Origin of the sequence: Larsenimonas rhizosphaerae (assembly GCF_026240105.1) — a bacterium.
In the GTDB taxonomy this organism is placed as follows: domain Bacteria; phylum Pseudomonadota; class Gammaproteobacteria; order Pseudomonadales; family Halomonadaceae; genus Larsenimonas; species Larsenimonas rhizosphaerae.
Window position 1 is genome coordinate 230,248 of record NZ_JAPIVE010000004.1, and the last position, 114,584, is coordinate 344,831.

The following is a 114,584-nucleotide window of genomic DNA, read 5'->3' on the forward strand; positions in this document are numbered from 1 at the left end:
TGCGCGATGTGCCACAGCCATGGCCGCATGAGCGTGAGCAATACTAGCACCTGGCAGTCACTGATCGACGATCAGGGTGTGGATAAATTATATGCCAATGCCATCCACGGCATTGGCCGGATGCCGGCAAAGGGCGGCCACCCGGACCTTGCCGAGGACGACGTGAAGGCCGCAGTGGATTACATGCTGCAGGAAAGCGGCGCCACCCTGCCTTCGAAGTGATGTGCGCGGCAGGCTGTTGCCTGCCGGTACACTATGCCAGGCTTTACATTTATCCTGCAGGTAGCACGCATGTCTCTCGATACCACCGCCCTCAACCAGGCCATGACCCACTTTGATGAACACGATACCGTGTGGCTGTTCGGGTATGGCTCGCTGATCTACAAGGCCGGCTTTGATTACCTTGAGCGCCGGCCTGCCTTTATCCACGATTATGCCCGCCGCTTCTGGCAGGGGTCTCATGATCACCGGGGCACGCCGGAGGCCCCCGGCCGCGTTGCCACGCTCATCGAAGCACCGGGTCATGTGTGTCACGGCATGGGGTATCTGGTATCACCGGCCGTATTTCAGGCGCTTGATGTACGGGAGAAAAACGGTTACCTGCGCGAGGTCATTCCCCTCCATTTTGACGATGGCAGCACCGCCGAAGGGCTGGTGTATCGCGCCACGGCAGATAACGCTGCCTGGCTTGGCGAGGCGCCGGAGGCAGACATTGCGGCCCATATTGCCGATGCCCAGGGGCCCAGCGGCCCGAACCGGGATTATCTGCTGCATCTGGCCGAGTCCCTGCGCACGCTGGGCGATGATGACGCGCATGTCTTTGCCATCGAGCGCCACCTTCGCCTGCTGCTGGCCGGGGAAGCCAGCCGCTAGTCGGCTTCCTCGCTTTTGCCGCCGGACAGCACATTGGCCGCACAGATGAACGCCAGATGACTCAACCCCTGGGGGAAGTTGCCCAGCGCTGCGCCGGTATCCGGATCAATCATTTCATGCATCAGCCCCAGGTTACCGTCACAGGTTTCCACGGCGGCCTGCATCAGGCGAGTGGCCTGATCACATTGCCCGGTAGCCCCCAGCGCTTCAACCAGCCAGAACGAACAGGCCAGAAATGCGCCTTCTTCCTGCTCGGCCCCGGAGTAGCGATACATCAGCGGGCCCCGTCCCAGTTCTTCCTGAAGGGCCTTGAAGGTGGCCTGCATTCGCTCGGGGCTGACCTGCGTACAGAAGCGATGCGTCAGGCACATCGCGGCGTCCAGCTTATCGGTGCCGGGATAGAAGGTGTAGGCCTGCCGAGTCTCTGACCAGCAGTGGGTATTGATCCAGTCGGCGATGCGGTCACGCTCACGCTGCCAGCGTCCTTGCCAGGTCTGTTCGATATGGCCGGCTTCGGCTAGCCGCACGGCGTGATCAAGTGCCAGCCAGCAGGCCATCTTGGAGTGGGTATAGTGGTGCTGCTCCGGCAGCTCCCAGATGCCACAGTCCACCTGCCGCCAGCGATCGGCACACTGGTTGGCCAGATCACCCAGCAATCGGGCGGTTTCCAGATCAATGACGTGGCCGGCATCAATGAACAGGGAGGCCGTCGCCAGCATGTCACCGTACATGCTGGTCTGAAGCTGGTCCTTGGCATTATTGCCGATGCGTACCGGCTGCGATCCCCGGTAGCCATGCAGGGGCGGGAAAGTTTCCGCCGGCACCAGTTCACCCTGCAGGGTGTAGCAGGCACGCATGTTCGGCCCGTGACGCCGAATGGTGGCCGTCAGCCAGGAAAAGGCCGCCTTGGATTCTTCCAGCGCCCCGGCATGCACGAAGGCCTTGATCACCAGGCAGGCATCACGCACCCAGGCGTAACGGTAGTCATAGTTCTTCTCGCCGCCGATGCCTTCAGGCAGCGATGTGGTAGCGGCGGCGGCAATCGCCCCACTGGGGGAATAAAGCAAAAACTTGAGTGCCAGCGCCGAACGCAGCACCCGCGGCTTGAACTCGCCGTCGTAGTTCAGCTTCTCGGCCCAGTCACGCCAGGCAAAATCACTGACGTCGATGCGCTCATCGATCCTGTCGATCGGCGGAACGGCCAGCGGCTCGCCTTCGGCGGCCAGCAGGGCCACCATGGAACGCGAACCCTTTCGGGTCGTCAGCCGCGCGCTCAGTTCACGGTCGTCGACCAGCAGAACCTTCACATCATCACTATGGCGCATCATGACCATCAGCGGCCCGATGTTATAGACCTTGCCGATGGGGGTATCCTGAAGCCAGGGGCTGACGGTGCCTGCACGGGTGCCGGGCACGAAGTCGATGCGAAAGGTTACTTCACCTTCAAGACCTTCCACCCGCCGGGCCAGCTCGCACCAGGGCAGACGCCCCGCCGTGTTGCTGTTGATGGATTCCGTGATCCGGGCACGGCCCTGGTCGGTAATGAAGCAGGTTTCCAGCACGTTGCTGTTGTCTCGGTAGCGCCGCTCGACCCGGTAGCTGTCGGCCTCGGGCACCAGGGTGAAATGACCGCCATGCCGGGCATCAAGCAGGCGATCAAACAGCGGCGGGCTATCCATATTGGGCGCACACCACCAGTCGATGGCGCCATCCATACCCACCAGGGCAACAGAACGCCCCTCACCAATGGCGGCATAATCTTCAAGGTCGGCGTAGCCTTCATGGCGGCGAGGGGTAAGACAGGTACGGGTCAGCGTCATTCGGTCGTGATCCAATCGTGGGGCAGATTGGCTGAAGCATAGTCGCCACCCTGCCCCTTCGCCCCGTCCTGCATCAATAGATGATGAACAGCACGCAGCCGGCGGTCATCAGCCCCATGACGCCATTGAAAATACGCCATTGCATCGGTGTGGTCAGGTAGCGCGAGATCGCCATGCCGAACCCGGCCCAGAACGAGATGCAGGGAAAGGCCACCAGCTCACCCAGCAGGGCCACGCCGAGGGCATTGGCCCACAGCGGCCCCGTCTGGGGCATGAAGGTGGCGATCATCGCCATGCCCATGACCCATGCCTTCGGATTAACGTACTGAAATACAAAGGCCTCCCAGAACCGCTGGGGTCGCGCCCTGTCCTCATCGTCAAGCGCAGGCGGCGGTGATGTGCCAATCTGAACTGCCAGATAAAGCAGATAGACCGCACCCACCCATTTAAGCCCCGTCTGCAGCCACGCAAACTGCTGAAAAAGTGCTCCTGCGCCAAAGGCCAGCGCCGTAAACAGGGTCATGCAGCCGGCAAGAATGCCCAGAATATGGGGCAGCGTGCGCCGGTAGCCAAAGCGGGCCCCGGAAGCCGTCAGCATCACATTGTTGGGCCCGGGCGTGCCGGACATGGAGACGGAAAACATGACAAACGACAGCAGCCAGGACAGTGATAACCCGCTCACGACACACCTCCCGTCGCTTCCTGCCAGACCAGAGTAATGCGGCGATTGTGCGCCCCCCGATTCTTGATGCTTTTGACCTCGAGCGGGGCGATTTCGCCGGTACTCGCCACGTGAGTGCCCCCACAGGGCTGGCGATCAATCTCGCCGATGCGTACCAGCCGCACCGTGCCACTGTCTGATGGCGGCATCGCGCCCACCGTCTTGACCAGTTGCGGGTTGGCCTCCAGTTCGGCTCGATCAATCCACTCGGTACTCACCGGTAGATCGTCCGCCCGCCAGGCGTTGATCTGCGCCGTAATGGCCGCCTTGTCGAGGGCCTCGCCTGCCACGTCAAAATCAAGCCGGCCCTTGTCCGGCGTCATCTGCCCACCGGTCACCGGGTACGGCACTGCCACCGACAGCAGGTGCAACGCCGTATGCATCTGCATCAACCGATATCGACGCTCCCAGTCAATGTCCAGTGTCACCTCTTCCCCCACCCTCGGGCAGGGGCCATCAATCCGGTGCCAGATCAGGCCGTGCTCGCCCTTCACCGTATCCGTGACGTTGAGCATCCGACCGCTATCTGTCTGCATCGTGCCGGTATCTCCCGGCTGCCCACCACCGCAGGGATAGAATACGGTGCTGTCCACGGCCACGGCGCCCTCGGAAACCGCGCATACGCGCGCTGTGGCCGTGCGTTGAAAGGGGGCATGATCAAACTGACGGACAGTGGCGGACATGACGGCGCTCCTCAATAATTGTAAGGGTACAATTTAGTGAAAATCCCTTTATAACAGGGACAATAATGAGCATACTGGGCATTACTTCAGCGTCAACGGATTTATTGTCACCATGACAATCTGGACCCCGGAACTGTCTTCTCAGGGCCCCCGCTACAAGGCTCTGGCCGATGCCATCGCCGAGGCCATCAGCGAAGGTACCCTGAGCGCCAATACCAGACTGCCCCCGCAACGGCGCCTGGCGGATGCACTCGGCGTCACCGTGGGCACCATCACACGGGCCTACAGCGAGGCAGAGCAGCGTGGGCTGGTGACGGCCCGGGTCGGCAGTGGCACCTATGTTCGCGACAGCACGCCCGCTTTCGGCTTTTCCCATATCGCGCCGCAGGTTCAGCAGGAAGATGACAGCATCGATCTGAGCCTGTCCCTGCCGCCGCCGACCCCGGAGCGGGCCGCCGGGCTGCAGCGGGCCATGAAACAGCTGTCCGGCAGCATGCCTGCCATGGCCGATGCCCTCAGCTATCAGCCCGAAGCCGGCATGGCCTCCAGCCGGCAGACCCTGTCGCACTGGATGGGAACACTCGGGCTGCCGGTGCAGCCGGAGGAATTGCTGATCAATCAGGGGGGAATGCATGGCATCTTCATCACACTGCTGGCCCTGCTTGCCCCCGGGGAGCGTATCGCCAGTGAAGAACTGAGCTACCCCGGATTGATCAGTGCCGTACAGCAGCTGCACCTCAAAACGGTCACCGTCGGCCAGGACAGTGATGGCATCGATGTCACGGGATTAATGCGGCGATATGAGCAACAGCCGTTCAAGGCGCTCTATGTCATGCCCGAGCACCACAACCCCACGACCGTGGCGATGAGCCAGGCCCGACGCGAGGCACTGGTGGCATTTGCTCGGGAAAAGGATATCTGGCTGATCGAGGATGGCGTGCTGTTTGTGCCTGAAGCCGCCCGGCGCGGCACCCCGCTGTACCGGCTCGCCCCGGAGCGCACGATTTATCTGTTCTCACTGGCAAAATTGCTGGGCGGCGGGCTCCGCACGGGGGTGATGCGCGCTCCCGAGGCACTTCATGCCCGACTCAATGCCGCCATACGCGCGCAGAGCTGGATGCCGCCCCCACTGATGGCCAGCCTGGCCTGCGCCTGGATTGAACACGGCGATGCCGACCGCCTGCTGGCCTGGCAGCACGAAGAACTGTGTATCCGTCAGGCCATGGGGCGCGATGCCCTCAGGGGGCATGATGTCCATGGCCATGAGCACGGGTTTTATCTGTGGATCGTGCTGCCGGCAGGGCAGCGGGCCAGCCGGTTGATTGATGAGCTGGCACGCCAGCATGTGTACCTGACGCCGGGCGAGGCCTTCTGTGTCGGCTCAACGGCAGCTCCCCAGGCGGTACGACTGTGCCTGAGCGCTGCGGCCAGCCGGGAACAGCTCGCGCGGGCGCTGGCCATTTTGAAACATGCCCTGGACAACCCCGCCCCGGCGCTGTGGGAAACGGTGTAGCAGGCGCTACAACGCGTCCCCCGGCAGGGATGGCGTGTCCGGCACAGGCCCGGTCGAGGCGCGTACCACCAGCAGGGGGTCTACCGTCTGGCATCGGGGGGGCGTCTGGTCTCCTGCCATGCGTGCCAGCAACAACGCGCTGGCCTGCTGGCCGATCACATCGGTGCGCACGCGCACGCTGGTCAGCGGGGGCGTAGCGTAGGCGGCTACATCCATGTCATCAAAACCAGTCACCGAGATATCCACACCCGGCACAAGGCCACGTCGATAGCAGGCGGCCTGAACACCAAGTGCCACAAGGTCTGAAAAGCAGACAATGGCTGTCGGTGGGTTCGGTGCATCAAGTAGAGGGCCAGCCGCAGCATCCCCGAAGGCCATCGAGGTTGGTCCGTGGTGGATACTCACCGGTGTCAGGCCGGCGATGGCCAGCCCTTCGACAAAAGACCGCTCCCGATCACGGGCTGTCGAGGTTCCCTGCCCGCCCCCCAGCCACGCAATACGCCGGTGCCCGAGTGCCTGCAAGTGTTCCAGCAACAGGCGCACGCCCAGGCCGTCGTCATTGATGACCCGGTCGACCGGTGCGTCATCCACATCACGGGATATCAACACCAGCGGGCAATGACGCAGATAACTGCGCTGAAGCCGAACAAGCTCCTCAGCCATCGTTCCCATTACCGGCACCATGATCATGCCAGCGGCACCATGTTCGGCCATCTGCTTGACCACCTCGGCCTGAAGCGCCAGGGACTCATGGGCATGGCCAAACAGCATCATCCGCCCGGCCTCCCGAAAATGCGCCTCCATGTGCTGCAGAAACTCCGTGACAAAGGGGTTACTCAGCTCATTGAGACAGACCGCTACCGTGGCACTGTCTCCCCGTCGCAGGTTGGCGGCATGCCGGTTATAGACATAGTCGAGCGCATCGGCGGCCTCCTGCACCCTGTCCCGCGTGGCCCTTGAAATGCGCGGATCATCACGCAGGGCAAGCGACACCGTCGAGACAGTGACGCCGATGTGTTCGGCAATGGTTTTAAGTGTCGGTCGAGATTTCATGGGCCCCTCTCGGCATGGTCATGGCGGGCACCCCGGCTACCCGAAAAGGTCTGAACCAGCATCATCCAAAGACCTTTGTCTCATTGGTTCAAACGATTGAACTGTGTAAAAAAGGCAGGTATCCGCACAAGGTAACGCATTTTAACGCTTTTTCCTCTCATCCACTGGAGGGCATCGACCATGCTTCGCACGACATCTGCCACCCTGCTGTTATCGGCTCTGACCCTGTTTGGCACCTCCCTCCAGGCCCAGGCGGCCAATACCGACACAACCTGTGACTGGACGCCTCGGCGCGCTGTTACCTTCATCGTCCCCTGGGGTACCGGAGGCGGTACCGACGCCAATGCCCGTCGGATGGCCAGCCTGCTTGAAGAGGAAATGGGCGTGCCCTTCAACGTGGTCAATCGGACCGGCGGCAACGGCGTTGTTGGCCATACCGTGCTGGCACGCAGCCGCCCCGACGGCTACACCATTGGCGCGGCCACGGTCGAGATCGACACCATGCACTGGGTCGGCCTGACCCCGCTGACCTACAAGGACATCACCCCGATCGCCCTGATTCATCGCAGCTCGGCCGCAGTGCTGGTCAACAGGGAATCGCCCTATGACACGCTGGATGCCCTGCTGGATGAAGCCCGGGCCAATCCCGGCAGCCTGACCGCCTCGGGCACTTCCCAGGGGGGCATCTGGCATCTGGCGCTGGCCGGCATGCTGAAGGCCGAAGGTCTGGCCCCGGACGCCATTCGCTGGATACCAAGCCAGGGGTCGGCTTCGGCTCTGAAGGAACTGATGGCGGGGGGCGTGGATGTTGCCACGCCATCCATGTCGGAAGCCCGCACGCTAGTACAACAGAATGAGATTACGCCGCTGGCCTACATGAGCGACACGCCAGCCCCCGGGCTTGAACAGGTTCCCCTGACGGCCGAGGTGCTCGACAGTGGCTGGACCCTGAGCTCCTTTGTCACCGTCAGTGGCCCGAAAGGGTTGCCGGACAACATTGCCTGCGCCTACGAACAGGCAGTAGACAAGGCAGTTCACAGCCAGGCGTGGGCGGATTTCAAGCAAAGTCAGGGCACCCCGGTCGTGTTTGAAAACCGCCAGCAGACTGCCAAAACGCTTGCCGAAGAAGATCAGAAACTGGGCGACACCATCAAAGCGATCGGACTGGCCAAATGAGCACGATGAGCGCCCGCAATGACCTGATGTCCGGGCTGATGCTGGCAGGGCTGGGTGCTCTGGTGTTTGCCCGGGCCACCACGTTCCCTGCCTTGGCAGGCATGGCGTACGGACCCGGGCTGTTTCCTTCGATTGCCGCCGTCGGACTGATGATCTGCGGGGCGTTGCTGACCATCACCGGCGTGCGAAAGCGATCGGTACGAGTGACACGCAAGCCGTTAGACCGCCGAGCATCAGGGCGCATTGCCCTGTTGCTGCTGACGGTACTGGGGTATGGGCTGTTGCTCGAACCACTGGGCTTTCATCCTGCTTCCATTCTGGCAGTTACTTCCGCCGCCTGTATTTTCGGCCTGCCCCTGCTTCGAGCCCTGCTGCTGGCGGTTTTGCTTACCGTACTGGTTCACGCCGTATTCTATTCGCTGATGCACGTTCCACTGCCCTGGGGCGTGCTGACACCCATCGCCTGGTGACTGCCATGATGACGGATCTTGTGTGGGTCTTTACCAATCCGTGGATTCTGCTGGTGGTGGCCGCCTGCACGTTCTATGGCACCTTCATCGGTGCCATGCCGGGGCTTACCGCCACCATGGCGGTGGCGCTGCTGGTGCCGTTTACCTACTTCATGGACCCCATGGTCGCCATCAGCGCCATCGTGGCTACCACCACGACTGCGATCTTTGCCGGCGATATTCCCGGGGCCTTGATGCGCATGCCCGGCACGCCGGCCTCGGCGGCATATGTCGATGACGCTCACCAGCGAGCCAGGCAGGGCAAGGCACGCTCGACCCTGATTGTGTCTCTGCTGGGGGCCGCCTTCGGGGGATTGGCGGGGGTAACCATACTGGCGATCATGGCACCGCAGCTCGCCCGCTTTGCCATCCGGTTCTCAAGCTTTGAAACCTTCTGGCTGGCAGTGCTCGGGCTCACATGTGCCCTGTTGACGAGCAATGGCAGTGTCGTGAAGTGCTTCGCCAGCCTGTTTATCGGCCTGCTCATCGCCTCGATCGGCATTGATGTGGCGGTCGGCTATCCCCGCTTTACCTTCGGCAACTACGAATTGTTTGACGGAGTGAGTTTCATCCCGGCCATCATCGGGCTTTTCGCCCTCAGTGAACTGCTGCGAAGCGTAGGCGCGCCAAAGGGAGAGCTGACGATGCCGTCCATCAGGGAACCCATGGGCGCCGCGCTGGCCAGTGCGGCACGCACGCTCTGGCGCTTTCGGCTCAACATGGTGCGCTCCAGCACGCTGGGGACGCTGATCGGCGCCCTGCCCGGCGCCGGCGCTGATATCGCGGCCTGGGTCTGTTACGCGATTTCCAAGCGCTGCTCCAGTACCCCGGAGGCCTATGGCCATGGAGAAATAGAAGGCATTGTCGATGGGGGCAGCGCCAACAACGCCGCCATCGGCGGAGCCTGGACACCAGCACTGGTGTTCGGCATCCCGGGCGACAGCGTGACCGCCATTGCCATTGGCGTATTGCTGCTCAACGGCATGACCCCGGGGCCGCACATCTTCACTGACTCGCCGCTGATCGTGCATACGCTTTATGGCGCCTTTGCCCTCAGCAACCTGATGATGATTCCGGTCGGGCTGATCGCCATCGCCCTGTCAAGCCTGGTACTGCGGATTCCACGACGGGTATTGATGCCGGTGGTACTGCTGTTTTCGCTGGTCGGCGCATGGGCCATTACCGGGTCCACCATGGCCATCTGGATCGTGCTGGCACTGGGCATTGTGGGCTATCTGATGGAAGACAATGGCTTTCCGCTTGCCCCGGCCATCCTGGGCATCGTACTGGGCGGCATTGTTGAACAGAACTTCATGACCTCAATGATGAAGGCTCAGGGCAACCTGCTGGCCTTTTTTGACCGCCCCTGGGCGGCCACCCTGGGCGGACTGACGCTGCTGCTCTGGGTATTACTCCTGGTACGCGCGATATATCCGCGTCCTCCCTCAACACCTAACGCAACTCGGGACCACTAGCATGCCTCATATCAATCGTACTCGAACGGCCCTGATGGCCGGCCGGACCGTCAGCGCACTATGGCTTGAAAGTGCCTGCCCGGAACTGGCCGAAGTCGCGGTGCATGCCGGTTGGAAAACCATCCTGATCGACAACGAACACGGTGTCTCCAGCCTTGAACATACCGCGCATCTGGTGCGGGCAGTGGAAGCCGCAGGGGGTGATGTCGTTTTAAGAATCCCCGCCAATGACCCGACCTACCTGAAAAGAATACTGGACATGGGGGTTCGTTCGATCATGGCACCCATGATCAGCTCGGTCGCGGAGGCGGAAGCCCTGGTGCGTGCCTGTCGTTATCCGCCTCAGGGCGAACGCGGCTACGCCGCTCCCATTGTCAGGGCCTCGCGCTTCGGTGCCGATGCAGATTACGCCCGGCATGCCAACGAACAGCTGCTGCTGATCGCCCAGATCGAGCATGTCGATGCCCTCTCCGATGTAGAGGCCATTGCCGGGGTGGAAGGGCTGGATATGCTGTTTATCGGTCCGAATGACCTGGCGGCGTCCATGGGGTATCTGGAACAGCTGGAGCATCCGGAGGTCCGGGCACAGATCGAATCCCTGGAGCAGCGGATCACCGCCGCCGGCACCCTGCTGGGGACGATTACCGCGCCTGCCCGCGGGGTGGCCGAGCTGGCTGAGGCAGGCTATCAATTCGTGGCCGGGCCCAACGACATTGCCCTGATGGCCCAGGGGCTGAGGGAGCAGGCGGCCCAGTGGCGCACGCTGACCCGTGATTTCGACCTCAGCTGACGCCCCGATGGGGCGGAAATATCCGCCCCGTCCCGGGTATCACGCCTTCTTGACGAACTCGGACTTCAGCTTCATCGGACCAATGCCATCAATCTTGCAGTCGATGTCGTGATCACCGCCAACCAGCCGAATATTCTTGACCCGGGTGCCCACCTTCACGACCTGGCTGGTGCCCTTGATCTTGAGATCCTTGATGACCGTAATGGTATCGCCGTCGGCCAGGGGGGATCCGTGGGCATCCTTGATGACCAGAGTATCCTCGTCATCGGTGGCCGCCTCATTCGGATTCCACTCATGAGCACATTCGGGGCAGATCAGAAGCGCGCCATCCTGATAGACGTACTCACCGTTGCATGCAGGGCAGTTGGGCAGGGACATGAATGTTGTTCTCCAGTCGGGATGTCGGCACGAAAGAAACACAGGGCCCGAAAACCGGGTTGCGCGGCCGCGAAAGCCGCGCAGTGTACCGCACTCCCACCGAAGACGTAACGCTGCTCCGTGACGGATATTCACTCAGAGGAGGCATTTCTGATGGTCCGTATCAGCCCGGGAGAGCCGTTATTCCTCTGAAACCACGGTCCCGGCCAGGTCACCAACCATGGTTTCCTGCGGCTGGTAATGGATCACGGAGCGGATTGCCTCGCCTTTATGTAAAAGATCAAACGCCGTGTTGAGCTGGTCATGCTTCATATTGTGAGTAATGTACGGGTCGACATCGAACCGACCGGACAACCATTCATCGACCATGCCAGGCAGTTCAGAGCGACCAAGCACCCCGCCGAATGCAGACCCCTTCCAGACACGCCCGGTGACCAGCTGGAAGGGGCGAGTGGAGATCTCCTCCCCGGCCCCGGCCACGCCGATGATGATGCTTTCACCCCAGCCCTTGTGACAGCATTCAAGCGCAGCCCGCATGAGACGCACATTACCGACGGCTTCAAACGAGAAGTCCACCCCGCCGTTGGTCATGTCGATGATGACCTCATGCAGCGGCTCGGGGTAGTCATCCGGGTTGATGCATTCGGTAGCCCCCAGCGATTCGGCCAGTGCGAACTTGGCCGGATTGATGTCCACGCCAATGATGCGACCGGCCCCCTGCAACCGGGCCCCCTGAATGACCGCCATGCCCACGGCACCCAGCCCGAATACCGCGACCGTATCCCCCGGTTGAACCCTGGCCGTGTTGCGTACGGCCCCCATACCGGTAGGCACGGCACAGCCCATCACGCTCGCCTTGGCCAGTGGTGCATCGCGGCTGATTCTAGCCACCGCGATCTCGGGCAGCACCGTGTACTCGCTGAACGTGCTGGTCCCCATGTAATGGCGCAGCATCCGGCCCTTGAAGGAAAAGCGGCTGGTGCCGTCAGGCATCAACCCCAGGCCCTGGGTCTTGCGAATGGTCTGGCACAGGTTGGTCTTGCCGGACTTGATATAGGGACAGTCAGGATCTTCCGGCGTATACAGCGGAATGATGTGATCTCCTGCCTGCACCGAGGTCACCCCCTTGCCGACTTCCTCGACAATGCCCACGCCCTCATGCCCCAGCACGCAGGGAAACAGGCCTTCAGGGTCCTTGCCCGACAGAGTGAACATATCAGTGTGGCACAGGCTGGTTGTCACGATTCGAACCAGTACCTCGCCCGCTTTCGGGCCTTCAAGATCAACCTCCTCGAACTCGAGTGGCTGGTTGGGCGCCCAGGCAATCGCGGCACGTGTTTTCATGGGACCTCTCACTGGCACAGGTTGGATGTAGTAAATCACTCCTCGTGTAAAATGTTATAACATAACAATATTAGCCACAAGGAATACGACATCTCCAGCCTGTAATCATCTCGATGCCGACTCGACGCGGGCACGGATAACTCCTGTTGAGGGTCATACAGATCAGTGAACGGCATGGCCCGGGCCCCGGCCTGACAAGCAACGCGCTCATCAGGCCGGGGTCTGCAATCACGAACCATCAGCGATGCTTTCGCAACGCACGCTTACTGGCAGGCGTTGATCGGGGGAACACGCCCGGCCCAGGGCCGCGCCTCTTCCAGCTGCGCCGCCAGGGAAAACAGCCGTGTTTCCTCCCCGAATCGTCCGCCAAAGTGGCTGCCAAGCGGCAGGCCATCAGGCGTCCAGAACAGCGGGACCGACATGGCCGGCTGGCCCGTAGCGTTGGCCAGCGCCGTAAACGGGCTATAGCTGTGAAAGGCGTGGATGATGTCATCCAGACTCAGACGCTCATCAAAGGCATCCAGCGTCCCGATTTTCGGGGGCTGACGGCTCAGCGTGGGCGACAGGATAACGTCAATATCGGTCATCGCCGTGGCCATGGCGCGCCCAAGGGCATGAATGTAACTCACCGCCGAGATATAACGGGGCGCACTGATACTGCCCCGCTCACGCAGGATGACGCGGGTACGTGGCTCCAGTTCGTCCATGGCCACGGCCCTGCCACGCTGCTCACCCACCATATCAAGGTATTGCCGCGTGTTCGGGCCAATGATATCGAAGCAGCGATCATAGAACTCATCCCAGTTGAGCGGCAGCGTGACCCGCTCGGCACGGTGGCCCAGGGCTTCACACAGGGCAATGGTCTGCTCTTCCACGTCCTTCGCTTCAGGGGACAGCTCACGGCCCTCGATTACACCGATACGCAGCGCTTCCGGCCTGCGCCCGGCCGAGGCCAGATACGTGGTATCCGGGCGAGGCGCTGCGTACGGTGCCCCCGTATCCATGCCGGCGGAGGCATCCAGCAGGGCCGCACTGTCACGGACCGAACGGGTAATCACATGTGAGGTACTCATGCCGGCCCAGCCTTCACCGGTCATCGGGCCGGAGGGCATGACCCCCCGACTGGGCTTGAAGCCGAACACGCCACAGCAGGACGCCGGCACACGCAGAGACCCGCCGCCATCATTGCCATGCGCAAAGGGCACTACCCGGGCCGCCACCAGGGCGGCCGCGCCGCCACTTGAGCCCCCGGCACTGTGGTCGGTATTCCAGGGGTTGCGCGTCGCACCAAGGCGCGTTGATTCGGTCGTATACGAAGTGCCGAATTCCGGGGCCGTAGTGGTGCCAACCAGCACCACACCGGCACGCCTGAGCCGGCTGACGACTTCATCATCGAAGGGCACCCGCATATCGCCTGCACTGATCGATCCATTGGTCATCAGGGCACCCTTGACCGGCGAGAAGAGATCCTTGATCAACGTGGGAACGCCCGCAAAGGGCATCTTCGCGGTAAAGGGGTGTTCAAGCGACGCTCGGGCATCGTCATACAGATGATCCACTACCGCATTGATCGCAGGATCAACGGCTTCGATGCGCGTAATGACGGCATCAAGCAGATCGCGGGGAGCCACGTCACCTCGTGCTACCTGTTCACCGATCGCCAGCCCATCGCTGGTATCCAGCAGGTGATGAATATCGTCGCTCATAGTGCTACTCCTGAAAATGAAAGACGGGAGCCGGATCACGGTTCCCTGTTACACAGCGCCCCTCAGGGCTGCATGGCGTGCCGAGGCCGCAGTACCAGGGCGCTCAACAGCCACCCGAAGGCATACAGCATACTGAGGCCGGCCAGTACCGAAATCGCCATGTTCGTACCGGATGAAAGGGCCGCCGCAATCCCGGATATCACCAGCGGACTGACAAACTGGCCGATGTACAGAAATCCGGTATAAAAGCCCATGCCACGACCACGGGTGCGCTGTGTAAGCGCCTCCATGACCGGCGCCATCGAGTTGGGCACCAGCATGCCGGAGCCGATACCGTGAATGACCATGGCGGTCAGCATCAGGTTGTAGGTCGGCGCACGCACCACCCCCAGCAACCCGACGGCCATCAATGCCATCAACAGGGCGTTGCACCCCGCCACACCCAGGGTTCGCCGGGTCAGAGGCCACAGCAGCGCGCCGACCAGCGATGACAGAAGCCCCAGCCCGCTCGCCAGGCCAATCAGGGTGCTTGAGGTGATGCCGATCCCGACCAGCAGCCCCGGTGCATTAACGGGCATGGCCATGGTCACGATCATGCCAAAGCAGACCAGAAAGAAGCCGACCAGCAGGGGCCGCGGCGACACGGCCCCCTGTACGGCGGCGGGCGAACTGCCTTCAGCCGGACGGGCCCGAGAGGGTTCCCACAGTATTCTGGCAATGAACGGCAGCAGCAGAAGCGGCAGCAGGTATAGATAAAACGGCGTACGCCAATGGTGCTCACCCAGCATGCCGCCAAGCATGAAGAAAAGCGCGCCGACGACCGCAATGGCGATCACCTGACGATTGACGTACCGAAGCCGCCGCTCACCACTCCAGTAATCGGCTATCAATGCCGTGCAGCAGGTCATGATGATGGCCTCGGCACACCCGAAAAGAAGCCGTACACCCACGATGGCCATCAATTGATCCAGCAGGGCCGGCAAGGCACCGAGCAGGCCGTACAACAGTGCCCCGAACGTCAGTAATCGAACCCGCCCATAACGGTCAGCCAGCCAGCCGGCAATGGGAGCAAACAGGGCAATTGCCAGTGCAGGTCCGGTAAGGGCCATCGCTACCCACAGGGGGGCATCCGGCATGGTCGGTGCGAACTCGGCCATCATCTTGGGCAGGACAGGCGCCACCATCACGGATCCCACGATGGTCAGGCTGCTGGCCAGTACCAGCACCCAGCCTTCTCGCTTGCCTGCGACACGATGCGTCATATCAGTCATGTCAGCCTCCTAGAAGCTCTGGCCAATGCGAAGGGCAATGTTGTAGCCCTCGGTTCGGTTACGCGCGCCAAATTCCTTGTAGGCGTGAAACCAGACCGACGGCAGGCCGGGCTCGAAGAAGCTGATCGCGGGCCCCAGGGCCCAGACGCGGGCCCGGTTACCGTCATTGCTGGTCAGTGAACTGCCATCGTCATCGGTAATCTGGTGGTAGTAATAGCCGCCCATCCCCACGGTATAGGGGCCGACATGCTGGCCTGCTGCAAACTCGTTTCGGTACTCGACGCCGCTTCGGTAGTCGGTGTCGTGGTTGCGGGTATTGATATCGAACTGGGACAGGCTGGAAAGCTCAAGACCGCTGGAAGTGATGTAACTGATGCCGAAAATGGGCGAGAAGGCCCAGTGATTAAGCCCCGGGCTGATCAGACGGTTTTCGTCGTAATCCCCGGTCGGGGCCTGCACCTGGAACTGGGCCATCACCCCCATGCCCGGGGTCGGCGTCCAGGCCAGTATCAGTGGCAGGAACTGAAAATCCGCCTGGCGGGTGACGGTGGCGTCATCCTGAAACACCGTCCTGCCGTTGGCGTTGACATCAAGCGAGGCATCCATCCTGAAAAAGGGAGCCACCCCACCAAAGCCGTACCGGCCACCAAACAGGGTCTCATCGGTCATGTGGATATAAGAGACACCGACCGACAGCACATCCAGCGAGAAATCGTTGGGGGAACGAGAGCCATCGTTCAACCGCAGATCATCGGTGCTGTAGTAGGCGACTCGAAAGCCGAAGGTATCTGTGTCAGAGGGCGGCATAAATCCGGAACCGAAGTCATAGGCCCCCATCGCGGTAGTGGGAGAGCCGTTTTCGGTGGCGTAGGCAGGCAGTATGGCGGTCAGGCCCAGGGCGGTGGATAGAACGATCAGGGTTCGTTTCATGAGGCACCTTCAACGTTATGATTGTTATGTCTTCACTGTATAAACGTGGCGCCTCCTGGCGTTATCCGGATTTGGCAGGATATGTCTGTACCTTTAGTCGCTGATCCCCTCGCCTATCTCGTCGACCGGGTAGTCGGGGGGACAGGACGCCCTGAGCCATGCGCAGGGGGCAGCGCATCCCGGAGCGATGACGAGCAGGACATATGTTCTGGACGTAGTGTCAGGCCGACGGCAAAAGGGCTCGCCACCGGTCATGAAAGGAGAGAAAAATGCCTACCCTGCCTTGCGCTGTGCCCTGACCAGGGTTTCGGAAGGACGCTCACCGAAGAACTGTCGATATTCGGTGGCAAACCGCCCCATATGAAAAAATCCCCAGCGCGCCGCTTCATCCTGCACACGAGTAAGATGATCGGCCGTAGACAACACGCGCTGAACGGCATTGAGGCGAAAAAGCTTGATGTAGCTGACGGGGCTCATGCCCAGACAGGTCTGAAAGCAGTACTGCAACTTGCGGCGGCTGACCCCGATGTCGGTGCACAGCGTCAGGATGGATACCGGCTGATCCGGTTGGGCTGCAATGAGATCACGCGCCCGATCAACGACACGCTGACGATAGGAAGGCGTCAGGTGGTGCACCTCCTCGCAGGAGAGCTTGTCCACCAGTGCCATGATCAACGCATCGTGAAGCTCACGTCGCCAGAGCGGATTATGCTGCAACAGGGTCTGCGCGTTGGCCTCACCGAACTGGCGCGCCAGCCGCCAGAGGCCATCCCGCGCCGTCAGGGGACGATGAAACGGCTCAATCACCACCGGCGCACACGACTGGGCATCCATCAGGGCGGCCAGATAGTCGAACGCCAGACCAATGACCAGCACCGTAACGCCTCCGGGCGCGCACAGCTCCGGCAGCCGGTGGCCATGGGAAACCAGCATGCCGGCCTGTTCGAACACATGCCCCATACAGCGCAGCGGCGCACGATGCGGTGACAGCGGCATACTCACGCACAGGGTATGCCGATCCAGCGTGCCGCTTTTCAACACATCCGTCGACAGCATATCCCTGAACAGCTTCAAACGGCCCAGCTTGATCTCGGTCACGGTGCCATGAAAGGGCTCGCTGGATAATTGCTGATAATGAAAAGGGGCGCCGGAAATCACACGCTGGTGTTCCGTAATGTCATGCGTAATCTGATGCTGCCATTCAAAGGCAGGGGGAAGGTGCATCGAAACAGAACTGCCCATGGCATCACCTGATGAGGTTTGTTCCATTGCAGGACCGCTGATGCAGTAAAAAGGCATGTAACTGGCGCGGCCCGAGACATTTACCCTACCCTTGTCTCGGGCATATAGCTATACAATATAGCGAAATACCCGGCCATTATTTAGTCGCATCCTCACCCTCCGGGGTCGTGGTGCCCTCTACCCCAGCAGCGACCGCAACCCGGCAATGGCACTGGTGCCCCGTTCGCGCTTCTTCTCCGGGTCTTCCTTGTCCGGCCGGCCCTCCCAGTCCAGATCCTCCTGGGGCAGCTCGTCCAGAAAGCGGCTGGGCGTACAGTTGAGCATTTCGCCGTAGGCCTTGCGCTGGCGTGCCAGCGTCAGGGTCAGGGTTTGCCGGGCACGGGTAATGCCAACATATGCCAGGCGGCGTTCTTCCTCGATATCACCGGCATCAATGGCATTACGATGCGGCAGCAGATCCTCTTCCAGCCCCATGACATACACATGCGGAAACTCCAGCCCCTTGGAGGCATGCATGGTCAGCAGCTGCACCTTGTCGGTATCATCTTCCTGGGCCTGCTGGTCGAGGATATCGCGCAGTACCAGCCGCGAGATGGCTGCTTCCACGTCGTCGGTTTCATCGGCCTCTTCATCTTCACGAGCCATCGACTTCTCGAGCTGGTCGAGCAGGGTCCAGACGTTGGCCATGCGCTTTTCAGCCACGACCGGCGAGCTGGCATTCTGAAACAGCCAGGCTTCGTAATCCATTTCCAGAAACATCTGACGAATGCCCGGCATGGCCTCGTTCTGATCCATGCGCTTGCGGACCCGATCGATGAAATGGGCAAATCGTCCCAGTCGATCGATCGCCCGCTCCGCCAGCACCTCCTGCAGGCCCATTTCATGACAGGCATCAAACAGACTGACACCACGGCCGCTGGCGTAGTTGGCGAGCTTCTCGAGCGTGGTGGGCCCGATTTCGCGGCGTGGCACATTCACGATGCGTAAAAAGGCATTGTCATCTGCCGGATTGATCAACAGCCGCAGGTACGCCATGGCGTCCTTGATCTCGTTACGCGAGAAAAACGAGGTGCCGCCGGAGAGCTTGTAGGGGATCTGATAGTGCTGCAGCTTGAGTTCCAGAATACGCGCCTGAAAGTTGCCGCGGTACAACACGGCGAAATCGCGCCACTGGGCGGATTCCTTGATGCGTCGAGTCAGGATTTCGCTGGCCACCCGCTCGGCTTCCGCCTCTTCATTGCGATTGACGATCACCCGAATCGAATCGCCTCGCCCCTTGTCTGACCAAAGCGCCTTTTCATACACGTGCGGGTTATTGGCAATCAGGGTATTGGCCGCGTTCAGGATGATGGAGGTCGAGCGGTAATTCTGCTCCAGCTTGATCACGTTAAGGCGGGGAAAGTCTTCCCCCAGCTGTACCAGGTTTTCCGGCCGGGCACCGCGCCAGGCATAGATCGACTGGTCATCGTCGCCCACGACCGTGAAGGTTTCACGCTCGGCCATCAGCATGCGTACCAGCTGGTACTGACTGGAGTTGGTGTCCTGGTATTCATCCACCAGCATGTAGTGAATGCGGCGGCGCCACTTGGCCAGCACCTCGGGATGACGCTCGAACAACGTCGCCGGCAGCATGATCAGGTCATCAAAATCGACCGCGTTGTAGGCCTTGAGGTGGCGTACGTAATGCTCATAGACCCGAGCGGCGTAAGCGTCATCCTCGGTCTCGGCATGAGACAGCGCCTGACCGGGCAGCACCAGATCGTTCTTCCACTGGGAGATGATGCCCTGCACCTTGTTGATCTGGTCGGCATCCACCTGGGCATCCTTGTTCATCAGATCCCTCAGCAGGGCCTTGGCATCTTCCGGATCAAACAGCGAAAACCCGGGCCGCAGGCCCAGGGTTTTAAGCTCGGCGCGAATGATGTTGAGCCCCAGGGTGTGGAAGGTCGAGACCGTCAGCCCGTGGCCGGACTTACCCGGCAGCATCGACTGCACCCGCTCCTTCATCTCGCGGGCGGCCTTGTTGGTGAAGGTAACGGCGGCAATCCGGCGCGCGCTCATGCCGCACTCCAGCACCAGGTAGGCGATCTTCGTCGTGATCACGCTGGTCTTGCCGGAACCGGCCCCGGCCAGTACCAGGCACGGGCCATCAATGAAGCGAACAGCCTCCTGCTGGCGCGGATTCAAACCGGCGATACGCTCGCGAATACTGGACATGGACACACCACTGGGTTGAAGGCACGGGGGGTGCCATTATGATATATCGAGGCGAGTGTAGCGAACCCGCAATAACGGCCCGCCCCGAGATGGAGAGCATGATGCAGTTGATCGAAGATGACCTGACACACCCCGATACCCGGGCCCTGATTCGCTACCACCTGAGTGAAATGGAAGGCACCAGCCCGCCGGAAAGCCGGCATGCACTGGACCTGAGCGGCCTCACTGGCAGCAATGTCACGGTATACAGCCTGTGGCAGGATCAACGGCTGTGTGGTCTTGGTGCCCTGAAGGCCCTCGATGAACACACCGGTGAAATAAAGTCGATGCGCACCGCGCCGGCCTTTCTTCGCCAGGGCGTTGCACGGCAATTGCTCACTCACCTGATCGCGCAGGCTACTCGACGCGGTTATACGCAGGTCAGCCTTGAAACCGGGGCGCATCCCTACTTCGAATCGGCGCATCGTCTGTACGCGGCCTTCGGATTTGTCGAGTGCCCGCCCTTTGCCCACTACACTGCAGATTCGAACTCGCGTTTCATGACCTGCTACCTGTAACCACACTGGAAACAGCGCGACGGGCAAATCGGCGGCGGACATGTCCTGCCGAAGAGAACAGGTGCAGACCTGGACGCCACTTTGGGTCAGCCGAACACGACTCATCGGGTAGAATCCCGATGATCGCCCGGCCAGGGCCACAGACCGTCAGGGTCCCCGGATAATCGATGTAATCAACGAGCCTGCCATCTTGATGCAGCGCCTCGCCACACGCCGGCCGGATGAGTCGGCGACAAGACAACAGTGCCATGGACCGTGACAGCAGCAAGGAGACACCGTGGAAGAGATCGAACGTGACGTCATGGAGTTTGACGTTCTCATCGTGGGTGCAGGCCCCAGCGGGCTGTCATCGGCCTGCCGCCTGATGCAACAGGCACAGGCCGATGAGCGGGAGCTCACCGTCTGCGTGATTGAAAAGGGCTCGGAAGTCGGCGCGCACATCCTGTCGGGCGCCATCATGAATCCGCGCACCCTCGCGGAACTGTTTCCCGACTGGAAACAGCAGGGCGCGCCGCTCAAGACAGCCGTCACCCAGGACGAAGCCTGGTGGCTGAAGGACAGCACCGGCGGACAGCAGCTGCCTCATGCCCTGGTGCCGCCCAGCATGCATAACATGATGGCGGACAATCCGTATTACATCGTCAGCGCCGGTAATCTGTGCCGCTGGCTGGCCGAACAGGCCGAGGCTCTGGGGGTGGATGTCCTGCCGGGGTTTGCTGCCAAAGACCTGATCATTGAAGACAATGTCGTCAAGGGCATCGTGACCGGCGACATGGGCGTTGACGCTGATGGCACCCCAGGCGACAACTACATGCCGGGCATGGAGCTGCGGGCACGTTATACCCTGTTTGCCGAAGGCGCACGCGGCCATCTTGGCAAGCGGCTGATCTCTCACTACCGGCTTGATGAAGGCCGTGACCCGCAGCACTACGCCATCGGATTCAAGGAACTGTGGGACATTCCCGCCGACCAGTACCAGCCCGGCAAGGCGGTACACGGCAGCGGATGGCCACTGGACAAGACGACCCAGGGCGGTTTTTACCTGTACCACGGTGATGACCAGCAGGTCATGGTCGGGCTGATCGTCGACCTCAACTACAGCAACCCGCATCTGTCACCGTTCGATGAATTTCAGCGCATGAAACATCACCCGCTGTTTGCCGAGACGCTGAAGGGGGGCACGCGCGTTGCCTATGGTGCCCGCGCCATTACCAAGGGCGGCCATAACTGCCTCCCCAAAATGACCTTCCCCGGCGGAATGCTGCTGGGCTGCAACGCCGGCACACTCGACTTTGCCAGCATCAAGGGCATCCACCTCGCCATGAAGTCCGGCACGGTGGCCGCGGATACCCTTATCGATGCCTTCACTCAGGGTGATGAAGGTGGCCATGATCTGGAAGGCTTTGCCAGCCGCTGGTCGGAGAGCTGGGCCGGGCAGGAACTCAGGAAAAATGCCAGCTTCGGGCCGGCCATCCACAAGCATGGCACGTTCATGGGCGGCGCCCGCAATTGGCTCGATCAAAAGCTCGGAGGCAGGCTGCCGCGCCTGCATGACGAAAAGCGCGACGACCAGCAACTGAAGGAAGCCGCTGACAGCCCGCGGTTTGACTATCCCAGACCGGACGGCGTCCTGTCGTTTGACAAGACCTCATCGGTGTATCTGTCCAACACCAATCACGAAGAAAACCAGCCGTGTCATCTGCGCCTGATTGATGCCTCGGTGCCGATCGAGCAGAACCTGCCGCACTTTGATGAGCCGGCACAGCGCTACTGCCCTGCCGGCGTGTATGAAGTCGTCGAAAAGGACGGCAAGCCGTACTTTCAGATCAACTTCCAGAACTGCGTGCACTGCAAGACCTGTGACATCAAGGACCCGGCACAGAATATCGACTGGACCGTACCGGAAGGCGGGGGCGGCCCCAACTACCCGAACATGTAGCAGCCAGCACTCACCAGAGCCTGCCCCGGAGATAGCGCGGCCTGCCGCGTTATCTCCTGCAGCCGGCGTGCGCCGTTACGGCGCCCACGCGAGATCCACTGCTCCATCAAACCCCAGCTGACGCCAGGCATCGAAGACCAGTACGGCGCAGGCATTGGACAGGTTGAGGCTGCGACTGTCGGGCAGCATCGGAATCCTCAACCGCTGCGCTTCCGGCAGGGCATCGATCATGGCCTGGGGCAGTCCACGGGTTTCCGGGCCGAACATCAGGGCATCACCAGGCTGAAACCCGGCCTCGGTGTAGCTCGTGCGCCCTCGGGTAGTGACCGCAAAGACCCGCTCAGGCGCAACAGCCGCCATGAAGGCCTCCAGATCCTCGTGGACGCTGACTCGCGCCCACTCATGGTAATCAAGCCCCGCACGGCGCAGCCGCTTGTCATCCAGCACAAAACCCAGGGGCTTGATCAGGTGGAGCCTGAACCCGGTATTGGCACACAGCCGGATGATGTTGCCGGTGTTCGGCGGTATCTCCGGCTGGTACAGCACGATATCCAGCATCAGAACCCGACGCTGACGCCGAAGACCGGGCCACTGTCGATGGTGCTCTCGCTGTGATTGTCAAAATCCGCCCGCACATAGCGATAGCCTACATAGCCGTAGGTGTTGGCCACCAGGTTGGCACGCAGCTGAGCGCCGTATTCGTACCCTTTCTGGTAATCACCATGGGTCAGACCGTCCGGCGTATAAAACCCGTAACCCCCCACGGAGACCAGCGGAATGGGCGTATCGACATAGGCAGACCCGCCCAGGCCCACACCGCCACCATCACCATCATGCGCGTCCCAGTACTGGTAACGTGCCCCGACGCTTAAATCGACGATGGGGGTATAGGGTGAAAACATCAGTGAGCCGGAGTACGCCTTGTTGGTATGGCCGGCATCATCGGTTTCAAAATAACCGACACCCGCAGTCAGGCCCGGAAACAGGCCCTGACTGGCACTGACCTGGGTGCCGTTGGAGCTGCCGTTGGCGTTGACGCTCAGGGCAAAGGCATTCGAGGCAGCAACTGCTAGCCCGAGGCCTGCGAGGCATGAGACAATTTTTTTCATGAGGGTCATCCTGAGTAAGAGGCGCAGTAATACGCCGGTAGTTCGAACAGTCAGGCTCGCGTTATGCGGTGACGCCGTAGCGGTCACGGTAGTCCCGAATGGCCTCGGCATGGCCCTGCAGGGCCTGCCCTGCATGCTGCTCAAGGTATTCAAGAATCAGGTCCAGTGTCACGATCGGCACCACCGGCATGCCGAATTCACGTTCAACTTCCTGAATGGCGCTTTCACCGCCCTGACCGCGTTCCTGCCGATCCAGCGCGACGACCACGCCACTTGCCCGGGCACCAGCACCCTGAATGAGGGTCATGACTTCACGGATTGCCGTACCGGCCGTAATGACATCATCCACGATCAGCACCCGGCCAGCGAGATCGGCACCGACAATCGTGCCGCCTTCGCCGTGATCCTTGGCTTCCTTGCGATTGAACGCAAAGGGCAGATTACGGTCATGATGGGTGGCCAGTGACAGGCTGGTGACTGCCGCAAGCGGAATACCCTTGTAGGCCGGCCCGAAGACCACATCAATATCAAGCGTTGCACGCGCAATGGCGCTCGCGTAGCAGCGGCCCAGCATATCGAGGGCCTGACCGGTATGAAAACGACCGGCATTGAAGAAATAAGGACTGATCCGACCGGATTTCAGGGTAAACTCGCCAAAGGCCAGTGCGTTTTCGGATATCGCGAATTCAATGAATTCCCGCTGATAATCAAGCATGCCCACCCCTTTCATACCGGTCGTTTACCAAAATGTTAAAAGCTCGGGTATCATACACGCGCGTAAAACAAGGGACCACGTATGAAAATCGCCAGCATCAACGTTAATGGTATCCGGGGCGCCGTCGAGAGGGGATTTCTCGACTGGCTTGCCAACCAGGATGCCGATGTCGTCTGTGTTCAGAACCTCAAGGCCAAAAGCTTCGAGTTCGAAGAAGAACTGCTGTACCCGCAGGGCTATGAGGGCTACTTCCTCGACGCAGAACAGGATGGCTTTTCAGGCGTCGGGCTTTACTGCAAGAAGATTCCCAAGGCCATCATGTACGGCGTCGGGTTCGAGCAGTGCGACAGTGAAGGCCGCTTTCTGCAGGCCGATTACGACAAGTTCAGCGTGGTGTCCTTCCTGATGCCGGAAGAACCCCATGCCAAGCAGCGCTTCATTACCCAGTACAGCGAATACCTCAACAAGGTGCGTCGCAAGCGCCGCGAGTACATCTTCTGCGGCAGCTGGAACATCGCCCACAAGACCATCGATCTGGCCCACTGGGCGGACTACCAGGGAACGCCGGGCTTTCGCCCTGAAGAGCGCGCCTTCATGGATCAGGTCTTCGGCCCGATGGGCTTTATCGACACCTTCCGCGAGATCAAGCGCGACGGCGGCCACTACACCTACTGGCCGAAGCTCCATGATGAGCTGCCCCGCCAGCGTCAGGACGGCTGGCGCCTCGACTACCAGGTCGTGGGCCCCAACCTGCAGCGCAACGTGAAGGATGCCTGGATTGATACCAGCGCCACCTTCTCGGAGCATGCCCCGCTGATCATCGAGTACGATCTGGAGCTCTGATTCCCGCCATCGATGACGGCCCGACCGTGATCGACCGCTTTTGGTTATTCACTCGGTTCCTTCGCGCAACGGCGCCGACAGCGATAAGCCGTCGGCGCCGTGTCGTTGTGCGGCTGACGGGTCGGATCAATCGGATCAGCTGACCATGCCCATCACTGGCACCCTACCCTGGAATTAAACTGCTGACCGCAACACACCCGGTTCAACATGACCCGGGAATACGTGCCACTACCTTGATTTCAAAATCAAAGCCCGCAAGCCAGGTCACGCCGACGGCCGTCCAGTTGGGATAGGGTGCGGCAGGAAAATGCGTGTCCTTGATTGCCATGACAGTCTCGATCTGATTTTCCGGATCGGTATGAAAGGTCGTTACGTCGACAAGGTCTTCCAGTCCGCAGTCCGCCGCGGCCAGAACTGCCTTGAGGTTCTCGAAAGCCAGCGACACCTGACGTTCAGGATCTGGCTCGGGAGAGCCATCTTCGCGACTGCCCACCTGCCCGGATACGAAAAGAAGATCGCCCGAGCGAATCGCGGCCGAATAACCATGACGTTGATACAGCGCGTGTCGCTGGGCGGGGAAAACAGGTGCAGGGTGTAACATGACCAGACGCAGTCGCGCAGAGATGCTGAAGGAAACACGCGCCAACCTGATCAAGGCAGCACGATCTGCCTTTGCCGAGAAAGGCTATGCCGATGCCTCGATGGATGACCTTACTGCCCGAGCCGGCCTCACTCGTGGCGCGCTTTATCATCATTTCGGGGACAAGCGTGGCCTGCTTGCCGCGGTTGTTGAAGAGATTGACAGCGATATGGCAATGCAGGCCCATGAAATCGGCCAGCGTCAAACGAACAGCTGGGAAGCACTGATGAAAGAGGGAGAAGCTTATATCGAGCTCGCGCTTGATCCGGAGATACAACGCATCGTTTTGCTTGACGGCCCCTCGGTACTGGGCGATCCAGCGCAATGGCCCAGCCAGAATCGCTGTCTGCAGGCCACGATGACAACGCTTGGCAGACTCATGGATGAAAGCTTCATCAAGCCGGTCGACGTTGAGGCCGCAGCTCGACTGTTAAATGGCGCGGCGATGAACGCAGCCCTTTGGGTCGCCGGTAGCGACACTCCGGAAAAGGTGCCTGGAAAGGCGATCCACGCTTTTCGTCAGCTGGCATCGGGGCTCAGAACAAGCCCCGATCGATAGAACATCACTGCCTTGAACGCATTGCGACAGCGCTGACTTATTGCGGTATGCCCAGCGCTTCGCGCTGATGGGTAAACAACTCCCGTCCACCCTTCTCGGCCAGATCCAGCATCGCGTTAAGCTCCAGCCGGGAAAATGCCGCCTGCTCGGCGGTGCCCTGCACCTCGATCAGCCCGCCATCTTCGGCCATCACCACGTTCAGATCGGTATCGGCACGAGAATCCTCGTCATAATCCAGATCCAGCACCGGCGTCCCCTTGTAGATCCCCACCGATACCGAGCTGATCAGCTGCTTGAAAGGATCACTCTTGATCTGACGCTTGCGCTGCATGTGACGGATCGCCTCCATCAGCGCCACACAGCCGCCGGTAATCGACGCCGTGCGGGTGCCGCCATCAGCCTGCAATACATCACAATCGACCGTAATGGTGAACTCGCCCAGCTTCTTGAGATCCACCGCCGCACGCAGGCTACGGCCGATCAAACGCTGAATTTCAAGCGTGCGGCCGCCCTGCTTGCCACGAGCCGCTTCCCGACCACTGCGGGAATGGGTCGCACGGGGCAGCATGCCGTATTCTGCCGTTACCCAGCCCTGATTCTTGCCGCGCAGCCAGCGGGGTACGCCTGTCTCGACCGTGGCATTACACAGCACACGGGTATGACCGAACTCTACCAGCACCGAGCCTTCGGCATACCGGGTAAACTCACGGGTGAGCCTGATCTCGCGCAGGGCATCGGGGGTACGTCCACTCGGGCGCATGTACATCTCTCCTTGAAGCGTGCCGGGCAGATATTCCACCCGCAAAGGGCACCCATTCTACACGTCCCGGGCCAGGAATCCGTTACACTGGTTGCAATTCGGGCCACGTTTCGGCCCCGCACCCGATACCACGGAGCCCTTCATGGCCTATAGCATGACCGCCTTTACCCGCCAGCGCCGCGACACCGACTGGGGCACGCTGACTCTTGAGCTTCGCTCGGTCAACCAGCGCTACCTCGAGCCGCATTTTCGTCTACCGGAAGCCCTGCGCGATCTGGAACCCCACTACCGGGAAAAACTCCGCAAGGCCCTCTCTCGTGGCAAGGTGGAATGCCACCTGCGCTTTGAACGCCTGGAAGGCACATCCAGCCTGAGCCTGAATCACACCCGACTTGAAACCCTCGCCGAAACGCTGGAAGCCCTGCAACGCAGACTGCCCCAAAGCCCGATGCCGGATACGCTGGCCCTGCTGGACTACCCCGGCGTGACCGTCAGTGAAGGGCTGGATGAAGACGCACTGAAAAGAGAGGCACTTGCCCTGTTCGACGAGGCACTGACCGATCTGAACGCCGGCCGCGCCCGGGAGGGCGATCGACTCGCCGAACTGATCCGTGATCGCCTGACCGGCATTCGTGAACAGGTGCTTGAAGTACGCACCCACCTGCCCGCCGTACTGGAACGCCAGCGCCAACTGATCCTCGACCGGCTAGAGCATGCCAAAGCCGAACTCGACCCCAACCGGCTTGAAGCCGAAATGGCCCTGATTGCTCAGAAATCCGACGTGGCCGAAGAGCTCGACCGACTGGATACCCACGTCGCCGAAGTAGAGCGGCAACTGACACAAAAGGGCCCTGTTGGCCGTCGGCTGGACTTTCTGATGCAGGAACTCAACCGCGAAGCCAACACCCTCTCCTCCAAGGCGGCCGTCACAGAAACCACCCGCTGTGCGGTGGAACTGAAGGTATTGATCGAGCAGATGCGGGAGCAGATTCAGAATATGGAGTGAGTACGCCATTGAGCACTTGAATTAACAAGCGAAGATAGCTCAAAACTCATGGCAAATGGACTACGGATGCCAGGTCGGCGCCTCAACCTCAGTGAGTGTCATCGGGGTTTTTCGCTATATGCAGGCAGCCAGGATTCACGAAAAGCACTTTCACCTGACTCGCTTCATAACTCCAACAAGATATGCTTCATACGTTGATTTGCCCACTAATCAGCCCCCCGTCTGACAAGAACAACCATCGCATTGTGTAAACCGACCGGTTACATTAGCAGGCACATATAGTTATTTTGCGCGGCATCGATCGCGCCTGAATCGACACACAAGAGACCCGCATGGCCACCACCGAACAGCAATTTTTGAAAGCGCTTGAAGACAAGCTCTGGAGCGCTGCCGACAAGCTTCGCAACAACCTCGATGCCGCCAACTACAAGCACGTGGTGCTGGGGCTGATTTTCTTGAAGTACGTCTCCGACGCGTTCGAGGAGCGCCAACGCGAGCTGCTGGCGCTGTTCAAGGATGACGCCGACGACAACATCTACTTCCTGCCGCGCGACGATTACGACAGCGACGCCGAGTACCAGCAGGCGCTCGAAGATGAACTGGAGATCCTCGACTACTACCGCGAGGCCAACGTGTTCTGGGTGCCCAAAGAGGCGCGTTGGAGCACGCTGAAAGAGAGCGCCGCACTATCCACTGGCACGGTGCTCTGGCAAAACAGCAAGGGTGAAGACGTGCGCCTGCGCTCGGTGAGCTGGCTGATCGACAACGCGCTGGAAGCCATCGAGAAGAGCAACGACAAGCTCAAGGGCGTGCTGGAAGGCATCAGCCGCTTCCAGGTCGATAACGACAAGCTGATCGGGTTGATCAATTCCTTTTCGGATACTTCCTTTACCCAACCAATGCTCGATGGCGAACCGCTGAATCTGCGCAGCAAGGATATTCTCGGCCACGTCTACGAATACTTCCTCGGCCAGTTTGCCTTGGCCGAAGGCAAGCAGGGCGGGCAGTACTACACGCCCAAGAGCATCGTTTCGCTGATCGTCGAGATGCTGGAGCCCTACAAGGGCCGCGTGTACGATCCGGCGATGGGCTCTGGGGGGTTCTTTGTCTCTTCCGACAAGTTCATCGAAGAGCACGCCCGCGAGCACCACTACGACCCCACCGAGCAGAAAAAGCACGTGTCCATCTACGGGCAGGAGTCCAACCCGACCACCTGGCGACTGGCCGCCATGAACATGGCCATTCGCGGCATCGACTTCAACTTCGGCAAGAAAAACGCCGACAGCTTTCTGAATGACCAGCACCCCGACCTGCGCGCCGACTTCGTGATGGCCAACCCGCCGTTCAACGTCAAGGACTGGTGGCACGAGTCGCTGGCCGAGGACGTGCGCTGGCAATACGGCACCCCGCCCAAGGGCAACGCCAACTTCGCCTGGCTGCAGCATATGCTGCATCACCTCGCCCCCGTGGGCAGCATGGCGCTGCTGCTCGCCAACGGCTCGATGAGTTCCAACAGCGGCGGTGAAGGCGAGATTCGCCGCCGCCTGGTCGAAAAGGATCTGGTCGAGTGCATCGTCGCCCTGCCGGGGCAGCTCTTCACCAACACCCAGATTCCTGCCTGTATCTGGTTCCTGACCCGTGATAAAACCGGCGGTCTTTCGCCCAACGGCGTCGAAAAACGTCGACGTAAAGGCGAAGTGCTGTTTATCGACGCTCGCCAGCAAGGCTACATGCGCGACCGCGTACTACGCGATTTTACAAGCGAAGACATCGCCAGAATCACCGACACCTTCCATAACTGGCAGCGCACCGACGCTTTTGAAGACGTCCCCGGTTTCTGTGCTTCAAAAGATCTCGCCGCGATTGAAAAGCACGACTTCGTGCTCACGCCAGGGCGCTACGTGGGCACTGCCGCGCAGGAAGAAGACGACGAACCCTTCGCCGACAAAATGGCGCGGCTGACGGCGCAGTTGAAAGAGCAGTTCGAAGAAAGCGACCGGCTGGAAGGTGAGATCAAGCGGAATCTTGGGGGGCTGGGTTATGAGTTCTGATCTCAATGAATATTTATTAGAGGAACTTGCTGCACCGCAAAAAAACGCGATGGTAGGTGGGCCTTTCGGTTCGAATCTAGTATCTAAAGATTATCAAAATGCCGGTGTTCCAGTTATTCGTGGTCAAAACATGGGGATGCGATGGGTTTCTGGGAAGTTTGCTTTTGTTTCTGAGTCAAAAGCAGCAAAACTGTCTGCCAATACTGCACGCCCCGGTGATCTGGTGTTTACCCAAAGGGGGACTCTAGGTCAGGTTTCAATTGTGCCAGCAGGCCCTTATGAAGAATATATCGTTTCGCAAAGCCAAATGAAGATCACGGTCAATCCTGATTTGGCCGATGTTGGTTTTCTTTATTACTACTTTTCGGCGCTTGAGCAAGTAGATTATGTGAAGACGAATGCGATACAGACGGGTGTGCCTCACACGAACTTAGGCATCCTTCGTAAAACACCGGTGTTGCTACCAAGTTTGAGTAGTCAAAAGGTTATAGCCACGGTTTTGAGCGGCCTCGATGATAAAATCGAACTCAACTACCGCATCAACCAAACCCTCGAGCAGATGGCCCAGACCCTGTTTAAAAGCTGGTTTGTCGACTTCGAACCGGTCAAGGCTAAGATCGCCGCGCGTAAGCGCTGGCAGGCGCTCCAGCCAGAAAATGAATGCGCCTCGCCCGTCTGCTACGCCGCCGAGTTTGACGAGATGCCCGCGGTAGGCGATCTGGAAACCTATATGAACCGCGCCGCGATGCAGGCCATTTCCGGCAAGACGGCGGCGCAGCTTGACGCGCTGCGCGCGGACGACCCCGAGCGCTATCAGGAGCTGTATGAGACCGCCGCGCTGTTTCCCTCAGCGATGCAGGACAGTGAGTTGGGGGAGATTCCGGAGGGGTGGGAATGCTCAACTATCGGCGCCGAGGTAGAGATAAAAGGTGGTGGCACCCCGCCCACAAAAAATAAAGAATATTGGGAGGGTGGAGATATTAACTGGACCAGCCCAAAAGATCTTTCTGGTGCCCAAAGCAAGGTTATGATTTCGACAGAAAGGAAAATTACAGAGGCTGGTTTAGCAAAGATAAGCTCTGGCCTACTTCCTATAAATACGGTTCTGATGTCTTCTCGTGCGCCGGTTGGCTACCTCGCTTTGACGAAAATCCCTGTGGCTATTAATCAAGGCTATATTGCCATGATTTGCAAAAAAAGGCTGCAGCCCGAATTTGTTCTTCAATGGGCTGAATCTGTTATGGATGATATCAAGCAGCTCGCTAGCGGAAGTACATTTGCGGAGATAAGTAAGAAAAGTTTTCGCAGCATTCCGATTGTGGTGCCTGACGGCAGTGTAGCAAAGATCTTTTGCGATATGGTAAGAGCGAAATACTTAAGCATTGAGCTGAACTTAAAAAACTCAAATGATCTTTCAGAGATGCGTGACGCATTGCTACCAAAGCTTCTTTCTGGCGAATTGGAGATCTAACAATGTCGCTTGCACGACCTCTTCTTTGTGCCGAAGCATTTTCTTTATCGATGGATGCCACGCATCTTAACGAGCAAAAAGAACGCTTGGAAAATGCTTTAGAAGTTCAAGACTGCTCTCTTGTTCTCGATACATCAAAATCACTCTTGGAGACGGTTTTTAAAACCATTCTCTCAGATAGGCTTGGCAATGCCAATCAAAGTCAAGACATGAACCCACTCTACAGAAGTGTTCGAGATTGTCTGCAATTAAACGACAATCCTGATGTTAATGAAAAGATTAAAATAATAACAAATTCGATGGTTCATAATATTTCTGAATTGAGGAATAGATACGGTGCTGCCTCGCATGGAGATGATGGTTATTATGTGAGCCCTATCACTCCAACTGATGCCAGTTTTGTTGCAGGCATAACTGACGCTTTTTGCTCATATCTATATAGAAGGCACAAAGAGTCATCAGACCCTAACCTATCGGCTAGGATTTATTATGATGACTATGAAGAATTCAATAACTGGCTGGATGGGCAGTTCTCTAGTTTTAGTTTGCTGTCTGGAGGGGAGGTTTCTTATAGCCGTTTAATGTTTGAGCATGATATAAAGGGATATCGTGCCTCTCTTCTTCAATATGTAAGTACTGAAGAAGATGATGAGGTAGAAAATAATGTTTAGAATCGATGCTTCTACCAACCGAATTAACCCTCTAGAAGTAAAAAGATTTACTGAACTTGGCTTCGGCGAGCGCAAGCACCTGCAGGAGTGGCTGGAAAACTGTCCGCAGGCACTGGCACAGGTAGATGGCGAGGAGCTCCTGATCATTCAAAAGGAGTTTGATGGCTTCGACGATACTCGTGAGCGTTTGGATCTTCTTGCTATCGACAAGAGTGGCAATCTGGTCATTATCGAAAACAAACTTGACGATAGCGGTCGGGACGTGGTCTGGCAGGCCCTGAAATATGCCAGCTACTGCGCCAATTTGAGCAAGTCCCAGGTCGTGGATATCTACCAGCGCTATCTCAATCAGAAAGCACAGGAAACCGATCAAACGCCAGCTAACGCGGTCGATAACCTGATCGAATTTCTAGAAGTCGATGGTTTGGAAGCGGCTCAAATCAATCGCATCAAGACGCAACGTCTTATTCTGGTTGCAGCGCGTTATCGCAAGGAAGTCACCAACACCGTGCTATGGCTGAGCCAGTTTGGTATCGCCTGCCAGTGTTTCAAGGTAACGCCTTACAAGGCCGGCAATGAGCTTTTCCTCAATATTGAGCAGATCATTCCGACGCCCGAATCGACCGATTTCATGATTGGCATGGTCGCCAAGGAGGATGAGGAGAAAAGCGCCGATACAGAGCAAAAGCATCGACACACCTTGCGTCTGGAATTTTGGGAAAAGGCGCTGGAAGAGTTCAGCAAAAGTGGTTGTGCCCTGTACAACAATATCAGTCCGATGAGAGATCACTGGCTTATTGCAGGCTCTGGTGTCAGCGGTATGCCCTATCAGTTAATTTTCGGGAAAAGTGAAATACGCGTTGGATTGAGTCTTCAGAATAGCCAGGCTGAAGCCAATACCTTTGTATTTGAAGGGCTCGAGGCACAGAGGGATACGATCGAGAAAAACTTTGGTGCTCCACTCATTTGGCTGCCTTTACCTGCCAAAAAAGCCTGTCGTCTTCAATACACCAAAGCCGTTGACGGATATGACAAGGCGAACTGGCCCGAGATGATCGAATGGATGGTGCACCACATGACGCGATTCGAAAATGCACTGCGTGACCCGCTAAGAAACATCAATCAACAGTTAAAACAGATCAGCTTCGAGCACTCCGAACTGCCATGACTTCATAAGATAGGCATTCGTGTCGATAAAAAAGAACCGGCGCGTACACAGTGAACTGTGAAGAGGCGCCGGGCGTATTATGGCGAAGTATAGCGATAGCATAAAACGAGTCAACGGGCGTTGGCGATTTAGCGGGTGGCAAGGGAGTAGGGATGACCGAAGATCAACTGGAGCAGCTGTGTCTCGAGTGGTTTGACGACACCGGCTGGGAAACCGCCCACGGGCCGGACATCGCCCGCGATGGCACTGCGCCGGAGCGCGAGGATTACCAGCAGGTGCTGCTGCGCGGTGATCTCGAAAAGGCCATTACTCGGCTCAACCCTCAGTTGCCGGAAGACGCCGTTCAGCAGGCCGTGGCACAGGTCAGCAAATCGCAAAGCCCCGATCTGGTGCTCAGTAACCGCGCCTTCCATCAGTGGCTACTCAACGGCGTGCTGGTGCAGTACAAGCGCGATGACGAGGTCATTTATGACCACGCCTTTCTGATCGATTTCGAGTGCCTCAAAACCAACCGCTTTCGCGCCATCAATCAGTTCACCATACAGGGCAGCAAACAGCCACGTCGCCCGGATATCGTTTGTTTTATCAACGGCCTGCCGCTGGCGGTGATCGAGTTGAAAAGCCCGAGCAGTGAAACCGCCGATATCACCGGCGCCTTCAATCAGCTGCAGACCTACAAGACGGAAATTCCTGACCTGTTCGTCACCAACGAAGCGCTGGTGATCAGCGATGGCTACACCGCGCGGGTAGGTTCGCTGACGGCGGATCAGGAGCGCTTCATGCCGTGGCGCACCATCAAGAATGAAGACGACAAGCCCCTGCTGGAGTGGCAGCTTGAAACCATGGTGCGCGGTTTCTTCGACCGGGCGCTGTTTCTGGATTATCTGCGCTACTTCGTGCTGTTCGAGACCGATGCCGAGCGAGTCATCAAGAAGATCGCCGGGTATCACCAGTTTCACGCCGTGCGTGAGGCGGTAAAAGCAACCGTCATTGCCTCCGAAGAGCTTACAGCGGGCGAGGATGAGAAGCGCGCGGCCTACGGCGATGAAGTTGAACCCGGCAGCAAGAAGGCCGGGGTGGTGTGGCACACCCAGGGCTCTGGAAAGAGCATCTCGATGGTCTGCTACGCAGGCAAACTGGTGCAGCAATCGGCGATGCACAACCCCACGCTGATCGTGGTGACCGATCGTATTGATCTCGATGGTCAACTATTCGGCACCTTCAGCAGCGCTCGCGATCTGCTCAAGCAGGACCCGGTACAGGCCGAGGGCCGCGAGAGCCTGCGACAGAAGCTCGCCGAGCGTGAGTCCGGCGGCATCCTCTTCACCACTGTTCAGAGATTTGCTTTGCTGGACGGAGAGAGCAGCCACCCAGTTCTTAATGACCGCCACAACATCGTAGTGATCTCGGACGAGGCCCACCGCAGCCAGTACGGTCTGAAAGCCACGCTCAAGCAGGATGGCACCTACCAGTTCGGTTTCGCCAAGCACATGCGCGATGCGCTACCCAACGCCTCGTTCATCGGCTTTACCGGCACGCCGATTGCCAGTGAAGACAAGGACACCCGCGCCGTCTTCGGCGATTACGTCTCGATCTACGACATTCAGGATGCCGTGGACGATGGCGCCACCGTGCCGATCTTCTACGAATCACGCCTGGCGCGGCTCGACATCAACCGAGACGAGATCAACCAGCTCTCCGAGCAGGTCGACGAGGTCATCGAGGACGAGGAAGATACCGGCACGCGGGAGCGCACCAAGGGTGAGTGGAGCCGCCTGGAAAAGTTGATGGGTACCGAACCTCGGCTACAACGGATCGCGGCGGATCTCGTCGAGCACTTCGAGACGCGCAACGAGACCATCGAGGGTAAGGCGATGATCGTCGCCATGAGCCGCAGCATCTGCGCGCAGCTTTATAACGAAATCGTCAAGCTCCGCCCTGACTGGCACGACGACGACCCGGAAAAGGGCGCGATCAAGGTCATCATGACCGGCTCGGCCGCCGACAGCCCGCTGCTGACGCCGCACATCTACAACAAGAAAACCAAGAAACGACTTGAGAAGCGCTTCAAGAACCCAACTGACCCGCTCAAGCTGGTGATCGTGCGCGATATGTGGCTGACCGGCTTCGACGCGCCATGCTGCCATACCATGTACGTCGACAAGCCCATGAAGGGCCATAACCTGATGCAGGCCATTGCCCGCGTGAACCGGGTGTTCAAGGACAAGCCCGGCGGGCTGGTGGTCGACTACATCGGCATTGCCAACGAGCTGAAAAATGCCCTCAAGGTCTACACCGACTCGCGCGGCAGGGGGCAGCCAACCTACAGCGCCGAGGAAGCCTTCGCGGTGTTGGAAGAGAAGCTCGATATCATTCACGGCATGTTTGCCAAGGGCGCCAACCGTGAAGGCTTCGACTATAGCGGCTTCGAAGAAGCACCGCACAAACTGCTACCGCCGGCAGCCAACTACATCCTCAGTCTGGACGATGGCAAAAAGCGCTTTCTCGATAGCGTACTGAAGCTTACCAAAGCGTATTCGTTGTGCAGCACGCTGGATGAAGCCAAGGCGCTGCACAAGGAGATCGCGTTTCTATCAGCGATCAAGGCGGCATTGGTCAAGCACACCAGTACAAATCGTTCGCTGAGTGAGGAACAGAAAAATTCCGCGCTCAAGCAGATCCTCGATAACGCCGTAGTGGCCGAGGACGTGACGGACGTGTTCGCGCTCTGCGGGCTCGACAAGCCCAATATCGGTCTGCTCTCCGATGAGTTTCTCGAAGACGTGCGCCAGATGCCGTATCGCAACCTGGCTGTCGAGCTTCTGGAAAAACTGCTCAAGGACGACATCAAGGCCAAAACGCGCACTAACGCCGTGCAGGAGAAAAAGTACTCGGATCGCTTGCAGGAGACGCTGCGCAAGTACAACAACCGCGGCATCGAAACGGCCCAGGTGATCGAAGAGCTGATCGCCATGGCCAAACAGTTCAAGGCCGATATGGAGCGCGACGAGGCGCTGGGCCTGAACCCCGACGAGATCGCGTTTTACGACGCCTTGATCACCAACGAAAGCGCCGTACGTGAGCTGGGCGATGATCGGTTGCGGGCGCTGGCGGTCGAGGTCACCAACAAGCTTCGTGGCTCAACCACGGTTGATTGGCAGGTCCGGGAAAGCGTACGCGCCAAGCTTAGGATTCTGGTGCGCCGGACGCTGCAGCGCTACAAGTACCCGCCGGATAAATCGCCGGACGTCATCGAGTTGATTCTCAGGCAGGCCGAGCTTTTGTCGAATAGCTGGACCAAGTGATGAGCATGACTGAAAAGGTGACTCACTATAGCCAGAACTACGATGAAGCCTTTGAACAGCTGCCTCACTACCAGGCTTATCCACGCATGCGCCCTTTCGTGGGGCGCCTTTACGGTCATCACAGTCCGAAAATTCTGTTGATTGCTGAAAGCCATTATCTGCCACCGGAAAGCTCGCTCCATCTGGATGCGCAGCACTGGTATGAAGGCACCGAGTCGAGTTTAAGCGACTCAGATAAGCCGGGCTGGATAAATACCCGTGGCATTCTCGATAAACCGAACGGTCAGTGGAAGGCAAAAGGCCACGAAATCTACCGGCGTCTGAACCGAGCGCTCGGGGAAGCGGGATATTCAGGAGGCGGTAATCTCTTCAGATACGTCGCGTTCATGAACGGGTTCCAACGCCCTGCGATAACCGGAGATAGCCTCAAGGTTCAAAAAAAGGATATAGACGTTGCCACTGAGACACTCAATGGCGTGATCGATATCATCAAGCCTGAGCTCGTGATCTTCGTTTCAAAAAAGGCAAGCCGGCACTTGGCCAAACGGATCAATATCAAATCAAGCAGCGTTCCCCATCCGGCATGCCCCTGGTGGTATCGAGCCTCAAAACGTGGCACCGGAAAAGCGCGCTTCCTTCACTGTATTTTAGACCCGCATCCCTATAGCCAGAATTAAGTTTTCGAGTCAGCCCCATCTCATAGCATTGAGTAATACGTTTTGCGATATTCGCCAAAGCCTGCTCTGGATCGAACTGGCTTGCTTTAGCCTCTGGACCATTTAACTCACTGTTCATCGAGAAAGAATACCGTCAATAGCATCAAGCCCCCTATTACATCCCTTCCACTTTTTTAGCCATTGGTCGCGGCACATCACCGAGTTGCCGATCTGTGCTAACGCCTTCGCGCCTCGATACGCACTATGAAACGTACCGCATTCGAACACGTATTCGTCGAGAGCAACGCAATGAATAACAATACCAAGATTGACTTCGTCTACCTCTCCGAGCAGGACATGATCCGCGCCGGCGTCACCGATATGGCGGCCTGTGTGGACACCATGGAAGAGATGTTTCGCCTGTTACACATCGGCGATTACCGCATGGCCGGGCCGAACAATGACTCCCACGGCGCGATGATCACGTTCCCGGAAGAATCCCCCTTCCCCACCATGCCGAAGCCAACCGCGGATCGTCGCATGATGGCGATGCCAGCCTACCTTGGCGGCAACTTCGGCACTTCCGGCGTGAAATGGTATGGCTCCAACATCGCCAACCGCGAGAAGGGCCTGCCCCGCTCGATTTTGATGTTCACGCTGACTGATCCGGATACCGCTGCGCCGCTGGCGTACATGTCGGCCAATCTGCTGTCGGCCTACCGTACCGGCGCGGTGCCGGGTGTTGGTGCCCGGCATCTGGCCCGCAGGGATTCGCGTGTCATCGGCCTTCTGGGCCCGGGAGTAATGGGCCGCACCAGCGTGGCGGCGTTCATCGAGACCTGCCCCGATATCAATACCATCAAGGTCAAGGGGCGCAGCGAGAAAAGCGTCAACGAGTTCATTGCCTGGGCGAAGGAGCACTACCCACAGGTCAGTACCCAGGTCGTCGACAGTGTGGAAATGGTGGTGCGCGATTCCGACATCGTGACCTATTGCGCCTCCGGTGAAGTCGGTAACCCTGACGACTATCCGATGGTCAGGCGCGAGTGGGTCAAGCCAGGGGCGTTTCTGGCGATGCCCGCCCCCTGCAACTTCGATGCCGGCATGGAAGCCCCCGATGTTCGCAAGGTGCTCGATGACACCGGCCTTTATGAAGCCTGGTACGAGGAAGTGCCCAAGCCCGCACATAACTGCATCCCGCTGATCGGCTTGAAGTTCATGGACATGATTCACGCCGGAATGCTCGAGGCTGGTGCACTGGAAGATCTGGGCGCGATTGTCTCCGGCGATAGCCCCGGCCGCAAAAACGACGATGAGATCATCATGATGTCGGTCGGCGGCATGCCGGTCGAGGATGTTGCCTGGGCAACGGTCATCTATCGCAGGGCCGTGGAACAGGGTATCGGCGTCAAGCTGAACCTGTGGGACGAACCCGCTCTGAAATAAGCCAGCAAGCCGCCTGTTTGCGGGTATCGGTACTACCGCCGGTATCCGCCCCTTTCATCGACTTCAATGCGAGCACTCCATCATGACCCTGATCACCAAAGTCAAAACCGGCTCCCCCTTCGAAAACCATGCCAGCTACTCCCGTGTGGTGGCCGTCGATAACTGGATCCTTGTGTCCAACACTGCCGGGCGTAACCCGGACACCAAGGAAATTCCCGATGACGTCGGCGAACAATTGAAGCAGGTGTTCGCCAACATCGAACGCGGCCTTGCTGCCGTCGACAGCAGCCTTGCCGATGTCGTTTCCGTGAAAATCTTCATCCAGAACCCGGCCGATACCGAAACCGTCATGGGCCTGTTCGGCGAGACCATGCGTGGCATCGACCCCGTCATCACCGTGACCTGCCCCCCCCTGGGCGCCGAAGTCTACAAGGTCGAGCTGGAAGTAACCGCCTATCGCGGCGCCAGCCGTGCCGACATCAATCTGATCGACACCTCGGCACGGTAGGACGACACTCGGCCCCTTGATTTGAATCAACGCGGTGTAACCGGACAGGCCATTACACCGCGTTGAATCACCGACCACCAGGACACGCTCATGGCACCGACAATCGCACCCGTCGAGACTTCTACCGACTTTCCTGCCTCGACCACCGTGGTCATCATCGGTGGCGGCATCATCGGCCTGACCGCCGCCCTGACCCTCGCCGAGCGAGGCATTCCGGTCGTCGTGCTGGAAAAGGGCCGGCTGGCCGGAGAGCAATCCTCCCGTAATCTGGGCTGGGTTCGAAAGACCAACCGCCATCACGAGGATGTACCGCTGGCGCTCGCCTCTGACAGGCTGTGGTCCACCATGGCCGAACGCACTGGCCACGATGTCGGCTACCGTCAAGCAGGCATCATGTTTCTATCGCGCACGGCCGATCAGCTTGCCGTGCACGAAGCCTGGCTCAAGTCAGTGACCGATCTATCTCTTGATTCGAAAATACTGAGCCCCCGCGAGATCGACGCCCAGGTGCCAGGGGGGCGCGGGGACTGGGCCGGTGCCATCTTCACGCCGTCCGACGGGCGCGCCGAACCGACGCTGGCCTCCAGCGCCATTGCCCGCGCGGCCATCGCCCACGGTGCGGTAATCATCGAGCATTGCGCGGTGCGCAACATTACTCGCTCCGGTGGCCGCGTCAGTGGGGTGGTGACCGAGCAAGGCGAGATCCGCTGTGATCAGGTGCTATTGGCTGGCGGCATGGGCTCACGGCGCTTTCTGGGCAACCTTGGCATTTCACTTCCGACGCTCCCGCTCGTCGTATCGGTATTCCGTACCGGCGCCATGGAAGGCCCTACCGATGTCGCCGTCGGTGGCCCGGATTTCTCGTTCAGAAAGCACAAGGATGGCGGTTTTATCGTCACTCAGCGCGGTGCACTGGATGCCCCGCTGACGCTGGATCATCTGCTGGTCGGTTCCAAATACCTGAATGCCCTGCGTACGCAGCGCGGGTTGCTTCGGGTCTCGCTGGGCAAGCATTTCTGGCGGGACCTCACACAGAAAAGGCGCTGGAAGAATGGGCAATCGCCGTTCGAGCGTACGTGCGCCCGCACCACGGACCCAGCGATCAACCAGGGGCTCAACGATGAAGCGTATCGCAACCTGTCGGCAGCCTGGCCAGTGTTCTCGAACATGACCGTGGAAGAATCCTGGGCGGGAATGATCGATATCACGCCGGATTCAAACCCGGTCATCGATGCCGTGCCGGGCGTGCCGGGGCTGACACTGGCCACCGGCTTCTCCGGCCATGGGTTCGGCACCTCTCCAGCGGCAGGCCAGCTCGCAGCCGACCTTGTCATGGATCATGAGCCGATCATCGATCCACGGCCCTATCGGTTCGGCCGATTTTAGGGGGCAGACGCGTGGGGGCGGCGGCTACGCCGCGCCCTGCCGGTTGGCCGACAGTGCACGGTCACGAGTGGCAGAGGGCAGCTCCTGAAACAGCCGCCGGTATTCCCGGCAGAAGTAGCTTTGATGGAAGAACCCCTGGCCGGCAGCCGCATCCGCCAGTCGCTGGGTGGGATCCTGAAGCAGGCTGCGCCGCACGGCATTGAGCCGAAGGGCGCGCAGATAGGTCACCGGCGACTGCCCCACCTCGGCCTGAAAGCTGTACTGAAGCGTACGCCGTGAAATCTTCAGCTGATCACAGAGGGCCATCAGTGACGGCGGGTCATCCGGGCGACTGTGGATCAGCGACTGGCAGTAATCAACGATGTAGCGCCGGGTCCGATAGTTGCTGGCATCCAGCTCGACGGTGAGCACATCACTGCCGAGCAACAGCTCGATGCTCTCCTCGAGCTGGCGCGTCAGGGAACGCTGCAACGCCATGGGCACTGGTTCATCGCGGAACCGGTGTCTCAGATAGTCGGTCATCCACTGCCACTGGCTGCGCACCTGATTCAGACACGCATGCGATACCTCAAGTTGACGTAGACGATGCTCATCGCGTGCCAGCCATTCATGACGGCCTCGGTCAACCGAGATCACCAGCAGATCGTAGCTGGATTGCGATACACCCCAGAACTGATCGCAGCTTGGCAGTACGGTCAACGTATCGGCTTTGAAATGATCATCCCTGGACCAGAGAAGGGGGGTTACCAGATGCCATTGCGATTCAGGAAAATGCATGCGTTGCGACAGCCCCAGATTGGCGCTTTCGCGAAACAACCGCACTTTCTCGCTCGAGATATCAACGATCTCTCCCGAGAACAGCCCGGCTTCTATCTGGCTGGATTCATGCTGCCATCCTTCAAGACGCTGTGCGTGTTCGGCAGCATCAAGGTAATGATGGAACGTGATTGTCATCAATGACTCCTTCGGGCGCATGGCACGTAATTTGCTTTATTGCCGTAAGCGCTCCGGTCGGACCATGGAAATGCTTGACCAATGGATGGTGGTGTCAGACCGTTTTTTTTCTTAGCGTCGACCAAACCATTAAATTATTAATGAAAATGGTGACCCAATGCCAACCACGAATGCAATTTCAATGTCGTTAGATGCCTGGCTTGGCGCTGTAAGGCAAACCTGTGGCCATTTTGATTGCATCACGGGCGACCGTCGAAGCTTTCAGGGCAGCATAGCGAACCGCTCCAACGGCGGTATCGATATTGCCAATATCGTCACGAATGTCGAAAAGATTACCAGCAGCAGTGCCCAGCGGCGCAATGAAGATCGCCATTGTTTTCTGGTGGTGCAGAAACAGGGGCACGCCACACTGATACAGAACAGTACCCACATTACCCTGCGTCCGGGCGAAATGGCACTGATGGATTCCATCAGTGCCTGGGATATCGTTCCCCACGGGCTGATCGAGCATGACTCCCTGCATCTTTCGCGCAGCGATGTAGTCAGGCGCTTCGGTAACATGACCATTCCCTTCATGAAGGTCACGGGCGACTGTGCCAGCAGCCAGATCCTGCAACTGGTGGTCAACCGGATGGTTACCGAAGCACTGCCCTCGACCGATGAACGCGAGCGCGGTATCTCGGACTCCCTGGTCGCGCTGCTGCCGGCGATCCATCAGCACCAGGCCCTCACGCCATCGTTTCTGGACGAAGCCGATGGCACGCTGTTTACCTGCGTACAGCAATTCATCGACCAGCATCTGCATGAAGAGGACATCGGCCCGGAGCGGCTGGCAAGCGTCTTCCATATGTCGGTGCGTCAGCTCTATCGCCTGTTCGAACAGCACGAGGAAACGGTATGTCGTTATGTTCAACGCCGGCGGCTGGCACGCTGTGCCGAGGAACTGGCCAGCCCTACGTTGATGAAGCGCTCGATCACTCAGATCGCCTACAAATGGGGCTTTACCGATTCGGCGCACTTCAGCCGCTCTTTCAAGCGTGAGTTCGCAAGTTCGCCACGGGAATATCGTCGCTCGCGCCTGGAGTACGCGGCCTGACGCATATACGCGGCAATACCGCACACGACATCGATGGCTCACGCACGCAAACGCCCATGACAGTACAGGCCATCGGCGCGACATGATTAAAGGCAGTACCTGAGCGCAGGATTCGAAAAAGGCATCGGTAATTGTGCCAGCCCCGTGCCGATCAGGGATAAACGCCAGCGGGCAGAAGCGATGGTGCCGACCCGGCAGAGCCGGGTCGACGGTGCGCTCAGTAGGCGATACAGATCGACTTGAGTTCGGTATAGGCGTTGACCGCTTCCGGACCGAATTCCTTGCCGATGCCTGACATCTTGACCCCACCAAACGGCATGGCCGGATCGAGCGTCACGTGGGTGTTGACCCAGACGATTCCGGCCTCGATGCGTGGCGTCATTGTCATGGCCCTGGACAGACTCTCGGTCCAGAGGCTGGCTCCCAGACCGTACTCGCTGTCGTTGACCATGCGCAGGGCCTCTTCCTCATCATCGAAGGGGATTACGGTCAGTACCGGCCCGAAGACCTCTTCGCGAGCGATTTCCATGTCGTGGGTCGCACCGCTGATCACCGTGGGCGAGATATAAAAGCCTTCGGCCGGCACCTTGTTGCCGACATGCACGTTGGCGCCATGATCACGCGCACGGTCAATATAGCCCTGCACGCTTACCTGCTGACGTTTGGATACCAGCGGGTTGACCTGTGCCTCGGGGTCGATGCCCGGGCCTGCCTGCATGGTATCGACGGCCCTGGCCAACTGTTCGCAGAAGCGGTCATGCAGACTTGAGTGAACATAGAAGCGCGATGCCGCCGCGCAGACCTGTCCCTGATTGAACAGCCCGCCCATCAATGCGCCATTGACCGCCTTTTCAAGGTCGGCATCTTCAAGCACCAGCATCGGGTTCTTGCCACCGAGTTCCAGCGAAAAGCGCGCCATGTGCTCGACCGCAGCGTGACCGATCTGCTTGCCGATTTCAGTACTGCCGGTGAAGGTTACCTTTCTGACGTCCGGATGCTCGGACAGCCGTGTTCCGACCGTTGCCCCCGAGCCCAGCACCACGTTGAATACGCCTTTGGGCACACCGGCCTCGGCCGCAAGCTCGGCCAGCCGCAGCACGCTGAGCGGTGTTTCGGTGGCCGGCTTCAATACGACCGTACAGCCCGCCGCCAGCGCCGGAACCACTTTCCAAAGCGCGATCATCATCGGAAAGTTCCATGGAACAATCGCCGCCACGACACCGACAGGCTGGCGAAGCGTGTAGGTGGTGAACTTCGCCGCTTCGGGCATGCCGATGGACACTTCGCGTGTACTGCCTTCAATCTTGGTGGTCCAGCCGGCCATGTAGCGAATGAAATCGACCGAGAAGCCGACATCGACACCGCGTGAGATATTGATCGATTTGCCCTGGTTGAGGGTCTCGATCCGGGCAAGCTCTTCGCCGTTCTGCTCGAGAAGATCAGCAAAACGCAACAGGATCCGTTCGCGTGCCGCCGGTGTCATGCTGCTCCAGCGACCGTCGTCAAAGCTTTGTTTGGTCAGCGCAACGGCTCGATCGGCAAGTGCCACATCGCCCTCGGCTACTTGCGTCAGCGGCTTGCCGGTGGAGGGATCGATGACGTCGCGCGGCGAGCCCTCGCTGACAAAGGCACCATCGATGAACGAGCCTGTCGCCCGCTTGAAAAAGTCCTGTACGGCCTGTGATGCTGTGTCCTGACTCATGAATGATCTCCTGAGCATGCGAGGTGTCGAAGGGTGCAGCCGCAGGACGGCGCTCGACACGTAAAAGGGGGACTGATCATCAGGCTAATGCGCCATGCATCTGACAGCTTGCCTGAGGCTGCCAGACACATGACTTTTTCTGCCGGAGTCTAGAAGTTGAACCCGACCAGCAGCTGGGTGTAGTAGTTCACGTCACTGTCGCCCAGCTGGGAACCACCATTCGAGGCCGATTTATCCGGATCAAAGCGGCCCACCAGCGGCGACACCCACCAGTGATCGTTGATCGCCCAGGTACCATAGAGGTCGATTTCGTTGCCATCGAAGTTGGGACCCTGATTGGCATCGAGGGTGTCGAACCGGTATGCAAGCATTCCAAGGCTGAGCCGTTCGGTCGGGGTGACCGACAGCGTGACCTGATGCACACGCGCATTGGTCGCGAACGGGCCGGCGTAGTTGGCCGCCACCTCGCCCTGGAACCAGGTACCGAGTGCCCGGCCATTGCCGTAGAACAACGGATCGTAGCCCTCCGAGAATCGGCTGAAGCGATAGCTCACATAGGGTGACCAGGCCATATCGCTGAAGGTCCAGCCCGTCTCCAGATACCACGCGTTTTCGTTATCACCATTGCCCTTTTCCTGGAAGGCGTACTGTCCGGACAGAAACAGGTTGTCGACACCGGCATTGCCGTGACCATAGACGCTGTAGACCCGGGTATCATCGCGATCAGGATAGAGGAAGGCGTAGTCGCTGTCGGTCGTGAGCACCTTGAGGTAGGTCGCCCCGAGGGTGGCCTCATCGGTCACATGCTCGAGCGTGCCCACCGCCATTTCAGGCTTGGCCTGGCCCGGGTTACCCGACTGGATCCACATCAGATCCCCCCGCCAGCCCGCATCGCCACCGAGTCTGACCACGGCGGTTCGCTCGAACGACTGCCGCGCGGCCAGATAATATGCACCGCCCCGGTCCAGATCACCGTCAAGTATCCCGTCGCCGAAATTGAGCGAATCGCCGGAGATCAGAAACCCATCGCCGACCTGAATGCGCTGGCGCCCTACCGACACATCAAGGCCATCAGGACCAAGCGCCGGAATCAGGTTGCCGGATTTCCAGCCAACGGCCAGATCCTCGAGATGGGTCCGGCGCTCATCGCCAGTGGTAAATCCAGCGGCATCTCCCTGTCCCCAGGTGCCACTGGAGGTCCAGGCCACGTTGGCATAGAGCGACCCGGCCGTGGGCGACAACGCATGCGTGAGATCAATGCCGTACTTGATGAACCCTTCCTGCCAGTCGCGACCTCCCGCTTCGGCGGTCGAGGTCTGGGAATAGCCCTTCTGGCTGTGAAAGGCCCCGGCCACCCCGGAGACGTTCAGATTGATTTTGGTCCTGGCGGTGTCGTAAATCTCGAGTGCCGAGGCATTTCCGGACAAGGCAAGCGAAATGACCGTGCCTGCAGCGAGCGCAGGCAGCACGGGGCGGTAGCGTGAAATAGTCATGAAGCAGTATTCCCTTTGTTGTTGCAATGCATGGAAGTGGCAATGCTTTTTGTTGCGGGGAGTGTCGCTGCGATACTTATCGTTGTAGTACTTCTGGTGCGAGTGGCCTCAAGCGTCAAAGGCACATCCCCGTTTGACAGGCTAGCGAGACTGGCTGCGCGACTCTTGTCTGCTCCTGACAAAAACCTGCCTCAAGTTGCCACAATGCACACTCCAGACGTGTCCGGGAAAGGTGGATCTTCGATGACCGCAACGACGCATCCAACGCTGAAAGCAACGGCGCATTTGCGGTTTTCTTCATTAACCCTCACGCATCAGGTACTCATTCAGCTGCTACCCAAGCCATGCCAGTGACAGTGCCGGCACGAATACCACCACCGCGATACGCACCATATCCGCTCCCAGAAACGGCACGATGCCTCGGCTGACCGTGCCGAGTGAGGTGTTGCGGCTGTATTTCTGCACAATGAACAGGTTCATTCCCATCGGTGGCGTAATCAGACCGATCTCCACCACCATCAAGGCCACGATCCCGAACCAGATCGCTTTTTCCGGCCCGGTCAGACCGAACAGATCGAGCTGCATGATGATCGGAAAGAAAATGGGAATGGTCAGCAGGATCATGGACAGGGAGTCCATGACACAGCCCAGCACCAGGTAGATCAAAAGGATCAGCAGCAGCACCGTCAACGGTGCCAGGCCGCTGCCGCTGGCCCAGTCTGCCAGCTCGAAGGGCAGCTGACTCAGGGCCAGGCCACTGTTGAGCAAATCAGCCCCGATCACGACCAGGTAAATCATCGCCGTGGCTTCCGCAGTGCCCAGCAGGCTCCTGTAAAGCCCGTCGCCCCGCATTCCTCCGCGCCATGCCGCATAGACACCGCAGGCTGCCGCACCGATGGACGCCGCCTCGGTCAGGTTGGCCCAGCCACCATACAGCCCGAAAATGACGACGCCGAAGATAAGCAGTACCGGAGCAATTTCGCGCAGGCTGGTCAGGCGCTCGGCCCAGGAATGCTTCGGGGCACGCTCGACATCGCGCATGGTTTTCATCGCCATGATACGAATCACGACAAAATAGCCCAGCACCGCGACAATACCTGGCAGGATGGCGGCCATGAACAGTTTGGCAATCGACACCTGGGTCAGCACCGCATACACGATCAGGGGCACCGATGGCGGAATCAGTATGCCCAGCGTGCCCGCGGCAGCCACCGTGCCTGTAGCCAGCCGCTTTCCGTAGTGATGCCGCTCAAGCTCGGGCAGCGCTACCTGGCTCATGGTCGTGGCGGTGGCCAGAGAGGAGCCACAGATAGCCCCGAAACCGGCGCAGGCCCCGGCCGCCGACATGGCCAGCCCGCCACGCCAGTGGCCGATCCAGGTCGCACTGGCACGAAACAGCGCCCGGGACAGCCCGCCATGAATGGCAAACTGCCCCATGAGCACAAACAGGGGGATGACCGCGAGGTCGTAACTCGAAAAACGCGTATACACCAGATTATTGATGGTAAACAGCAGCGCCGAGGTATCACCTTCATTGACCAGGAGATAGCACACCATGCCGGCCACCAGCATGCCCACGCCGACGTGCAGGCGAAGGCCGAGCAATAGCAACAGGACACCCAGCGCCAGACCGCCTATATCGAGACCGCTCATCATGCTGTTTCCTCCAGCTCAGGCAGGGGTCGTGTCAGATGACGGGCCGCCTGAGACAGCGCGCATAGCCCCATCAGGGCAAGGCCTGGCAACATGGCCGCCTGAGGTATCCACAGGGGCACGCCCAGCAGGGTGCTTTGAGAGGCATAGGCATGGCTGTCGAGCATCATCAGTGCCGTACGCCACAGCAGCACCATACTGACGACGCCCAGCATCAGGTGCGAAAACACCATTAATCCGCGATTGATGCATGAAGGAAACAGGGACGCCAGGATATCGACACGAATGTGGTGATCATTGATCTCGCACAGTGGCAGAAAGCACGCCACCGCCACGGCCACCAGCATCTGCAGCACTTCGATATCGCCCGGCACCGGCATGGCCCACAGCTTCCTGCCCACCAGCGAGACCAGCGACAACCCGATGGCACACAGCAGCAGTCCACCACCCATCAGCGCCAGACCGATGGCGCCCCGTCGCAATAGTGCATGCATGACAGCCTTCCCTTGTTAACCGACATGAAACGAATGTGGCCCTGGGGTCACTTCAACTCCGGGGCCTGTTCAGCAACAATGCCCTGCAAGCCGGTAATCAGGGCGGGGCGATCGATTCCGCCTTCTGTCGAATTCGCCCACCGATCGACAATCGGCTGTGTCGCCTGGCGCATGGCGTCATGAGCCGCATCATCCAGGGTAACAAGTGTCTGGGTCGGATCGCTGGCCACGGTCTGCCGGGCCTCGGCGATGGCCTTGTCCCAGGCCACGCCAGCGCGCTGAGACAGGGCCGCGCCACTCAACGCGTCCAGCACCTGTTTCTGTTCGTCAGGCAGCCGGTCATATCGACGCTTGTTCATGAGAAGCGCCAGCACCGTGATCGTGGGCGAGGTCTGATCGGCTCGCGTGTCGCTATGAAACCGTGTCACTTCGTCCAGCTTGGCAGGCAATACCACTTCCCAACTGAGTGCAGCACCATCGATGACGCCTTTTGACAGGGTATCGGCGATCTGTGCCGGTGGCATGCTGACCGGTGCGCCCCCCAGCGCATCAATCACCTGTGATGCCATACGGGTAGACGCCCGCATTCGCAGCCCCTTCATGTCACCGGCACCACGAATGGGTGTATTACGGGTATGAAACGCGGTGCCACCATCGGTATGTACCGCCAGCACCTTGTACTCCTTGAAATCGTCCTGGGCGTAACGCTGAGTGAACTCCCAGATGATCCTGTTGGCGGTCACCCCGCCGGCCGGCAGCATGAACGGCAGCTCCAGCGTCTCGCTTCGCGGAAACCGTCCGGCGGAATACCCCAGCGCGGTCCAGGCAATATCCACCACGCCATTACGTGCCATGTCCGCCAGCTGAGCCGGTGTCCCTCCCAGCTGCATCGATGGGTAAATCTGACAGCGAAGCTCGTCTTCGGAACGCGTCTTCAACTCCGCACACCACGGCTCCAGTACATTTTTCTGGATATTGGATACGGAAGGCAGAAAGTGCGCGATACGAAGGGTCGTGGCAGCCTGCGCCGACGAACTGAATACGGCCAGTAAAGCGCCCAGTGACAGGCAGGTACCCAGCAGGGTTCTTGTCAACATTCCCATGGCTTTTTCCTTTTTATGTAGACCACGTCACAAGCACACTAGCATTTCATTAACAAATTAATAATTAAGTCTTTAGAATAAGAATCCCCTGAATGAACGACCGAATGCCATGGCAACGGCCCCGCCACCAGCGCAGCCATGGCGGGGCACACACACAATAAACAATGAAGAAGAAAGCCCCTGGCTGCTTATGCCGGCTCCCGGTGGAACCTCGCCAGGAGCCGACCGATACGGTGTACCAGAGGACAGATGGCTAGCGCGTCAGGATGGGATTGAAAAAGGCCGCCAGCTCGTCAATGGCGGTCAGGGGAAGAACATTGGCCACGTACTGATCCGGGCGGGCCACGACCAGCGCACCGGCGCGGTCGATGCCACGCACATCGAAGATATCCTCGTCGGGCGTCACGCCGTAGACGTTTTCAAGGTCCACCAGCTGGAACGGGCCGACCTCGGGCGTGAACACGCTCGGTACTTCGCCGATCGCGATATCCTCGTGCCGCTGCTGATAGATCACCTTGACGTCAAACCAGTCAACCCACGCGCCACCCGACAGCACCGCCTTGAGCGGTGAGTCGCTCGCATGGGTCAACCATTCGGCCAGCCGCCGGGTGGTCGAGTCGGCCTCGGCGGTGGCGGCATCGGCGAACACGTAAAGACGCCAGCGCCCATCGGCTCGGGCCTGATGCCCGAGCTGCAGCGGATTACCGTCACAGACCCGCGAGACCCTTGCCGACTTGAAGCGCTTGCCGATGGGAAAGCCGGTCGCGAGCGCCTGATGATCGTCTGCATGGGTGATCAGCGACGGCGCATACTCGGTCATGAAACCGGCCGGAAACTCGATGGTGCGGGTGTAGAACTCTTCCAGCTCGCTGGGATCCTCGAACTCCTCCGGGCGCCTGGCCATCATCGTCGACCACTGCCTGTCGAAATCGATCAGGTTTTTGGCAACCACCTGACGCTCGGCGGAGTAGGTCGAAAGCAGACTCGCCGGGCTGCAACCGGACAGCACGTAGGCCAGCTTCCATCCCAGATTGAAGCCATCCTGCATCGAGACGTTCATGCCCTGGCCGGCCTTGGCGCTGTGGGTATGACAGGCATCGCCGGTGATGAATACTCGTGGCAGCCGCCCGGAGTCCGGATTATCAACGTCATCGAAGCGGTCCGTCAGTCGATGACCGACCTCATAGACGCTGTGCCAGGCCACGTTTCGCACATCAAGTGTGTAGGGCGTGAGAATCTCGTTGGCCCTGGCAATGATCTGCTCGATCGGCGTGTTGCGGACGGCACTGCTGCCATCGGCCGGCACTTCGCCAAGATCGACGTACATTCGAAACAGATGCCCCCCCTCACGCGGGATCAACAGAATGCTGCCGCCGGAATGGGACTGAATGGCACATTTGGTACGGATATCCGGGAAGTCGGTGCGCGCCAGTACGTCCATCACACCCCAGGCATGGTTGGCCTGATCGCCGGCAAGGGTGCACCCGATGGCGCTTCGCACGCCGCTTCGCGCCCCGTCACAGCCGACCACATATTTGGCCCGTACCGTACGTTCCCGACCTTCATCCGGCCCGGCCACATGCCTGAGCGAGACCCTGACCGGGTAATCGCCCTGCTCCTCGACCTCAAGTCCCTTGAACTCGATACCAAAATCCGGGCGGATGCGGGCCGGCCCGTTGGCGGCGGATTCAGCCAGATAATCGAGCACCCGCGCCTGGTTGACGATCAGATGCGGAAACTCACTGATGCCCTCCGGGTCATCCGGGGTACGTGCCGTGCGAATGATGTGCTCGGGCTGTTTCGGATCCGGTTTCCAGAATGCCATTTCAGTAATGCGATACGCCTCGGCCGTGATTCGGTCGGCGAAGCCGAACGCCTGGAAGGTTTCAACGCTTCGGGCCTGAATGCCATCGGCATGGCCGATTTCGAGCCGGCCCGCCCGGCGCTCGATGATACGGGTACGAATGTGGGGGAACTGAGCCAGCTGCGCCGCCATGATCATGCCGGCAGGGCCGGTACCGACGATCAGAACATCGACGTCATCGGGCAAAACCTCGGGACGATCCAGCCCTTCGCCGGATGCAGGCTGAACACGGGGATCACCGGACACGTAGCCATAATGGTGAAATTGCATGGTCTTCTCCTCATTGAACCTGTTGGCTCCGGACGGCATGCATGGCGGCACCTCCGTGAGCGCACCCCCGGTAACACGCCGCATCCGCAGCCCTTATACGGTTCATGCTGAACACCCCCTGCCACGATGAGGATGTGTTTTACATCCTCATGATTGTACTTTTCATAAATACACGCCCTACCTTGGTCGGCCCGGCCACCACGCCTCCTCTCCGCTCGTTAATCTATGAATGACTCGGGGGCGCCCATGCTCTCTGGAGGGCACAAGGGCGCTCCTTCGGCCATGAAGGAAGGGTATGGCCTGCTCCTGGCCAACGCATTTCATGTAGATCGAAATGAGTAGAAACACCCCCTTGACACAGCAGCCCCATAAACTCATTAATATATTAACGATCAAGACGTACTACGGTCGGCCACATCTGCTGCAGGCATCAAAGGAGAAAGACGTGCCCCACTTGCATATCGAATATTCACCTCACCTCGAACAGCGCGTTGACGTACGTGAGGTTTGCCTGGCCGCCCATCGGGTGATGACGGACTCCGACCTCTTTCCGCTCGCCGGCATTCGCATCCGCGCCTTTGCCGCCGAGCACTGCATCGTGGCCGACGACCACCCGGACAATGACTTTCTGGCCATGACCCTGAGTGTGGGCAGCGGCCGGACCCAGGCCGACCTCAAGGCCGCCGGTGACCGACTGTTCGCCGCCGTGCAGAGCGTGCTTGCCACGCCGCTTTCCACTCCGCACTTCGCCCTTTCGCTCGAGATCCGCGAGATCGATGCCGCGCTGAGCTGGAAGGACACACCGATCCACTCCCGACTGTCCAAGCAGTGAGCCACTACTTCCTCTGGAGAATTCTCGATGAGCCAACTGGACGACAACATCGCCCGCGCACAGGGCTACATGAAGCGCTTTCGCGATCAGGGCGTTTTGAACCATATCAACGGCGAGTCGGTACCGGCCGACTCCGGCAAGACATTTGAAACGCTGTCGCCAATCGACCTCACCGCGCTGGCCGACGTCGCTCACGGTGGCGCCAGCGACATCGACCGTGCCGTCAGGGCCGCGGAGCAGGCATTCAAGACCTGGAGCAGAACCCCGGGCAAGGAGCGCCGCGCGATCCTGATCAAGGTGGCCGAAGCGATCGAGGCCCGCGCCGAAGAAATCGCCTTTACCGAATGCATGGACACCGGCCAGTCACTGCGCTTCATGTCGAAGGCCGCCATTCGAGGCGCCGCCAACTTCCGCTTCTTCGCCGACCGCGCCCCACAGGCCGAGGATGGACTGTCGCTTCGAAACGATACGCAGATGAACGTGACCTCCAAACGTCCGCTGGGCCCGGTCGGGGTCATCACGCCATGGAACACGCCGTTCATGCTCTCGACCTGGAAGATCGCCCCGGCGCTGGCCTCGGGCTGCACCGTGGTGCACAAACCGGCCGAATTCTCGCCGATGACCGCCAAGCTTCTGGTCGAGATCGCCGAGGACGCCGGCCTCCCGAAAGGGGTGTTGAACCTGGTCAACGGGATGGGTGAAGACGCCGGCAAGGCGCTGACCGAGCACCCCGGCATCAAGGCCATCGCCTTCGTCGGTGAAAGCCGCACCGGCCAGCTGATCATGGCTCAGGCCGCGCCAACGCTGAAGCGCTTTCACTTCGAACTCGGCGGCAAGAATCCGGTCATCGTGTTCGACGACGCCGATATCGACCGCGCCGTCAACGCCGCCACCTTCATGATCTACTCCCTCAATGGTGAGCGCTGCACGTCCTCCTCGCGCCTGCTGGTGCAGGAAAGCATCTACGAAGAAGTCACGCGGCGCGTGGCGGAGGTCGCCAACGGCGTGAAGGTCGGTCATCCGCTGGACCCGGAGACCGTGGTTGGGCCGCTGATTCACCCCGAGCACGAAGAAAAGGTGCTGTCGTACTTCGACAAGGCGCGTGAAGAGGGGGCCACCATCGCCGCCGGTGGCGAGAAGGTTGGCCAGGAAGGCTGTTTCATCCGTCCGACGCTCTTTACCAACGCTACCAATGACATGACGGTTGCCCAGGAAGAGATCTTCGGCCCGGTTCTTACTGCCATTTCATTCAAGGATGAAGACGAGGCACTGCGTCTGGCCAATGACACGCAGTATGGCCTTGCCGCGTACCTCTGGACCAACGATCTCGACCGCGCCATGCGTCTGACCGACGAGCTGGAAGCGGGCATGATCTGGGTCAACTCCGAAAACGTCCGTCACCTGGAGTCGCCGTTCGGCGGCGTCAAGGCATCAGGCATTGGCCGCGATGGCGGTGACTGGTCGTTCGATTTCTACATGGAGACCGTCAACGTCTCCTTCCCACGCAAGGCCCATCAGGTGCCGAAACTCGGATGATGCCATTGTCGCGAGGCCGCATGACCGCCTCGCCTTTCAAACATCCGTGAGCCGAAAAAAGGAGTCTCTTCATGCCTATTCCAACACCGAATCTTTACCCTGCATTCAACATCATTCGCCTGAGCCACGTCGTGTTCGGCGTCAGCGATCTGGCCCGGAGCCGTCACTTCTACGTTGATACCCTGGGCCTTCAGGTCACCGATGAGGACGACAGCCGCATCTACCTGCGCGCGATGGAAGAGCGCGGTCACCACTGCATCGTGCTCGAAAAAAGCGACCGCGCGGTGGTGAAATCGCTCTCGCTCAAGGTCTTTGATGAGCAGGAACTCGACAAGGCCCATGACTGGTTCAAGGACAGGGGCCACCCGGTCGAGTGGGTCGAACGCCCTTACCAGGGCCGCACACTACGCACCACCGACTGCTTTGATGTACCGATCGAGCTGTACTTCAAGATGGACCGGCTCTCGCCCATTCATCAGCAGTACGCGCTCTACAAGGGTGTCAAACCGCTGCGCATCGATCACTTCAATCTGTTTTCTCCGAACGTGGACACGTCTGTCGACTTTTACAACCAGATCGGCTTTCGCGTGACCGAGTACACCGAGGATGAAGAAAGCGGAAAGCTATGGGCAGCATGGACGCACCGCAAGGGCGGCGTGCATGACATGGCCTTCACCAATGGCCGTGGCCCGCGGCTGCACCACACCGCGTTCTGGGTCCCGACGCCGCTCAACATCATCGATCTGTGTGACCTGATGGCCACCACCGGTTACGTCGACAACATCGAGCGCGGCCCGGGCCGCCACGGCATCTCCAACGCCTTCTTCCTCTACATCCTCGACCCGGACGGTCACCGCATCGAGATCTATTGCTCGGATTACCAGACCGTCGACCCGGATCTGGAAGCGATCAAGTGGGATCTGAAAGACCCTCAGCGTCAGACGCTCTGGGGCGCTCCGGCACCGCGCTCCTGGTTCGAGCACGGCTCCGAGTTCGAAAACCTCGAACCGGTGGATTCCCAGCTCAACGCCACGCCCATCGTCGCCCCATGATTCAAAGGGCCCGAGCACGCTCGGGCCATCAGGAGACACGCCATGAATAATGCCCTTCCCCCGCGCCTCGCGGCCTTTCGTGCCAATGGCGCTGATCGCTACGGCGTCGTTACCGACGCGGGTATTGTCGATCTGACACCGGAATTCGGCCCCCGCTTCAAGGGCCTCAAGGAAGTCATCGAGGCCGGTGCCATCGACGAACTGCTGAGCGCTGCCGATGGCCGCAGCCCGAGTTACCGTGAAGATGACGTCACCTTTCTGATCCCGGTCGCCAATCCCGAGAAGATGATCTGTGTCGGCGTCAATTTCCCGTCGCGCAACGAAGAATACAAGGACGGTCAGGCAGCGCCGAGCAAGCCATCGCTGTTCATTCGCTTCCCCGGAAGCTTCGTCGGCCACAACGAGAACCTGGTGCGCCCGCCGGAAAGCGAGCAGCTCGACTACGAAGGCGAGGTCACCATCGTGATTGGCAAGGGCGGCCGCCGGATTGCGCGCGAGAAGGCCTATGAGCACATCGCGGCGCTGACGCTGTGCAACGAGGGCACCATTCGCGACTGGGTTCGCCACGCCAAGTTCAACGTCACCCAGGGCAAGAACTTCGACGCCACCGGTGCCATCGGCCCGTGGCTCGTGCCGTTCAGGCGCGCGGAGCAACTCGATGACATCGAACTGACGACCCGCGTCAACGGTGAAGTGCGCCAGAATGATCGCACCTCACGGATGATGTTCGATTTTCGTTATATCGTGAATTACGTATCGACCTTCACCACCCTGGTGCCGGGCGACGTGATCGTGTGCGGCACACCCACAGGCGCCGGTGCCCGCTTCGATCCGCCGATCTGGCTCAAGCCGGGTGATGTGATCGAGGTCGAGGCCGACGGTATCGGCAGGCTGGTCAATGGCGTGGAGGACGAACGACATGGCACTGAGTGACACCCAGGTTGCCGAGGCGGCCGAGGCGCTGCTGACCGCAGAAGCCACCCGCGAGCAGATCGGACTGCTGTCCCGACGCTACCCGAACATGACGCTGGACGATGCCTACGCGATCCAGACCGCCCAGATGACGCGCAAGACGCGGGATCACGCCATTCTCGGCTGGAAGATCGGGCTGACCTCCAAGGTCATGCAGGACGCCCTCGGCATCACCACGCCCGACAGCGGCGTACTCTATGATTACATGCGCCATGACACCGGCGCCGTCATTCCCAGGGGCCATTTCATCGCGCCCCGCGTTGAAGCGGAGATCGCCTTTGTGATGAAGGCACCGCTTGAAGGTGACGTGACGCGCGAGGACGTATTGGCCGCGACCGAGTACGTGACGCCGGCCCTCGAAATCCTCGATACCCGCATCGTGCGAAAGGACGAGGAGACCGGCCAGACCCGCGTGATCGTCGATACCGTGTCCGATAACGCCGCCAATGCCGGCATCGTGCTGGGTGCCGAGCGCCACGATCCAGGCGCGCTCGATCTGCGCTGGGTCGGCTCGATCGTCAAGCACAATGGCGACGTGGTCGCGACGGGGCTTGGCGCCGGGGTCCTGGATGACCCGGTCACCGGCCTTGTGTGGCTGGCGCGGCGGATGGCGACGTACGGCCAGCGCATCGAGGCCGGTCAGGTCATCCTGTCAGGCTCGTTCATCGGTCCGATCGAATGCCCCTCGGGCAGCCGAATCGATGCCGACTATGGCGCGTTCGGCAGCGTATCGCTGACGTTCGACTGAACGACAGGCCGGTTACCGGTGGCCCGGCTGATCGCGACGGTAACCCGAGGGGGTGGTGGCTGCATGACGTGCAAAGAATCGACAGAAATAGCCCGGGTCCTGAAACCCGAGCCGGTAACCGATCTCATTGACACTCATGCGGGTAAAGGTCAGAAGCCGCCGCGCTTCCTGCATCACGCGGTCGTGCACCACACGCTTGCTGGGCACCCCGGCGATGCGGCGGCAGACGCTGTTGAGCCGGGCCTCGGTCACATTCAGCGCATGGGCATACTCCGACAGCGTCCAGTGCGCGGTGTAGCGAGCCTCGATCTCCAGATTGAAGCGGTGAAACAGCGACAGCTCGTCGTGCCGTACACTCTGTGCCGGCAGCGAATTGGCCGAGAGCCGAAACAGGCTCACGAAGATCAGCCGGGTAAGCGCTGTCAGCGCGCCCTCTCGCCCGGGTCGGTCGGCCTCGAACTCAAGATGCAGCTCGTCGAACAGCCGCTCGATGCGGTTGACGTCAAGCCGCGCCTCATCGCTCACCCGGCCGGTCGCCACGCATACCGGTGCTACCGCCGAGGCATCGCCCAGCTCGGGCAGCTCATCGAGCAGCGACCACACCAGCTGCTGACGCACGGTCAGCACGTGACCATCACTGCCCTCCTCGGTCGTGAAGGAGTGCGGCACGGTCGGTGGGGTCAGAAAGAACATCGGGCCCTGCTGGTGAAACTGCCGCTCGTCCAGATAGACCCGCACCATGCCACGCTTGACGTAGTGAACCTGAAAGAAGCGGTCATGATGATGCACCGGCATATTACGCCCATAGAACTCCGCCATGCGGCCCAGTGCGTCGTAATGCACGGTGGCATCGGCGTACCGCTGGTCATACTCCTGACCGATCGTGATGTTGGGAATGGGCTCCAGCGCCATGGCATTACTCCTGGGTTCGCGCGGGGCTATCGCTCGACAAGCCTCTATCTTAACCACCGACAGGCGCAGCGCTCCATGGCCTCGCCGGGACGTCGACACGCTGACGAATCAATCTTCATACCCCGTCGACGGCGGCAGCCCCGTCGAGGGTATATACACCGGTCACACGTTCGCCCGGATCAACGCCGTATTTCCACACGATAACGCACGAGGAACGCCTTATGGACATGCCCATCAACACCTTCAAGCAGGCCCTTGGCCGCAGGGAAGCCCAGATCGGCCTCTGGCTCGGACTCGCCAACGGCTACTGCGCCGAGCTTGCCGCCAATGCCGGCTTCGACTGGCTTCTGATCGATGGCGAACACGCCCCGAACGACCTGCGTACCATCCTCGAACAACTTCAGGCCATGGCACCCTATCCGGCGCAGCCGGTCGCCCGGCCCCCAGCAGGCGACGCCGCAACGATCAAACAGTATCTGGACCTTGGCGTGCAGACCCTGCTGGTCCCGATGGTCGATACCGCCGAACAGGCCCGCGAGCTGGTCCGCGCCACTCGCTATCCGCCAGACGGCATTCGCGGCGTCGGTAGCGCCCTGGCTCGCGCTTCGCGCTGGAACTCGATTCCGGATTACCTCGCCCACGCCGATGACCAGATCTGCCTGCTGGTGCAGATCGAAACCCGCCAGGGGCTTGAAAACCTCGATGAGATCGCCGGCGTCGACGGGGTCGATGGGGTTTTCATCGGCCCGGCGGATTTAAGCGCCTCACTCGGTCATCGCGGTAATCCGGGCCACAAGGCCGTGCAATCGGCCATCGAAGAGGGCCTCACCCGAATTCAAACGGCCGGCAAGGCCGCCGGGATCCTGTCGGCAGACAAGGCACTGGCCCGACGCTATCTCGAGCTTGGCGCCACCTTCGTGGCTGTGGGCGTGGATACCAGCCTGCTGATGGGCGCACTGACAGCACGGGCCGGCGAGTTCAAGGGCAACGACAGCGCCGCCCCGTCAACGTCCTCGGTCTACTGACTCGAACATCGCGGCGGCTGAACAGGTACCAGGCCTCGACAGGCCCGCCCGCAACCGTCAGGATACGATTCCTCCAGCGACTTCCAGACAAGGCATAACATGGCGCGCCCCACTCCCTCCCTGACCCTTGCCCTGCTTCAGGCGCGTGAATCCGCCATGGATTTTTTCAGGCCACATCTCAACCGCAACAACGTCACCGAACAGCAGTGGCGCGTCATTCGCATCCTGTGGCAGTCCGATAATCAGACCCTTGAAAGCTATCAGCTCGCCGAGCGCGCCTGCATTCTGCGCCCGAGCCTGACCGGGGTGCTCCTGCGACTGGAGCAGAGCGGCCTGGTCAGCCGCTGGAAGCCTGAAACCGACCAGCGGCGGCTGTGTGTCACGCTGACGCCCGAAGGCAATGCGCTGTTCGACAGCATGAAAGGCGAGATGATGCGCCAGTATCAACGCATCCAGCAGCACCTCGGCCCGGAGAAATACCGGACGCTGATGAGCCTGCTCGATGAGGTGCAGCAGCTCGATCCAAAGGAATAACCTTCAAGCAGCCCCACCAATGGCCATGCCTTCCCAGCGCATCCTGTTCCGGCCACTGAGGCATGATTCGAGCCCCCCGATGACAGCACGGGGCACCGGGAGTGCAACACGCCCTCTCGGCGACTGCCATGACGCTGAGGCCGAGCCTGAAACGCACAGGGCACCTCATATCGAGGTGCCCTGTGGATCAGCCTGCATGCACTAGTCGCTCAGGTCTGCCTCGAACAGGCCCTTTTTCATCTTGAACTTGACCCAGATGATCGCAATCAGACTGACGACACCCAGTACTCCACCCAGGAGGCTATAGATCGTGGCGGTCATGTCCGGCGAGGGTGAGGCATGGAAGATCACATAGGTCATGCCGATGATTCCCAGCACCTGTGGCAGCGGATAGAACGGCGTACGGTACGGGCGACGATGCTCGGGGTGGCGCCGACGCAGTACGATCACATCGATATGCGCCACGATGTAGGCCATCAGCCAGCTGGTCGCCGCGGCGATGACCAGCGCAATGATCTGCTGTGGGTTGACCAGCAGAAAGGTCACCGTCGAGACGGCTGCCAGAAACAGGATGCCGACCCAGGGGGTGTTATAGCGCGAATGCATTTTGCCCATGATGGAAAAGGCCTGGCCATTGTCGGCCATGCCCGAAAGCATGCGCGGTACGGCGGCCAGAACCGTGTTGACCGTACTGCAGGTGGCGGTCATGCCCATTACGGTCGCGATGATCAACCCGGTCTTGCCGAAGACCGCATCGACCAGATCAAGATAAGGCAGCGGCGACGTGGTCAGGGTCTCATCGGAAAGATACCGCCCCCCGCCAAGGCAGAACAGGATAAAGAGCACGAAGATAATACCCAGCGACAGGAACATGGCCCGTGGAATACGTTTTTCCGGCTGACGGATATCGCTGATCATCGGGCAGACGAACTCGCAGCCAACGAACATCCACATGGCAAGTGCTACCAGCCCGAAGAAACTGCCGTCGGCGATGCCGCCCAGCCCCCAGTCGATGCCCGCCGCACTGCTGGCTGCGGCCGGTGTCAGCGGCTGAGTCAGTGCTGTCACGCCGACCAGCAGGATGACGGCGATCATGGAAAAGGTGAATACGTTCTGAAGCCGGGCGAAGACATCGGTGCCCAGGATATTGAATATGGCAATCGCTACCAGTATCAGAAGCGGCACCACGTGCGTGGGAAGTATCCCGGGGAACAGGGCCTGAAGCAGGGCATCAACCAGCAGAAACTCGGCCGGAATCGCGAAGACGGCCACCACGATATAGCCTGCGAACACCGATACGATGGCCGGGAAATGTCCGATGGCCTTCTGGGTATAGGTGGCCAGCGTACCGGCCTGTGGATACATCAGCGAGAGCTCTGAAAACGACATGGCGTTGCAGATGGCCAGCAGGAACGCCACCAGCATGGCGGCCAGAAAGCTCAGGCCTCCAATGCCGAATCCCAGCAGCCCGGACGCCATGACCCCCTGTACCACTACGGTCCCCACACAGATTGCAATCATGGTCTTGAAACCGATGACTGGCCGGGCGGCGGGGGGGGAGTCAGGTATCGCGTGAGCTGCTTTTGTTATATCGGGCATGGTCAATGACCTCCGTAAGACAGGGTCGATTTTGTTATTGTCGGATACTGATCACGGCATCACAGTATATTGAACCAACCTACATCTACCGGAGGGGGCGTTCTTGTTCTCTCCTGCCAGGAACTTTCCTTTCCCTGCCCACCAGGATCACGTGGCGGCCTCCCGTCGATGCACCATGCCCTCCTCACCGGCATGCCCGGTGGCATGGAACAGCGGGAAGAGGATGCACCAGCAGGGGCCGCACCAGTGATTCAGGCAGTGACGCCAGGGGGGCGTCTCCAGCAGCGGCCTCACGCCTTATGATCGTTGCAATCATGAGGCAAGGTCAGGCGCGGATCGAAAGCGGGCATTATCCCGAACGGCAGGTACCGGCCGAGCGAGCCCGCAGGCAAGCGTCAGGGCGCGTTGAGGTTACGGAACATCTTGCTCAGGCACTGGTTGACGTGAACGATCTCCGCCTTGCTCAGACCATCGAACGCCTTTTCCACCACCCGGGCGGTGAGCGTTCTGGCCACCGCCAGCTTGGCTTCACCTTCAGCAGTAAGCACCACCTCGGTGACCCGGCGATCCTGCGGAGAAGGCGCGGTTTCGAGCAGGCCTGCCTCCTGCATCTTGTAGACGATTCTGGTCACCGTAGAGAGCTTGGCCACGACGTGGGTGGAAATATCGGACATGCTCAGGCGGCCCTGCTCATGAAGGATGACCAGCACCCGCCACCTGGACGAACTCAACCCCTCGGGCTTGAGCAGAGCATCTACCTCGGCACTGTACTTTGCATTCAGACGCGCAACCCAGTAGAGCGGAAAATCATGGGCGCGATATTCATCGGAGAGCGGAAAGAAGGAGGAAGCCAACTCGTCCTTGTCGACCATATAAGTGCGCTCCAGGGCGATAAAGTCATTAAAGGGTTTGCTGTATCGCCTGACCCGTGAAAACCGCCTCGGTGCTGCATGCCTTCGCGTCAGGCACTGATATCAGCCCCGTTGGCAGGTGTCAGGAGAGGACTCGACGAACCGCATGTGATAGCTCGCCGAGAAGCAGAAGTGGCTGATGAAAAAACACCCCGGGGCGTGGACCACTTCGCTCATCGAAGCGCGCCAGCCGCAGCACTCATCAACGCCTCGCTGTACTTTTCGCGCAGGTCATCGGCACACCGGCTGCTGAGTCAGGCCGGTAACGGGACGGAAGATATCAAGCTTGGTTGACGCCAACAACCCCGGCGGCACCTCAGCCGCGGCAGCCCGGCCCTTGTGCGAACCGGGCGGTGCCCGGCGCGCTTCCGATCAGAGAAGGCGGATGGCTGACGCAACAGCCCTGAATCAGCCATCCGTGCTGACATGATGCGTCGGTCAGCTCGCTGCCGGGGACGGCAGCGGGCACGTAAAGCGCAGCTGTGGCGTGGTGAACTCAAGCAGCCCCTGCATCCCGAACTCGACCCCGAAGCCGGACATCTTGCAGCCACCAAAGGGAGTGTCGGGCTGAATCCGGGCGTGACAGTTGACCCACGCCACACCACTTTCCAGACGGTTGGCGATGGCCCGGGCGTGAACCTCGTCAGCCCCCCAGACCGAACCACCCAACCCCATTGATGATGCATTGGCACGGCGCAGGGCATCCTCGACATCAGTATAGGCAACCAGCGGCAGCACCGGGCCGAACTGCTCCTCGTCCACCAGCCTCTGGCCATCGCTGACCCCCATGACGATGGTCGGCGGATAGAAGAAGCCGTCCCGCGCCAGGCGCTCGCCACCACACAGCACCTCGGCGCCCTGTGCACGGGCGTCATCGACCAGCTCACTCACCAGCGCGAGCTGGTCAGCATTCTGCACCGGACCGAAGGTCACGCCCTCCTCCAGTCCAGCGCCCACCACCTGACGCCGTGCGATGTCAGCCAGTGCCTCGCCGAGCTCCCGATACTGGGACTCATGCACATAGAGCCGTTTCAGTGCCGAGCAGGTCTGGCCCATGTTGAGAAAGGCCGCCTGGAAGATCGCCTCGGCCACTGCCGCAATCGGCGTATCCGGCAGCACAATGGCGGCATCATTGCCCCCCAGTTCCAGAGTGAGGCGCTTGAGGTTACCCGCCGAGGCCCGCATGACGCTCTGGCCGGTCTCGGTAGAGCCGGTGAACACGATCTTGTCGATCCCCGGGTGCCCGGTAATGGCGCTGCCCAGGCCCCGCTCCCCCGTGACCACGTTGATCACGCCCCGAGGCACATGGCGGGCAATGATCTCGACCAGACGAATCGTGCTCAGCGGCGTCAGACTGGAAGGCTTGCTGACCACACAGTTGCCCGCACGCAGCGCCGGCATGATGTGCCACACCGCGATCATGAAGGGCCAGTTCCAGGGCGTGATCGAGGCCACCACGCCCACCGGCCGATGGTGCAACTCGATCTGCTGGGCCGGCGTCTGCTCGATCGTCTCCACCGGGATTTCCTGACTCGCCGCATAGCGTGTCCAGGCCACCCCCCCGGCGATTTCAGCATGGGCAAGCGTCAGCGGCTTGCCCTGCTCCCGCACGATCAACCGTGCCAGTTCATCGGCCTCACGTTCGATGTCATCGGCCACCCGAGTCAGCGCCTCGCAGCGCTGCGCATGGCTGGCGCCCTGCCATTCGCCGAAGGCGGACCGGGCGGCGTCGACCGCGCGATCCAGCTGTGCCGGCGAACCCGCCGGGCACCGGGCAAAGGCGCTACCGCTGGCCGGATCGGTCACGTCGAAGTACCCCTCATCGCCCGGCACACGCTCGCCACCGATCAATAGTTCATGGTCACGCATCATGATTCTCCTTGTTTGCAGTCATGACCGGTGTGGAAGGCAAGGTATCGCCCGCCCACCGGGAATAGCCGTCCAGATGCGTTGAGCCCATCCACTCGAGGCGCTCCGGATCCCGGCGTCCATCAATGAGGCGGCTGCGCAATCATCACGAAGTCGGCTGTCGCTTCCCACTCGGTATCGCTCTGATTCGCCCTACGGTACGCCACGATCAACGAGGCCTTGACCCCGAACACGGCGTCCGAGGCCAGGTAGTCGTCGCCGGCCACGAAGAGGTGGGTGACGATACGTTCGTAGTCCGGGTGGGTAAGCAGGAAATGCATATGGGCCGGCCGCCAGGGATGACGCCCGAGCCGGGTCAACATGTTGCCGACAGGGCCGTCGTCGGGGATCGGATAGGAGACCGGCTTGATGCCGACGAAGTCATAGCGGCCATCGGGACCGGTGACGAATACGCCCCGGTTGTTCCACGTCGGCTGCCGGCCGGGCTGCTGTACGTCATAGAAGCCGTCGCTGTTGTCCGACCAGACATCGATCCGCGCCCCCGCGATGGGCCGGCCCTCGAGATCAAGCACCCTTCCCGAGTAGCGACACGACTCGCCCTTGCCATCGAGCGAAATACAGCTGCCCATGGGCAGTTCAGGCGCCCCGTCCACGTGGAAGGGGCCGAATACGGTGTTCTCGGTGGCCCCCGCCGGACGGCGATGCGCGAGCGCATCCACCAGCATGGACACACCAAGGGTATCGGAGAGCAGGATGAACTCCTGGCGCTCGTTGTCACACAGCTGGCCGGTGCGGGTCAGGAAGTCGATCGCGACCTCCCATTCCTCCTGCGTCAGCCCGACCTCCTTGATGAAGCCGTGCAGATAACGCACCAGCGACGCCATGACCTCACGCAGCCGCGGGTCCGTATCCTCGCCCATGCGCGCATTGACCGCCTCGACGGAGTTGGCTTCGGTGAAATAGTCGATCCGGGACATACTCACTTCTCCTTGTCAGCCCGGTCACCCGAGCCTCGACACGCGATTGCACCCTTACGCCGGGCGCTCGCCACGCCAGGCGCGACCCAGCAGCTCGCGGATGGCATGGCGCTCGATCGGACGCGGGTTCCAGTAGGGGTTCATGACCGCCAGCTCGGTCGCTCGGTCCAGGTCGGCCTCACGCAGCCCAAGCGTCTCAAGGGCGAGCGGCGCGCCCAGGCCGGCGGCGAAGTCGTAAAGTCCGCCACCCAGCTCGCCACCGAACAGCTGCGCGGCCGGCGCCAGAACATCGGCCGCTGCCCGAGCGTTATAGGCCGCGGTGTGCGGCAGCAGGATAGCGTGGGTTTCGGCGTGAGGCAGATCAAAGCTGCCGCCCAGGGTGTGGCACAGCTTGTGGTGCAGCGACATGCCGACACTCCCCAGCACACTACCGCACAGCCAGGCACCGTAAAGCGCGTCGCTGCGCGCCTCCAGATCGTGCGGCCGGGCGACGATGGCCGGCAGTGCCCGCTTCAGGCTGTCGAGCCCCTCTACGGCCATCAGCCCGGTCAGCGGGTTACGATCGCGCGCATAGAGCCCCTCCACCGCATGCGCCATGGCGTTCAGGCCGCTGGTGACGCTGATCGCCGGCGGCAGATCAACGGTAAGTTCGGCGTCATAAATCACCACCTCGGGCAGGATGCCGGGCCCCTTGATCGTGGTCTTCAGGCCGTTCTCGGTCTGCCCCAGAATGGGTGTGACCTCGGAACCGGCGTAGGTGGTCGCCACCACGACCTGGGGAGCGTCATTGCGGTGAGCAATCGCCTTGGCCAGCCCCACGGTCGACCCCCCGCCCAGCGCCACGACGCAGTCGGCATCGACCTGCGCGAACGCCGCCATGGCGCGCTCGGTCACGGCTACCGGCGTATGCATGGCGGCCTCACTGAACACTCCGACGGCCAGCTCACCGAGCTGGTCGTGAAGCTCCAGCGCCGCGTTGCGGCGGGTGGGTGTGGACAGCACCAGCGCCCGGCGACAGTCCAGGTGGCGCAGTTCATCGGCAATACGGGCCTGACTGCCAGGCCCGAAGATGATGCGTGCCGGATGGGACGTGTACACGAAATCGTGTGCCATAACGCCTCCTCAGCGCTTGAGCAGTACCGACTCGCTGGGAAAGTCCGTCGCCCAGCCTTCCTTGAGCGGCGCCACGAACACGTTCTCGGTGCGTGTACGTGTAATCTTCCACTGCCCGTCGGGCTCCCTGCGGAACGCATTGTTGAGTCGTGATGAGCGCAGCAGCGCCTTGCCGTCGGAGAAGATCCAGGGCTGGCAGTGAACCCATTGCCCCTCGGCGAGGTCGCCGCGGACATGGATCTGCTCCGAGGTCAGGTAGTGGACGTTGAGCAGCAGCCTGGGGTCCGCGTCCTTTTTCCAGAAGCCTTCGAAGTGCCGCCGAATCGCTGCCGCCCCCTCGGCACGCCCGAACTGGCCGTCGTAGTATTCACCGACGCCTTCCCAGACGGCATCCTCGGTATAAAGCGCCATGATCCGATCGATGCGCTCGGCATCACTGGTCACCCCATACTCGGGGATCGGGGTATCACAGAGGAACATGTAGCGCGCCTGCAAACGGCGGATGTCGGCCTCGGCCTCCAGTATCTCGATACGTGCTACCAGCGCCTTCACTTCATCATTCGTTACGTCCGACATGGTCGGTCTCCTTGACTTGATTGGCTTGCTTGCACAGTGACCTCTCGTACGGAGGGGTCACGAAGGGGCGCCGAGACGCTCGATCACGCGTCCAAGCCCCGACTTGAGCGCGTCGGCTTCGTTTTCCGCCAGACTTTCAAACAGACGACGTTCATAGTCGTCGGCCATGGTCAGAAGACGCAGCGCCAGCGACTGCCCGGCATCGGTAAGACACACGCCCCGGGCGGCATCCATGCTCAGCAGACCGCGCTCACTCAACGCGGCAAGGGTATCCTCTAGCTCCACGAGCGGTTGCGTCACGCGTCGCGCCAGCACGTCGGCGGCCAGCGGCCCGCTGTCGGCGAGCAGGGTCAGCACCCGCCACTCGTTGTCATTGACACCAAGGCTTGCGAGCCGCGGGTAGAAATCGCCACGATAGGCGGCCAGTGCCTGACGCATCAGGTAAAGCAGGTGCCGGCCCAGACGGCCATCCATCGCCGGCGTCTCACCGACATCGAGCATCAGCGGGTGCGGCTCGGGAACGGCGTAGCGGCCGTTGTGGAAGACCAGGGCGCTGCCCTCATTGCGGTAGGCATAACGCAACACTTCGCCAACGATGATCAGATGATCACCGCCCTCGTAGACGGCCCAGGTGCGGCATTCGAAATGGGCAGCAGCCCCGGTGACTCGGGCAACATCCCCCAGCCCCTTGTCGATGGCAATGCCGGCAAACTTGTCCTCGCCCCGCCGGGCGAAGCGGTTGGAGATGTCGACCTGCTCGTTGCCCAGCACATTGACCACAAAGTGCTCGGCGTGGCGGTAGGCATCCAGACTGTAGGCACCCTTGTCGATGCTCCAGAGGATCAGCGGGGGATCCATTGACACCGAGTTGAAGCTGCTGGCGGTAACGCCATGGTCGTCGTCGCCATCGCGCGCGGTAATCACTGTCACGCCGGTGGCAAACTTGCCCAGCGCGCTGCGGAAATCTCTCGTATCGAAGCTCATGATCGACCCTCCGTTGAGGTAGTCAGACGCGGTTCAGCGGCCCAGGCGCTCGGCGGTCTCGCCACCGATGCCATAGTCGCCCTTGGGAATATCGCTGATGATCACGCGGACGTTGGCCGGTGGCGCATCGAGGGAGTTCGCAACGGCATCGGTCACCTGACGAATCATGGATTCCTTCTGGGCCGGGGTTCGCCCCTCAATCATGTAAACGTGAACGGTTGGCATTGTTGTATTCCTTTGTGGGTTCAGATATCGAGCACGAGCCGATTGCCTTTGGCCCGCGAACAGCAGACACACATCTGGTCACCATCCTCGCGCTCCTCGTCGGTGAGGAAGTGATCGCGATGATCGATCTCGCCGTCGAGGACATCGGTCACGCAGGTGCCGCACACGCCCTCCTCGCATTTCACCTCGACCGCGATTCCGGCACGCGCCAGCGCCCTGGCGATGGTATCTTCAGCGCCCACGCTGACCGTGAGCCCGGAGCGTTCGGCCACCACCTCGAAGGCCTCGCCCGAGACATCGACGTCGGCGGAAAAGAACTCCTTGTGAATGCGGTCATCATCGATGCCGCAGGCGCCCGCACGGCCGATCACCCAGTCCATGAACCCCTGCGGACCACAGACATAGATGTTGGCCCCGGCGCATGCCTCGGCCAGCACGGCGTCCAGATCAAGCCGGGTCGCCGGGTCATCGTCGTGGTGGTAGACCACGGCATCCGCGAGTCCGGCATCCGCTACCGCATCGCGGAAGGCGGTGGCGTCCTGCGACCGTGTGCAGTAGTGCAGCGTGAAGTCCTGTCCCAGCGTACGAAGCCGCCGGGCCATCGCTATCATCGGTGTCACGCCGATGCCGCCTCCGAACAACAGGCTCTGAGGGGCCGCTTCATTCAGGGGAAAGTGATTCCTCGGTCCCTCGACCTCAAGCGTGCCGCCGGTGCGTACGATCCGGTGCAGGGTTTCCGAACCACCACGACTGTTGGGATCACGCAGCACGCCGATCTCGTAGAACCCCGTCTCGGCCGGATCCGAGCACAGCGAGTACTGTCGCCACAGATCGACCTCGGCGTCATGGATGTGTATGTCCAGGTGAGCACCGGCAGTGAATGGCGGCAGCGGTGCGCCATCGGGTGCGCGAAGCCGCAGCCTGGCGATGTTGCCCGGCTCGTCGATGCGCTCGTCGATGGTCAGCGTCAGGCGCGTTTTGGGGGTCTCCATTGGCATCACCTCATGTAGATTCCACCGTTGACGTCCCAGCAGGCGCCGTTGACGAAGGCCGCGTTGGGGCCTGCCAGCAGTACCACCAGTTCGGCAACGAAGTGGGGATCCCCGAGCTGGCCCACCGGGATATTGGCAAGGGCCTGCTCAAGGTTGTTGCCCAGCACCGAACGCACCATGGGGGTGTCCATCGGGCCGGGAGCGATGGCGTTGCATGTGACGCCGAAGGGTGCCAGGTCACGGGCGAAGATCTTGGTCAGGGTCAGGATGGCGCCCTTGGATGCGGCGTAGTGGGCGCCGGTCGCGGTGCCGCCGTTCTGCCCCGCCAGCGAGGCCAGATTGACGATGCGCCCGTAGCCCTGAGCCTTGAAGTGGCGCCCGAAGATCTGACTGCCGGCGAAGGTACCGCCGGCGTTGGTCGCGAGCACGGCGTTGAAATCCGCGGGGTCGATCTCCAGCACCCCCTGCACCGCCGTACGCGCGGCGTTGTTGACCAGCACCTCCACCGAGCCCCAGCGTTCGATGCACTTGTCGAGCACGGCCTGGAAGTCCTCGGGCCGGTTTACATCGAGGGTCGCGGTCATCGCGGTCTCGCCGGAGAGGTCCAGCTCGCTGGCCAGCGCCGCGGCCGGCTCGGGGTCGATGTCGGAGATCACCACCCGGAAGCCGGCACGGTGCAGGGCGCGCACCGCCTCGGCGCCGAAGCCACGCGCTCCGCCGGTGACCACTGCGGTATGAATCTTGTCGGGAGCAGGTAGTGTCATCAGAATAAATAGCTGAACGAGTTCAGCATCCCGTCGGAGTTGAGCAGGCGCGCCACCTTGTGACGGATCTTGAAGCCGTCCGGGGTGACAGTGAGGGTGTAGGTCAGGTCCGCGGCCCAGATGCGCTGGCGACCGAACTTGTCCTCGATCAGATGCTCCGCACAGCGAATCCTGACGTCATCGCCCTCGGTTGCCTCGATCACGAAGCGCGACAGCGTGCGTATGGTCCGCGCCGGCGGCGCCGAGGAAATCGAGAATCCCTGCTGGAAGCGCTTGATGCGCTCGCGCCGCATGTGGGCGTCGTCGTGGCACAGATTGAGTGCGTTATCGAAGTCCTGGGTGTCGCCGATCGGCAGGGTGTAGAAGCCATCGTCGCGCCACAGGGCGAGCCACGCCTCGTAGTCGCGGCGATCAAGCATGTCCGCTTCGGCCCAGATAAAGGCCTGGGCGCTCCACAGCAGGGAATCGTTTCGGGTATCGGTCATGACTGCATCATCCTTTTCCACATGTCGTACGCCGCACGCATGCCGGTCTCGGCACTGATATGTCCGCGCGGTCCCGCCTCGCCGGGCTGCTCGTCCTCAAGGCCACGGTTGATCAGAATGGGCAGCTCGGCGCCCCCCTGAACACCACGCTGAATGCGCTCCCATACCTCGGCATCATCAGGCGAGCCGAAGCCCATCGGGCCCTGGAAGTGCTCGTGCAGCCGCAGCCGCGCACGGTTGGCGGCATCAGGGCCACCGTCCATGCCGATGGCGATATGCCGAACGTCGGTGCAACCGACGTTCACCGGCGTCAGCACGCGGAAAAAGGCCAGCGATAGCGACACGTTGGGGAACAGGTTGAGGTTGAAGCCGGCGCCCCCCACGGCGCGTACAATGCGTCGCACCTGCTGATCATCATGCCCCTCGTCACGCAGTTCCTGAGCCAGTGTCTGGAAGCGTTCGGGGATCGGTGCATCGAGGTTGTCTTCCAGATCCACCAGTTCGGGGATCATCACCATGACCGAGTGACCGTTGCCGAGATCCTCGACGTAGCCCTTGCCCTGCTCGAGGAACGAGAAGACCTCCTCGGTCTCATCGTCCAGCGACTGAAGGAATGACTTGTGCACCACCGGGAAGTGATAGGCGTCAGTGGTGTTTTCGAGCTGGATCTTCCAGTTCATCGGCACACTGAACTGATGCTCGCCGATCGCCTTGACCGGGTACCCGGCGCCCTGCTTCATGAACAGATCGATCCACTTCGTTACCGGTCCGAGGAACTCGACCAGCGGCTCGACCTCTTCGTTGAAGGTGGCAAAGACCATTCCGGCGTAGGATTCGGTGCGCAGCTTGAGCAGACCATGCTGTGCCTTGTCGAAGTCATCGCCGTACTGCTCGGGATAGGGCAGCGCGCGCAGCGAGCCGTCCAGACCGTAGCCCCAGCCGTGGTAGGGACACTGGAACGAGGCGGTCTTGCCCTGTTTCACCTCGCACACCGTGGCTGCCCGGTGGCGGCAACGGTTGATCATGACGTGGATCCTGCCTTTCCTGTCACGCACCACGATCACCGGGTCACGTCCCACCTGGGACAGCTTGAACGACCCCTTGTCGGGAATTTCGCTCTCATGAGCGACCCATACCCAGGTCTTTTTGAAGATGCGGTCCATCTCGGCGTCGAACAGCGCCGCATCGTCATACATGGGGGTGCGGATATGGTCCTTGAACACCAGTTCATCCGGTTCAGGAACGAGTTCAATCCTGTTGTCGATAGTCATAATGGCCTCGCGCTAGCAGTTTTCAGGTCTTTGCCGACACGTCTGTCGAGAAACGTTTTTCAGGAAACGTCGGAAACAAAATCCGTTACTCGGGGACGACGAGCTCGCGACCGATGCGCGCCTCGACACGGCAGTATTTCCAGAGCTTGTAGGTACCGTCGCCCACGGGCGTGGAACGGAAGAAGTTGCAGGCGTCGACGATGGCTTCGTAGGTCTCGACGTCGGCCATGATGTAGAAGGTCCAGGGCGCGGCAAGAGAGGGGCCGACCTGAATGCGGTCATCGTCCATGATGCCCAGAATGGTGAGGCCGGGCAGGCCATCGATGCCCTGCAGCATGGCCCGGGTGGCTTCCCAGACCTCCTTGGCCTCCTCGGCGGTGGCGTCCATGAAATTCTGGTTGATGCCACAGCAAAACAGTACGCGATGTTTCATGTCGTGATTCTCCGTTAGCGAATGAATGATCCGGTGAGTGAGTGGATGGCCCGACTCACAGGTAGCCCGGTAGCGGGTCGTGGTCGAAGAAGATGGCGCCGGCGTTCTTGAAGGTGATCTCGCCCATGAAGGCATGCTGGGTGCAGAGCATCGAATCACGCAGAATGCGCGACAGCGGATGCCCGTTTTCGGCACCACTCATGCCACTGAGCTGATACACACAGCGGATTGCCTCGGCACATTCCCGCGTCAGATGGGTCGTGGACAGGCGCAACAGGTTGATCTGATCGCGGCTAGGCTCACCGCCGGCCTCGACAGCGCTCCAGGCCGCCTCGGTGCTCTCGTAGAAGAAGGCGCGGGCGGCGCGCACCTGGGCCTCGGCCTTTGCAAGGCCGATCTGAGCGTATTCGCGCTCCCCCAGGTTCGGCGCACCGGTGACCGATTTGCGGCCCCCGGCCATGGCCCGCATCACATCGAGCGCTTCACGTGCCAGGCCCAGCGTGGTCACGGCCAGCACCTGAGCGGCAAAGGCCAGTGACGGGTAACGAACAAAGGGCGCGTCGATGGTCGCGCTGGCACCGCGTACGAAGGTCCATTCCTCGGAGACGTAGGCATCGTCCACAACCAGATCGTGGCTGCCGGTGGCGGCCATGCCGACCATGTCCCAGGTGGGATCGACTCGCACCTGATCGGGCGGCAGCACGGCCATGCGTGGCGCAGCGCCAGGCTCGTCGGGCTGGATGCCGACACCGCACAGGGTCGCGCCCATGCAGCCACTGGCAAATTTCCAGCGTCCCTTGATGCGGTAGCCGTTATCGACCTTCTCGGCGGGATGTGGCGGAAAGATGCCACCGGCGAACACAACGTCCGGGGAGTCCTTCCAGATCCGGGTGATGGTGTCCCTGGGCAGTGCGGCCAGGTAGAAGGGATTCATGCCGAAACTCGCCACCCAGCCGGCAGAACCGTCGGCCGCCGAGATCGCCTCAACCATCTTCAGAAACTCGGCCGGGGATTTTTCGTCACCGCCGTAGCATTTGGGCACCAGGGCCCGGTAGACCCCGATGTCCTTGAACGCATCGATGATGTCCGCCGAGATATGGCGTTGCGCTTCAAACTCCTCGCGTCGACCACGGATATCGTCGAGCAGCGCATCGAAACGCACCTCGCCGCCCCATTGGGCTTTATCGACCAGGCTATACATACGCATCTCCTTTGATTGAGGGGGTTGCTGCCGAGCGCGCGAGCAGGTAGCGCGCGGCCTGGCAGACACCGGCGTCGTCGCCGCGTCGGCCGACAAGCTGCAGGCTCACAGGGCGGCCATGATCCGTCGCCAGCGGCAGGCTCAGGGCGGGATGCCCCGACAGGTTGAAAGGTCGCACCAGGGAGGAAACCGTCAGGTCCTGCTGCCCTTCTTCAGCAGCGGCGCGAGTCATCGGAAAGTGCGGCAGTGTCGGCAGCGCCAGCACCGCGTGCTCCTCGAGCAGCCGATCGACGCTGGCGACGAAGACACGACGTACTGCCTCGGCCTCACGTATCTCGGCGTCGCTGGTCTGGGCCGCTGCACGCAGGCGGCGCTCGACATCAGCTCCCAGGCGCCCGCTGTTGAGCCAGGCCCGGCAGGCGATATAGGTCTCGCGATTGATCAGTGCCATGCCCGCTGCGTAGGCCTCATCCATCTGCGGCAGAGCGCGCGTCGAACTGTCCAGCCCGGCGCCTTCCAGACAGGCGGCGACCGCCCCGCTGATCGCCGGGTCGGCGTGGACCTCCAGCGCGCCCAGGCTGGGCGGCGTGTCGTCAGCCGTGACACGGAACGTGGGGTCGACCGCTGCCATGAAGGCAATCAGCGTCTCGAGGTCGGCGCTCAGCGGCCCTACACAGTCGAGGCTGCTGTACGCGGGCATGGCACCCCGACGGCTGAGACGGCCAAAGGTCGGCTTGAGTCCGTAAACGCCGCAGCACGCTGCGGGGACACGAATCGAGCCGCCGGTATCGGTACCGATGCCGATGTCCGCCAGCCCCGCGGCCACTGCCGCGGCCGAGCCACTGGATGAGCCCCCCGGAATCAGGGCCGGAAAATTCGGATTGTCGGGCGTTCCGGTCCAGGCATTGAGCCCACTCATGCCGAACGCCAGTTCATGGAGGTTGGCCTTGCCGACGATGCGATACCCCGCGGCCAGAGTGCGCTCAACGATCGCCGCATGCTGCGTCGCCGCCGGGGCATCGGCCAGCGCCTGGCACCCGGCGCGAGTGGGGTAGCCGGCGATATCGATGCTGTCCTTGACCACAACCCGCAGGGGGCCGGTGCCGAGATCCAGAGAGTGTACGAGTGCGGCCATAAGCGTTTACTTTACCTATCACATGAAATTTCAAGTATTTGGATAAAAAAACGGGCTTCCATAGGCACTCGAACAACACGGACCACGCACCCGGGAGCCAACAACAGCGATGCGATACTCAACGACGATGACGAACGAACTGTCGTGGGTGCTAACGCTGTCCATGCATCCAATACAACCCATATCACATGAATTTTCAAGTAAAGTAAAACCATCTTTAGTCGCAACCTGGCTATCCCGATGGCATGCCTCCTTCACGGCCTCCCGTGCTTGCTGCGTTCAATCAGGAGCAGGATGACACCCACCGTGATTCACCGGCGCGCCGGGCGGCCCGCCCGACCCGGGCAGGGAGAAACAGGCAGGCAACCGGAGCAGACGTCTCAGTCCATCGTGGAGACCTGGGCGGTCGTGTCATCGTCGCTGCCCTTGTCCCAGTGCCGTAGCAGGGTTTCGACAAAGCGCTCCGCCGCGGGTGACAGGGCGCTATCTCGACGGCGCACCATGCCCAGGGTCCGCTTGACCAGCGGTTCAACCAGCGGACGCTGAACCAGTACCGGGTGCTCATCGTCGGGCATCGAAAGCCTGGGCACCGCAGCAACGCCCAGACCGACCTCAACCATGCCTAGCGACGTCGACAGGTGCTGGACTTCGTAAAACCAGGTCGGCCGATTGGCCAGCTCCGACAGCTCATGGTCCAGCAGCATACGATTACCACTCATCTTGCCGACCCCGATCAGCTTGTGCTGAATCAGCTCGGTCCAGGTGACCTGATCCTTGTTCGCCAGCGGATGGTCGCGGCGACAGACAAGCACGAAGGGCTCCACCACCAGGGGCGTAAAGAGAATGTCCGGGTGGTGTCCGCTCAGCATGTTGATACCGAACTCCGCTTCACCGCTGAGCACGGCCTCGAGCCCATCGTTGGCACTGAGGTCAAGCAGGCGGATGCGGATGTTGGGATAACGGGCGTTGTATTCGCGAATGACGGCCGGCAGGAAATAGAATGCGGCCGTGGGGATGCAGGCCAGCGTAATCTGGCCGATCCGGTTTTCGGCCAGCGCACGTATGTTGAACAGGGCATGATCGAACTCATCAACCAGCCGTTTTGCCTGAGGAAAGAAGTCACGCCCTACCGTGGTCAGGGACACGCTGCGTGTCGTGCGTGACAGCAAGGCGGTGCCCAGTATCGACTCGAGTTTCTTGATGCGTCGGCTCAGCGCCGGCTGGGAAAGATTCAGCGCCTCTGCCGCGCCCTGAAAGCTTTCCAGCTCTACTACCTTCAGGAAGGCCTTGATCTGCTGTAGCTCATAGTTCATTGGTCGAACCCGGCTGAACGGTGCATTAATTACCCCCTCACGCATTATTTAATTTATCTATTACTTTCAATTAGTTACGTTATATCGCCGCATATATGCATGAAACGCATCAATTAACTATATAGTTGCATTAGATAAGACATTCCATGCATGTCAGTTTGCCTTCCACCAGGGCCAGGTCAAGTGGCCACGATGAAAGGAGCAACGGATGAAAAGCATTCCCTGCGTGCTGATGCGCGGCGGCACATCAAAAGGCCCTCTGTTTCTCGGCAGCGATCTGCCCGAGGATGAGCACCTCCGCGACGAGATGTTGCTGGCGCTCATGGGGTCAGGCAACGAGCTCGAGGTAGATGGTATCGGGGGCGGTTATCCGCAGACCAGCAAGGTCGCGATCGTCTCGCCCTCCTCCGAGCCAGGCATCGATGTGGATTATCTGTTCGTTCAGGTGATGGTCGAGCAGCGCCGCGTCGATACATCCCCCAATTGCGGCAATATGCTCAGTGCGGTAGGTCCCTTTGCGATCGAGCAGGGGCTGGTAACGGCCTCGGGTGACACAACCCGCGTCACCATTCGCAATGTGAATACTCAAAGCATCATCGATGCCGACATTCAAACCCCGAACGGTCAGGTCACCTACGCAGGCGACACCCGGATCGATGGCGTACCGGGCTCGGCTGCACCGGTGTTGCTGTCGTTTCGCAATGTGGTCGGTGCCAAGACCGGCGCGCTGTACCCGACAGGACAGGCGCGGGACATCATTGATGGTATCGAAGTGACGTGTGTTGATGCCGCGATGCCCATGGTACTGATTCGCGCCGCTGACCTCGGCAAGCGCGGGGATGAAACACCGGAAGAACTCGATGCTGACCGTGAACTGCTGAAGACGCTCGAGTCCCTCCGACTGAAGGCGGGCCATGCCATGGGCCTGGGTGACGTCTCGAACAAGGTGATTCCCAAACCCGTGCTGATCAGTGCACCGCGTGAAGGTACGCTCCAGGTTCGTTATTTCATGCCAAGCCGATGCCATCGGGCGCTCGCGATTACCGGTGCTGTAGGCCTTGCGATTGCCTGCGCCGATGCCACCGGCATTACCAAGGGCCTTTCGGCAGCACCGAAGGACAACGGACTCATGGACTTCGAACACCCAAGTGGCGCCCTGTCGGTGATCAGCCATTGGACCGAGGGAGAACAGTGGCCGAGCTGTTCGCTGGTGCGGACCGCACGCCGCCTCTTCAGCGGCACCGTTTTTGTTCCGGACGAGACTGAAACGACAGTCGCTGGGTAAATTCACCTGAAAATCTCGCACGCCAGCCTGCTTACACGATTTTCATCCTTTCAATAAAAACCAGAAGAAGGGGAAAACATGCACTTCACAGTCACACCTTCACTGCGGTTTTATCGCCGATGTGCGCTGGCCTTCGTGCTCGCGCTATGCCCGTTCGCCGCCAGTGCCGACACCACGGCCAGTGACGAACCGGCCATCCCGGACACGCTGACCTGGACCGTACCGTTCGGCGTTGGTGGCGGAACGGACGTCTGGGCACGCTTCATGTCGCACTGGATGGCTCAGTCGCTGCCGGGCACGCCCGCCATCGTCATCAATAACGTGCCCGGTGGCGGATCGCTGACCGGCGCCAGCCTGTTCTACTCCCGAGCCAAGGACAATGGCGAGCAGATGCTGGTGACCTCGGCCTCGACGCAATACCCGGCCATGCTGAAGGACCCTCGTGTTCGGTTCGACTACGACAGCTGGACGCCGATCGTCGCAGCCCCGACCGGCGGCGTCGTCTATACGCAGCCGAAGTTCGGCAAAACGACCGACGAGATCCTGGAAGCCCTTCGAAACAACCCCACCAAGTTTGCGATGCAAACCCCGACAGGGCTTGAAATGCCCGTCATGCTGGCCTTTGACATGCTGGGACTTGCCGTCGAGCCGGTCTTCGGGATGCGCAGCCGTGGTGAGGGTCGCCTGGCATTCGAACGAGGCGAGGCAGGCGTCGATTTCCAGACCACATCGGCCTACTTCAGTAACGTTACCCCGTTGGTCAACGACGGCAAGGCTGTTCCGCTCTTCTCGCTGGGTGTCATGGATGAGGATGGCCATATCGTGCGCGACCCGGCCTTCCCGGACCTTCCCACGTTCAGCGAACTCTACCTCGCCCGCGAAGGCACCAGCCGTGACGATGTGGCCTATCAGGTCTTTCACAAGTTCTTCGCCAGCGGGTACGCGCTGCAGAAACTGCTGCTGATCCCGAAAGGCGTCAATCCCGACCTGATTGCGCGCTATCGCCAGGGGGCCCGCACGCTGATGAGCAACGACGATTTTCTTGCCGCCGCACGCAAGCAGATCGGGCCATACAAGCCGGTCGTGGGTGAAGTCGCCGCGAAGCAACTGGCTGCCGCAATGGAACTCAGCGATGCAAACCGGCAATGGGTCATCGACTGGCTCAAGGACCGGTACGGCGTCCGGGTCCTGACGAAGTAATGGACCGGACGCCCCTCAACAAGAAAAGAGGTAACAGACAATGATAAGTGCCTTAGTCACGAGCCTGAGTGAGGTGTTGAGCGTCTCGCATCTCATGTACATGGGACTTGGGGTATCGATCGGCCTGCTTGTAGGAATCATTCCAGGGCTGGGTGGCATTGCCGGTATGGCCCTGCTGCTCCCCTTTCTGTATGGCATGGAACCGGGGCTGGCCCTGGGCATGCTGATGGGTATGGTCGCCGTCATTCCGACAGGCGATACCTTCACGTCGGTACTCATGGGCATTCCCGGCTCCAGCGCGTCGCAGGCGACCGTGATGGACGGGTTTCCCCTCGCCAAGAAGGGTGAGGCTGCCCGGGCTCTCTCCAGTGCCTTTCTGTCATCGCTGTGCGGTGGCGTCATCGGTGCCATCGTACTGACGGGCTTTATTCTTATCGCCAGGCCCCTGGTGCTCACATTCTCCTCGGCGGAGCTTTTCGTGCTTACCCTGCTCGGGCTGGCAATGGTGGCCGTACTGTCCAGCGATAACCTGTACAAGGGCCTGGCCGCCTGCGGCCTTGGCCTTTTGGTCGGCGCCATCGGTACCGCACCGGCCACCGGTGAGTTCCGTCTGAACCTCGGGGTGGAGTACCTTTTCGATGGTGTGCCCCTGATCGTGGTCGGTCTGGCCATCTTTGCCCTTCCGGAAGTCGTGGACCTGTTGATTCGTCGGGGCAGCATCGCCCAGGAAACCACCTCGCTCGGTCACGGCTGGCGACAGGGCCTGCGCGATGTCAGGGATAACCGCGGCCTGGTGGCAAAGTGTGCCTGTATCGGAAGCATCATCGGTACCATTCCAGGGCTTGCCGGCTCGGTCGTGGACTGGATTACCTACGCCATTGCCGCCAAAACGGCGAAGGGTGAGAAGAACTTCGGCAAGGGCGACATCCGGGGTGTCATCGCGCCTGAGTCTGCCAACAACGCCTGTGCCTGCGGCGCCATGGTGCCGACACTGCTGTTCGGTGTACCCGGGTCGGGGACTGCGGCCATCTTCCTGGGTGGACTGCTGTTGCTGGGCCTTGAGCCTGGTGTGACCATGGTCACCACCAACCTTGATCTCACCTATACGATTATCTGGTCACTCGCGCTGGCCAATATTCTGGGGGCCGGGCTGTGTCTGATGCTTGCCCGCCCGGTAGCACAGGTCACACGTGTGCCCTTCGTGTTTCTCGCGCCCATCATTACCACACTGATCCTGTTTGCCGCCTTCCAGGCCACGCGGTCGCTCGGCGACTGGTATACCCTGATCGCCATCGGCGCCATCGGTCTGCTCTTCAAGCAGGCAGGGTGGTCACGTCCGGCGTTTCTGATCGGCTTCGTGCTGGCCCCTGGCGCCGAGACCTACTTCTATCAGAGCGTTCAGTTCCATGGCATGTCCGCCTTCATGCGGCCCGGCGTCATTGTCATTCTGTCACTGATCGTGCTGGCGTTTGCCATCCCGCTGATCAAGCGTGTCTATCAGAAGAAACACAAGACATCGCCAGCAGCCCTCGATGCCGAATCGTCAGCAGCCCTCGATGCAGAAAGCGCACCGCTCAATGACGCCGAGCCCACGTTCGGCCGGATCGACCTGACGCTGATCGTTGGCCTGCTTGCGCTCGCGGCCGGTGCCTGGTACGACGTCAGTGGCATGTCCACCATCGGCGGTATCTTCCCGATGCTGGCCATCGGGATCATGGCCATCGGGGCGCTTCTCGCCGGCGTACAGGCCCTGAGAGGCAACGTGCGCTGGGAACATCAACCGATCGGCCAGTCCATGGCGTGGCTTGCAGGTCTGCTTGCCTTCGTCGCCCTGGCATCGTTGTTCGGCTTTGTAGCCTGCGCCTGCCTGATGGCACTGCTGTTCATCCGCATCGTTGCCAGGGCGAACTGGGGCACCTCCCTGCTGGTTGCGCTGGGCATCGGCACCTTCCTGCTGACCATGCAGTCGTTGCTGAACCTGGAGTACCCGTCAGGATGGATTGATTCCCTGATGTACTAAGGGGCTGAATCGATCGACCGAGGCCAGCGGCATCTGAAAACAGGTGCCGCTGGCCTTTTACGTGGCTGAAAACCCGAGTCACCACAGACCGCCGCCTACCTCACTCTTCCTTGAAAGACAGACATGCAAAACTGCCCACGCCAGGCGTGGGCAGCGATCAGAAAAACACGGATATGCCGTGTCAGCCCTGGGCTCAACCGCGCTCGAAGAGGGCTTCTACCGATGCGCAGGACTCTCCGAAGGCTTCGGCCACGGCCGGGTGCGCCAGCGCGCCACCGGTCAGGTTCAGGCCGCGACGGAAATGTTCATCCTCGGCGAGCGCTTCCTGCCAGCCGTGCTCGGCCAGACGCACGATCCAGGGAAGCGTGGCATTGCTCAAGGCCTGAGTGGAGGTACGCGCCACGGCTCCGGGCATGTTGGCCACACAGTAGTGCACGATATCGTCCACGATGTAGGCAGGATCGGCATGCGTGGTAGCCCGACTGGTCTCGAAACATCCCCCCTGATCGATCGCGACATCCACCAGCACGCTGCCCGGCTTCATCATCGACAGCATCTCCCGGGTGATCAGCCGAGGGGCACTGGCGCCCGGCACCAGAACGGCGCCAACGATCAGATCGGAGTCACGCGCGGCCGCCTCGATGGCATCCCGAGTGGAGTAGACCGTACGCAACCGGCCCTGATAGCGCTGATCCAGCACTTCAAGGCGTGCCAGCGAACGGTCCAGCACCGTGACATCGGCCCCGAGCCCCAGAGCCATGCGCGCCGCGTTTTCACCCACGACCCCGCCACCGATCACCGTGACCCGAGCCGGGGCGACGCCGGGCACGCCCGACATCAGGATACCGGCACCGCCCTGGGCCTTTTCCAGGCAATGCGCGCCGGCCTGAACCGCCATGCGGCCGGCCACGCCGCTCATGGGGGCCAGCAGGGGCAGACCGCCGTGGTCATCGGTGATGGTTTCATAAGCGATGCAGGTGGCACCCGTCTTCAACAGCGAGCGCGTCAGCGCTTCATCGGCGGCCAGATGCAGGTAGGCAAAGAGTGTCTGATGTGCCTCAAGCCGCGCCACCTCGACCGGCTGCGGCTCCTTGACCTTGATGATCAGCTCCGCCCCGGCCCACAGCGCATCGACGTCCGACTCGATGCGCGCCCCGGCCTGTTCGTAGGCATCATCAGGGTAGCCGCTGCCGACACCGGCACCGCGTTCGACAGCCACGGTATGGCCCCGCTCGGTCAGCTCACGCACGCCGGCCGGCGTCATCGACACCCGGTACTCGTGATTCTTGATCTCCGCTGGAATGGCAATCTTCATGGTCCACTTCTCCTTGTTGGCCGTGTTTAAAGCGTAGAAACAACCAGGGATGACATGCGATGTTCCGGGTCAATTCGTGACCGCCAGAGTCATCACCACCGGACACCGGCCCGGGGCTGCTGCTGTGTGATGCAGTGAATATTGCCGCCGCCCAGCAGGATTTCACGGGCCGGCACGCCCACGATCCGACGCGTCGGAAACAGCGCGGCGAGTGCATCCCGCGCCTGATCGTCCCGGGCCGGGTCCAGCAACGGCATGATGATCGCGTCATTGGCCATGTAGAAATTCACGTAGGAGCCCGCCATGCGATCCCCGGCCAGACGCGGGCGCGAATGCCGCAGGCGGTCCACCCCATTGGCCTCGGCCTCATCGATGTAAAGCGGGCCGGGGGCGATGAGCTTATGGACGGTGAGCCGCCGCCCCCTTGCATCCTCCGCGGCGTCGAGCACGCGAAGCGCCTCGTGTGAAATGGCGTACTGTGGATCACTCGCGTCCTCGGTCCAGTTCAGCACCACCTCACCCGGCGCGATGAAACAGCACAGGTTGTCGACATGGCCGTTGGTTTCATCCTGATAGCAGCCCCTCGGCAGCCAGATCACGCGTGAAATACCCAGCAGTTCGGCCAGCGTTCGTTCGATCTCGGCCCGGCTGATGCCCGGGTTGCGGCTGGGATGGAGCAGGCACTCCTCGGTGGTGATCAACGTGCCCTCGCCGTCAACGTGAATGGCACCGCCTTCAAGCACCAGGTCGGTGGCAAAGCGCTCCACACCCAGCATCTCGGCGATCTTGAGCCGGATGCGGCAATCCTTGTCCCAGGGAAAGTAAAGCCCGTCACTCAGGCCGCCCCAGGCGTTGAAGGTCCAGTCGATGAGGGCGGACCGGCCCGATGGATGCGTCAGAAAGGTCGGGCCGACGTCACGCATCCAGGCATCATTGCTGGACAGTTCCACGACGCGGATATGCGCCGGCAACTGATGGCGGGCATTTTCATACTGACTGTCGCTGACCCCCATATACACGGTTTCACTCTCGGCAATGGCCGTGGCCACCGCCACGAACGCCTCCTGTGCAGGCTTGGCGCCCAGCCGCCAGTTATCGGGGCGCTCGGGCCACAGCATCCAGCAGGCCTCGTGGGGCTCGAATTCGCCGGGCATCCGAAATCCCAGCGCCCCCGGGACACGATCAGCGTGATTATCGTGGGTGTGATTCATGTTATTGGCGTCATGGGGCATAAGGGTCGACATGGCATGTCCTCAAAGGTAACCGGCAATCACGAACGCCACCGTCGCCACGCCTGCGGCGAGCAGGGCGTAGGGCAACTGCGTCAGCGCGTGGGCCATGGGGGTGCAGCCACTGCCCTGGGCAGACAGCACGGTCGAGTCGCCGTAAAAACAGGCGTGGCTGCCAAAGGCACTGGCTGAAATGAGCGCGCCGACAACCAGTGGCATGCTGGCATCCACGCTGATGGCCAGGGGCAGAATGATGGGTAGCGCGACGGCAAACAGCCCCCAGAAGGAACCGGTGGCGAAGGCCAGAAAGGCCATGGTCACGAACCCGATGGCAGGCAGCATCTGGGCGGTCATCAGCGGCTCGAGCGTTGTCACGACGAACTGGGTCAGGCCGAGGTCATCGTTGACCTCTTTCAGGACGAAGCCGGCGACCAGGGTGCCGAGCGGCAGGATCATCGACTTGAACCCGTCGAGCATGGTGTCAAAGGTATCGTTGAACCCCATCAGGCGCTGAGAAAGAATCAGCACCAGCATGACCGCGAGGGCCGCAATGACGCCGCGCAGAATATCGATATCGAAATACCAGGTAAAAAAGATCAGGCTGGCGATCGGCAGCAGAAAATTGATCAGGTGGGGCCGGCGCTCGTCATCATCGGCGATTTCGAGTGCGCTTTCCTCGGCGCCATCGGGGATGGGCTGGCCGGCGGCCGCACGCGCTTCGGCCTTTTTCATCGGCCCGATGGCCGGAATCCATCCCATCGCCACCAAAGGCACCACGATGGCCGCCACCCAGGCATAGAACATGTAGGGGATCGCCTCGATATAGAGCGACATGCCGTTGGTAGTGATCTGGTTGTCTTCCAGAAGGCCCGAGAAAAATACCGCCCAGGTCGAAAACGGCACCAGAATGCACACGGGCGCGGCGGTCGAATCAACGATATAGGCCAGCATTTCTCGAGACACGTTGAACCGGTCAGTGATCTTTTTCATCGACGCACTGATGGCCAGCGCATTGAGGTAATCATCGACAAAGATGATCAGCCCCAGAAACCAGGTGGCCAGCAGCCCCTGGCGACGGCCGTGAATACGTCGGGTGACAAGATCACCAAAGGTCAGTACGCCGCCGGTGCGCACCAGCAGGGCGATCAGACTGCCGAACAGGCCGCACACGAGAATGATCCAGGTTACGGTGTCGTTGCCCAGTACCGTCAGCACCGTATCCGATGCCTGGGTGACGATGCTGAACGGGTCGAGCATCAACATGCCGACCAGAGCTCCTGTCATCAGGGATTCAATGGTTCGTCGGGTAAAAATGGCCATGACCAGCACGACCAGTGTGGGAATAAGACTGGCAGGTCCAAAGGTATCCATCGTTTCGCCCTCTTACTGTGTTGTCATTGTTGGATCGTCGGGGCTGTAGGGCGGCGGACCGCCCTTGCTGCTGTGCTACTTGTCGGTCATCGGTACAGGCGACAGGTCATAGATACCCGTCCGCCCGGAGCCCGTCAGTCGTAGCCGACAGGGCCTGATCCAGAATATCCACCACCTGATCGACGACCTCGCGTGTCCAGATCAGAGGCGGCGAGATGATATTGAGATGGCCGACCGGGCGAATGATCAGCCCCCTCGCCTGCGCCTCATCCGCCACACGGTCTCCTACGCGCGCCTCGACCGGCAGCAGTGCCCGCGTCGTCTTGTCGGCCACGTTTTCAAGACACATCATGAAGTGGCTGCCGCGCACATCACCGACGGTTGCGTGCCTTGAAAGCGTGGCCAGCCGCTCTTCCAGATACGGCCCGACCTCAAGCACGTTGTCGCAGATGCGTTCGCGCTCCATGATCTCGATGTTCTTGAGCGCTGCCGCGCAGCTCACCGGATGGCCGGAATAGGTAAAGCCGGTGCTCAGTACGCCGCCCGGGCCCTGGGGCCTGGACAGCACCTCGTACATGTCATCGGAAATCAGCGTCGCCCCGAGCGGTGCATAGCCCGACGACAATCCCTTGGCGCAGTTGATGATATCGGGCTGCACGCCGAACACGGCTTCCGATGCAAAGAAATGCCCCAGACGGCCGAAGGCGGTCACTACCTCATCGGCGATGAGCAGAATGTCATGTTTACGACAGACGGCCTGCATGCGCCGCAGATAGCCCTCGGGCGCTACCAGCACCCCACCGGCGCCCATGATCGGCTCGGCGATGAACGCGGCGATATTATCAGCCCCGAGGCGCGCGATGGTGTCTTCAAACTCCTGAACCAGATGATCGCAGTACGCCGACTCGCTCATGCCCTCGGGGCGACGGTAGCAGTTGGCCTCGCTGAGGTACGTGACGAGGTGATCGAGGGTATCAAAATCCCAGTTGTTGCTGGCAATCCCGGTCAGGCTGGCTGCCATGTAGGTCGTGCCGTGATAGGCGTTGTTGCGGGAAATGATCCGTTTCTTGGACGGCTTGCCCAGTCGGTTGAAGTAGTAATGCACCAGACGCACGGTAGCGTCATTGGCGGCCGAGCCACCACAGCTGTAGAACACGTGATTGAGGTGGGCAGGCGCCAGATCCGCCAGCTTGTCCGCCAGCAGCGTTGCCGGAACGTTCGAAAGGTTGTTGAACGTCGAGAAGTAGGCCATCCGCGTGGCCTGCTCGGCCATGGCCTCACCGATCTCGCGTCGGCCATGGCCGACGTTCACACACCAGAGTCCGGCAATGCCATCGATGAACCGGTTGCCCTGAGCGTCCTGTACATGAATGCCTTCGCTTTCGGTGATGATGTCGCAGCCATGGGTGCCGAACCGGCTGAAATCGGTAAAGGGATGAATGAAGTGATCCTTGTCCTTCTGCCAGAGCGCCTGAGCGCGCTCGGGGGTATCAAGGTCCGTCGTCTCGCGGGGGGGCGTCGTGTTCATGGCATGGCCTCATGTCGTATTGACGGCCCGTGTCATCGGATCCGTCGCGGGAAAGGGTCACCGACAGGCTAGCGAGCCGACAGGTACCGCTGAAATATCCCCATTGGGGTATACCCCTCACCCTCACTGCGCGCCTATGGTCGTGGGACAGTGGTCACCGGGCACCTGCCGGCCCCGGAGCGATCCGTCGCCCGGCGTCAGCGGCGCCAGGCCATCAACGATCCCACAACACCAACAACAGGACGCGTGGACATGACTACCTCGATCAACGGCGAACGCCTGTGGAACAGCCTCATGGCCATGGCTGCCATCGGCCCCGGGCCGAACGGCGGCAGCTGTCGGCTGGCCCTGACACCGGAAGACAGCGACGGCCGCCTTCTGCTGCTGGACTGGTGCGAGGCACTGGGCCTGACCACACAGGTCGATGGCGTCGGCAATCTGTTCATTCGCCGCGAAGGACGCCAGCCGGACCTCCCCCCGATCGCCACCGGCAGCCACCTGGATACCCAGCCCAACGGCGGGCGTTTTGACGGCGTCCTGGGCGTGCTGGCCGGGCTCGAAGTCTTTCGCACCCTCAGCGAACACGACATCACCACCACGCACCCGCTGATGCTGGTGGTCTGGACCAACGAGGAAGGCAGTCGATTCGCACCGGCCATGGTGGCCTCCGGTACCTGGGCGGGCGCCTTCGACACGGAGTACACGCTGACCCGCACCGACCGCGATGGCATTACCTTCGGTCAGGCCCTCGAGGCCATCGGCTTCACGGGCGACACCCCGGTCGGCGAGCCGCACCTTTCGCATTTCATCGAGCTGCATATCGAGCAGGGCCCGGTGCTTGAAGCGGCCGGCGAAAGCATCGGTATCGTGACCGGGGTGCAGGGCATGCGCTGGTTCGATGTGGTCTTTACCGGTCAGAGCGCACACGCGGGTACCACGCCCATGGCCGCCCGCGCTGACGCCCTGGCCGCAGCGGCCCGATTGATCGACCGGCTGCACCACTACGCCGTGGCCGATGAGACCGGCACGACCCGCATTACCTTCGGCACCCTCGACGTGCCTGACAGCTCGCGTAACGTCGTACCCGGCCAGGTGCGCCTGAGCGTTGATCTTCGCCAGACCGATGATGATGCGCTGGACGCGCTGCAACAGCGCTTCAGGACCGAACTCGAGGCCTGCGGCGAGGCATTCGGCGTACAGACTCACGTCGAACGCATCTGGGCGTCCCCGGTGACGCATTTCGACCCGACCTGCATCGCCGCCATCGAACAGGCCGCCCGGGCGCGGCATTATCGCTGCCGGAAAATGGTCAGCGGCGCAGGCCATGACGCGGTCTACGTTTCTCGCCGAACCCCTACGGCCATGATCTTTGTGCCGTGCTGGAAGGGACTCAGCCACAACGAAGCAGAATACGCCTCGCCCGAACACTGCGCCCAGGGAGCCCAGGTGCTGTGCGATGCCCTGCTGTCGCTGGACCGATGCCGCGACTGATGCGGCCTGACTGACGTACGCGCCACCTTGTCCACGGAGACTGTCATGACTCATACCACGCCCGAGACCCACGCCGACTGGCAACGCCTGGCCAGCCAGCTTCACCTTGAAACCCGCGCCTGGATCGGCCAGCGCCATACCGACGCCCAGGACGGGGCACGTCTGACCACCCTCAATCCGGCGACCGGTGAAGTACTGGCCGAGGTCGTCGCCTGCGATGCCCCGGAAGCCGATGCCGCCGTGCGCCATGCGCGCCGTGCCTTCGAGGCAGGGCACTGGTCTCGCCGCCCTCCCGCCGAGCGCAAGCGCACCCTGCTGCGCCTCGCTGATCTGATGGCTCACCACCGTCACGAGCTGGCCCTGCTGGACACCCTGGACATGGGCAAGCCGATCACCAGCGCACTGGGGGATCTGGATGGCGCCATCGGCTGCATCCGCTATCAGGCCGAAACCATCGACAAGCTTTATGGCGAGATTGCCCCGACCGGCGAGGAGCACCTGGGGCTGGTGCTTCGGGAGCCACTCGGGGTCGTGGCCGCGATCGTGCCGTGGAACTTCCCGATGATGATGACCGCCTGGAAGATCGCGCCGGCCCTGGCCGCAGGCAACAGCGTGATTCTCAAACCGTCCGAGAAATCGCCGCTGTCGGCGCTCCGACTGGCTGCGCTGGTCGCCGAAGCCGGCGTGCCAGACGGCGTCTTCCAGGTATTGCCGGGGTACGGGCATACCGTGGGTCAGGCGCTGGCGCTGTCAATGGATGTGGACTGCCTCGCCTTTACCGGGTCGACGCAGGTCGGCAAGCAGCTCATGCAGTGCGCCGGCCGGTCCAACCTCAAGAAGGTCTACCTCGAATGCGGCGGCAAGAGCCCGAACGTGGTGTTTGCCGACTGCCGAGACCTGGACGCGGTGGCTGCCCACGCCGCCAGCGCGATCTTTCACAATCAGGGCGAAGTCTGTATCGCGGGATCACGGCTACTGGTGGACAACCGAATTCGTGATGCCCTGGTGGAGCGCGTGGTGGCCGCCGCCGAGCACATGCAGCCGGGCGACCCCCTCAACCCTGCCACGGCGATGGGCGCCATGGTGGATCAGGCGCAGTATGACCGGGTCATGACCTATATCCGGCGCGGCGTCGAGGAAGGGGCCCACTTGTGCGCCGGAGGCCAGGCCCTTGATGGTCCGGGGCTGTTCATTCCGCCGACCATCTTCAATGACGTGAGCGCCGACATGACCATCGCACGCGAGGAAATATTCGGGCCGGTGCTTTCGATCATGGGCTTTGACAGTGAAGACGAGGCCATCGCGCTGGCCAACGACAGTGTCTATGGCCTGGCTGCCGGACTCTGGAGTCAGGATATCGATCGCATCATGCGGGTGACCCGGCGGCTCAGGTCCGGCCAGGTCTACGTCAATAACTGGGCGGGCAGCGACATGACCATGCCCTTCGGTGGCGTCAAACAGTCCGGTAACGGGCGAGACAAGTCCTACCACAGCCTTGAGGAATACTCCGAGCTCAAGGCGGTCTGGATGGCGCTGAACGTCAAGGCATGATCGCCAGCGTCAGACTTCCGTCAGGCGGGGGCGGCCGGCCCGCCTGGCTGACGCCGTGAGACCAGCGCCACGTGATCAAGAAACAGCCTGAACAGCTGCGACTGGGTCGAGATATCCAGACGCTGGTACAGGTTCTTGCGGTGCACCTTGACCGTGCCATCGCTGATGCCAAGCTCTCGAGCAGCCGACTTGGTCGAGTGCCCGGCCAGCAGCAGATGCACGATTTCCTGTTCACGCGGCGTCAGAAGCCCCTCGCCGAAACTGGCAAACGCCAGCTCGATCGGTGCCTGGGTATCCGTATGGGATTGAAACAGCCCGGCCTGCCAGTGCCAGAATTCGGTGAGCATCACCTGAAGTACCGGTGCCACGCTTCGAAGCGCATGCAGGCTTCGGCGCGTCAGCGGCGCGCACTCTTCGCGAAACCCCAATGACACCATCATCACGACGTTGGCATCCACGCGGGCCAGAATGCCGACCTCGTCGCTCAGATCCAGCGCGCGATAGTAGTACTGATAATACTCGCTCTCGTGAAAGCGATCCGGCGCCAGCTCCCGCAGCGAATACACCCCCTGATCGGCTCCGCGCTGAATCGCGGTAAAGAACGGATCAAGCAGATACGCCTTGCCGAGATACCGCCCGATGGCGTGTTCACGCAGGTCACTGGCGTAATCGTCACGAATCATCAACGGTCGGGCGCGGCCCTTGTAGGTACTGATCAGGATGGACTGAATGTCGGTGATCTGACGTAGAAAGCGGGTCAGGTGTTCGGGAAACTCAGCGGTGCTTGAGCGCGAAAACAAGCGCGCCAGTGCCTGATGCCAATCGGCAGCGGCCTTGTGCGTCAGAAAGCCGTCCAGGGAAGAAGTGACTGGCGTCATGAGAAGTTCCTGTGCCGTAACACCCCAGAGATAACGGCATATCCGCATGGATTTCAAGCCCGCCCCCTCGCGTCGACCCGAGCGCGCGCATCGGACTAGACTGACCCTTGCGTCGTTCACCCCTGGCAAGGAGGCTGCCCATGACCATCACACTCTACGCCCATCGCCTGTCTCAACCCTCAAGAGCCGTCGACATCCTGTTGCGCGAGCTGGGCATCGAACACACTTTCCATGAAGTCGATTTTGCCGGCGGCGAGACCCATACTGACTGGTTTACTCACATCAATGCCCTGCAGACCATCCCCGCGCTCTGGGTCGACAATCACGGCACGCCGCTGTATCTGGGTGAAAGCCACGCCATCATGCGGTATCTGTGCCGCACCGCGGCAGATCAGGAGGGAGCGCAGCGCTGGTATCCGGGTGATGCCGACCCAGCCCGCTCGGCACGCATCGATCAATGGCTCGACTGGCACCACGGCAACGTGCGCCGATATGACATGTTTCATCACCTCATGAACCTGCATCAGACCCTGCCGATGCTCAAGCGCGAGATTCAATCCACGTTACTGACGCCACTTCAGGACGGCCTCACACCCGGCCTTGCCATGCTGGAGGCCCACCTTTCACGCCAGCAGCAGGGCACTCCTGCCCTGGCCGGCGATGGACACCCGACACTTGCCGATCTCGCCATCAGCTGCGAGCTGCATCAAATCATGGCGGTCGGCTATCGGTTCAAGAACTACCCCCACGTGAAGGCATGGCTTGAGGCCATGGCCGAGCGGCCTCACGCTCACGCCGTGGGCGACCGGATTCGGGCCCAGGGCCATGAGATCCGGGAACAGAACAGTGACTACCTGGCGCTCGATGCGTTCGGGTAGGGCCGGGCATCGCATCAGCCGCGGCACGGGCATGGAGTCGTGCCCTGGCCGCTGCATCCGGCCGATTCACGCATCTTTCGGTGAACACGCGGGCCCAGCATGAGTGTTCGCCACACCAGGATTACTAAAGCTGATCCAAAAGAAAAAATAAGTATATTTTAATGATCCACTCCGACTTCGTAAGCTTCCAGGCACAATAAAATCCGAGGAAGCCCCCATGTCAGCCGTCTCCCTGTTCGATATGCCTCCCCCACAGCCCTTGCCTTCACACGGCCCCGTGGCATGCCACCGCACCTCCAGGTAATTACACCCGATCTCTCTTCGACGATCGATAGGCGAGACAGTGTCGGTATCACCCCCGCCTTTCACCTACTCAACGGAAAACAACATCATGGCTCTGCAGAAAAGCTACGTTGACACGCTCGTAATTGGCGCCGGACAGGCCGGTATCGCCATGAGCGAACATCTCATACAGGCGGGTGTTTCACACCTGGTACTGGAGCGCGACCGCATCGCGGAACGCTGGCGCACACAGCGCTGGGACTCCCTGGTGGCCAATGGCCCGGCCTGGCATGATCGCTTCCCGGGCATGACCTTTGCCGATGTCGGCCCCGATGCCTTTGCGGGCAAGGAACAGGTCGCAGCGTATTTCGAAACCTACGCAGCGAACATGGATGCCCCCGTCCAGACCGGCGTCGAGGTAACGTCGGTGGTGCGCAACGAAGGCCGCCCCGGGTTCACCATCAAGACCTCGGAAGGCACGCTGGAGGCTGCCCGCGTCGTGGTCGCTACGGGGCCGTTTCAGCGACCGCTGATTCCGCCGATTGCGCCTCGAACCGATGCACTGACTCAGATCCACAGCTCCGAATACCGCAATCCCGAGCAGCTGCCCGAGGGCGCCGTGCTGGTGGTGGGTGCAGGCTCATCAGGCGTTCAGATTGCCGAAGAGCTGATGCGTGCAGGCCGACAGGTCTATCTTTCCGTGGGCCCGCATCACCGTCCGCCGCGCACCTATCGCGGCCGTGATTTCTGCTGGTGGCTGGGCGTGCTGGGCGAGTGGGATGCCGAGGCGATGAAGCCGGGCACCGAGCATGTGACCATCGCCGTGAGCGGGGCACGAGGCGGTAATACGATCGATTTTCGCCGCCTTGCCGCCAGCGGCATGACACTCGTGGGCAGAACCCAGGGGTTTGATGAAGGCGTGGTGACCTTCGAGTCGGACCTGGTGCAAAACATCGCCCTGGGCGATGCCAACCATCTCTCGCTGCTGGACGCCGCGGATGCCTACGCGGCCCGCAACGGGCTTGATCTGCCGCCTGACCCTGACGCGCGGGAACGCTTGCCCGACCCGGATTGCCTGACGAACCCGCTGAGCTCGCTCGACCTCGACGCCGCTGGTGTGAGCACCATCGTCTGGGCGACCGGCTTTTCCCAGGATTACAGCTGGCTGAATGTCGATGCCTTTGACGACCAGGGCAAACCCCAGCATCAGCGCGGCGTCTCAAAAGAGCCGGGCGTTTATTTCCTGGGCCTGCCGTGGCTTTCCCGTCGCGGGTCGAGCTTCATCTGGGGGGTCTGGCACGACGCCAAACACGTCGCTGACCACATCGCGACCCAGCGCAAGTATCTGGCCTATCACGCCGACGCCCAGCCACAGGGCACGCCCGCCGATGTCGAGAGGACGATCTGATGCCGACGCATACACGTATTCGCATGTTCAATACCAGGGTCACCTACCCCAATCAGAGCCTGGACAACGACCTGTGCCAGGCCGTGCGGGCCGGTGACACCGTCTATGTCCGCGGGCAGGTCGGTACCGATTTCGACGGCAATCTCGTCGGCCTCGGCGACCCGCGCGCCCAGGCAGAACAGGCGATGAAAAACGTCGCCCAGCTGCTGAAGGAGGCGGGCAGCGACCTCTCGCATATCGTCAAGACCACGACCTATATCACTGATCCTCGCTTTCGCGAGCCGGTCTATCGTGAAGTCGGGCTGTGGCTCAAGGGAGTGTTTCCCATCTCCACCGGTCTGGTGGTCGCGGGACTGGCCCAGCCCGAGTGGCTGATGGAGATCGACGTGATCGCCGTTATTCCCCAGCAGGAGAGTGACCAATGACGCTATCGATTGCCGGTTTCTGCCGTGAGACAGGCCAGTTCGGCGCGGCCATCACCTCATCAAGCATCTGCGTGGCCAGCCGCTGCGTCTTTGTCGGCCCGCGCCATGGGGTGGTGCTGACGCAGAACGTCACCAATCCGGTGCTTGGCCAGCTGGGGCTCGAACATCTGCACTCCGGCCTGAGCGCCGGCGAGGTGCTGACGAAACTGCTGGACAGTGAAGACTATCCCGAGTGGCGCCAGCTTCAGGTGCTCGATGCCCACGGCGACAGCGCCGTTCACAGCGGCGCCGAGACGCTGGGCATTCATGCGACGCGTGCCGGCAACGACTGCGTGGCGGGGGGCAACATGCTGGCGGAGGCCAGCGTGGTCGACGTCACGGTCGCCGCCTTCGAAAACGCCACGGGCGAACTGGCCGAGCGTCTGCTGGTGGCCCTGGCCGCGGGCGTCGACGCCGGCGGCGAAATGGGCCCCGTCCACTCCGCAGGCCTGAAGGTCACCAGTCAGGCCAGCTGGCCGGTCGTCGACCTGCGTGTCGACTGGCACGACGACCCCATCGTCGAACTGCGCCAGCTCTGGACGCGTTACCTGCCCCAGCGCGACGACTACGTCTGTCGCGCTGTCCGCCCCGATGAGTCGCCCTCCTATGGCGTGCCCGGAGACGTGCGTTAAGCCCCGGCTTCGCCAGAACAGGGCCGCTGACCGGCGGCCTGTCGAGAAGCCTGCTTCCTTCCTGACGGCGCACATGACACATCATCGTGTGCGCCGTTCCTTCATGGGATTTCGAACTGCCATGCCATCTACTACTGATGCCGTTGACCTGCTCACCACGCTGGTGGGGTTTGATACCACCAGCCACCGCTCCAACCTCGAACTGATCGCCTTCATCGAGTGCTATCTCGACGACCACGGGGTCGCCTCGCGTCGCGTACTCGACACGACCGGCGAGAAGGCCAATCTCTTCGCGACCATCGGCCCGCAGGACCGTGGTGGCGTCATCCTGTCGGGACATACCGATGTTGTTCCCGTCACCGGCCAGACCTGGCACACCGACCCCTTTACCCTGACGGCGCAGGAAGGTCGTCTCTACGGGCGCGGCGCGGCAGACATGAAGGGCTTTCTCGCCGCGGTGCTTGCAACCGTGCCGGCGATGACCCGGGCCAGGCTTGGCGTGCCGATCCATCTTGCCTTCTCTCACGATGAGGAGGTCGGCTGCGTCGGGGTGCGCAGTCTCATCGACGATCTCAAGGGCGTTGCCCATCGCCCCGTGGCCTGCATCGTCGGAGAACCCACGCGGATGCGGGTGGCGACGGCGCACAAGGGCAAGCTCGCCATACGGGTGTCGGTCACCGGCAAGGCGAGCCATTCGGGCATGGCCCCGGAGGGCGTCAATGCGATTCATGCCGCAGGGCATCTGATCCAGTGGGTCGACACGCAGGCAAGGGCAAAAGCCGAACATGGCCCGTTTGACGAGCGATTTTCGGTGCCCTGGACCACGCTTCAGGTTGGCGTCGTGCAGGGGGGAGAGGCGCTCAACATCGTGCCGGCGACATGCCATCTCGATATCGAGATGCGCACCGTTCCCGAGGATGATCCAGAAGCACTGCTCGAGGCCCTCACGGCCGTCGCCAGGACGGTCGAAGCCGACATGCGCGCGCATCACGATGAGGCTCGCATCGAGGTCACCCGGCTCGGCGACTATCCGGGGCTCTCGGTCGAGGAAACCAGCCCGCTGCTGGCGTTCACGCTGGGGTTGATCGAGGATCAGGATCGCGCCCGCATCGGCTACGGCACCGAGGCCGGACTTTTCCAGAACGGGCTCGACATTCCCACCCTCGTCTGCGGCCCCGGCGACATGGCGCAGGGCCACACACCGGATGAGTTCATCGAAACGGATCAGCTGCACCAGTGCGTTGCCTGGCTGCACGAGATGGTCGACGCCTTGACGACAGACGCCATTGACAGTAGCCATGGAGGCCGCGCGCCGTTCATCGCGGCATCCCGGCCAGGCCGGTAGCTATTCCAGGCAGGGCAGACCTTCGGCATCGGTGCCGTCTGGTACGCTTGTGGGTAGACGGACTCTCTCCAGCGTAACGCTTACTCCAACTGCAGGACGGCCGAACCGATGCGTCAATTTACCCTCAAGCAACTGCGCTATTTTGTCGTCGCAGGCGAACTCGGCAGCGTGACGGGCGCTGCGAAACAACTCTATGTTTCACAGCCCTCGATCTCTGCCGCCATTCACCAGATCGAGGAGATGACGGGACTTCAGCTCTTTGTGCGCCATCATGCTCAGGGGCTGTCCCTCACCCCCTCGGGAAGACAGCTGATGACGCGAGCCCGGCAGCTGCTTCGCGATTCGGACAATCTGATGCAGTATGCAATGTCGCTGGGAGATACGATCGCCGGCGAACTCAAGCTGGTGGCGTTTCCCACGTTTGCGCCCGTTTTCCTCCCTCGCCTGCTGCGCAAGTACGCGGATGCCTACCCGGACGTCAACCTGAGCTGCCACGAGATGACGCAGGAAGACATTCTCAAGGGGCTGCACAACGGCGAGTACGAACTGGCGTTTGCCTATGATCTTCAGCTGCCTCAGGAGATCGAGTTCACCCCGCTCTCGCGCTTTCCTCCCTATGCCGTCGTGGCCGAGGATCATCCACTCGCCCGGCAGGGCAGCGTAAGCCTTGCCCGGCTCATCGAGCATCCCATGGTGCTGCTGGACTGGCCCCAGAGCCGTGAATATTTTCTCTCCCTGTTCGAAGCCGAGGGCATTGTGCCCGACATCATTTATCGGGCGAAATCACTCGACATGATTCGCGGCCTCGTCGCCAACGGCTTTGGCTTTTCGCTGTTCAACACGCCGCTGACGACCGACAAGGCGTTCGATGGCAAACGTCTGGTGGCGCTCACGCTTGAGGAAGACGCCCGACCGCTGTCCATGGGCATCGCCAGCCTTCGTCACCTCACCCTCAGTCCGGCGGCAGAGGCCATGCGCCAGCTCGCCTCACGGACCGACCTTGTCCTTGAGACCATCAACTCACCACGCTCGACCCCCTCGTCTTCCACCCCCGACGCCTGACCACTCGCACCGTCAATGCCCTGGCACGGCCATGGCGGTGCGGGACTGCATCAGCGAAACCTATCCCAACGTTCGCATAAAAGTATTTTAACCAATCCGGGGCCCTGCTTATCGTGGAGCTACACGGTGAGACCTTGGTATTAAGAAAAGCCGGCTCACCGTTCAGGGCGCCATGCCTGCAAAACGACTCACAACAACAGTCAACAACGGAGTCCCCATGTCCTCGCATTCGATCCACATGCTCTCAGACTCATGCCTGTTCGAGCGCTGCTCGACCGACCCCCACCGTTCATCACGGCTTTCCTGTCGTCCCCGGCCGCGCACTGCGTAGTGACCGCTTGGCTTCATCAGGTATCACCTTCCAGGGAGAACCCCATGAGTTCATGGACCTTAATCGCCTTCGGTGTCGTGTCAGCCGCCACGCTTGCGCTTGCTGTCGCAGCGCTGCTGCTGGACAGGCAACGCCAGCCCCACTGACCAACAGACCTCTTTCAATAACAATTATCCGAGGACTATCCCATGTTGAACTGGGCCCTACTGATCGTGTCCGCCACGATCCTGATCGGTCTGTCGCTCTACTCGATGCGAGTGGCCGGCGACCAGGACGAGTCAGGCTTTCTCGTTGCCAATAATTCGCTCGGCCCCTTCGTGGCCGCCGCTACCCTGATCGCCACCGGCTACAGCGGTTTCGTCTTCATCGGCTCCCCGGGGGTCGCCTACGAGTACGGATCGCTCGAGCTCTTTTCGAACGCGTTCTACACGCCCGCCTTTTTGATCGCCACACTGTTTTTCGCCAACTATCTGCGTCGCAAGGCCCGCACGCTGGGCAGTCGTACCATGCCCGAGTACATCGCACAGACCCACTCGGCGGGCATGGCCGGACGCTGGCTGCAGGGATTGGTGGCCGTCATCATCATTTTGCTGCTGAGCGTCTTCCTGGTGTCCCAGATCAAGGCGATCGGCCTTCTTGTCTCCGGCTGGCTGGGGCTTTCACCGACGATGGGCGCTCTGCTGATCACGCTGCTGGTGGTCGGCTATACCATGTTCGGCGGGCTGCGGGCCGTGGCCTGGACCGATGCCGTGATGGTCCTGGGGATGGTGCTGGCCTCCTGCGTCATCGCCTATGTCGTCTTTGTCGAAATTGGCGTGGGCGAGCTGATCGCCAGGCTCGACGTGATCAACCCGGAGCTTGCCAACCCCTCATCCGGAGCCCCCTACGGTGACAGCCCGGCCTCGGCGCTGCTGCTGCTTCCCTACGCATTTCTGTGGGCCGCAGCGCTGCCGTTCATGTCGGTACGCTTTCTCGCCATCAAGCAAAACGTCAGCATGGCGCGGGTCGGCATCTGGGTCGCCATTCTTGGCCTTTTGCTCAACTTCACACCGCTGGCAGGACTCTACGCCAAGGCCTATTTCCCCGATCTCGCTTCTCCGGACATGGCCATGCCCACGTTTCTGGCGGAAGGGGTCAGCCCTCTGATGTCCAGCGTCATCACGCTGTTCATTCTTTTCGCCATGAAATCGACCGCGAACTCACTGATGCATACGGTCTCGACGGCGCTCTCCTATGACCTGCGCGCGGCACTGGGGGTGCACAAGGGGTTCACGACCACCATGACGTTCAACCGGTTGATGGTGCTGATCGTGGGCATCTGCGGCTTTGTCGGCATGGCCTACATGCCTCCGGTGATGATCCTGTGGCTGGGCATTCTGGGTAACGGCACGCTGATGGCGTCGCTGTTCGGGGTGACGCTGTGCTCGACGTTCTGGCAGGGCAACAGCGCAGGGGCGTTCGCCTCCATCGCCGCCGGATTCAGCGTCAGCGCTTTCCTTCTGCTGGGTACGGATCTCGGCTGGGTGCAGGGCCCGCTCTACGGCTGCCTCGCCTCTGCGGCCTGCTACGTCGGTGTGAGCCTGGCAACACGTCGCGCGCTCACTCCCGCTGCCTCGTCCCTCTGATCGTGTGCCCTGTATGGCGTGCGGACTGAAGCACGCTGACGGGCCACCGGAGCCGTGAACGCAAAAGCGGCAGTGACTTGAAATCACTGCCGCTTTTGCGTGAGTAGCACCATTGGTATCGGCTGAAAACGGCAGCAGTATCCTGCTCAAATGCTGAACATCTGCTGGTGCTACGCCCGTCAGGCTCGCCTGTCCGGACCGGCCAGCCATTCATGGCCTTTCAGCATCAGGTTCCAGTAGATGAACGGCAGCTGCCGTGCCTTGATGTGCCAGCCCAGTCGGGTAGCCTGCCGGGCCTGGTTGACCCAGTCGGGAAAGGTGGGTTGTAACTCGCCACCGTAGCCGAACTCCGCCAGCACCACCCGGCCCCGCTCGACCGTCAGCGGGCAGGCACCGTATCCGCGATAGCACGAGGGCAGCGGGTCGCCCTTCAGTTGAGCAACCAGGTTGTCTGCCACGACGGGGGCCTGCTTTCGCACTGCGGCAGCGGTCTTGGCATTACTGGTGCCGCTGGCGTCTCCCAGCCCGAACACATCCTCGAAACGGGTGTGCTGCAGCGTCTCCGGGGTGAGATCCAGCCAGCCTGCGTCATTGGCCAGTACAGAGGTGCGCACAAGCTCTGGCGCGCGCTGAGGCGGCACCACGTGCAGCATGTCAAAAGGCACCTCGGCCACATCATTCCCCGCTTCGCTGGTGACCTGAAAACGCGCGAGCCTGGCCGGGCCGTCGACCGCGATCAGCGTCTGCTGAAACCGGCACTGAATACCGTAGCGCCTTATGTAGCGTTCAAGCGCAGGGACGAAGGCCGCTACGCCAAACAGGGCGCCGCCGGCATTGTGAAAATTCACATCGATATCGCCCAGAACCCCCTTTCGCTCCCACTCGGCGCAGGAGAGATACATTGCCTTCTGGGGCGCCCCGGCACATTTGATTGGCATCGGTGGCTGGGTAAAAAGCGCCCGTCCTCTGGTCATCGATTGCGTCAGTGACCAGGTATAGGGCGCCAGGTCAGCCCGGTAGTTGGAGGTGACGCCATGATGACCCAGCGCCGCGTCCAGCCCCTCAATGGCGCTCCAGTCAAGGGTCAGACCAGGGGCCACCACCAGCGCTCTATAACGCAGGGTCGCGCCGCTGTCGAGTTCGACCTGGTGCTGGTCCGGCAGCAGTGCCGTGGCCGCACAGCGGTGCCAGGTCACGAAGGAGGGCATGACCGAAGCCATGGTGCGGCGTGTCTGCTCAGGGGTGAATACCCCACCACCGACCAGCGTCCAGCCCGGTTGATAGAAGTGTTCTGTGGCCGGCTCAACGATGGCAATATCCAGCGCCGGCTCACGTCGGTGCAGGCTGGCGGCCACGGCAATGCCACCGGCCCCGCCGCCGATGATGACCACGTCATGGCCGGTGATGTGCGCCGACGCCTCCTGGTTCAGATCATTCATGCCACTCATGCGGCTCTCCGGTTCATGTGGTGCCCGAGGGCAGGATAATGAGGCCATCGAGCCTCAACGGCTGATGCCCGGCGCATCGAGGGGAATCTTCAAATAGCGTCGCCCATTGTCTTCCGGGGCGGGCAGCCGCCCTCCCCGTACATTGACCTGCAGCGCATGCAGCAGCAGCCTGGGCATCGGCAGATCGCTGTCGCGGTGATTGCGCATCGCGATATACTCGTCGCGCTGCTGCTCACCCAGCGGATGCACGTTGGTGTTGCGCTGCTCCTGCACGGTACTTTCCCAGCGAGGCGCTCGCCCGTCAGGCATATAGTCGTGGCCGGTAAACAACCGGGTCTGTTCCGGCAAGGCCAGAATGGCCTGAATGGAGTCCCAGAGCGCGGAGGCACTTCCGCCGGGAAAGTCGGCGCGTGCGGTACCGAAATCAGGCTGAAACAGGGTGTCATGCACAAAGGCCGCATCACCGATGACGTAGGTGACCGAGGCAAGGGTGTGGCCGGGAGAGTGCATGACCCTGACGGAAAGTTCGCCCAGAGCGAAGGTCTCGCCATCATCGAACAGGTGATCCCACTGGCGGCCATCGGTGTCCAGGGCCGGCAGGTTGTAGATGTCCTTCCAGAGCGCCTGGACCTCGGTAACGGCCCGCCCGATGCCGACCGGAGCACCAGTCCGCTCATGCAGGTAGTGCGCGGCGGACAGGTGGTCTGCGTGGGGATGGGTATCCAGAATCCAGGCGAGCGTCAGCCCCTCTCGGGCAATATGGTCAAGCAGGGCATCCGCATGATGGGTGGACGTGGCACCGGCCTTTTCATCGTAATCCAGTACCGGGTCAATAATGGCGCAGGCGCTGGTGGCCGGGTCACTCACCACGTACTGAACACTGAAGGTGTCGGGGTCAAAGAAGCCGGCAACATCAGGCTGGCCAGGAGAGTGGGCGAAGGTTGTCATTGCATCACCATTGAACGTCACTAATGTAGGAAGGCAGGACTCAGGATAGTTCATTTTATAGAATAACGTTATTCGAATTTGCTATATATTACCTGTTCGATGTTCTGACATGCCCGTTCGCGGTATTCTGCCCCCGGTATCAAGACGCGATCACAACACAGGATGTTTCAATGCCGGCTACCCCGGATCCCCATGATACGACCGCCCCGCAGGAGGTCAGCTGCTTCAACTGCGAGGCCTGCTGCTGTCGGCTCGAAGTGCTTCTGGACAGCGATGACCTGGCCCGCAACATTCCTCATCACCTCGTCGAGGAAGATGCCTGGGGCGGGCTGGTCATGCGTCAGGAGGAAGATGGCTGGTGCGCCGCGGTCGATCGCAATACCATGCTGTGCACCATTCACTCGCGCCGTCCACAGAACTGCCGTGATTTCGACATCGGCAGCTTTGAATGCCTTGAAGAGCGCGCGATTCACCTGGTGCCGGCACAGCATTGACGCTGCACCCTCCCCCCCCTTTGACAGGCGAGCCTCATGGCCAAACTAAGTGAAATCGATACAGCGGCCATTCCGGGCGGGCGCGGTCACCTGCGGTTGTTGCAGCGTGATGATGAATTTTCGATCCGTATCGCAGGCAAACCCGGTGAATTGATGAATACCCGCCTGCACGGCTCGGAAGATGCTCTGGCGGAGCTGGCCTGCGCGCGCGTTGCAGCACATCCGGCCGTGCGGGTGCTGGTGGGCGGACTGGGCATGGGCTTTACCCTGGCCGCCGCCCTGAAAAGCCTGCCTGCACAGGCCGAGGTCGTGGTGGCCGAACTGGTGCCGGGCGTTGTCGAATGGAATCGCGGCCCGTTGGGCGCGGCAGCCGGTTACCCGATCAATGATCCCCGGTGTCGCATCATTGTGGATGATGTGGTTGCCGTGCTGGAACAGCACCCCGGTGCCTTCGATGCCATCATGCTTGATGTCGACAACGGTCCTGAAGGTCTGACCCGCAAGGACAATGACCGGCTGTACAATGCAAAGGGCCTTCAGACCATTCAGGAAGCACTGCGACCGGAGGGAGTGGTGGCCGTGTGGTCCGCCGGGATGGACCCGGCGTTCAGTGAACGCCTGAAGCGTGCCGGGCTGTGTGTCGAAGAGCATACCGTACGTGCTCATCGTCCCGGCAAGGGCGCACGCCATACCATCTGGCTTGGCTGGTAAATCCACCACTGAACAAGGGAGATACCGCAAATGCCACTGGATATTTCACGCAACGTCTCGATTCCCGACAATGAAATCGAGCTGACGGCCGTACGTGCACAGGGTGCGGGCGGTCAGAACGTCAACAAGGTGTCGTCGGCCATTCACCTGCGCTTCGACATCCGCGCTTCCAGCCTGCATCCGGGCTTCAAGGAAAAGCTGCTGGCCCTGCGCGATCGCCGGATCACCCGGGATGGGGTGGTGGTGATCAAGGCCCAGCAGCACCGAACCCAGGAGCAGAATCGAGAGGATGCTCTGGCCCGTCTCAGGGAATTGATCCGACCGGTGCTGTATTCCGACAAGCCGCGCAAGGCGACCAGACCGAGCCGAAATGCCAAACGCAAACGGATGGACAGCAAGACACGCGATGGTGCCAAAAAGCGCCTGCGAGGACGGGTGGATCATTGAGCCCCGCTTCCTGTCATCTGTCTCTCACGGCCATGCACCGACCGCTCATTTATCTGTCCGAGGGTAGCCATGAATCCGGATGATCTTCAGAAACTGGTGCAGTGGCGAATGCCGTTCGGCAAGTACGAAGGGCGCCTGCTGGCGGATCTGCCCGGCCATTACCTGCACTGGTTCGCTCGGGAAGGGTTTCCCGATGGCGAGCTTGGGCGCCTGATGGCCCTGATGCGCGAGATCGACCACAACGGTCTGTCGCCGCTGCTCGAGCCCCTGCGTCACCGCTGAGCACACTTTGCACGCCACGGCCCTCGCATTGGTTCAGGGCCGTTTTTCGATGAGCCAGCGACACCCTTTCATACCGACTGATACCCTTTGACGATAAGGGTATGCCAAATACGCCTATATGGTAGCGTGCAATTAAATCGCGCACGATCTATATTGAGGACATGACGATGTCGACGGATACAGATAACGACCTGAGCCTTGAGTCACAGCTGTGTTTTTCCCTGTACGCCGCTCAGCTGGCAGTGGGTAGAACCTATCGTCGGCTGTTGAACGAGCTGGCACTGACCTACCCGCAGTACCTGGTCATGCTGGTGCTATGGGAGCGCGATGGCCAGGGCGTGTCACGGATCGGTGAGCTGCTTCATCTGAACTCGGCCACGCTGACCCCGCTGCTGAAACGCCTTGAAACCGCGGGTCTGCTTGTCCGCCAGCGAAGCAGCACGGATGAACGCCAGGTCACAGTGACACTGACCGAGGAAGGCAGCGCACTTCAGCAGCGCGCTGCCTGTATTCCGGCCCAGGCCTTTGACGCCAGCCAGTGCTCGCCGGAAGAGCTGGCCTCGCTCAAGGCATCCCTGGATCAGCTTCGGCACAATCTGGATCAGTAATCGTTTCCCTTGTTGCAGCAACCTACTCTGACAGGAGCATTTCATGAGCATCGAACAGGTTATTTACCGTGCCCAGGCTACCGCTACCGGCGGCCGTGATGGTCAGGCCACTTCAGCCGACAACGCCCTGGACGTCAAACTGTCGACGCCCAGGGAGCTGGGGGGCGCCGGCGGAGAGGGCACCAACCCGGAACAGCTCTTTGCTGCCGGGTACTCTGCCTGCTTCATTGGCGCACTGCAGTTTGTCGCGGGCCAGGAAAAGGTGTCCCTGCCGGAAGATACCAGCATCACGGGTGATGTCGGCATCGGCAGGGTTCCCGGCGGCTTTGGTATCGAAGTCACCCTGAACGTGTCACTGCCCGGCCTTGAGCAGAAACAGGCTGATGCGCTGGTCGAGAAGGCCCATGGCGTATGCCCCTACTCCAACGCGACCCGCGGCAATATTGATGTCACGCTCAACGTCAGCGTCTGAAACCTGACTCATCGACAGAAGGCGCCCCATCCCGGGGCGCCTTTTTCATGCCCGACCAGATGATGACACGATCGCTGATGACGGCAGGGGCCCCTGATGCCCCCTGGTCTTTGGTCATATCAGGGCGCTATTTGTGCCTGGCACCGTACCCGGTGTGCCAGGCTTGACGTATTGCCCGCACCGGAGCAGAACAATGACAACGGCCCACCTGACCCTTGCCGATCTGCCGATCGGCACCCTTCGACTGACTGCCAGTGATCACGCACTGACCAGCATCGAATTTTTGACCACACCCGATGCCACCAGCGACGATGACAGCCTCCATCACCCGATCCTGGAGCAGGCCGCCAGAGAATTGTGCGCCTACCTTGCCGGGCACTGCCACCACTTCACCGTGCCACTCGAACCTCAGGGCACGCCTTTTCAGCATCGTGTCTGGCAGGCACTGCAGGCCATTCCCTGGGGCGAGGTGCGCAGTTATGGCGAGATTGCCAGGGCCATTGAGCAGCCGGAAGCGGCGCGCGCCGTCGGCATGGCCAACAATAAAAACCCGCTGCCGATCATGATTCCCTGCCATCGGGTCGTGGGCAGCAAGGGGCAGTTGACCGGTTATTCCGGCGGCCTGACCCTCAAGGAACAGCTGCTGGCGCTTGAGCAGGCGCAGCAGAGCATGGCCCTGATCTAGAAAATGCCGGACCAGGGTGGCCGGCGGGTATGTCGCTGCCTACAGTAAGCGGCTATACACTTGCCTGCCGACGGGAGAAATACTGCCATGGACGTTAGAGTTGCACTCGTTTCCGGTGCCAATCGCGGCATCGGTGCCGACATCGCAAGACACCTGTATCAGCAGGGCTGGCAGCTGTCGCTGGGAATGCGTACCCCGAGCCGCCCCTCCTGGGATGATGATGGCCGCTGCCACCTGTTCGCCTATGATGCGACCGAGGGCCAGGAGCCGGCCTGGGTGCAGGAAGCGCACGCCCGATTCGGGCGCATCGATGCCCTTGTTCCCTGCGCCGGGCTCATGATTCCTAAAAGTGTCATTGATGCCGAGGAGGACGAACTGGAAGCCATGATGGCGGTTAATGTCATGGCGCCTCGTCGATTGGCAAAGGCTGCCTGGGAGCCACTCAAGGCCAGCGGCCGTGGCCGCATTCTTCTGCCGGGTTCACTGTCCGGCAAACGCGTCAAGTCAGCCGATTCCGGTGCCTATGCACTTACCAAGCATGCCACGGTGGCGCTGGCTCATGCCCTGCGTCAGGCCGGCTGGGAGCATGGCATTCGAGCCACGGCCATCAATCCGGGGTTCGTCAATACGGACATGGCCCGCAGCATCACCCACTATCCTCCCGACCAGATGACCGACCCGACAGCCATTGCAGAGGCTGTCGGGCTGCTGATCAATCTTCCCAATACCTCCAGCGTGGCGGAGTTCAACGTGAACTGTGTGCTGGAACCCATGTACTGAGGTGAGCGCCAGGCCTGACACTGGAAATTGGGCCTTTCCGGTTCGCCTGATAGACTGCCGGCCCATAATCACATACCGCTCTGCCACACACGTGCACAGGACTACACCATGTCATCTTCTTCCTCTACCAGCGCTGCTGACGGCCAGGCACAGCCCCCGGCGCTGACCTTCCGCTTCGGTGTCTGGGGCGCTGCCGTGCCCCTGGTGTTTTTTGTTGTCTGGGCCATCACGATCAGTGTGCAGGGGTTTGCCTCCGAAGTCGGCCTGATCATGGGGGCATTGTTTGGCCTGACGCTGGGCCTGTTCTTCTGCAAGAGCAAATGGCATGCCTATGCAGAAGGGCTGTTTGACGGACTGACGCAGCCCATCGGCGTTGTCGCACTGGTAGCCTGGTTTTATGCCGGCATGTTCGCGCAGGTGCTTCAGACCGGCGGGCTGGTCGAGGGGTTGATCTGGCTGGGAAGCATTTCCGATGCCTCGGGAGGCGTGTTCGTCGGGCTGGCGTTCCTGCTGGCGGCGATCTTCTCCAGTGCCGTCGGCACCGGCTACGGCACGGTAGTGGCCTTTTGTACCTTCATGTACCCGGCCGGCATCGCCGTTGGTGGTGACCCGGTGATGCTGTTTGCCGCGATTCTCTCCGGTGCCATCTTCGGCGATAACCTCGCGCCGGTCTCCGACACAACCATCGTTTCCGCCACCACCCAGGACGCCGACGTACCGGGCGTGGTCAAAAGCCGCTTCAAGTATTCCGTCATGGCCGGCCTGCCGACCCTGATTCTGCTGGTGGTGTTCGGTGGCAGTGACGCAGGCAATGCGGGGCCGGATGCCGTAACCGCCATGCAGTCAGCCACTGACCCGCAGGGCCTGATCATGCTGATCCCGTTTGTACTGGTGCTGACGCTGGCCCTTCGCGGCCAGCACCTGCTGACCTCTCTGACCTGGGGCATTCTGTGCGCCTGCGGGCTGATGCTGGTGACCGGCATGGCCTCACCGGCAGACTTGCTGACCGTGAACGCCGATGGCGAGATGGGCGGCGCACTCGTGCGTGGGGTGAAAGGCTACATCAACATGGCAGTACTGATTCTTCTGATCGTCGGGGCTGCACATCTGATGACCCTCGGCGGCACCATGGACCGTGTGACCGAACTTCTGATGCGCTGGATCAAGAATTCAGTGCGTCGGGCGGAACTGGCGATCTGGGGTCTGGTAGCCCTGCTCAACAGCGCCATCACCATTAATACCGCCGCCGAGATTGCCGCCGCTCCCTTCGTCCGCGAGCTGGGCACGCGCTACCATATTCACCGCTACCGCCGCGCCAACATGCTCGACGCCGTGACCTCGGCCCTGGGCTACATCTTTCCCTGGGGTGCGCCGGTACTTCTGGGCTGGGCGACGATCAGCGCCATGCAGGAAACCTACGCCTGGCTGCCGGTCGTATCACCGACGGCAGTTTTTCCCTTCGTCTTCCAGGGGTGGTTGCTGCTGGCCATCATGCTGTTCGCCGCGATCACCGGCTGGGGCCGCACCTTTGAAGATGCCAAGGGCAATACCCTGACCACCCGCCCTACCGACTGATCTCTCACGGCGCCGCCCTGGCGGCGCCAATTTCCGGCTACGCTTTTCGCATACCCGTGGACAGGATATGCACATGGCCTCTCTCGTTATTCTTCTGGGCGATCAGCTCAGCGACCGCCTTCCCGCCTTTGATGATTTCGACCTCGACACCGACCGGGTGCTGATGGCCGAGGTCGATCAGGAAGCCCGCTACGTACCGCACCACCCCCAGAAGATTCTGCTGATCTTCGCGGCCATGCGCGCCTTTGCGACCCGCCTCGAGCAACAGGGCAAGAAGGTCATCTACCGAAAGATCGACAGCACCATCGACGCCAATTCACTGGAAGACGCGGTGCGCCATGAACTTGAACGCCGCCACTACGACCGGGTCATCCTGACCCACTGTGGCGAGCACAGGCTGCATCAGACGATGCGGCGCTGGCAGGCCGACCTGCCGGTAGACGAGGTCGAGCTTCGCGCCGACACCCGCTTCATCGCGCCGCTGTCGTTTTTCAGGCAATGGGCCAGGGATCGCAAGGCGTGGCGGATGGAGTATTTCTACCGCGAGATGAGGCAGCGCACCGGGCTTTTGATGAATGCCGACGGCTCACCTGCCGGTGGCCAGTGGAACTTCGATGCCGACAATCGCCGCGCCTATGACGGCAATACGCCCCTGCCCGAGCATCCCGGGTTCGAGATGAGCGAGGCGACCAGAACGCTTGCCCGCCAGATCGAGAATCGCTTCGGCGATCATTTCGGCACCCTCGATGCCTTCAACTGGCCGACCACCCATGACGAGGCCGAACGGCTGCTCGAGACCTTCATCGACGAGGCTCTGCCCGGCTTCGGCGACTTTCAGGATGCCCTCGCCCACGGTCAGCCCTTTCTGTTTCACGCACTCATTTCATCGTCACTGAATCTGGGGCTGCTCGACCCGCTGGACGTCTGCCGGCGCGCCGAGCAGGCCTACAGGGACGGCAATGCGCCCCTCAATGCCGTCGAAGGCTTCATCCGTCAGATTCTTGGCTGGCGAGAGTACGTGCGTGGGCTTTACTGGCAGCTGATGCCGGACTACGCCGAGCGCAATCATCTGAATGCTCGCAAGACACTGCCGTGGAGCTACTGGGGCGGCGAGACCGACATGCACTGCATCCGTGAAGTGGTGCGCGGCATCGAGCAATACGGCTACGCCCATCATATCCAGCGACTGATGGTAACCGGCAACTTCGCGCTACTGCTCGGCGTCAACCCACGTGAGGTGTGCGAGTGGTATCTGGCGGTGTTCGTGGATGCCTTCGAGTGGGTGGAGCTGCCGAACACCCTCGGCATGGCGCTGCACGCCGACGGCGGTGTGATGGGTTCGAAACCCTACGCCGCGAGCGGTCGCTATATCGACCGCCAGGGCGATTACTGTGCGCACTGCACGTATAACGTCAAGACCACCAGCGAGGATGACAGCTGCCCGTTCAACAGCCTCTACTGGGCATTTCTTGACCGCCACCGTGACCGGTTCGAGGGGAACCACCGCATGAAGATGATGTATCGCAACTGGGACCGTCAGGCCGACGACAGGCGCGCGGCGACGCTTGCGCGCGCCCGATGGGTCAGAAACAACGTGGAAAGGCTGTAAAGCTCACAGCCGTTCGGCGAGCGCACCTAGAAAGGCCTGTGCGGTGTCGCGCTCATAGCGGTAGTAGGTCCACTGCCCGGCGCGATGCGACGAGACCAGCCCGGCCCGTGACAGGGTCGCCAGATACAGTGAGATCGTAGGCTGTGACAGGCCGGCCTTTTCACGAATATGGCTGACACAAATGCCCCCCTCGGGTGCCCCTTCCTTCTGCGGCGGAAAGTGCTCCGCGGGGGCCTTGAGCCAGCTCAGGATATCGAGACGCACCGGGTTGTCCAGCGCGCTTAATACAGTAGTGATGTCCATGCACCTGGCCATAGAAAATGAATGATCGGGCCATTATACGGTGTGCAGGCCGGGCTGCCGAGCACATGACCGGCACACCGATGTGACATGCTCAGCGCACCAGACTATCCAGAGCAGCGCTGTCAAAGTCATGCAGCTCATCAAGCCGGCCTTCACGCACCTTATTGGCCCAGTCGGGATCAGACAGCAATGCCCGACCTACTGCAATCATGTCAAACTGATGATCGGTACGCTGGTCGGCAAGCTGTTTGATATCCACCCGGCTTTTCGATGTCGGGTCTTCTTCTCGTGTGAAATGACCGGTGCGAAAGGTCTTGTCGAGACCGATACTGCCCACCGCGATCACCGGCCTGCCGGTCAGCTCCTGAGCCCACTGGGCCAGTGTCATGTCGCTGCCGGCAAAGCCCGGCTCCCACATGCGGCGCGTACTGACGTGGAACATGTCGACACCATCCTCGGCCAGCGGACGCAGCAGTTCACCGAGTTCCTGTGGTGTTTCGGCGATGCGGGCGTGGTAATCCGACAGCTTCCACTGGGAGAAGCGGAAGATGATCGGAAAGTCCGGCCCGGTCACGTTGCGCACCGCCTGTACGATCATGCGCGGGAATCGAAGCCGGTTCTCCACGCTGCCACCATAGGCATCGGTGCGCTGGTTGCTCTCCCGCCACAGGAACTGATCGATCAGATAGCCGTGAGCGCCATGCAGCTCGATCGCATCAAAACCGAGGTTTTTCGCCTCATAGGCTGCCCGCGCGAACGAGGCCACCACATCATGGATATCGTCTTCACTCATGGCACGTACCACCTCGACGCCGTCCTCGACGATCGACATCGGCCCGAAGCCCGGCACGTCACCCTCCGGCTCAGTACCCGGACGGCGCTCACGCCCGACATGCCATAGCTGCGGAGCGATTTTTCCGCCGGCAGCATGCACCCGCTCCACCACGTTCTTCCAGCCTTCAAGCCCGGCGCCATGGAAGGCTGGCACGTTCGGGTAGCCGTTGGCACCCGGGTGGTCGATATAGGTCCCTTCCGTGATGATGAGTCCTACACCACCGAGAGCACGGCTCTCGTAATATTCAGACACATCCGTGCCCGGCACACCGCCGGGCGACATGTTGCGGGTCATCGGCGCCATGGCAATGCGGTTGGGCAACGTGGCACCGTTTAATTTCATGGGTTCAAACAGGGGGGCGGCAAGGGTCTTGTCAGTATCGGCCATGATGGCTATTCCTATAAATATAGATATATATAAATATACTATCCCCAATATGGCACCCTGTATACCTCGCAGTGCGGAAATACCCGACATTAGTTGGATGACCTGAAGTGGCATACAAGCCAACTGACCCAACTGCCATGAGACAAGGCCACTCACATGCGTGAAATCCGCACCTCACGCCCTGCGTGGCCTTTGACCTGTTCATTCTCAAGCGACCCGGTGCCGACCCGTCCTGCAGCCAGGACACCATCACGCGCGCCAGAGCCCATGTGGATAACATGAGTAACAGCGAGCGCGACCAGCTTGTCCACACCCTGATTAACGGGCTCACAGGTGCTGAAGAGCGATTGATGACATCCATCGCGAGGCGCTCCCGACTGCCCGCTGATCGGGCGTCTCAAGGGGCTGGCGGCGCTTCAGGGCATCGAAATGGCACTGAAATTCCGTGGCCGATACCTGATTCAGCATAGTATTCGCTTGCACCACGGCTTAAGGAAGTCTTAAATAATATGCTTAGCACGCTTATTAAAAGGTTACCTCATGCCGGACATCCAGCTGGAGCCCCTGGTCGCTTCCCGCGTTTCACTGAAAAAAACCCTCGTCCGTTATCTGGGCTACCTGCTGCTTACCGCCCTGGTATGCCAGGGCCTTTACTGGAGCCTGTTGCTGGAGGAGATACCGAGGTTTTCCGAAACGTCCTTTGTTGAACTTGCCCAGACAGCGGCGCTGGCTGCCAGTCTGGCCTGTCTGTGGTGCGCTCGGCGCAAGGGCCTTTACTCATATGGTATTCCGCTTCTTTTCGGCTGGCTTCTGGCCTCGCTCGTTCGTGAGCAGGATGCGATGCTCGACAGCATCATCGATGATCTATGGCAGTGGTGTGTCGGGCTGATCGCTCTGGTGACGGTGACTCATACCGTTCGCCACCGCCGTCGTATTGCCCGTGAGCTGGGCCAGTTCATCCAGGAGTCCGCGTTCGGTTTGTTCATGGGCGGGTTTTTTACGGTCTATGTCTTTTCACGGCTGATGGGTCGCCACGAGCTGTGGCAGGCCGTACTGGGCAGTGCCTATGAATACCGGATCAAAAGCGGTGTCGAGGAAAGCCTGGAGCTGATGGGCTACCTGCTGATGCTTTACGCCTGCATCGAGCTGTGGGCCAGGGCACGAGAAAGACATCAGGGGGGCAAGGGAGACGCTCGCAGGGTATTCGCACGCGCTCCGCGACTTCACACCCCTTCAGAAAAACAGCGGAACCATGCCTGACGCGTCGCCCGTCAGGGCGTCATGGATCACCCGTGCATCCATGCCACCCAGACCGGTAACGTCAACGCTGCCGCCAGGGTCGATAGAAAGATACAGGCGCCAATGTCACGCTGCTGCTCGGGACGGGTTACAAACGCCAGGACATTGACGCCGATCGGCCCTGCTGCCAGCAGGACCACGACCTGACGGGCCATGGGGCTGATCCCGGGCAGCCAGGCCGTCATCAGTGCCACCAGAGCCGGGAACAGCATCAGCTTCAGCATGGTGATGACACCAATGGTGGCACTGAGGTGCAACCGGTAGCGGGTCAACCCCACGCCCAGCACCAGCAGCGCACAGGGCAGTGCTGCGCGACCCAGCCATTCCAGCATGGTGGTGAGCGTGTCAGGCAGCGTTATCCCGAGCAGGTTGACTACCCCACCCAGCATCAGGCCCACGATAATCGGGTTGATCATTCCCTTGAGCATGGTCAGTGGCTTGAGCTGCTGGCCGCGTGCATCCACGATGGCTGCAAAAAGCGAGTGGGCGGAAAACAGGATCAGACTGTGAAATGCCAGAATCGCATACACGAACATCAGCCCATCATCCCCGAACAGGGACGCGGCCATCGGCAACCCGATCAGCACATTGTTCGAATAGCTTCCTGCCAGCCCCAGTACGGTCGACTCTCCTGACCTGCGCCACACCCACAGATTGATCAACATGAATACGCCCAGTGCGGGCAGGTAATAGGCCAGCAGCAACCACGGCGAGAGCACCTCACCGAGTGGTGCCCGGGCAATCCCCAGAAACAACAGACAGGGCATGAACAATTTGAAGGTAACGGTTCGCAACCCGACCAGAGATTCCGCCGTCAGCCATTGTCGGCGCCCCAGAACGTAGCCCAGCACGATCACACCGAAAATGGGCAAAATGGCCAGTGTTGCAGTCATGTCCAACCTCATGCGGTCCTTCGAAAAAGGGGCCTGACATGCCACATGCCAGAGGGGCTGCCGGCGGCCAGGATGATAGTAGTATGCTCATCTGTATCGTGCGCCTCGCACAGGCAGACAAGCCACACTAAGCTTGGCACACTCATCACTGCACTGCGGAGCTAGGGTCATGGATTACGTACTGTATTACTGGCCGGGCATTCCCGGACGGGGAGAGTTCGTACGGCTGGTGCTGGAGGCGGGACAGGCTGAATATCGGGATATCGGTCTTGAGCCGGATGGCGTCGAGCAGATCGAGACCTTTCTGAACGGTGAAGCGAGCCTGCAGACACCGTTCGCGGCGCCGTTTCTGCTGGCCGAAGGCCAGGTCATTTCCCATGTGGCCAACATTCTGCGTTTTCTCGGCCCGAAGCTGGGCCTGACCTCCGAGGACTCTGTATCCCGCGACTGGGAGCACAGCCTGCAACTGACCATTGCCGATTTTGTGACCGAAATTCACGACACCCATCATCCGCTGGGGCCGTCGCTTTATTTCGAAGAGCAGAAAACCGAGTCCATGCGCCGTACCGCCACCTTTTTGCAGGAACGACTGCCGCTGTTTCTGGGGTACTTCGAACAGATTCTGACCACCAATCCGGCCAGCCACCATCACCTGGTCAATGACAGGCTGACCTGCGTGGATATTTCCCTGTTCCAGGTGATCGAGGGGCTGCGCCATGCCTTTCCCCGTACCATGGAGACCCTCGACGGCACCCTTCCCGGCATCAACGCACTGCATGCCAGTGTCATGGCCTTTCCGCCGCTCAAGGCGTACATGAACTCCTCACGACGACAGCCCTTCAATGAAAACGGCCTGTTTCGCCATTACCCGATCCTTGATCAGCCGTGAGAAAGGCATCATGACGGCGCGACTCGATCAGCATGGCCATGATACGGCCGGCCAGCGGAACCCGGGCTGCCCCCGATCCACGTTCTATGCGATAATCGGCCCCTTTCACTTCTGCTCCCATCGATTGCTGACACCCTAATGACCAACGCTCACATGCCTCACGAATCCGGCCAGCTCTATGTTGTTTCAGCGCCTTCCGGCGCCGGAAAAACCAGTCTGGTCAGCGCCCTGCTCAAGGATATGGATCACATCGGTGTGTCTGTATCTCACACCACGCGCACCATGCGTCCGGGTGAGGAAGACGGGGTCAACTATCACTTTGTCGATGAACCTGCCTTTCAGGCCATGATCGACCGCGGCGAGTTCTTCGAACATGCCTGGGTCTTTGACCGTCACTACGGCACCTCCAGACCGGCCGTGGCCGCCCGCCTGGCGGAAGGCGAGGATGTCATTCTTGAGATCGACTGGCAGGGTGCGCGCCAGATACGTGAACAGCGCCCGGCCACGCGCTCCATTTTCATTCTGCCGCCCTCGTTCAATGCGCTCCGTACCAGGCTTTCCGGGCGTGGCCAGGATGACGATGCAACCATTGCGCGACGCATGAAGGATGCCGTCAGCGAGATGTCGCATTTCAACGAGTATGACTACGTGGTCATCAATGATGACTTTGAAGTCGCCCTTGCGGAACTGAAAAGCATTATTCAGGGCGAGCGATGCCGCAGTGAGCGAGTGCAACTGCGCCACAGCGCCCTGCTGGAGGACCTCTTGTCACACATGCCGCCCGTCGAGTAGACTCGATATCCCCCCGAACATTTGCTCTTGTCACGGGACAGGCCGGATTCCTTCTGCCTGTCGACAACGGGCTTTCGTCTGACGCCTTGCGTCATTCACACACATGATCAGGTAGTTATTCCCATGGCACGAGTTACCGTCGAAGATTGTCTCGATAACGTTGAAAACCGCTTTCAGCTGGTCATGGTCGCTTCGCGCCGTGCCCGTCAGCTGGCCCGCGGTAGCCGTAACAGTGAGCTGGACTGGGAAAATGACAAGGTGACCGTGCTGGCCCTGCGCGAAATTGCAGCAGGCCATGTCGATTCCAGCGTACTCGATGAGCCGGTCGAAGCACCGACACCGCGTCCGCGTCCGCAGCCCCAGGATATCTGATATCCCCACCGGCTCACGGTCAGGAAGGCTCCATGTTTACCATTGATGATCTGGCCGACCGCCTGGATGGTTACCTGCCTGGCGATGAGATTCGCCAGGTCAAACGCGCCTTTTATTACGCCGAGCAGGCCCATGACGGCCAGCGTCGGCGTTCGGGCGAGCCCTACGTTACCCACCCCCTGGCCGTTGCCAATATCCTCGCCAACATGCATATGGACTATCAGAGTCTGATGGCTGCCATGCTGCATGATGTAATCGAGGATACCGGTGTCACAAGAGATGCACTTGAGCGGCAGTTCGGCCTGGAAGTCACCGAACTGGTCGACGGGGTGTCAAAGCTGACCCAGATCACGTTTGAAGACAAGGCCGTGGCCCAGGCCGAAAACTTCCAGAAAATGGTACTGGCGATGTCCCGCGATATTCGCGTCATCATCGTCAAACTCGCCGACCGGCTGCATAACATGCGTACCCTGGGTGCCCTGCGACCGGACAAGAAGCGCCGCATTGCTCGCGAAACGCTTGAAATCTATGCCCGCATTGCCAGCCGCCTCGGCATCAACACCATTCGTGTCGAACTGGAAGACCTGTCATTTCAGGCGATTTACCCGATGCGGGCCGAACGCATACAGCGTGCCGTTGCCAAGGCACGAGGCAATCGCCGCACCATGATGCGCGAGATTCAGACAACGCTGCAACAGTGTCTGGATCATGATGAATTGACCGGCACCGTCATCGGCCGTCAGAAGCATCTGCTGTCGATCTATACCAAGATGCGCGACAAGCACAAGTCCTTCAACGACCTGATGGACGTCTTCGGCTTTCGCATCATCACCGACCGGGTCGATACCTGTTACCGGATCCTCGGTGCGGTGCATAACCTGTACAAGCCGGTGCCCGGCCGCTTCAAGGATTACATTGCCATCCCCAAGGCCAATGGCTATCAGAGCCTGCATACCACCCTGTTCGGCATGAACGGCATCCCTGTCGAGGTACAGATTCGTACTCGTGAGATGGAAGCCATGGCCAACAACGGTATTGCCGCCCACTGGCTTTACAAGGCGGGACAAACGGATCGCCCCATTGCTGCCGGCAGCCATGCGCGGGCACGCGAGTGGGTCAAGGGTCTGCTGGAAATGCAACGGCGCGCCGGCAATTCACTGGAATTCATCGAGCACGTCAAGAACGATTTGTTCCCGGACGATATCTACATTTTCACCCCGAAAGGCGACATTACCGAGCTGCCTCGTGGTGCAACCGCAGTCGATTTCGCCTATAACGTGCATACGGATATCGGCAACAGCTGTATTGCCTGCCGGATCGACCGTCACCTGGCTCCGCTGTCCACGGTGCTGCAGAGCGGCCAGACCGTCGAAATCATTACCGCACCCGGCGCGCGGCCCAATACCGCGTGGCTGTCCTATGTCGTCACCGCCAAGGCACGTTCGGCAGTACGCCATTACCTGAAGCATCAACAGCGCAGTGACTCGATTCTGCTGGGCCAACGCCTGCTCAACAAGGCACTGAGCGGCTTCAAGAGCCATCTCGACATGATCGGCAAGGCCCGGATTGCGCGCTATCTCGACACCAATCAGCTGGAAAGCCTGGACGATTTGCTCGACAGCATCGGCCTGGGCAACCGCATGGCCTATCCGGTAGCGCGCACGCTCGCGCTGGGTGGCGCAGCCAATGACGAGACATCGGAAGAGCACATGCCGGGGCCCATCGTTGTCGGCAATGACGCCGCCACGGTAATTACCTTTGCCCGCTGCTGCTATCCACTGCCGGGCGATATCATTCTCGGCCATCTGAGTACCGGCAAGGGCATCGTGGTTCATCGGCATAACTGCAGGAATCTGGGTGATTTGCGCAGTGACCCTGAAAAATGCTTCCCGCTGGTATGGGCCGAGCAGATAGAACAGGATTTTCCCGTTTCACTTCGCATCGAGATTGAAACGCGCCGCGGCCTGATTGCTCAGCTGGCGGGGCTCGTCAACGACGGGGATGCCAATGTCGAGCGGATCGGTATCGAGGAACGCGATGCCCGGCTCTCGATCGTCAACCTGGTGATTGCGGTTCAAAGCCGCGTCCAGCTGGCTGGCATCATCAAGCGAATTCGAAGCCTGTCTCACGTTACTCGTATTACCCGACAGACCAACTGAACGACCATGATCAGCCTCGACCGGCTCACTGGGCCGGGAGCGGCTTTTTTTTAGCCCGTACGGCAGGGCGAAAGCACTGACCACCACAAGAGGGAAATATCATGAGTAATCGCGCCGCTATC

General features: G+C 60.8%; 109 protein-coding genes and 1 pseudogene (2 of these 110 only partly in view). 59 read left to right on the forward strand and 51 right to left on the reverse strand.

Annotated features, from left to right (window positions below):
- Positions 1 to 222 carry the 3' portion of a c-type cytochrome gene (locus OQ287_RS13735; RefSeq protein ID WP_265896817.1) on the forward strand. It extends 105 nt beyond the left edge of the window, so only the last 222 of its 327 coding nucleotides appear in the window; its start codon lies beyond the left edge, outside the window; it ends in the stop codon at positions 220 to 222.
- Positions 223 to 291: 69 nt separating this feature from the next.
- Positions 292 to 873, forward strand: a complete 582-nt coding sequence (locus OQ287_RS13740) for a gamma-glutamylcyclotransferase (RefSeq protein WP_265896818.1) — start codon at positions 292 to 294, stop codon at positions 871 to 873.
- Here the strand turns inward: OQ287_RS13740 and OQ287_RS13745 are convergent.
- From OQ287_RS13745 to OQ287_RS13755, 3 genes are all read right to left on the reverse strand, one after another.
- Positions 870 to 2,693, reverse strand: a complete 1,824-nt coding sequence (locus tag OQ287_RS13745) for a glycoside hydrolase family 15 protein (protein ID WP_265896819.1) — start codon at positions 2,691 to 2,693, stop codon at positions 870 to 872. The two genes, OQ287_RS13740 and OQ287_RS13745, sit on opposite strands and share 4 nt — an antisense overlap.
- Before the next feature lie 73 nt (positions 2,694 to 2,766).
- Complete coding sequence (locus OQ287_RS13750; protein WP_322974132.1) at positions 2,767 to 3,375, reverse strand: LysE family translocator; 609 nt, start codon at positions 3,373 to 3,375, stop codon at positions 2,767 to 2,769.
- Positions 3,372 to 4,097, reverse strand: coding sequence for an alanyl-tRNA editing protein (locus OQ287_RS13755; protein ID WP_250938305.1), 726 nt, complete (start codon positions 4,095 to 4,097; stop codon positions 3,372 to 3,374). Before OQ287_RS13755 ends, OQ287_RS13750 begins: the two co-directional genes overlap by 4 nt.
- A gap of 112 nt (positions 4,098 to 4,209) precedes the next feature.
- Here OQ287_RS13755 and OQ287_RS15365 point away from each other — a divergent pair.
- Positions 4,210 to 4,428: pseudogene (locus OQ287_RS15365) on the forward strand (GntR family transcriptional regulator); the annotation flags it as partial.
- Positions 4,429 to 4,590: 162 nt separating this feature from the next.
- A complete protein-coding gene (locus tag OQ287_RS13760) occupies positions 4,591 to 5,610 on the forward strand; it encodes an aminotransferase-like domain-containing protein (protein ID WP_407658265.1) in 1,020 nt (339 codons plus the stop codon).
- 6 nt (positions 5,611 to 5,616) lie between these two features.
- Here OQ287_RS13760 and OQ287_RS13765 read toward each other — a convergent pair whose 3' ends face one another.
- Entirely contained in the window at positions 5,617 to 6,663 is a 1,047-nt protein-coding gene (locus OQ287_RS13765; RefSeq protein ID WP_265896821.1) for a LacI family DNA-binding transcriptional regulator, read from the reverse strand.
- A 180-nt stretch (positions 6,664 to 6,843) separates the two neighbouring features.
- Here OQ287_RS13765 and OQ287_RS13770 point away from each other — a divergent pair, with 180 nt between their 5' ends.
- From OQ287_RS13770 to OQ287_RS13785, 4 genes are read left to right on the forward strand one after another with little or no spacing between them, the layout of a single operon-like run.
- Positions 6,844 to 7,839 carry a tripartite tricarboxylate transporter substrate binding protein gene (locus OQ287_RS13770; protein ID WP_265896822.1) on the forward strand — a complete coding sequence of 332 codons (996 nt, stop codon included), beginning with the start codon at positions 6,844 to 6,846 and terminating at the stop codon, positions 7,837 to 7,839.
- A gap of 5 nt (positions 7,840 to 7,844) precedes the next feature.
- Positions 7,845 to 8,309, forward strand: a complete 465-nt coding sequence (locus OQ287_RS13775; RefSeq protein WP_265896824.1) for a tripartite tricarboxylate transporter TctB family protein — start codon at positions 7,845 to 7,847, stop codon at positions 8,307 to 8,309.
- A 5-nt stretch (positions 8,310 to 8,314) separates the two neighbouring features.
- The gene (locus tag OQ287_RS13780; protein WP_265896825.1) at positions 8,315 to 9,823 is read left to right on the forward strand and encodes a tripartite tricarboxylate transporter permease; all 1,509 of its coding nucleotides are present in this window, start codon (positions 8,315 to 8,317) and stop codon (positions 9,821 to 9,823) included.
- A 1-nt stretch (position 9,824) separates the two neighbouring features.
- Positions 9,825 to 10,613 carry an HpcH/HpaI aldolase family protein gene (locus OQ287_RS13785; protein WP_250938299.1) on the forward strand — a complete coding sequence of 263 codons (789 nt, stop codon included), beginning with the start codon at positions 9,825 to 9,827 and terminating at the stop codon, positions 10,611 to 10,613.
- Positions 10,614 to 10,652: 39 nt separating this feature from the next.
- Here OQ287_RS13785 and OQ287_RS13790 read toward each other — a convergent pair whose 3' ends face one another.
- The 7 genes from OQ287_RS13790 to rep form a co-directional block, all read right to left on the reverse strand.
- Positions 10,653 to 10,991, reverse strand: a complete 339-nt coding sequence (locus OQ287_RS13790) for a zinc ribbon domain-containing protein YjdM (RefSeq protein WP_250938298.1) — start codon at positions 10,989 to 10,991, stop codon at positions 10,653 to 10,655.
- Positions 10,992 to 11,171: 180 nt separating this feature from the next.
- Positions 11,172 to 12,335, reverse strand: a complete 1,164-nt coding sequence (locus tag OQ287_RS13795; RefSeq protein WP_265896826.1) for an S-(hydroxymethyl)glutathione dehydrogenase/class III alcohol dehydrogenase — start codon at positions 12,333 to 12,335, stop codon at positions 11,172 to 11,174.
- 263 nt (positions 12,336 to 12,598) lie between these two features.
- The gene (locus OQ287_RS13800; RefSeq protein WP_265896827.1) at positions 12,599 to 14,041 is read right to left on the reverse strand and encodes an amidase; all 1,443 of its coding nucleotides are present in this window, start codon (positions 14,039 to 14,041) and stop codon (positions 12,599 to 12,601) included.
- A gap of 62 nt (positions 14,042 to 14,103) precedes the next feature.
- Positions 14,104 to 15,312, reverse strand: coding sequence for an MFS transporter (locus OQ287_RS13805; protein WP_265896828.1), 1,209 nt, complete (start codon positions 15,310 to 15,312; stop codon positions 14,104 to 14,106).
- A gap of 9 nt (positions 15,313 to 15,321) precedes the next feature.
- Complete coding sequence (locus OQ287_RS13810) at positions 15,322 to 16,242, reverse strand: SphA family protein (RefSeq protein WP_265896829.1); 921 nt, start codon at positions 16,240 to 16,242, stop codon at positions 15,322 to 15,324.
- 273 nt (positions 16,243 to 16,515) lie between these two features.
- Positions 16,516 to 17,484 (reverse strand): helix-turn-helix domain-containing protein, encoded by a 969-nt coding sequence (locus OQ287_RS13815; RefSeq protein WP_250938288.1) that lies wholly within the window; start codon positions 17,482 to 17,484, stop codon positions 16,516 to 16,518.
- A gap of 177 nt (positions 17,485 to 17,661) precedes the next feature.
- Positions 17,662 to 19,701, reverse strand: coding sequence for a DNA helicase Rep (rep, locus tag OQ287_RS13820; protein ID WP_250938286.1), 2,040 nt, complete (start codon positions 19,699 to 19,701; stop codon positions 17,662 to 17,664).
- A 98-nt stretch (positions 19,702 to 19,799) separates the two neighbouring features.
- Here rep and OQ287_RS13825 point away from each other — a divergent pair, with 98 nt between their 5' ends.
- Together OQ287_RS13825 and OQ287_RS13830 are read left to right on the forward strand one after the other, a co-directional pair.
- Positions 19,800 to 20,258 carry a GNAT family N-acetyltransferase gene (locus OQ287_RS13825; RefSeq protein WP_265896830.1) on the forward strand — a complete coding sequence of 153 codons (459 nt, stop codon included), beginning with the start codon at positions 19,800 to 19,802 and terminating at the stop codon, positions 20,256 to 20,258.
- A gap of 277 nt (positions 20,259 to 20,535) precedes the next feature.
- Positions 20,536 to 22,197 carry an electron transfer flavoprotein-ubiquinone oxidoreductase gene (locus tag OQ287_RS13830; RefSeq protein WP_250938282.1) on the forward strand — a complete coding sequence of 554 codons (1,662 nt, stop codon included), beginning with the start codon at positions 20,536 to 20,538 and terminating at the stop codon, positions 22,195 to 22,197.
- A 75-nt stretch (positions 22,198 to 22,272) separates the two neighbouring features.
- Here the strand turns inward: OQ287_RS13830 and trmL are convergent, their stop codons facing one another.
- The 3 genes from trmL to pyrE all read right to left on the reverse strand — a co-directional run bounded on the left by trmL (position 22,273) and on the right by pyrE (position 24,021).
- Entirely contained in the window at positions 22,273 to 22,755 is a 483-nt protein-coding gene (gene trmL, locus OQ287_RS13835) for a tRNA (uridine(34)/cytosine(34)/5-carboxymethylaminomethyluridine(34)-2'-O)-methyltransferase TrmL (RefSeq protein ID WP_265896831.1), read from the reverse strand.
- Positions 22,755 to 23,306 (reverse strand): YfaZ family outer membrane protein, encoded by a 552-nt coding sequence (locus OQ287_RS13840; protein WP_250938278.1) that lies wholly within the window; start codon positions 23,304 to 23,306, stop codon positions 22,755 to 22,757. The genes trmL and OQ287_RS13840 overlap by 1 nt, the downstream gene beginning before the upstream one ends.
- Before the next feature lie 61 nt (positions 23,307 to 23,367).
- Positions 23,368 to 24,021, reverse strand: a complete 654-nt coding sequence (pyrE, locus tag OQ287_RS13845) for an orotate phosphoribosyltransferase (protein WP_265896832.1) — start codon at positions 24,019 to 24,021, stop codon at positions 23,368 to 23,370.
- Between the two features lie 81 nt (positions 24,022 to 24,102).
- Between pyrE and OQ287_RS13850 the strand changes: the two genes are divergently transcribed.
- Complete coding sequence (locus tag OQ287_RS13850) at positions 24,103 to 24,864, forward strand: exodeoxyribonuclease III (protein ID WP_250938276.1); 762 nt, start codon at positions 24,103 to 24,105, stop codon at positions 24,862 to 24,864.
- Between the two features lie 202 nt (positions 24,865 to 25,066).
- Here the strand turns inward: OQ287_RS13850 and OQ287_RS13855 are convergent, their stop codons facing one another.
- Positions 25,067 to 25,465 (reverse strand): RidA family protein, encoded by a 399-nt coding sequence (locus OQ287_RS13855; protein WP_265896833.1) that lies wholly within the window; start codon positions 25,463 to 25,465, stop codon positions 25,067 to 25,069.
- On the opposite strand from OQ287_RS13855, the gene OQ287_RS13860 reads away from it, so the two are divergent.
- Complete coding sequence (locus OQ287_RS13860) at positions 25,464 to 26,063, forward strand: TetR/AcrR family transcriptional regulator (protein WP_265896834.1); 600 nt, start codon at positions 25,464 to 25,466, stop codon at positions 26,061 to 26,063. The two genes, OQ287_RS13855 and OQ287_RS13860, sit on opposite strands and share 2 nt — an antisense overlap.
- Before the next feature lie 37 nt (positions 26,064 to 26,100).
- Here OQ287_RS13860 and rph read toward each other — a convergent pair whose 3' ends face one another.
- The gene (gene rph / locus OQ287_RS13865; RefSeq protein WP_250938273.1) at positions 26,101 to 26,823 is read right to left on the reverse strand and encodes a ribonuclease PH; all 723 of its coding nucleotides are present in this window, start codon (positions 26,821 to 26,823) and stop codon (positions 26,101 to 26,103) included.
- Positions 26,824 to 26,965: 142 nt separating this feature from the next.
- On the opposite strand from rph, the gene OQ287_RS13870 reads away from it, so the two are divergent.
- From OQ287_RS13870 to OQ287_RS13915, 10 genes are all read left to right on the forward strand, one after another.
- Complete coding sequence (locus OQ287_RS13870; protein ID WP_250938272.1) at positions 26,966 to 27,829, forward strand: YicC/YloC family endoribonuclease; 864 nt, start codon at positions 26,966 to 26,968, stop codon at positions 27,827 to 27,829.
- A gap of 332 nt (positions 27,830 to 28,161) precedes the next feature.
- A complete protein-coding gene (locus OQ287_RS13875) occupies positions 28,162 to 29,880 on the forward strand; it encodes a class I SAM-dependent DNA methyltransferase (RefSeq protein WP_265896835.1) in 1,719 nt (572 codons plus the stop codon).
- Complete coding sequence (locus OQ287_RS13880) at positions 29,870 to 31,351, forward strand: restriction endonuclease subunit S (protein WP_265896836.1); 1,482 nt, start codon at positions 29,870 to 29,872, stop codon at positions 31,349 to 31,351. Before OQ287_RS13875 ends, OQ287_RS13880 begins: the two co-directional genes overlap by 11 nt.
- Positions 31,352 to 31,353: 2 nt before the next feature.
- Positions 31,354 to 32,022 (forward strand): abortive infection family protein, encoded by a 669-nt coding sequence (locus OQ287_RS13885; protein WP_265896837.1) that lies wholly within the window; start codon positions 31,354 to 31,356, stop codon positions 32,020 to 32,022.
- Positions 32,015 to 33,190, forward strand: a complete 1,176-nt coding sequence (locus OQ287_RS13890; protein ID WP_265896838.1) for a DUF4268 domain-containing protein — start codon at positions 32,015 to 32,017, stop codon at positions 33,188 to 33,190. The genes OQ287_RS13885 and OQ287_RS13890 overlap by 8 nt, the downstream gene beginning before the upstream one ends.
- Before the next feature lie 152 nt (positions 33,191 to 33,342).
- Positions 33,343 to 36,495, forward strand: coding sequence for a type I restriction endonuclease subunit R (locus OQ287_RS13895; RefSeq protein WP_265896839.1), 3,153 nt, complete (start codon positions 33,343 to 33,345; stop codon positions 36,493 to 36,495).
- Entirely contained in the window at positions 36,495 to 37,172 is a 678-nt protein-coding gene (locus tag OQ287_RS13900) for a uracil-DNA glycosylase family protein (RefSeq protein WP_265896840.1), read from the forward strand. Before OQ287_RS13895 ends, OQ287_RS13900 begins: the two co-directional genes overlap by 1 nt.
- Positions 37,173 to 37,460: 288 nt before the next feature.
- Positions 37,461 to 38,597, forward strand: coding sequence for a tyramine oxidase subunit B (locus tag OQ287_RS13905; RefSeq protein ID WP_265896841.1), 1,137 nt, complete (start codon positions 37,461 to 37,463; stop codon positions 38,595 to 38,597).
- Positions 38,598 to 38,679: 82 nt separating this feature from the next.
- Complete coding sequence (locus OQ287_RS13910) at positions 38,680 to 39,105, forward strand: Rid family hydrolase (protein WP_250938258.1); 426 nt, start codon at positions 38,680 to 38,682, stop codon at positions 39,103 to 39,105.
- A gap of 90 nt (positions 39,106 to 39,195) precedes the next feature.
- Positions 39,196 to 40,491: an NAD(P)/FAD-dependent oxidoreductase gene (locus OQ287_RS13915; protein ID WP_265896842.1), complete on the forward strand. Its 1,296-nt coding sequence runs from the start codon at positions 39,196 to 39,198 to the stop codon at positions 40,489 to 40,491.
- Between the two features lie 24 nt (positions 40,492 to 40,515).
- Here the strand turns inward: OQ287_RS13915 and OQ287_RS13920 are convergent, their stop codons facing one another.
- Positions 40,516 to 41,445 carry a helix-turn-helix domain-containing protein gene (locus tag OQ287_RS13920; protein ID WP_265896843.1) on the reverse strand — a complete coding sequence of 310 codons (930 nt, stop codon included), beginning with the start codon at positions 41,443 to 41,445 and terminating at the stop codon, positions 40,516 to 40,518.
- Between the two features lie 157 nt (positions 41,446 to 41,602).
- Here OQ287_RS13920 and feaR point away from each other — a divergent pair, with 157 nt between their 5' ends.
- Positions 41,603 to 42,541: a transcriptional regulator FeaR gene (gene feaR / locus OQ287_RS13925; protein ID WP_265896844.1), complete on the forward strand. Its 939-nt coding sequence runs from the start codon at positions 41,603 to 41,605 to the stop codon at positions 42,539 to 42,541.
- 217 nt (positions 42,542 to 42,758) lie between these two features.
- Here feaR and OQ287_RS13930 read toward each other — a convergent pair whose 3' ends face one another.
- From OQ287_RS13930 to OQ287_RS13955, 6 genes are all read right to left on the reverse strand, one after another.
- Positions 42,759 to 44,243, reverse strand: coding sequence for an aldehyde dehydrogenase family protein (locus OQ287_RS13930; RefSeq protein WP_265896845.1), 1,485 nt, complete (start codon positions 44,241 to 44,243; stop codon positions 42,759 to 42,761).
- A 149-nt stretch (positions 44,244 to 44,392) separates the two neighbouring features.
- Positions 44,393 to 45,736, reverse strand: a complete 1,344-nt coding sequence (locus OQ287_RS13935) for an alginate export family protein (protein ID WP_250938248.1) — start codon at positions 45,734 to 45,736, stop codon at positions 44,393 to 44,395.
- Between the two features lie 333 nt (positions 45,737 to 46,069).
- Positions 46,070 to 47,392, reverse strand: coding sequence for a TRAP transporter large permease (locus OQ287_RS13940; RefSeq protein WP_265896846.1), 1,323 nt, complete (start codon positions 47,390 to 47,392; stop codon positions 46,070 to 46,072).
- Positions 47,389 to 47,883 (reverse strand): TRAP transporter small permease, encoded by a 495-nt coding sequence (locus OQ287_RS13945; RefSeq protein ID WP_265896847.1) that lies wholly within the window; start codon positions 47,881 to 47,883, stop codon positions 47,389 to 47,391. Before OQ287_RS13945 ends, OQ287_RS13940 begins: the two co-directional genes overlap by 4 nt.
- 47 nt (positions 47,884 to 47,930) lie before the next feature.
- Entirely contained in the window at positions 47,931 to 48,986 is a 1,056-nt protein-coding gene (locus OQ287_RS13950) for a TRAP transporter substrate-binding protein (RefSeq protein WP_265896848.1), read from the reverse strand.
- Positions 48,987 to 49,239: 253 nt separating this feature from the next.
- Complete coding sequence (locus tag OQ287_RS13955) at positions 49,240 to 51,120, reverse strand: FAD-binding monooxygenase (RefSeq protein WP_265896849.1); 1,881 nt, start codon at positions 51,118 to 51,120, stop codon at positions 49,240 to 49,242.
- 445 nt (positions 51,121 to 51,565) lie between these two features.
- Between OQ287_RS13955 and OQ287_RS13960 the strand changes: the two genes are divergently transcribed.
- The 5 genes from OQ287_RS13960 (at position 51,566) to OQ287_RS13980 (ending at position 56,260) form a co-directional block, all read left to right on the forward strand.
- Positions 51,566 to 51,952 carry a 5-carboxymethyl-2-hydroxymuconate Delta-isomerase gene (locus OQ287_RS13960; RefSeq protein WP_265896850.1) on the forward strand — a complete coding sequence of 129 codons (387 nt, stop codon included), beginning with the start codon at positions 51,566 to 51,568 and terminating at the stop codon, positions 51,950 to 51,952.
- A gap of 27 nt (positions 51,953 to 51,979) precedes the next feature.
- Positions 51,980 to 53,488, forward strand: a complete 1,509-nt coding sequence (gene hpaE / locus OQ287_RS13965) for a 5-carboxymethyl-2-hydroxymuconate semialdehyde dehydrogenase (protein ID WP_250938236.1) — start codon at positions 51,980 to 51,982, stop codon at positions 53,486 to 53,488.
- Positions 53,489 to 53,559: 71 nt separating this feature from the next.
- On the forward strand, positions 53,560 to 54,540 hold the full coding sequence (gene hpaD, locus OQ287_RS13970; protein WP_250938234.1) for a 3,4-dihydroxyphenylacetate 2,3-dioxygenase: 981 nt from the start codon (positions 53,560 to 53,562) through the stop codon (positions 54,538 to 54,540).
- Positions 54,541 to 54,582: 42 nt separating this feature from the next.
- Positions 54,583 to 55,473 (forward strand): fumarylacetoacetate hydrolase family protein, encoded by an 891-nt coding sequence (locus OQ287_RS13975; protein ID WP_250938232.1) that lies wholly within the window; start codon positions 54,583 to 54,585, stop codon positions 55,471 to 55,473.
- Entirely contained in the window at positions 55,460 to 56,260 is an 801-nt protein-coding gene (locus tag OQ287_RS13980; protein WP_265896851.1) for an FAA hydrolase family protein, read from the forward strand. The genes OQ287_RS13975 and OQ287_RS13980 overlap by 14 nt, the downstream gene beginning before the upstream one ends.
- Before the next feature lie 12 nt (positions 56,261 to 56,272).
- Here OQ287_RS13980 and hpaA read toward each other — a convergent pair whose 3' ends face one another.
- Positions 56,273 to 57,172, reverse strand: coding sequence for a 4-hydroxyphenylacetate catabolism regulatory protein HpaA (gene hpaA / locus OQ287_RS13985; protein WP_250938228.1), 900 nt, complete (start codon positions 57,170 to 57,172; stop codon positions 56,273 to 56,275).
- 221 nt (positions 57,173 to 57,393) lie between these two features.
- Here hpaA and hpaI point away from each other — a divergent pair, with 221 nt between their 5' ends.
- Complete coding sequence (gene hpaI / locus OQ287_RS13990; RefSeq protein ID WP_250938227.1) at positions 57,394 to 58,197, forward strand: 4-hydroxy-2-oxoheptanedioate aldolase; 804 nt, start codon at positions 57,394 to 57,396, stop codon at positions 58,195 to 58,197.
- A 99-nt stretch (positions 58,198 to 58,296) separates the two neighbouring features.
- Positions 58,297 to 58,731 (forward strand): homoprotocatechuate degradation operon regulator HpaR, encoded by a 435-nt coding sequence (hpaR, locus tag OQ287_RS13995; protein ID WP_250938226.1) that lies wholly within the window; start codon positions 58,297 to 58,299, stop codon positions 58,729 to 58,731.
- 201 nt (positions 58,732 to 58,932) lie between these two features.
- Here hpaR and OQ287_RS14000 read toward each other — a convergent pair whose 3' ends face one another.
- From OQ287_RS14000 to OQ287_RS14010, 3 genes are all read right to left on the reverse strand, one after another.
- The gene (locus OQ287_RS14000) at positions 58,933 to 60,330 is read right to left on the reverse strand and encodes an APC family permease (RefSeq protein ID WP_265896852.1); all 1,398 of its coding nucleotides are present in this window, start codon (positions 60,328 to 60,330) and stop codon (positions 58,933 to 58,935) included.
- Positions 60,331 to 60,477: 147 nt separating this feature from the next.
- A complete protein-coding gene (locus tag OQ287_RS14005; protein WP_265896853.1) occupies positions 60,478 to 60,624 on the reverse strand; it encodes a hypothetical protein in 147 nt (48 codons plus the stop codon).
- A gap of 101 nt (positions 60,625 to 60,725) precedes the next feature.
- Positions 60,726 to 61,202, reverse strand: a complete 477-nt coding sequence (locus OQ287_RS14010; protein ID WP_250938224.1) for a MarR family winged helix-turn-helix transcriptional regulator — start codon at positions 61,200 to 61,202, stop codon at positions 60,726 to 60,728.
- Between the two features lie 147 nt (positions 61,203 to 61,349).
- Between OQ287_RS14010 and OQ287_RS14015 the strand changes: the two genes are divergently transcribed.
- Positions 61,350 to 61,535, forward strand: coding sequence for a hypothetical protein (locus OQ287_RS14015; RefSeq protein ID WP_265896854.1), 186 nt, complete (start codon positions 61,350 to 61,352; stop codon positions 61,533 to 61,535).
- Positions 61,536 to 61,679: 144 nt separating this feature from the next.
- Here OQ287_RS14015 and OQ287_RS14020 read toward each other — a convergent pair whose 3' ends face one another.
- From OQ287_RS14020 to OQ287_RS14085, 14 genes are all read right to left on the reverse strand, one after another.
- Positions 61,680 to 63,113 carry an aldehyde dehydrogenase family protein gene (locus tag OQ287_RS14020; RefSeq protein ID WP_265896855.1) on the reverse strand — a complete coding sequence of 478 codons (1,434 nt, stop codon included), beginning with the start codon at positions 63,111 to 63,113 and terminating at the stop codon, positions 61,680 to 61,682.
- 119 nt (positions 63,114 to 63,232) lie between these two features.
- On the reverse strand, positions 63,233 to 64,087 hold the full coding sequence (locus tag OQ287_RS14025) for a dioxygenase family protein (RefSeq protein ID WP_265896856.1): 855 nt from the start codon (positions 64,085 to 64,087) through the stop codon (positions 63,233 to 63,235).
- A 54-nt stretch (positions 64,088 to 64,141) separates the two neighbouring features.
- The gene (locus OQ287_RS14030) at positions 64,142 to 65,200 is read right to left on the reverse strand and encodes a maleylacetate reductase (RefSeq protein ID WP_265896857.1); all 1,059 of its coding nucleotides are present in this window, start codon (positions 65,198 to 65,200) and stop codon (positions 64,142 to 64,144) included.
- A 9-nt stretch (positions 65,201 to 65,209) separates the two neighbouring features.
- The gene (locus OQ287_RS14035) at positions 65,210 to 65,776 is read right to left on the reverse strand and encodes a nuclear transport factor 2 family protein (protein ID WP_265896858.1); all 567 of its coding nucleotides are present in this window, start codon (positions 65,774 to 65,776) and stop codon (positions 65,210 to 65,212) included.
- 57 nt (positions 65,777 to 65,833) lie between these two features.
- Positions 65,834 to 66,760 carry a flavin reductase gene (locus OQ287_RS14040; RefSeq protein WP_265896859.1) on the reverse strand — a complete coding sequence of 309 codons (927 nt, stop codon included), beginning with the start codon at positions 66,758 to 66,760 and terminating at the stop codon, positions 65,834 to 65,836.
- A gap of 33 nt (positions 66,761 to 66,793) precedes the next feature.
- Positions 66,794 to 66,985: a 2-hydroxymuconate tautomerase gene (locus OQ287_RS14045; RefSeq protein WP_250938216.1), complete on the reverse strand. Its 192-nt coding sequence runs from the start codon at positions 66,983 to 66,985 to the stop codon at positions 66,794 to 66,796.
- Positions 66,986 to 67,005: 20 nt separating this feature from the next.
- Positions 67,006 to 67,977, reverse strand: a complete 972-nt coding sequence (locus OQ287_RS14050; RefSeq protein ID WP_265896860.1) for a PDR/VanB family oxidoreductase — start codon at positions 67,975 to 67,977, stop codon at positions 67,006 to 67,008.
- Between the two features lie 5 nt (positions 67,978 to 67,982).
- Positions 67,983 to 68,741 (reverse strand): SDR family NAD(P)-dependent oxidoreductase, encoded by a 759-nt coding sequence (locus OQ287_RS14055; protein ID WP_250938213.1) that lies wholly within the window; start codon positions 68,739 to 68,741, stop codon positions 67,983 to 67,985.
- Complete coding sequence (locus OQ287_RS14060; protein ID WP_265896861.1) at positions 68,741 to 69,226, reverse strand: aromatic-ring-hydroxylating dioxygenase subunit beta; 486 nt, start codon at positions 69,224 to 69,226, stop codon at positions 68,741 to 68,743. Before OQ287_RS14060 ends, OQ287_RS14055 begins: the two co-directional genes overlap by 1 nt.
- A complete protein-coding gene (locus tag OQ287_RS14065; protein ID WP_250938211.1) occupies positions 69,223 to 70,497 on the reverse strand; it encodes an aromatic ring-hydroxylating oxygenase subunit alpha in 1,275 nt (424 codons plus the stop codon). The genes OQ287_RS14060 and OQ287_RS14065 overlap by 4 nt, the downstream gene beginning before the upstream one ends.
- Positions 70,498 to 70,582: 85 nt before the next feature.
- Positions 70,583 to 70,930 carry an IacB protein gene (locus OQ287_RS14070; protein WP_250938210.1) on the reverse strand — a complete coding sequence of 116 codons (348 nt, stop codon included), beginning with the start codon at positions 70,928 to 70,930 and terminating at the stop codon, positions 70,583 to 70,585.
- 55 nt (positions 70,931 to 70,985) lie between these two features.
- Positions 70,986 to 72,131 carry an acyl-CoA dehydrogenase family protein gene (locus OQ287_RS14075; RefSeq protein ID WP_265896862.1) on the reverse strand — a complete coding sequence of 382 codons (1,146 nt, stop codon included), beginning with the start codon at positions 72,129 to 72,131 and terminating at the stop codon, positions 70,986 to 70,988.
- On the reverse strand, positions 72,124 to 73,266 hold the full coding sequence (locus OQ287_RS14080; protein ID WP_265896863.1) for an amidase: 1,143 nt from the start codon (positions 73,264 to 73,266) through the stop codon (positions 72,124 to 72,126). Before OQ287_RS14080 ends, OQ287_RS14075 begins: the two co-directional genes overlap by 8 nt.
- Before the next feature lie 380 nt (positions 73,267 to 73,646).
- Positions 73,647 to 74,579 carry a LysR family transcriptional regulator gene (locus OQ287_RS14085; protein ID WP_250938207.1) on the reverse strand — a complete coding sequence of 311 codons (933 nt, stop codon included), beginning with the start codon at positions 74,577 to 74,579 and terminating at the stop codon, positions 73,647 to 73,649.
- Between the two features lie 208 nt (positions 74,580 to 74,787).
- Here OQ287_RS14085 and OQ287_RS14090 point away from each other — a divergent pair, with 208 nt between their 5' ends.
- From OQ287_RS14090 to OQ287_RS14100, 3 genes are all read left to right on the forward strand, one after another.
- Entirely contained in the window at positions 74,788 to 75,864 is a 1,077-nt protein-coding gene (locus OQ287_RS14090) for a 4-oxalomesaconate tautomerase (protein ID WP_250938206.1), read from the forward strand.
- 78 nt (positions 75,865 to 75,942) lie between these two features.
- A complete protein-coding gene (locus OQ287_RS14095) occupies positions 75,943 to 77,064 on the forward strand; it encodes a Bug family tripartite tricarboxylate transporter substrate binding protein (RefSeq protein ID WP_250938205.1) in 1,122 nt (373 codons plus the stop codon).
- Positions 77,065 to 77,104: 40 nt separating this feature from the next.
- On the forward strand, positions 77,105 to 79,084 hold the full coding sequence (locus OQ287_RS14100; RefSeq protein ID WP_250938204.1) for a tripartite tricarboxylate transporter permease: 1,980 nt from the start codon (positions 77,105 to 77,107) through the stop codon (positions 79,082 to 79,084).
- 193 nt (positions 79,085 to 79,277) lie between these two features.
- On the opposite strand, the gene ald is transcribed toward OQ287_RS14100, so the two are convergent.
- From ald to OQ287_RS14120, 4 genes are all read right to left on the reverse strand, one after another.
- Complete coding sequence (gene ald / locus OQ287_RS14105; RefSeq protein ID WP_265896864.1) at positions 79,278 to 80,399, reverse strand: alanine dehydrogenase; 1,122 nt, start codon at positions 80,397 to 80,399, stop codon at positions 79,278 to 79,280.
- 92 nt (positions 80,400 to 80,491) lie between these two features.
- On the reverse strand, positions 80,492 to 81,610 hold the full coding sequence (gene aguA / locus OQ287_RS14110; RefSeq protein ID WP_265896905.1) for an agmatine deiminase: 1,119 nt from the start codon (positions 81,608 to 81,610) through the stop codon (positions 80,492 to 80,494).
- A 42-nt stretch (positions 81,611 to 81,652) separates the two neighbouring features.
- The gene (locus OQ287_RS14115) at positions 81,653 to 82,999 is read right to left on the reverse strand and encodes a Na+/H+ antiporter NhaC family protein (protein WP_250938202.1); all 1,347 of its coding nucleotides are present in this window, start codon (positions 82,997 to 82,999) and stop codon (positions 81,653 to 81,655) included.
- 106 nt (positions 83,000 to 83,105) lie between these two features.
- Positions 83,106 to 84,527, reverse strand: a complete 1,422-nt coding sequence (locus OQ287_RS14120; protein ID WP_250938201.1) for an aminotransferase — start codon at positions 84,525 to 84,527, stop codon at positions 83,106 to 83,108.
- A gap of 252 nt (positions 84,528 to 84,779) precedes the next feature.
- On the opposite strand from OQ287_RS14120, the gene OQ287_RS14125 reads away from it, so the two are divergent.
- A complete protein-coding gene (locus OQ287_RS14125; RefSeq protein ID WP_250938200.1) occupies positions 84,780 to 86,018 on the forward strand; it encodes a M20 family metallo-hydrolase in 1,239 nt (412 codons plus the stop codon).
- Positions 86,019 to 86,063: 45 nt separating this feature from the next.
- On the forward strand, positions 86,064 to 87,569 hold the full coding sequence (locus tag OQ287_RS14130; RefSeq protein ID WP_265896866.1) for an aldehyde dehydrogenase: 1,506 nt from the start codon (positions 86,064 to 86,066) through the stop codon (positions 87,567 to 87,569).
- Between the two features lie 20 nt (positions 87,570 to 87,589).
- Here the strand turns inward: OQ287_RS14130 and OQ287_RS14135 are convergent, their stop codons facing one another.
- The gene (locus OQ287_RS14135) at positions 87,590 to 88,447 is read right to left on the reverse strand and encodes a helix-turn-helix transcriptional regulator (RefSeq protein WP_250938198.1); all 858 of its coding nucleotides are present in this window, start codon (positions 88,445 to 88,447) and stop codon (positions 87,590 to 87,592) included.
- Between the two features lie 140 nt (positions 88,448 to 88,587).
- On the opposite strand from OQ287_RS14135, the gene OQ287_RS14140 reads away from it, so the two are divergent.
- The 7 genes from OQ287_RS14140 to OQ287_RS14170 all read left to right on the forward strand — a co-directional run bounded on the left by OQ287_RS14140 (position 88,588) and on the right by OQ287_RS14170 (position 96,474).
- Positions 88,588 to 89,325 (forward strand): glutathione S-transferase family protein, encoded by a 738-nt coding sequence (locus OQ287_RS14140; protein WP_265896867.1) that lies wholly within the window; start codon positions 88,588 to 88,590, stop codon positions 89,323 to 89,325.
- Between the two features lie 391 nt (positions 89,326 to 89,716).
- Entirely contained in the window at positions 89,717 to 91,015 is a 1,299-nt protein-coding gene (locus OQ287_RS14145) for a flavin-containing monooxygenase (protein WP_265896868.1), read from the forward strand.
- On the forward strand, positions 91,015 to 91,440 hold the full coding sequence (locus OQ287_RS14150) for a RidA family protein (RefSeq protein WP_250938194.1): 426 nt from the start codon (positions 91,015 to 91,017) through the stop codon (positions 91,438 to 91,440). Before OQ287_RS14145 ends, OQ287_RS14150 begins: the two co-directional genes overlap by 1 nt.
- Complete coding sequence (locus tag OQ287_RS14155; protein ID WP_265896869.1) at positions 91,437 to 92,111, forward strand: DUF1028 domain-containing protein; 675 nt, start codon at positions 91,437 to 91,439, stop codon at positions 92,109 to 92,111. Before OQ287_RS14150 ends, OQ287_RS14155 begins: the two co-directional genes overlap by 4 nt.
- A gap of 121 nt (positions 92,112 to 92,232) precedes the next feature.
- The gene (argE, locus tag OQ287_RS14160) at positions 92,233 to 93,456 is read left to right on the forward strand and encodes an acetylornithine deacetylase (protein WP_265896870.1); all 1,224 of its coding nucleotides are present in this window, start codon (positions 92,233 to 92,235) and stop codon (positions 93,454 to 93,456) included.
- Positions 93,457 to 93,564: 108 nt separating this feature from the next.
- Positions 93,565 to 94,518 carry a LysR family transcriptional regulator gene (locus OQ287_RS14165; protein ID WP_265896871.1) on the forward strand — a complete coding sequence of 318 codons (954 nt, stop codon included), beginning with the start codon at positions 93,565 to 93,567 and terminating at the stop codon, positions 94,516 to 94,518.
- Positions 94,519 to 95,037: 519 nt separating this feature from the next.
- On the forward strand, positions 95,038 to 96,474 hold the full coding sequence (locus OQ287_RS14170) for a sodium:solute symporter family protein (RefSeq protein WP_265896872.1): 1,437 nt from the start codon (positions 95,038 to 95,040) through the stop codon (positions 96,472 to 96,474).
- Positions 96,475 to 96,653: 179 nt separating this feature from the next.
- Here the strand turns inward: OQ287_RS14170 and OQ287_RS14175 are convergent, their stop codons facing one another.
- Complete coding sequence (locus OQ287_RS14175) at positions 96,654 to 97,922, reverse strand: NAD(P)/FAD-dependent oxidoreductase (protein WP_265896873.1); 1,269 nt, start codon at positions 97,920 to 97,922, stop codon at positions 96,654 to 96,656.
- A gap of 54 nt (positions 97,923 to 97,976) precedes the next feature.
- On the reverse strand, positions 97,977 to 98,870 hold the full coding sequence (locus OQ287_RS14180; protein WP_265896874.1) for an MBL fold metallo-hydrolase: 894 nt from the start codon (positions 98,868 to 98,870) through the stop codon (positions 97,977 to 97,979).
- A gap of 170 nt (positions 98,871 to 99,040) precedes the next feature.
- Between OQ287_RS14180 and OQ287_RS14185 the strand changes: the two genes are divergently transcribed.
- The 10 genes from OQ287_RS14185 (at position 99,041) to OQ287_RS14230 (ending at position 106,533) form a co-directional block, all read left to right on the forward strand.
- A complete protein-coding gene (locus OQ287_RS14185; protein ID WP_250938185.1) occupies positions 99,041 to 99,364 on the forward strand; it encodes a YkgJ family cysteine cluster protein in 324 nt (107 codons plus the stop codon).
- A 36-nt stretch (positions 99,365 to 99,400) separates the two neighbouring features.
- A complete protein-coding gene (locus tag OQ287_RS14190) occupies positions 99,401 to 100,075 on the forward strand; it encodes a spermidine synthase (protein ID WP_265896875.1) in 675 nt (224 codons plus the stop codon).
- Between the two features lie 30 nt (positions 100,076 to 100,105).
- Complete coding sequence (gene arfB, locus OQ287_RS14195; RefSeq protein WP_250938183.1) at positions 100,106 to 100,522, forward strand: alternative ribosome rescue aminoacyl-tRNA hydrolase ArfB; 417 nt, start codon at positions 100,106 to 100,108, stop codon at positions 100,520 to 100,522.
- Positions 100,523 to 100,591: 69 nt separating this feature from the next.
- Entirely contained in the window at positions 100,592 to 100,804 is a 213-nt protein-coding gene (locus OQ287_RS14200; RefSeq protein WP_250938182.1) for a DUF3820 family protein, read from the forward strand.
- Positions 100,805 to 100,971: 167 nt separating this feature from the next.
- On the forward strand, positions 100,972 to 101,412 hold the full coding sequence (locus OQ287_RS14205) for a MarR family winged helix-turn-helix transcriptional regulator (RefSeq protein WP_265896877.1): 441 nt from the start codon (positions 100,972 to 100,974) through the stop codon (positions 101,410 to 101,412).
- A gap of 43 nt (positions 101,413 to 101,455) precedes the next feature.
- Positions 101,456 to 101,884, forward strand: coding sequence for an organic hydroperoxide resistance protein (locus OQ287_RS14210; protein ID WP_250938180.1), 429 nt, complete (start codon positions 101,456 to 101,458; stop codon positions 101,882 to 101,884).
- Positions 101,885 to 102,077: 193 nt separating this feature from the next.
- Positions 102,078 to 102,569 (forward strand): methylated-DNA--[protein]-cysteine S-methyltransferase, encoded by a 492-nt coding sequence (locus OQ287_RS14215; protein ID WP_265896878.1) that lies wholly within the window; start codon positions 102,078 to 102,080, stop codon positions 102,567 to 102,569.
- Between the two features lie 87 nt (positions 102,570 to 102,656).
- Positions 102,657 to 103,349 carry an SDR family NAD(P)-dependent oxidoreductase gene (locus tag OQ287_RS14220; RefSeq protein WP_265896879.1) on the forward strand — a complete coding sequence of 231 codons (693 nt, stop codon included), beginning with the start codon at positions 102,657 to 102,659 and terminating at the stop codon, positions 103,347 to 103,349.
- Positions 103,350 to 103,457: 108 nt separating this feature from the next.
- Entirely contained in the window at positions 103,458 to 104,924 is a 1,467-nt protein-coding gene (locus OQ287_RS14225; protein WP_265896880.1) for a Na+/H+ antiporter NhaC family protein, read from the forward strand.
- A 73-nt stretch (positions 104,925 to 104,997) separates the two neighbouring features.
- Entirely contained in the window at positions 104,998 to 106,533 is a 1,536-nt protein-coding gene (locus OQ287_RS14230) for a cryptochrome/photolyase family protein (protein ID WP_265896881.1), read from the forward strand.
- A gap of 3 nt (positions 106,534 to 106,536) precedes the next feature.
- On the opposite strand, the gene OQ287_RS14235 is transcribed toward OQ287_RS14230, so the two are convergent.
- Positions 106,537 to 106,836 carry an ArsR/SmtB family transcription factor gene (locus OQ287_RS14235; protein WP_250938171.1) on the reverse strand — a complete coding sequence of 100 codons (300 nt, stop codon included), beginning with the start codon at positions 106,834 to 106,836 and terminating at the stop codon, positions 106,537 to 106,539.
- Positions 106,837 to 106,927: 91 nt separating this feature from the next.
- Complete coding sequence (locus OQ287_RS14240) at positions 106,928 to 108,058, reverse strand: NADH:flavin oxidoreductase (RefSeq protein WP_265896882.1); 1,131 nt, start codon at positions 108,056 to 108,058, stop codon at positions 106,928 to 106,930.
- Positions 108,059 to 108,598: 540 nt separating this feature from the next.
- Between OQ287_RS14240 and OQ287_RS14245 the strand changes: the two genes are divergently transcribed.
- The gene (locus OQ287_RS14245) at positions 108,599 to 109,318 is read left to right on the forward strand and encodes a hypothetical protein (RefSeq protein ID WP_250938168.1); all 720 of its coding nucleotides are present in this window, start codon (positions 108,599 to 108,601) and stop codon (positions 109,316 to 109,318) included.
- A 26-nt stretch (positions 109,319 to 109,344) separates the two neighbouring features.
- Here OQ287_RS14245 and OQ287_RS14250 read toward each other — a convergent pair whose 3' ends face one another.
- Positions 109,345 to 110,250, reverse strand: a complete 906-nt coding sequence (locus tag OQ287_RS14250) for an AEC family transporter (RefSeq protein WP_250938167.1) — start codon at positions 110,248 to 110,250, stop codon at positions 109,345 to 109,347.
- 169 nt (positions 110,251 to 110,419) lie between these two features.
- Here OQ287_RS14250 and OQ287_RS14255 point away from each other — a divergent pair, with 169 nt between their 5' ends.
- From OQ287_RS14255 to OQ287_RS14275, 5 genes are all read left to right on the forward strand, one after another.
- Positions 110,420 to 111,139, forward strand: coding sequence for a glutathione S-transferase (locus OQ287_RS14255; protein WP_250938166.1), 720 nt, complete (start codon positions 110,420 to 110,422; stop codon positions 111,137 to 111,139).
- A gap of 153 nt (positions 111,140 to 111,292) precedes the next feature.
- Positions 111,293 to 111,931 carry a guanylate kinase gene (gmk, locus tag OQ287_RS14260; RefSeq protein ID WP_250938165.1) on the forward strand — a complete coding sequence of 213 codons (639 nt, stop codon included), beginning with the start codon at positions 111,293 to 111,295 and terminating at the stop codon, positions 111,929 to 111,931.
- A gap of 123 nt (positions 111,932 to 112,054) precedes the next feature.
- Positions 112,055 to 112,303, forward strand: a complete 249-nt coding sequence (rpoZ, locus tag OQ287_RS14265; protein WP_250938164.1) for a DNA-directed RNA polymerase subunit omega — start codon at positions 112,055 to 112,057, stop codon at positions 112,301 to 112,303.
- A gap of 32 nt (positions 112,304 to 112,335) precedes the next feature.
- On the forward strand, positions 112,336 to 114,462 hold the full coding sequence (locus tag OQ287_RS14270) for a RelA/SpoT family protein (protein ID WP_250938163.1): 2,127 nt from the start codon (positions 112,336 to 112,338) through the stop codon (positions 114,460 to 114,462).
- Between the two features lie 101 nt (positions 114,463 to 114,563).
- Positions 114,564 to 114,584: the start of a RidA family protein gene (locus OQ287_RS14275; protein WP_250938161.1), read on the forward strand. 369 nt of this gene lie beyond the right edge of the window; the window shows 21 of its 390 coding nt (coding positions 1-21); the start codon lies at positions 114,564 to 114,566; the stop codon falls past the right edge of the window.

Coding starts and splice junctions, on each gene's coding strand:
- OQ287_RS13740 (WP_265896818.1), top strand. CDS start 292: ATGTCTCTCGATACCACCGCCCTCAACCAGGCCATGACCCACTTTGAT.
- OQ287_RS13745 (WP_265896819.1), bottom strand. CDS start 2,693: ATGACGCTGACCCGTACCTGTCTTACCCCTCGCCGCCATGAAGGCTAC.
- OQ287_RS13755 (WP_250938305.1), bottom strand. CDS start 4,097: ATGTCCGCCACTGTCCGTCAGTTTGATCATGCCCCCTTTCAACGCACG.
- OQ287_RS13760 (WP_407658265.1), top strand. CDS start 4,591: ATGCCTGCCATGGCCGATGCCCTCAGCTATCAGCCCGAAGCCGGCATG.
- OQ287_RS13765 (WP_265896821.1), bottom strand. CDS start 6,663: ATGAAATCTCGACCGACACTTAAAACCATTGCCGAACACATCGGCGTC.
- OQ287_RS13770 (WP_265896822.1), top strand. CDS start 6,844: ATGCTTCGCACGACATCTGCCACCCTGCTGTTATCGGCTCTGACCCTG.
- OQ287_RS13775 (WP_265896824.1), top strand. CDS start 7,845: ATGAGCGCCCGCAATGACCTGATGTCCGGGCTGATGCTGGCAGGGCTG.
- OQ287_RS13780 (WP_265896825.1), top strand. CDS start 8,315: ATGATGACGGATCTTGTGTGGGTCTTTACCAATCCGTGGATTCTGCTG.
- OQ287_RS13785 (WP_250938299.1), top strand. CDS start 9,825: ATGCCTCATATCAATCGTACTCGAACGGCCCTGATGGCCGGCCGGACC.
- OQ287_RS13790 (WP_250938298.1), bottom strand. CDS start 10,991: ATGTCCCTGCCCAACTGCCCTGCATGCAACGGTGAGTACGTCTATCAG.
- OQ287_RS13795 (WP_265896826.1), bottom strand. CDS start 12,335: ATGAAAACACGTGCCGCGATTGCCTGGGCGCCCAACCAGCCACTCGAG.
- OQ287_RS13800 (WP_265896827.1), bottom strand. CDS start 14,041: ATGAGCGACGATATTCATCACCTGCTGGATACCAGCGATGGGCTGGCG.
- OQ287_RS13805 (WP_265896828.1), bottom strand. CDS start 15,312: ATGACTGATATGACGCATCGTGTCGCAGGCAAGCGAGAAGGCTGGGTG.
- OQ287_RS13810 (WP_265896829.1), bottom strand. CDS start 16,242: ATGAAACGAACCCTGATCGTTCTATCCACCGCCCTGGGCCTGACCGCC.
- OQ287_RS13815 (WP_250938288.1), bottom strand. CDS start 17,484: ATGGGCAGTTCTGTTTCGATGCACCTTCCCCCTGCCTTTGAATGGCAG.
- rep (WP_250938286.1), bottom strand. CDS start 19,701: ATGTCCAGTATTCGCGAGCGTATCGCCGGTTTGAATCCGCGCCAGCAG.
- OQ287_RS13825 (WP_265896830.1), top strand. CDS start 19,800: ATGATGCAGTTGATCGAAGATGACCTGACACACCCCGATACCCGGGCC.
- trmL (WP_265896831.1), bottom strand. CDS start 22,755: ATGCTGGATATCGTGCTGTACCAGCCGGAGATACCGCCGAACACCGGC.
- OQ287_RS13840 (WP_250938278.1), bottom strand. CDS start 23,306: ATGAAAAAAATTGTCTCATGCCTCGCAGGCCTCGGGCTAGCAGTTGCT.
- pyrE (WP_265896832.1), bottom strand. CDS start 24,021: ATGCTTGATTATCAGCGGGAATTCATTGAATTCGCGATATCCGAAAAC.
- OQ287_RS13850 (WP_250938276.1), top strand. CDS start 24,103: ATGAAAATCGCCAGCATCAACGTTAATGGTATCCGGGGCGCCGTCGAG.
- OQ287_RS13860 (WP_265896834.1), top strand. CDS start 25,464: ATGACCAGACGCAGTCGCGCAGAGATGCTGAAGGAAACACGCGCCAAC.
- OQ287_RS13855 (WP_265896833.1), bottom strand. CDS start 25,465: ATGTTACACCCTGCACCTGTTTTCCCCGCCCAGCGACACGCGCTGTAT.
- rph (WP_250938273.1), bottom strand. CDS start 26,823: ATGCGCCCGAGTGGACGTACCCCCGATGCCCTGCGCGAGATCAGGCTC.
- OQ287_RS13870 (WP_250938272.1), top strand. CDS start 26,966: ATGGCCTATAGCATGACCGCCTTTACCCGCCAGCGCCGCGACACCGAC.
- OQ287_RS13875 (WP_265896835.1), top strand. CDS start 28,162: ATGGCCACCACCGAACAGCAATTTTTGAAAGCGCTTGAAGACAAGCTC.
- OQ287_RS13880 (WP_265896836.1), top strand. CDS start 29,870: ATGAGTTCTGATCTCAATGAATATTTATTAGAGGAACTTGCTGCACCG.
- OQ287_RS13885 (WP_265896837.1), top strand. CDS start 31,354: ATGTCGCTTGCACGACCTCTTCTTTGTGCCGAAGCATTTTCTTTATCG.
- OQ287_RS13890 (WP_265896838.1), top strand. CDS start 32,015: ATGTTTAGAATCGATGCTTCTACCAACCGAATTAACCCTCTAGAAGTA.
- OQ287_RS13895 (WP_265896839.1), top strand. CDS start 33,343: ATGACCGAAGATCAACTGGAGCAGCTGTGTCTCGAGTGGTTTGACGAC.
- OQ287_RS13900 (WP_265896840.1), top strand. CDS start 36,495: ATGAGCATGACTGAAAAGGTGACTCACTATAGCCAGAACTACGATGAA.
- OQ287_RS13905 (WP_265896841.1), top strand. CDS start 37,461: ATGAATAACAATACCAAGATTGACTTCGTCTACCTCTCCGAGCAGGAC.
- OQ287_RS13910 (WP_250938258.1), top strand. CDS start 38,680: ATGACCCTGATCACCAAAGTCAAAACCGGCTCCCCCTTCGAAAACCAT.
- OQ287_RS13915 (WP_265896842.1), top strand. CDS start 39,196: ATGGCACCGACAATCGCACCCGTCGAGACTTCTACCGACTTTCCTGCC.
- OQ287_RS13920 (WP_265896843.1), bottom strand. CDS start 41,445: ATGACAATCACGTTCCATCATTACCTTGATGCTGCCGAACACGCACAG.
- feaR (WP_265896844.1), top strand. CDS start 41,603: ATGCCAACCACGAATGCAATTTCAATGTCGTTAGATGCCTGGCTTGGC.
- OQ287_RS13930 (WP_265896845.1), bottom strand. CDS start 44,243: ATGAGTCAGGACACAGCATCACAGGCCGTACAGGACTTTTTCAAGCGG.
- OQ287_RS13935 (WP_250938248.1), bottom strand. CDS start 45,736: ATGACTATTTCACGCTACCGCCCCGTGCTGCCTGCGCTCGCTGCAGGC.
- OQ287_RS13940 (WP_265896846.1), bottom strand. CDS start 47,392: ATGATGAGCGGTCTCGATATAGGCGGTCTGGCGCTGGGTGTCCTGTTG.
- OQ287_RS13945 (WP_265896847.1), bottom strand. CDS start 47,883: ATGCATGCACTATTGCGACGGGGCGCCATCGGTCTGGCGCTGATGGGT.
- OQ287_RS13950 (WP_265896848.1), bottom strand. CDS start 48,986: ATGGGAATGTTGACAAGAACCCTGCTGGGTACCTGCCTGTCACTGGGC.
- OQ287_RS13955 (WP_265896849.1), bottom strand. CDS start 51,120: ATGCAATTTCACCATTATGGCTACGTGTCCGGTGATCCCCGTGTTCAG.
- hpaE (WP_250938236.1), top strand. CDS start 51,980: ATGAGCCAACTGGACGACAACATCGCCCGCGCACAGGGCTACATGAAG.
- hpaD (WP_250938234.1), top strand. CDS start 53,560: ATGCCTATTCCAACACCGAATCTTTACCCTGCATTCAACATCATTCGC.
- OQ287_RS13975 (WP_250938232.1), top strand. CDS start 54,583: ATGAATAATGCCCTTCCCCCGCGCCTCGCGGCCTTTCGTGCCAATGGC.
- OQ287_RS13980 (WP_265896851.1), top strand. CDS start 55,460: ATGGCACTGAGTGACACCCAGGTTGCCGAGGCGGCCGAGGCGCTGCTG.
- hpaA (WP_250938228.1), bottom strand. CDS start 57,172: ATGGCGCTGGAGCCCATTCCCAACATCACGATCGGTCAGGAGTATGAC.
- hpaI (WP_250938227.1), top strand. CDS start 57,394: ATGGACATGCCCATCAACACCTTCAAGCAGGCCCTTGGCCGCAGGGAA.
- hpaR (WP_250938226.1), top strand. CDS start 58,297: ATGGCGCGCCCCACTCCCTCCCTGACCCTTGCCCTGCTTCAGGCGCGT.
- OQ287_RS14000 (WP_265896852.1), bottom strand. CDS start 60,330: ATGCCCGATATAACAAAAGCAGCTCACGCGATACCTGACTCCCCCCCC.
- OQ287_RS14010 (WP_250938224.1), bottom strand. CDS start 61,202: ATGGTCGACAAGGACGAGTTGGCTTCCTCCTTCTTTCCGCTCTCCGAT.
- OQ287_RS14020 (WP_265896855.1), bottom strand. CDS start 63,113: ATGATGCGTGACCATGAACTATTGATCGGTGGCGAGCGTGTGCCGGGC.
- OQ287_RS14025 (WP_265896856.1), bottom strand. CDS start 64,087: ATGTCCCGGATCGACTATTTCACCGAAGCCAACTCCGTCGAGGCGGTC.
- OQ287_RS14030 (WP_265896857.1), bottom strand. CDS start 65,200: ATGGCACACGATTTCGTGTACACGTCCCATCCGGCACGCATCATCTTC.
- OQ287_RS14035 (WP_265896858.1), bottom strand. CDS start 65,776: ATGTCGGACGTAACGAATGATGAAGTGAAGGCGCTGGTAGCACGTATC.
- OQ287_RS14040 (WP_265896859.1), bottom strand. CDS start 66,760: ATGAGCTTCGATACGAGAGATTTCCGCAGCGCGCTGGGCAAGTTTGCC.
- OQ287_RS14045 (WP_250938216.1), bottom strand. CDS start 66,985: ATGCCAACCGTTCACGTTTACATGATTGAGGGGCGAACCCCGGCCCAG.
- OQ287_RS14050 (WP_265896860.1), bottom strand. CDS start 67,977: ATGGAGACCCCCAAAACGCGCCTGACGCTGACCATCGACGAGCGCATC.
- OQ287_RS14055 (WP_250938213.1), bottom strand. CDS start 68,741: ATGACACTACCTGCTCCCGACAAGATTCATACCGCAGTGGTCACCGGC.
- OQ287_RS14060 (WP_265896861.1), bottom strand. CDS start 69,226: ATGACCGATACCCGAAACGATTCCCTGCTGTGGAGCGCCCAGGCCTTT.
- OQ287_RS14065 (WP_250938211.1), bottom strand. CDS start 70,497: ATGACTATCGACAACAGGATTGAACTCGTTCCTGAACCGGATGAACTG.
- OQ287_RS14070 (WP_250938210.1), bottom strand. CDS start 70,930: ATGAAACATCGCGTACTGTTTTGCTGTGGCATCAACCAGAATTTCATG.
- OQ287_RS14075 (WP_265896862.1), bottom strand. CDS start 72,131: ATGTATAGCCTGGTCGATAAAGCCCAATGGGGCGGCGAGGTGCGTTTC.
- OQ287_RS14080 (WP_265896863.1), bottom strand. CDS start 73,266: ATGGCCGCACTCGTACACTCTCTGGATCTCGGCACCGGCCCCCTGCGG.
- OQ287_RS14085 (WP_250938207.1), bottom strand. CDS start 74,579: ATGAACTATGAGCTACAGCAGATCAAGGCCTTCCTGAAGGTAGTAGAG.
- OQ287_RS14090 (WP_250938206.1), top strand. CDS start 74,788: ATGAAAAGCATTCCCTGCGTGCTGATGCGCGGCGGCACATCAAAAGGC.
- OQ287_RS14095 (WP_250938205.1), top strand. CDS start 75,943: ATGCACTTCACAGTCACACCTTCACTGCGGTTTTATCGCCGATGTGCG.
- OQ287_RS14100 (WP_250938204.1), top strand. CDS start 77,105: ATGATAAGTGCCTTAGTCACGAGCCTGAGTGAGGTGTTGAGCGTCTCG.
- ald (WP_265896864.1), bottom strand. CDS start 80,399: ATGAAGATTGCCATTCCAGCGGAGATCAAGAATCACGAGTACCGGGTG.
- aguA (WP_265896905.1), bottom strand. CDS start 81,610: ATGAATCACACCCACGATAATCACGCTGATCGTGTCCCGGGGGCGCTG.
- OQ287_RS14115 (WP_250938202.1), bottom strand. CDS start 82,999: ATGGATACCTTTGGACCTGCCAGTCTTATTCCCACACTGGTCGTGCTG.
- OQ287_RS14120 (WP_250938201.1), bottom strand. CDS start 84,527: ATGAACACGACGCCCCCCCGCGAGACGACGGACCTTGATACCCCCGAG.
- OQ287_RS14125 (WP_250938200.1), top strand. CDS start 84,780: ATGACTACCTCGATCAACGGCGAACGCCTGTGGAACAGCCTCATGGCC.
- OQ287_RS14130 (WP_265896866.1), top strand. CDS start 86,064: ATGACTCATACCACGCCCGAGACCCACGCCGACTGGCAACGCCTGGCC.
- OQ287_RS14135 (WP_250938198.1), bottom strand. CDS start 88,447: ATGACGCCAGTCACTTCTTCCCTGGACGGCTTTCTGACGCACAAGGCC.
- OQ287_RS14140 (WP_265896867.1), top strand. CDS start 88,588: ATGACCATCACACTCTACGCCCATCGCCTGTCTCAACCCTCAAGAGCC.
- OQ287_RS14145 (WP_265896868.1), top strand. CDS start 89,717: ATGGCTCTGCAGAAAAGCTACGTTGACACGCTCGTAATTGGCGCCGGA.
- OQ287_RS14150 (WP_250938194.1), top strand. CDS start 91,015: ATGCCGACGCATACACGTATTCGCATGTTCAATACCAGGGTCACCTAC.
- OQ287_RS14155 (WP_265896869.1), top strand. CDS start 91,437: ATGACGCTATCGATTGCCGGTTTCTGCCGTGAGACAGGCCAGTTCGGC.
- argE (WP_265896870.1), top strand. CDS start 92,233: ATGCCATCTACTACTGATGCCGTTGACCTGCTCACCACGCTGGTGGGG.
- OQ287_RS14165 (WP_265896871.1), top strand. CDS start 93,565: ATGCGTCAATTTACCCTCAAGCAACTGCGCTATTTTGTCGTCGCAGGC.
- OQ287_RS14170 (WP_265896872.1), top strand. CDS start 95,038: ATGTTGAACTGGGCCCTACTGATCGTGTCCGCCACGATCCTGATCGGT.
- OQ287_RS14175 (WP_265896873.1), bottom strand. CDS start 97,922: ATGAGTGGCATGAATGATCTGAACCAGGAGGCGTCGGCGCACATCACC.
- OQ287_RS14180 (WP_265896874.1), bottom strand. CDS start 98,870: ATGACAACCTTCGCCCACTCTCCTGGCCAGCCTGATGTTGCCGGCTTC.
- OQ287_RS14185 (WP_250938185.1), top strand. CDS start 99,041: ATGCCGGCTACCCCGGATCCCCATGATACGACCGCCCCGCAGGAGGTC.
- OQ287_RS14190 (WP_265896875.1), top strand. CDS start 99,401: ATGGCCAAACTAAGTGAAATCGATACAGCGGCCATTCCGGGCGGGCGC.
- arfB (WP_250938183.1), top strand. CDS start 100,106: ATGCCACTGGATATTTCACGCAACGTCTCGATTCCCGACAATGAAATC.
- OQ287_RS14200 (WP_250938182.1), top strand. CDS start 100,592: ATGAATCCGGATGATCTTCAGAAACTGGTGCAGTGGCGAATGCCGTTC.
- OQ287_RS14205 (WP_265896877.1), top strand. CDS start 100,972: ATGTCGACGGATACAGATAACGACCTGAGCCTTGAGTCACAGCTGTGT.
- OQ287_RS14210 (WP_250938180.1), top strand. CDS start 101,456: ATGAGCATCGAACAGGTTATTTACCGTGCCCAGGCTACCGCTACCGGC.
- OQ287_RS14215 (WP_265896878.1), top strand. CDS start 102,078: ATGACAACGGCCCACCTGACCCTTGCCGATCTGCCGATCGGCACCCTT.
- OQ287_RS14220 (WP_265896879.1), top strand. CDS start 102,657: ATGGACGTTAGAGTTGCACTCGTTTCCGGTGCCAATCGCGGCATCGGT.
- OQ287_RS14225 (WP_265896880.1), top strand. CDS start 103,458: ATGTCATCTTCTTCCTCTACCAGCGCTGCTGACGGCCAGGCACAGCCC.
- OQ287_RS14230 (WP_265896881.1), top strand. CDS start 104,998: ATGGCCTCTCTCGTTATTCTTCTGGGCGATCAGCTCAGCGACCGCCTT.
- OQ287_RS14235 (WP_250938171.1), bottom strand. CDS start 106,836: ATGGACATCACTACTGTATTAAGCGCGCTGGACAACCCGGTGCGTCTC.
- OQ287_RS14240 (WP_265896882.1), bottom strand. CDS start 108,058: ATGGCCGATACTGACAAGACCCTTGCCGCCCCCCTGTTTGAACCCATG.
- OQ287_RS14245 (WP_250938168.1), top strand. CDS start 108,599: ATGCCGGACATCCAGCTGGAGCCCCTGGTCGCTTCCCGCGTTTCACTG.
- OQ287_RS14250 (WP_250938167.1), bottom strand. CDS start 110,250: ATGACTGCAACACTGGCCATTTTGCCCATTTTCGGTGTGATCGTGCTG.
- OQ287_RS14255 (WP_250938166.1), top strand. CDS start 110,420: ATGGATTACGTACTGTATTACTGGCCGGGCATTCCCGGACGGGGAGAG.
- gmk (WP_250938165.1), top strand. CDS start 111,293: ATGCCTCACGAATCCGGCCAGCTCTATGTTGTTTCAGCGCCTTCCGGC.
- rpoZ (WP_250938164.1), top strand. CDS start 112,055: ATGGCACGAGTTACCGTCGAAGATTGTCTCGATAACGTTGAAAACCGC.
- OQ287_RS14270 (WP_250938163.1), top strand. CDS start 112,336: ATGTTTACCATTGATGATCTGGCCGACCGCCTGGATGGTTACCTGCCT.